Consider the following 115,343-nt stretch of genomic DNA (forward strand, 5'->3'; position numbering starts at 1 on the left):
GGCGGCGCAGTCTCCTGTGCCTCCTGACCCGTTTTCCGTTTCCGGTTTGCCGTGTCAGTGGAGGCGCATTATAGGGAACGGCTCAGATAGCGCAAGTGCAAATTGAGACTTTTTTTCTGTTCGTCTGAAATTTGCACAAAAGCGCTGTTTTACCCCTTTTTAATGCGCGCCGGAAGCTCTGCCAGGCTATTAATCACCCAATCTGCTGCTGCTTCACCTTCAGCAGTGACCGGTTTGCCGCTGCGCACCAGTACTTTCATGCCGACACCGGCAGCCTGCCCTGCCAGCATATCTTCCAGCTTGTCACCCACCATATAAGAAGCGGCCATATCAATATTCAGTTCTTCCTGTGCCGTCAACAGCATACCCGGCTGAGGCTTGCGGCAGTCACAGGCCTGACGGAACTCTGCTACTGTTGCTTCAGGATGGTGAGGACAGAAATAGATGCCATCAAGATCAACATCGCGATCGGCCAGCGACCAGTCCATCCATTCTGTCAGCCGCATAAAGGTATCTTCAGTAAACATACCGCGCGCGATGCCAGACTGATTGGTCACAACCACCAGCGCAAAACCCATTGCCTTCAGTTGTTGCAGCGCTTCAATCGTGCCGTCAATAAACTGGAAGTCATCGATCTCATGGACATAGCCATTATCGACATTAAGGGTGCCATCACGATCAAGAAAAATAGCGGGGACTTTATTCGCCACGTAGAAACTCCTGCTGTAAAAATTGCCGATCAGTATCGCATGATTGCTATAAAAGGGAGAATGTCAGATTGAATCACTTCCATTGATTTAGACGTCTGGATGCCTTAACATCCATCCAGCTTTTATACCGAATAAAAGCGACGAGGCTTCCCACACCACGGACAACGCAACACGATAATAAATAACATAATGATTAAACTAGAAAATATCACCAAGGTGTTTCAGCAAGGCACGCGGTCTGTTCCGGCGTTAAGGGATGTCAGCCTGCACGTGCCTGCCGGACAGATTTATGGCGTTATCGGTGCTTCCGGTGCCGGTAAAAGTACGTTGATTCGTTGCGTTAACCTGCTGGAGCGCCCTACTTCGGGCCGCGTACTGGTAGACGGTGCTGATTTAACCGCACTCAACGAACGTCAGTTAACCCAGGCGCGCCGCCAGATCGGCATGATCTTCCAGCACTTTAATCTGATGAACTCCCGTACCGTCGCGGGTAACGTCTCTCTTCCACTGGAACTCGGTAATCTCTCCCGCGCTCAGATCACGGCTCGCGTAACTGAACTGCTGGAACTGGTGGGATTATCAGACAAGCATGATGCCTGGCCCGCCAATCTGTCGGGCGGACAGAAGCAGCGTGTCGCGATTGCCCGCGCCCTGGCCAGCAATCCCAAGGTTCTGCTGTGTGATGAAGCCACCAGCGCACTGGATCCCGCGACGACCCGCTCTATTCTGGAATTGCTTAAAGACATTAACCGCCGGCTTGGGCTGACGATTCTGCTGATCACTCATGAAATGGATGTAGTGAAACGCATCTGCGATCAGGTTGCGGTCATCAGTCACGGTGAACTGATTGAGAAAGATAGCGTCAGTGAGGTCTTCTCTCATCCTAAGACACCGCTGGCGCAGCAGTTTATTCAGTCTACGCTGCATCTGGATATTCCGGATGATTACCAGCAGCGCCTTTCTGCCACCGCCGCTGAAGGCACCGTGCCCCTGCTGCGACTGGAATTCACCGGTAAATCGGTTGATGCGCCGCTGCTGTCTGAAGCTGCCCGCCGTTACAACGTGAATAACAACATTATCAGTGCCCAGATGGATTACGCCGGTGGCGTGAAGTTCGGCATTATGCTGGCCGAAATGCACGGCACAGAAAGCGATACCCGCGAGGCGATAGCCTGGCTGAAGGAGAATCATGTGAAAGTAGAGGTGTTAGGTTATGTCTGAAGCGATGATGTGGTTGCTGGGACGGGGCGTGTGGGAAACGCTGATGATGACCTTCGTCTCGGGCTTTTTCGGTTTTGTGCTGGGTCTGCCGGTCGGCGTTTTACTCTATGTCACCCGTCCGGGCCAGATTCTGCAGAATCAGGGACTTTATCGCGTGCTCTCCGCGCTGGTGAATATCTTCCGCTCCATTCCTTTCATTATCTTACTGGTCTGGATGATTCCTTTTACTCGCGTAATCGTCGGCACCTCAATCGGACTGCAGGCGGCCATCGTGCCGTTGACCGTTGGCGCGGCGCCGTTTATCGCACGTATGGTTGAAAATGCCTTGCTGGAACTGCCAACCGGACTGATTGAAGCATCACGTGCCATGGGCGCCACACCAATGCAGATCATCCGTAAGGTTCTGCTGCCGGAAGCGATGCCTGGCCTGGTGAATGCTGCGACCATCACCCTGATTACCCTGGTTGGTTACTCCGCCATGGGTGGCGCGGTGGGTGCCGGTGGTCTGGGCCAGATCGGTTATCAGTATGGTTATATCGGATATAACGCCACTGTGATGAATACGGTATTGGTGTTGTTAGTGGTTTTGGTGTATCTCATTCAATTCTGTGGCGACCGCATCGTGCATGCGGTGTCCCATAAATAAGCCAGCAATATCACATTATTAAGAAGGAAAGGATATGTCTTTCAGATTCAAGAAAATTGCCGCTGTGGGTGCACTGATTGGCGCGATTGCGCTGGCAGGATGCGATCAAAAAGAGAAAGACCCTAACCACATCAAAGTGGGTGTGATTGTCGGTGCTGAGCAGCAGGTTGCTGAAGCAGCGCAGAAAGTTGCCAAAGAGAAATATGGTCTGGACGTTGAGCTGGTCACCTTCAACGATTACGTACTGCCGAATGAAGCGCTGAGCAAAGGCGATATCGACGTCAACGCTTTCCAGCACAAACCGTATCTGGATCAGCAGATCAAAGATCGTGGCTACAAGCTGGTTTCAGTGGGTAACTCCTTCGTCTACCCAATCGCGGGCTATTCGAAAAAGATCAAGTCACTGGATGAACTGCAGGATGGCGCTCAGGTTGCCATTCCAAACGACCCGACCAACCTGGGCCGTACGCTGCTGCTGCTGCAGAAAGTGGGTCTGATCAAGCTGAAAGATGGCGTGGGCCTGCTGCCAACCTCACTGGATATCACTGAAAACCCTAAGCATCTGAAAATTGTTGAGCTGGAAGCGCCGCAGCTGCCTCGCTCACTGGACGATCAGCAGATCGCGCTGGCGGTTATCAACACCACCTACGCCAGCCAGATTGGCCTGACGCCAGCCAAAGATGGCATTTTCGTCGAAGATAAAGATTCACCGTACGTGAACCTGATTGTGGCGCGCGAAGATAATAAAGATGCGGAAAACGTGAAGAAATTCGTCAAGGCTTACCAGTCTGACGAAGTCTACGATGCCGCTAACAAAGTCTTTAACGGCGGCGCGGTTAAAGGCTGGTAATTCAGCTGTTCATCTCCTTAAGGGCGGCGCTATGCCGCCCTTTCTGTTATTGGGTGCCCTGCCCGACTTGTTATTTATTCTTGTCCTTGTTTCAATAACGCCACTTTTTGAAACCTGAGGATGTTGCCATGCGTTTTTTACCGCTCTGCTTGTTAGCATTGATGCTGACAGGGTGTGTTCATGAGTATCACCCGATAAGCAGCGCACCGTCCCGGCCGCAGCAATCCAGTGAACCCACCCGTAAGCCTGTGTCACGACCGGCACCGGTTAAGCTCTATACCGATGCCGCCGATCTGGTCAGCAAGCCGTTCCGCGATCTGGGTGAAGTCTCCGCTGAAGATTGCCAGATGAGTAATCAGAACTCCCCAGCCAACATCGCTACTGCACGTAAACGCCTGCAGATCAAAGCGTCACAGATGAAAGCCAATGCGGTGCTGCTGCATCAGTGTGAAATCGTCACCGGCACGCCAGGCTGCTATCGTCAGGCGGTGTGTCAGGGTTCGGCACTGAAAGTCAGCAATCAATGAGTGAATTCGCCTTTGCGCAAATTGGGGTAATCCGCTCACCGTGGAAGGAGAAGTTTGCCGTACCGCGCCAGCCAGGGCTGGTGCAGGATGGCGGCGGCGAACTGCACCTGCAGCCACCTTACAATCAGCCGGAAGCGGTGCGTGGACTGGAAGCGTTCAGCCACCTCTGGCTGCTGTTTGTCTTCCATCAGACGATGGAGGGCGGCTGGCGTCCCACGGTTCGGCCTCCCCGACTGGGCGGCAATGCGCGCATGGGTGTATTTGCGACACGTTCAACGTTCCGTCCCAATCCCATTGGCATGTCGCTGGTTGAGCTAAAAGGTATCAGGATTGAAAAACAGCAGGTGATCCTGCAGCTTGGCAGTCTGGATCTGGTCGATGGCACCCCGGTGGTGGATATCAAACCTTATCTGCCCTTTGCCGAAGCATTGCCGCATGCCCAGGCGGGTTTTGCTCAGGCGGCACCTGCGGCTGATATGCCGGTTCGCTTCTCCGCGCTGGCACAACAGCAGCTTCACCAGCAGTCGCGCTACCCCAATCTGGCTCGCTTTATCAGTGAAGTGCTGGCACAGGATCCCCGTCCCGCTTACCGTCAGGGCGAAACGCAGGCGCGGGAATATGCGGCCTGGCTGATGGATTTTAATGTACGCTGGCGCATTGACGATGCCGGTACTGAAGTGATCGCTATCGACCCGCGTTAAAACCCGCTTTTGAGCCGGTGATCTCACTGGTACACTAGCCGCCAGCAAAATTCTGTCTGTGACTTTCCGATCAACTGGAACCGTAATCAATGCGTACTACTCAATATCTGCTCTCTACTCAGAAAGAGACGCCTTCCGACGCTGAAGTGATCAGCCACCAGCTGATGCTGCGCGCCGGTATGATCCGCAAACTGGCTTCTGGCTTGTACACCTGGTTACCGACCGGGGTTCGCGTGCTGAAAAAAGTCGAAAACATCGTGCGCGAAGAGATGAACAACGCGGGCGCGGTTGAGATTTTAATGCCGGTTGTGCAGCCCGCCGACCTGTGGCAGGAGAGCGGTCGCTGGGAGGAGTATGGCCCGGAACTGTTACGTATTGCAGATCGCCACGAGCGTCCGTTCGTGCTGGGTCCGACGCATGAAGAGGTGGTCACTGACCTGATCCGCAATGAGCTGAGCTCTTATAAGCAACTGCCGCTCAACCTCTATCAGATCCAGACCAAATTCCGTGATGAAGTCCGTCCGCGCTTTGGCGTGATGCGTTCACGTGAATTCATCATGAAAGATGCTTACTCGTTCCACGTTTCGCAGGAGTCGCTGCAGGAAACGTATGACGCGATGTACCGCGCCTATAGCCAGATCTTCAGCCGTATGGGTCTGGATTTCCGCGCCGTGCAGGCCGACACCGGCTCGATTGGCGGCAGCGCCTCCCATGAGTTCCAGGTTCTGGCGCAGAGCGGTGAAGATGATGTGATCTTCTCTACCGATTCTGATTACGCGGCCAACATTGAGCTGGCCGAAGCCGTCGCACCCGCTGGTGAGCGCGCAGCGCCGTCGCAGGAGATGCAACTGGTCGAGACGCCAGACGCAAAAACCATCGCGGAGCTGGTTGAGCAATTCAATGTGCCTGTTGAAAAAACAGTGAAAACGCTGATTGTTAAAGGTGCTGAAGAGAGCGGCCACGCGCTGGTTGCCCTGCTGGTACGCGGCGATCATCAGCTTAATGAGATCAAAGCGGAGAAGTCAGAGATCGTTGCGTCACCGCTGGTGTTCGCGACCGAAGAAGAGATTCGCGCTGCAGTGGGTGCCGGACCGGGTTCAATCGGCCCGGTTGGTCTGCAGATGCCTGTTATTGCTGATCGTACCGTGGCGAAGATGAGCGACTTCAGCGCCGGTGCCAACGTCGATGGTAAGCACTACTTCGGCATTAACTGGGAGCGCGATCTGCCGCTGGCCAGCGTTGCGGATATCCGTAACGTGGTCGAAGGCGATTTAAGCCCGGATGGTAAAGGCACGCTGCAGATTAAGCGCGGCATCGAAGTCGGTCATATTTTCCAGCTCGGCACCAAGTATTCTGACGCGCTGAAAGCGTCTGTTCAGGGCGAAGATGGCCGCAATCAGGTGATGAGCATGGGCTGCTACGGCATCGGCATCACCCGCGTTGTTGCGGCAGCCATTGAGCAGAACCATGACGACCGCGGCATCATCTGGCCAGCCGCACTGGCACCTTTCGAGGTTGCGATTCTGCCAATGAATATGCAGAAATCGTTCCGGGTTAAAGAGCTGGCGGAAGAGCTGTATGCCACCCTGCGTGCTAAAGGCGTTGAGGTTATTCTGGATGACCGTAAAGAGCGTCCGGGCGTGATGTTCGCTGATATGGAACTGATCGGTGTGCCACACACCATCGTCATTGGTGATCGCAATCTCGATAATCAGGAGATTGAGTACAAATCACGTCGTGCCGGTGAGAAGCAGATGATTAAGCAGGATGAAATTGTTGAATTCCTGCTGAAGGCTCTGAATAAGTAAGTTCTTAGCGTTAATCAAAGCGGGCTGAATCTGGCCGCAACAGATGAGCTCAACGCGAAGGGAACCGGGTCAGGAGAGGAAAGCGTCCCGCGCCAGGGACGGTGCGGGCCGAGCGGCCATGGATGGCGTTAGCGACTTTCCGATCTGACCGCGTTCCCTGAGCAGGCTCGATCTCTTCGCCGCTCGCCCCTGACGTTGTAAGTACTCAAACGCCCCGCCTGCGGGGCGTTTTTTATTGTACCTTGCCGCGCATCGATTTAGTTGAACTGCGGCGGGCTTTTCCTTCAAGACGGCGCTCTTTTGAGGCGCGGGTCGGCCGCGTGGCGCGCCGGGCTTTTTCCACGGTACTCAGCTCCTTGATCAGATTAACCAGACGTTGCAGCGCCGCTTCACGATTCATCTCCTGACTGCGATACTCCTGCGCCTTGATCACCACAACGCCATCACCGGTAATCAAATGATGAGTGGCGGTGAGCAGCCGCTCTTTATAAAACGCGGGCAGTGAAGAGGCAGCGATATCGAAGCGCAGATGAATGGCGGTGCTGGCTTTATTGACATGTTGTCCGCCTGCGCCCTGAGCACGAATCGCCGTCAGCTCAATCTCACTCTCCGGAATCTCAACCGAACGGGATAGCATAATCATAAGCTCGCTCCCCACACCTTAACCACGTTGACCTCCGATAACCTGTTCATCAAATTAACCTTTTGTGCTCTGATTTATTCCGCCTCAGACAGCGGAATCTGTCACTTTAGCAGTGATTCGCGCACTGTTCCTGCTTTACGCAGGCTGATTTCCTCTAAATGGCTATGATATAGTCGCCAGTTAACCAGAGTATTTACGCTCTGCCGAGGAGGGCCACGTGCAAAATTATTGTGAGTTAGTTCGCCGGAAGTATGCCGAAATCGGCAGCGGGGATTTAGGTTACATACCGGATGCGATTGGCTGCGCATTGAAGGCACTTAATGATGTTGCCGCAAATACTGAGCTAAACTCTTCTGTCAGGGAACAGGCGGCCTACGCCGCTGCTAACTTATTGGTGAGCGACTATGTTGATAAATGAAGCGTACCAACCTATCAATTGCGATGATTACGATAATCTGGAACTCGCCTGCCAGAACAACTGGATGCTGTCGCTGGAAATGAAAGATGGCGAGCAGCTTAAGGCAAAAGCCAAAGAGATCTTTTCACGTAAGAACGTTGAATATCTGGCTATCGATCTTTCCGGTGAACATCGCGAATTACGTCTCGACCATATCGCCAGCTTCACCCATCCCGAGTTGGGTACGGTGGTTGTCAGCGCAGAGTAACCTACGCATTCAGGGCGGGACCTTTCCGCCCTGTTAAACTTCAGGGCTGCAACGAACTGTAGTACGCCGCTAAATCCGCCATATCGCTGTCACTCAATCCCGCCACAAACGCCTTCATGACTTCAGCCTGACCGCCACTGCGTTCGCCCTTTTTATAGGCCTGCAGCGCATGTTCCAGATAAGGTGCGTGCTGCCCGGCCAGGTCAGGATAGAGCGGCACCGCCGCTTTTCCTGCTGCGCCATGACAGGCCATGCAACTGCCCGCTTTCTGTGCGCCGCGCTGCGCATCACCCGCTGCCCATGCCGGTAACACGGTGACCGCTAAACAGGCAATAAGCCACTGTTTCATTATTGTTGTTCTCCTGCGCCGCATGCTCCGTCCCAGACTATCTGCCAGCCCTGCTGATCAGTGGCCGCGCCATCACGGGTGACAAAAAGAGTCGGAACGCAGACCAGCGTCTGGTTATAAAAAATTAACGGCAGCCGTTCACGCTGCCACGGCGGTATCTGTAACTCCTGCCACAGTTTTTTCATTTCCCTTCCGCCACGACGGCCCACCAGATGGACATAACCCTGTGCGTGAAACCGCACGCTGACCTGCTCATCCGGCTCAGGATAGCGCAACAGGCTCTGCGACTGGCTGGCACGCAGCGTGCCAAGATTCTGCGGTAACGCCAGCGGCTGGCAGAGATTGGGCCATGCCAGCTCGGTGTCGCGCAGTGAACTGAACAACGGCAGCCAGTAGAGCTGCTGACGGTAACGACGAAGTTCAGCCTGACCGAATCGCAGCCGGGGCTGCGCATCCTCCCGGCTCGCCATCACTTCGTCGTGGATGCGTTTCAGCGCTTCACGGGACGGCATCGCCCCACCCTGTCCGGCGATCCAGCGCCGCAATAAGGCATTAGCACGCAGCTCACTCATGGCCATTAAGGGTGGAAAGTGCAGGCTGCCATCAGGCTGGATCAGCTCTGCCAGTTGCCCGACGAGCAGTTCATCCAGCAACTGCTCCTGCTCACTGCATAACGCCGCACTGCGGGCCGCTGCCTCGGCAAAATGGGGCCAGCGCTGGTGAAGCTCAGGCAGCAGCCGCTGACGCAGAAAGTTGCGGTCGTAGCGAAGATCCTGATTGCTCTCATCTTCAATCCACGCCAGCTGATGCGCGTCGGCATAGGCTTCAAGCGACTGTCGCGTCTGATTCAGCAGCGGACGCACCAGCTGATGAGAACCCAGCGTGCGTGTAGCGGGCATCGCTGCCAGCCCGGCGGGACCACTGCCGCGCTTCAGCGCCAGCAGGAATGTTTCGCACTGATCGTCGAGGTGCTGCGCTGTGAGTAACACTTCGCCCGGCTGCAGTGCCGCACTCAGCGCCTGATAACGGGCAGTGCGGGCGGCTGCTTCAATGCCGTTTTCCCGGCCATCAACGTTAACGCGGAGCACTTCACAGGGCAGCTGCCACTGCGCGCAAATCGTCTGGCAATGGGTTGCCCAGCGATCGGCATTCGGGCTAAGCCCATGGTGAACATGCAGTGCCCGCAGGCGCAACTGAGGATGCTGCTGCTGCCAGCCGCGAAGCTGATGCAGCAGCACGGTTGAATCCAGTCCACCGCTGAATGCGACCACCAGGGCGGCATCAGGTTGCAACAGAGTGTCAAAAGCGGGCAAAGACATGGCAGAATCCAGAAAATCGGGCCACTGAATGTCGCCCGCTGAGCGCGCTATTTTACGCCTGATAAAGCTCCAGCGGCAAACCATCCGGATCGGCAAAGAAAGTGCATTGTTTACCGGTCAGGTCATCAATGCGAATCGGCTCGCAGATAACGCCTTTATCGGCCAGCGTCGCGACGGCAGCGGCAACATCCGGCACGGTAAAGGCCAGATGACGCAGGCCACACGCTTCAGGATGACTGACCCGCGCCGGCGGCTCAGGAAAAGAGAACAGCTCAATGGTGTAGCGATCCTGTAGGGCAAGGTCGCCTTTCCAGGAGTCCCGCGCTTCGCGGTAATATTCGCCCATCAGACGGAAACCCAGTACGTCACAATAGAATGCTTTGCTGCGCTGATAGTCAGAGGCGATGATGGCGATGTGGTGAATAGCGGTTAACTGCAACATGTTCAATTCCCTGATTCGGGCAGGCTGTCCACAGACACCCTGCCGCTGATAGTCGTTTAAAGGTTTATGCGAGGTCGTTTTTCAGCACGCGGACGCGATACTCGCCCTCTTCGGTCAGGCTGGCACCGTGAATATCCGTTTCGAAGCCCGGATAATGCCGTCCAATGCTGCACAGCATCAGCAGAAAATCGAGCACTGCGCGGCTCTTCTCAGTAATCATCTCGCCTGGCATCACCAGTGGAACGCCTGGCGGATAAGGCAGAATCATATTGGCCGACACCCGCCCGACCAGTTCGCTGAGATCCACCGTTTCGATGTTGCCCTTCACCTGCTGCTGAAACGCCTGATGCGGCGTCATCTTCATTTCGGGCAGGACATCAAATGCCTGCAGCATCAGACGTGGCAGATCGTGATGGCGGATCAGCTGATGGATCCCCTGCGCCAGTGTCTGGATGCGCATATTGCGATAGAAGTCAGGATCTTCGGCATAGAGATCCGGCAGCATGTTTTTCACCCGCAGATTAAGATCGTAGGCGCGTTTGAACTCGGTCAGTCCGCGCAGCACGCTCATCGCTTTGGTTTTGTCGATACCGATGCTGAACAGGAACAGCAGGTTATAGGGACCGGTTTTCTCCACCACGATGCCGCGCTCATCCAGAAACTTCGCCACCAGCGCCGCCGGGATCCCCTCTTCCGCCATCTTCCCCAGTTCGCTCATGCCCGGCGTCAGAATGGTGACTTTGATCGGATCCAGGTACATGTGATCGCGATCGGCCTGAGTAAATCCGTGCCACTCTTCGTCGCCGGGCTGGATCGGCCAGCATTGCGCTTCATCAACCTCTTCCGGCTGCCAGATATCAAAGAACCAGCTATCGGACTCCTCGCGCAGGCGCTGGATCTCCCGACGGAAGTGCAGCGCGCGCTCCACCGAGCGATTGATCAGTCGTTTACCGGGATTGCCACGCAGCATGGCAGCAGCAGTTTCAATAGAGGAGACGATGGCGTAATTGGGCGAGGTGGTGGTGTGCATCATGTAGGCTTCGTTAAACGTCTGTTCGTCGTAGTCGCCCTTAATGTGAATCATTGATGCCTGCGAAAACGCCGCCAGCAGTTTGTGGGTCGATTGCGTCTCATACACCACTTTTCCCGGGATGCGGTCGCCACTCATGCCACTTTTACCGGCGTAGATCGGATGGAAATTGGTGTAAGGCACCCACGCTGAATCGAAATGAATCGACGGTACATCCAGTGTCTCTTTGATGTACTGGGTATTGTAGAGCAGCCCATCATAGGTGGAGTTGGTGATCACCGCATGAACCGGCCACGTGGCACGGTCGGTGGCAGCCACCTTGAGCGAAATACTCTCGCGGGTGAACTCCTGCTTCGGGATACCGCCGAGAATACCCAACGCATTGCGGGTCGGCTTCAGCCAGATGGGGATAAGATCACTCATCATCAGCAGATGGGTCAGTGACTTGTGGCAGTTGCGATCGATCAGCACGGTACTGCCCGCCGGTGCGGCATACATGCCGACAATTTTGTTCGACGTTGAGGTCCCGTTGGTCACCATGTAACTCTGTTCGGCGCCAAAAGTGCGTGCAATGTACTCCTCCGCTTCAAGGTGCGGACCGGTGTGATCAAGCAGCGAACCCAGTTCGGTAACGGAAATTGAGATGTCCGATTTCAGGGTATTGGCCCCGAAGAAATCGTAGAACAGGCAGCCCACCGGGCTCTTCTGAAACGCGGTACCCGCCATATGGCCCGGCGTGCAGAAGGTGTACTTGCCCTCTTTCACATAGGTGAACAACGCTTTAGTCAGCGGCGGCGTAATGTGGTCGAGATAGTCATCGGTATATTGCCGGATATGCAGCGCGATATCGTCGGCGGCATTCAGCGCGTACTCAAAAAAGTGCAGCGGCATGCGCATCTCATTGACGCTGATATCCATCTGCGAGTGGGTGTTGATAAAGGCGTACAGCGGCAGGTATTCGTTGAGCTGATTAATCTCACCACAGAGTTCCGGACTGTTGTGCGCGTCCCAGTCGAAGATGACGCCGCTGATACGCGGATTGTGCTCGATCAGTTTCAGCAGATCGTCACTGTTTTTCGGGTAAAGCAGCCTGAAGCCTTGCAGATTTAACGCCGCGTCGAGTTCGCGTAACGGTTCATCTTTATAAAACACGCCGTGCGCGCCCATGATCGCCAGAATATTCAATGCCCATCTCCCTGATTATTGTGGAACCGGACAAGCATAACCGCTAACCCGCGGAAGGTGTAGCAAGGCGGCTATCGGATGGCGCTGAAAGAGAGGGGAATAGCGTGCGGAGATAAACCGGCGGCATAAAAAAAGCGGACCGGAGTCCGCTTTTATGGATGGGGCTAAATCAGGCGTAGCCGTAGCTCATCAGGCGCTGATAACGACGATCCAGCAGCTCTTCAGTGCTAAATCCATCGAGATCGGCCAGATCGGCCAGCAGCTGCTGCTTCAGTGACTGCGCCATATCAACCGGACGGCGATGCGCGCCACCCAGCGGCTCAGGGATCACCGAGTCAATCAGCTTCAGCTCTTTCAGACGGTGAGCGGTAATGCCCATCGCTTCAGCGGCCAGCGGCGCTTTGTCAGCGCTTTTCCACAGAATAGATGCACAGCCTTCCGGCGAGATCACTGAATAGGTGCTGTACTGCAGCATATTCACTTTGTCGCCCACGCCAATCGCCAGCGCACCACCTGAACCGCCCTCACCGATGACCGTACAGATCACCGGCACTTTCAGGCCAGACATTTCACGCAGGTTGCGGGCAATCGCTTCAGACTGCCCACGCTCTTCCGCGCCCACACCCGGATAGGCACCCGGTGTGTCGATGAAGGTGATGATTGGCATTTTGAAACGCTCAGCCATCTCCATCAGGCGCAGCGCTTTGCGATAGCCTTCCGGTGCTGGCATGCCGAAGTTACGGCGAATTTTCTCTTTGGTTTCACGGCCTTTCTGGTGCCCGATGATCATCACCGGACGTCCATCAAGACGTGCAATCCCGCCCACAATCGCTTTGTCATCGGCATAAGCACGGTCGCCCGCCAGCTCATCGAAATCGTCGAAGGCGTTGCGCACGTAGTCAAAGGTGTAAGGACGCAAAGGATGACGCGCCAGCTGAGCGATTTGCCATGCGCCCAAATCGGCGAAGATTTTACGGGTCAGCTCAACGCTTTTCTCACGCAGACGCTGAACTTCTTCATCCAGATTAACGTGTTTATCATCCTGACGACCAATTGAGGTCAGCGAATCGATCTTCGCTTCCAGTTCTGCAATTGGCTGTTCAAAATCCAGGTAATTAAGACTCATAATGTTCCTGTTCTAGTCAAACTCCAGTTCCACCTGCTCCGATCCAATCAACGAGCGCAGATCGTTAAGTAAACGATCGCTGGGCGAAATTCGCCACGCTGCACCAAAGCGCAGCTTCGCTCGCGCGTCGGCTCTCTGATAGTAGAGATGCACCGGAATAGTCCCTGATCGATGAGGTTCCAGAGACTGACGGAGTCGGTTTAATAGCTGGTCATCAATTTGCCTGTCCGTCAGCGAGATAGCAAGTCCGCGCGCGTATTTTTCGCGAGCTTCGTCGATGTCCATGACTTCACGAGCGGTCATTTTAAGGCCACCACTGAAGTCATCAAAGCTGACCTGTCCGCTGACGATCAGAATTCGGTCTTTCTCCAGCAACTGCTGGTATTTATCTAACGCATCGGTAAATAACATCACCTCAAGACGACCGGAGCGATCGTCCAGAGTACAGATACCAATTCGGTTGCCGCGTTTGGTGACCATTACCCGTGCCGCGATCACCAGACCGGCCGCCACGGTAATTTTACCCCGATCGGTAGGATGCATATCTTTCAGCCGCACCCCGCCAACGTAACGCTCAATTTCTTTCAGGTACTGATTAATCGGGTGGCCGGTAAGGTAAAGCCCCAGCGTTTCCCGTTCGCCATCCAGCTGCACCTGCTCAGGCCACGGCGTGACGCTGGCGTACGATTTCTCAACCTGTTCCGGCTCTTCCGCCAGTACGCCAAACATATCAGCCTGGCCAATCGCTTCCGCTTTCGCGTGCTGATCGGCCGCTTTTAACGCGTCACTGAGTGAACTCATCAGCGCAGCACGATGCGGTCCAAGGCGATCAAAGGCCCCGGACATGATCAATTTTTCCATTACCCGACGGTTGATCTTTTTGGTGTCGGTACGGGCGCAGAGATCAAACAACTCGCGGAAATAACCGCCTTCGTTACGGGCGTCGATGATCGCTTCGATCGGACCTTCACCGACGCCTTTAATCGCGCCAATGCCGTAAACGATCTCGCCCGCGTCATTAACATGGAACTGATAGAGACCGGAGTTGATATCAGGCGGCAGGACTTTCAGTCCCATCCGCCAGCACTCATCGACCAGGCCAACCACTTTCTCGGTGTTATCCATATCGGCGGTCATGACCGCAGCCATAAACTCAGCCGGATAGTGCGCCTTCAGCCACAACGTCTGGTAGGAGACGAGTGCGTAGGCCGCAGAGTGTGACTTGTTAAAGCCATAACCTGCAAATTTTTCTACCAGATCGAAGATCTTCATCGACAGTTCCCCGTCGATGCCCATACTTTCGGCACCGTCGCGGAATACAGAACGCTGTTTGGCCATCTCCTCGGGTTTCTTTTTACCCATGGCGCGACGCAGCATATCCGCACCGCCCAGCGTGTAACCGGAGAGAACCTGGGCGATCTGCATCACCTGTTCCTGATAGAGGATGATGCCGTAGGTCGGTTCCAGCACCGGTTTCAGGCTTTCATGCTGCCACTGAATGTCCGGATAGGAGATCGCTTCACGGCCATGCTTACGGTCAATGAAGTTATCCACCATGCCGGACTGCAGTGGGCCAGGACGGAACAGCGCCACCAGTGCGATCATATCTTCGAAGCAGTCGGGCTTCAGACGCTTAATCAGATCTTTCATGCCGCGCGATTCAAGCTGGAACACCGCGGTGGTTTCCGAGCGCTGCAGCATATCGAAGCTTTTCTTATCATCCAGCGGGATAGAGGCGATATCGATCGGCTCCAGTCCCTGCTTTTCCCGGCGCGGGTTGATCATCTTCAGCGCCCAGTCGATGATGGTCAGCGTACGCAGGCCCAGGAAGTCGAACTTCACCAGGCCGGCATATTCCACATCATTTTTATCGAACTGGGTCACCGGGAACTGCCCATGCTCATCGCAATAGAGCGGCGCAAAATCGGTGATCTTCGTTGGCGCAATGACCACGCCGCCCGCATGTTTACCGGCGTTACGCGTGACCCCTTCCAGCTTGCGCGCCATGTCGATCAGCGCTTTAACCTCTTCGTCCGCGTCATACATGGCGGGAAGCTGCGGTTCAGCAATAAAGGCTTTTTCCAGCGTCATGCCGGGATCGGGCGGGATCAGTTTTGAAATGCGGTCAACGAAGCCGTAAGGATGTCCCAGCACGCGGCCCACATCGCGAATGACCGCTTTCGCCGCCATGGTGCCGAAGGTAATAATCTGGGAAACCGCTTCACGTCCGTACATATCTGCAACGTGTTCGATCACCTGATCGCGCTTCTCCATGCAGAAGTCGACGTCGAAATCGGGCATCGAGACGCGTTCCGGGTTCAGGAAGCGTTCGAACAGCAGGTCAAATTCCAGCGGATCGATATCGGTGATTTTCAGCGCATAGGCCACCAGTGAACCGGCACCGGAACCACGCCCCGGCCCGACCGGCACGCCGTTGTCCTTCGACCACTGGATGAACTCCATTACGATCAGGAAGTAGCCGGGGAAACCCATCTGGTTAATAACGTTGAGTTCAATTTCCAGACGTTCATCATATTCCGGGCGTTTCTCAAGGCGTTCGGCTTCGTCCGGGAACAGGAACTCGAGACGCTCTTCCAGACCCTCACGGGATTTCACCACCAGATAATCTTCGGTGGTCATGTCACCGGTCGGGAACTGCGGCAGGAAGTACTCGCCCAGCCGGACCGTGACGTTACAACGCTTAGCAATCTCTACGCTGTTTTCCAGCGCTTCCGGGATGTCCGAGAAGAGCTCGCACATCTCCTCTTCGCTGCGCATATATTGCTGAGGACTGTAGTTACGCGGACGCTTGGGATCATCCAGCGTATAGCCATCATGAATGGCGACGCGAATTTCGTGCGCATCGAAATCTTCTGCATTGATAAAGCAGACTTCATTGGTGGCAACGACCGGTATTCCCTCTGCAATCGCCAGTTCAACTGCCGCATGCAGATAGCTCTCTTCGTCCTGACGGCCGGTACGAATCAGCTCCAGGTAGTAGCGATCGGGGAAATGTTGCTGGTAAAACGACAGGCATTGCGAAACCAGGGCATTGTTGCCGCGCAGCAGGCTGCGACCCACATCGCCACGCCGTCCGCCCGACAGCAGGATTAATCCTTCCTGCAATTCAATCAGCCAGTCGCGGTCGATGATCGGTCCGTCCACGCCATACCCACGCTGATAGGCACGGGAGATCAGCAGCGTCAGGTTCTGGTATCCGGTATTACTGGACGCCAGCACGGTAAGCTGTGTCAGCTCATCCCCCATCAGCTCACTGGCAACGTTGAAATCGGCACCAATGACCGGCTTTATCCCTGCGCTGTGCGCGCCACCGTAAAATTTCACCAGGCCACAGAGGTTAGTGAAGTCGGTAATCGCGATAGCCGGCATGCCAAGGGCAGCCGCCTTCTTGATTAACGGCCCGGTTTTCGCCAGGCCATCAACCATCGAATAGTCACTGTGGACACGCAGATGTATAAAACGGGGTTCAGCCATATCAGTTTCCGGTTAAAACAGCGTCAGGCTATTAAAGCGTAAGGGTCTGGCGTGCAGCCAGTACTTCAGCATCGAGCAGCGCATTGCGTACGGGCGCAAAACTGCGACGGTGGTGCGGCGTGACGCCATACTGCGTCAGTTTTTCTATATGCAGCGCCGTCGGATAACCTTTGTGCTGCGCAAAACCATACTGCGGGAACAGCAGATCGAGTTCGGTCATCTCCTGGTCACGCGACACTTTGGCGATGATCGATGCTGCACTGATTTCGGCAACCAGACTATCCCCTTTAACTACCGCCTGTGAAGGCATTGGCAGTGCAGGGCAACGATTGCCATCAATCAGCACATAATCGGGCTGAATGCCGAGGCCAGCTACGGCGCGCTGCATCGCCAGCATAGTGGCATGCAGAATGTTGAGCTGATCGATCTCTTCAGGCTCTGCGCGTCCCAGACTCCATGCCAGCGCTTTCTCTTTGATTTCGTCATACAACGCCAGGCGGCGCTTTTCAGACAGTTTCTTCGAGTCGGCCAGGCCGGTAATCGGGTTTGCCGGATCGAGGATCACCGCGGCAGTAACGACCGCGCCAACCAGCGGACCGCGCCCCACTTCGTCCACACCGGCAATCAGTCTGGCGACAGGATAGATAAAATCAGGCATTCACCAGCTCCAGTACCGCATCCGCTGCCTGCTCATCGGCGTTCCAGCGGATCTGTTGATGTAATTCATGAAACGTCTGCAGGAGTGTTTCTCGCTCAGGCCCGGCATGCAGCAGCGGATCTAACGCTGCGGCCAGGGCTTCAGGCTGACACTCATCCTGCAGTAACTCTTTGACCAGCTCACGCCCTGCCAGCAGGTTTGGCAGCGAGACGTAAGGGGTTTTGACAAGCCGTTTCGCCAGCCAGAAGGTGGCCGGCTTCATGCGATAACCGACGACCATCGGGCATTTTGCCAGCATACACTCCAGTGCGGCAGTGCCTGACGCCAGGAGTGCGGCATCGCTCGCAATCATCGCCTCACGTCCCTGACCATCAAGCAGATGCATCGGCAGTTCGGGGGCGGTTTCGGCTTTAATCTTCTCAAACTGTTCGCGGCGACGGGCGTTGACCAGCGGCACCACGATTTCCAGTGCCGGATAGTGACGACGCAGCAACTGAGCGGTTTTCAGAAAATCGGCGCTGAGCATTTCCACTTCCGCACCCCGGCTGCCGGGCAGCAAGGCCAGGCAGAGCGCATCATCGGCAATGCCCAGATGACGGCGTGCAGCCAGCTTATCGGGTTGCAGCGGCATGGCATCCGCCATGGTGTGACCGATAAAACGACAGGGAACGTTATAGCGATCGTAAAAAGCTTTTTCAAATGGCAGGAACGCCAGCACTAGGTCGGTGTTACGACCAATCTTAAAGACACGCTTTTGCCGCCATGCCCACACCGAGGGGCTGACATAGTGAATAGTGCGAATGCCAGTGCGTTTAAGATTGCCTTCCAGCGTGATATTGAAATCGGGCGCATCAATCCCGACAAAGACATCGGGTCGGAGTTCGGTAAAACGCCGGGTGAGAGCGCGACGGATTGTCAGCAGGCGTCGCAGGCGACCGAGCACCTCGACAATGCCCATCACCGCCAGCTCTTCCATCTCATACCAGGCTTCACACCCTTCAGCCTGCATCAGGGGACCCGCCACGCCGACAAAGCGTGCATCCGGATGACGGGCTTTCAGGGCACGGATCAGACCTGCACCAAGAATATCGCCGGAGGTTTCTCCGGCGACCAGGGCAATCGTTAAGCAACGCGCTGACATGGATTAACGAATTAATCCACGGGTTGAACGGGTGAAGAAATCGTAGAAAGGTTGCACTTCGCTGTGCTGCTGTGCGATGGCTTCGATCTCCGGTTTCACTTCCTCCAGCGTTCTGCCGCTGCGATAGAGCAACTTGTAGGCGTTGCGGATAGCGTGCAACGACTCTTTGCTGAAGCCACGACGCTTGAGACCTTCGATATTGATCCCGAACGGCGTAGCGTGGTTGCCCTGCGCAATAACGTAAGGCGGCACATCCTGCGCCACGCCCGAACAGCCGCCAACCATCACGTGAGCACCGATGATGCACCACTGATGTACCGCTGTCATGCCGCCAATAATGGCGAAATCATCGACCGTCACGTGACCACCCAGGGTGGCGTTGTTGGCGAAGATACAGCGGTTGCCAATCACGCAGTCATGCGCGATGTGAGCATTAACCATCAGCAGATTATCGCTGCCCACGGTGGTGACCTGGCCACCCTGCGTGGTGCCGCGATGAATCGTCACGCTTTCACGGATGCGGTTACGATCACCGATCTCAACCCGTGTTGGCTCACCGGCATATTTCAGATCCTGATTCACTTCGCCAATTGAGGCGAACTGATAAATCTGATTATCTTTACCGATGCGCGTGTGGCCGTTCACCACAACATGTGACTTCAGTACCGTTCCTTCACCGATCTCAACATTCGCACCAATAAAGCAAAACGGGCCAATGTGAACGCGGGCGCCAATAATAGCGCCCTCTTCGATGACAGAACTGGGATGGATAGTGGCTGTTGGATCAATCACGAATTATGCCTCCCGGCTGCGGGCACACATCATGGTCGCTTCACAAACGATTTTACCGTCGACAGTCGCCACGCCTTTAAAGCGGGTCAGACCACGGCGGGTTTTCTCGAAAGTGACTTCCATGATCATTTGGTCGCCAGGTACCACAGGGCGCTTGAAACGGGCACTGTCGATACCGGCAAAGTAGTAGAGTTCGCCTGGCTCCAGTTTACCTACGCTTTTAAACGCCAGAATACCGGTAGCCTGCGCCATCGCTTCCAGGATCAGAACGCCAGGAAAAATCGGTTTACCAGGGAAATGCCCCTGGAAAAACGGTTCATTAACAGAAACGTTCTTCACTGCACGCAGGTATTTGTGCTCTTCAAATTCCAGCACGCGGTCTACCAGCAGAAACGGATAGCGGTGCGGCAGCAGCTCTAAAATCTCTTCAATTTTCAGAGTATGAGTTTCAGTAGTCAAAATACTCTTCCTGTCCTAAAAATCTGATGACATCAATAACACGGCCTGCACAGATCAAAATGATCTTCCGCAGGCCGCAAATAGGTTCTGTGGCGCCGGGCTTCCCTGCTTAACATTTTTATTATGAAAGCCGGTCAGTTTTGGGATGGCGGTTAGTCGTCTTTGCCGACCTTGCGCTCGATGGCTTTTAAGCGTTTGCTCATGTCATCGATGTTCATCACCAGCGCTGCAGTTTTGCGCCAGGTTTTGTTGGGTTGCAGCGGAATGCCTGATGAATAGACACCAGGCTCTGTGATAGGACGCATGACCATACCCATACCGGTCACCGTTACTTTGTCACAGATTTCCATATGGCCGTTAATGACGCTGGCACCGCCAATCATACAGTAACGCCCAATTTTCAAACTACCCGCCATGATCACACCGCCTGCAACCGCAGTATTGTCGCCAATAACTACGTTGTGAGCGATCTGGCACTGGTTGTCTATGATAACACCATTGCCGATCAGAGTGTTATCCAGCGCACCGCGATCGATAGTGGTGCAGGCACCTATTTCTACGCGATCGCCGATTATCACCGCGCCTAACTGCGGGATTTTCACCCAGTTACCGCGATCGTTGGCATAGCCGAAACCATCAGAACCGATGACGGTACCTGACTGAATCAGGCAATCCTGACCGATTTCAATTTCGTGATAAACAGAGACGTTGGCCCAGAGACGGGTACCGCTGCCGATACGGGTTTTTTTGCCAACAAAACATCCTGCACCAATGACCACGTTATCGCCCAGCTCAACATCCGCTTCGATCACCGCATTGGCGCCAATGGCGACGTTGCTACCGAGTCGGGCTGAGGGATCGATCACTGCACTGGGGGCAATATTTTGCGCTGGCTGTGGCGTGGTATCGAGTATTTGTGCCATACGCGCATAGGTCAGGTAGGGATCTTTCACCACCAGCGCTGCGGTATTGCACCACTCCAGATCCGCTTCCGTCAGCACCACGGCTGAGGCCTTAATCAGGGCGAGTTGCTCGCGGTAACGGCTGTTTGCAAGAAAAGTGATTTGGCCAGTTGTGGCGGATTGCATAGAAGCAATGCCGGAGATGACGATATCGCCATCTCCGTGCAATTCTGCATCCAACTGCTGGGCTAAATCAGCCAGTCGAATAGATGACATGAATTATTTAACCTGTTTCAGCACGTCAGCAGTGATGTCTTTTGCGTTTGACGCATAAGCCACCGCGTTAGCGTCGATCACGACGTCGTAACCATCGCTGTCAGCGACTTTCTTCACGGCATCCTGAATACGGCTCAGCAGCTTGTTACGCTCTTCCATCTGACGACGGCGATTATCCTGCTCAAAAGACTGGGCTTTTGTAGAGAAAGCTTCACGCTGAGACATGACATCTTTTTCCATACGGCTGCGTTCGCTCGCCTTCATGGTAGAACCGTCACGCTGCAGACGCTGCATTTTGGTTTGCAGATCGCGCTCCTGGCTCTGCAACTCAGTTGCACGGCCTTTGAACTCGTTTTCCAGCTGTTTAGCAACAGTCGCACGTTGCGGTAACTGTTGGAAAATGCTGGACACGTTTACCACTGCAATTTTGTCGGCAGCCTGAACACCAGCGGAGACCGCTAAAGCAAGACCCAGACCTGCGGCACACAACAACTTTTTCACTATAAACTCCTTACCATCAACGTTTGTGTCAGCGACACAGTGTTTGCCCCGGAACAGCAACAGGTGCTGTCCGGCAGCAATACTTCAGCTATGCATCCATGCTCAGAACATTACCAGGTTTTACCAATGTTAAACTGGAACTGCTCTGACTTGTCTCCATCGACTTTCTTCATCGGCTGGGCGTAAGAGAACACCAGCGGGCCGAGCGGTGACATCCACTGTAGCGCAACACCGCTGGATACACGGATATTGTTTGGATCGCTGTAGTCAGGAATGCCCGCCGCACGCGTTTCCGCGGTATTTTCCCAATGGGTATCCCACGCTGTACCGGCATCGACAAACACCGAGGTACGAACCGAGTTAGCATACTTCTCGCTCAGGAACGGCGTTGGCGTAATCAGCTCAAGGCTGGCAATCGCCATGGCGTTACCGCCCACCGCATCGTCAGACTTACAGACGCCATTTGGATCGGCGATTCGGCAGTTCGACGAGTTGTTATTTAAGTAGGCTGCTTTCGGTCCAATGGTGTTGGACTGGAAGCCGCGCACGGTGCTTGAACCACCGGCGTAGAAGTTCTCGTAGAACGGCATCTCTTTGCCGTCGAGACCATCGCCATAACCTACGCGACCACGGCCTAACAGCACCCAGGTACGATCCTGGTTAATCGGCACATACTGCTGAGTATCCAGCGTGGCCTTATAGAAGCTGTTATCCGAGCCCGGAATCGTCACCTTACCGTTCAGGTTGGTACGGTTACCGGACGTCGGGAAGAAGCCGCGGTCAAGGGTGTTATAAGTCCAGCCGTAGTTAAAGGTGAAGTCATCTGCTGAGAAATCACCTTCATCATTGAGCTGCTGCGGCTTGCCGACCGAGTCAAGATAACGCCACATCGCCACCTGAGGCTGCATGTTTGACAGGTCATTGTGGACATAGCCCAGACCGACACGCAGGGTGTTGTTTTCGTTAACCGGGAAGCCAAGCGTGCCATCCAGACCATAACTTTTGTTGGTATAGTCAGAAAGGTCCGCGTTATCTGCTTTAAAGTCGTTGTAGAACAGACGACCACCCAGACTGACACCATCAACGGTGAAGTAAGGGTCAGTCAGCGAGAATTCAGCATAGGTCTGGTAATCGTTCTTGGTCCCGCTGATGCCCACGGTATTACCGGTGCCCAGCCAGTTATCCTGCGTGACGCCGACCTGGAAGCTCACACCACTTTCGGTGCCGTAGCCGACGCCGAAGTTAAAGGTACCGGTGTTACGCTCTTTAACCTTGTAGACCACGTCAACCTGGTCCGGCGAACCTGGCACACGCTGAGTATCCACATCAACGGTTTCAAAGTAACCGGTACGGTTCAGGCGCTCTTTACCCTGTTCAACCAGATCGCTGCCCAGCCACGCGCCTTCCATCTGACGCATTTCGCGACGTAACACGGAGTCTTTCGACGTGTCATTGCCTTCGAAACGGACGTTACGGACATAATAACGGTTACCCGCATCCACATTGATATGCAGTTTTACGGTTTTATCGGCGTCGTTGATTTCTGGCTGTGTTGCCACGCGCGGATAAGCATAGCCGTAGCGGCCCAGCAGTTTCTTGATGTCATCTTCCATTTTCGTGACTTTGGCGCCGTTATAAAGCTCGCCCGCCGGAATCTTGGTCAGATGTTCAATTTCTGCTGAATGGCCCGCCATGCTGCCATTGACGATCACGCCAGCGATTTTGTACTGGTCACCTTCGGTGATGTTCACCGTGATGTAGATGCCTTTTTTATCAGGCGTCAGGCTGACCTGCGTTGAATCGATGTTAAAGCGTGCATAGCCACGATCCAGATAGAAGCTGCGCAGGGTTTCAAGGTCACCCGCCAGTTTCTGCTTCTGATATTTACGATCGCCGACCACGTTCCACCATGGCACTTCATCGCGCAGCTGGAAGCGGGAAATCAGCTCATCGGAGCTAAAGGCTTTATTACCGACGATGTTGATCTGCTGAATTTTTGCAGAGACACCTTCAGTAAAGACCAGCTTCAGATCCACACGGTTACGCGGCAGTGGCGTGACCACGGCTTTCACGTTGGCGGTATATTTACCTACGCTGTAGTAGAAATCCTCAAGTCCCTTCTCGATAGAGGAGATGGTGGTACGGTCCAGCGCTTCGCCGACACGGACACCTGAGGCTTCCAGATTTTGTTTGAGCTGATCCTCTTTCACCGCTTTGTTACCGGTGAAGGTAATGCTGGCAATGGTAGGACGTTCTTTGACCTGGACAATCAGCGTTGTACCGTCTCGCAGGACCTGAACATCCTCAAAGTTGCCAGTAGCGAACAGCGAGCGAATGGTATTTCTGACATCATCGTCATTCACCGTATCGCCAACCCGTACTGGCATGCTCAGCAGAGCCGCGCCGACGGCGACTCGCTGCAGCCCTTCGAAATGAATATCCTTCACTACGAAATCGTCTGCACCGTAAACGGTGGCGCTGCTAAACAGCAGCGACGCTATGAGCAACTTTTTCATCGCCATCGTTGTTATGCGTTTTCCTAACACATCCCTCGAATGTTCGCGTTCCAGCGGTTACAAACGTGAGAAATCATTGAAAAGTGCAAGCCCCATTAACAGCACCAGTAAAATTGAACCGATGCGATAACTAAAGTCCTGAACTCGCTCGGACACCGGTCCACCCTTGATCTTTTCGATCGCCAGGAAGAGCAAGTGCCCACCATCTAAAACCGGCAGAGGGAACAGGTTGATAATGCCCAGGTTGACGCTAATCAACGCCAGGAACATCAGGTAGTAAATCAACCCATACTCTGCTGACAACCCTGCACCCTGCGCAATCGAAATTGGCCCGCTCAGGTTGTTCAGCTTCACATCACCGGTTATTAACTTGCCCAGCATGGAGACGGTGAGCTTCATCAGTTGCCAGGTTTTTACACTAGCCTCACCGATAGCCGCAAACGCGCCATACTGTCTTACCGTCTTGTACTCTTCTGGCAGAGGAACAATGCGCGGAATGACACCCGCAAATCCCGCTTTACTGCCAGATTTCGCTTCTGGCGTCATCGTCAGCGCAATAGACTCACCGCCGCGATCCACCTCAAGCGCCATGCTTTTGCCGGGGTTATCCCGGACCTGCGTGACAAAAGTCTGCCACTGCGATAATGGCTGACCATCGACTTTAACGATCCTGTCGCCTGCTTGCAAACCGGCTTCACTGGCTGGCGAGTTCGCCTGTACTTCTGCCAGCGTGGTCTCAATCTGCGGACCGCGTGGCTGAATCCCTAACGCGACGACCGGATCCTGCTTATCAGGCTCAAACTGCCAGTTACGCAAATCCAGCTGTTTCTGCTGGGTTGCGTCCTCGCCAAATCGAGCCACTGTTAAGGTGGTGCTGCTGTCGCCGATTTTACCCACCAGCGCCATACGCACAGCATCCCAGTCAGGCGTTTCGATACCGTCAACAGCCTTAAGTTCCATGCCGGGCGTAATTTGAGCTTCCGCAGCCACCGAACCGTTTAAAATTTCACCGATTACCGGGCGCACGCCGGGCACGCCGTGAATAAACACAACCCAGTAGGCAAAGATGGCAAAGATGAAATTAGCGACAGGACCTGCCGCAATGATGGAGGCGCGTTGCCAGACGGCTTTGTTGTTAAAAGCCTGATGACGAAATTCGGCTGGCACGCTTTCAACACGCTCGTCGAGCATTTTAACGTAGCCGCCAAGGGGAATCAGCGCGATGACAAATTCGGTGCCGTGGCGATCACGGCGCTGCCAGAGCGACTTACCAAAACCAATGGAAAAGCGCTCAACTTTGACGCCACAGCGACGAGCGACCCAGAAATGGCCAAACTCATGAACGGTAATTAATACGCCCAGCGCAACGATAAAGGCGACGAAACTCCAGAGTATGCTCAACATCTTTGCCTGTCCTTAAAGGGTGCGAAACACCAGCAGCAATAAACAGGCAAACACCGGCACCGCCGCAGTCAGACTATCAATACGATCAAGAATGCCGCCGTGACCAGGAATCAGATTACCACTGTCTTTGATGCCCGCTTCACGTTTAAACATGCTCTCAGTGAGGTCGCCCAGCACAGAGGCCAGCGTCGCGATAATCGCGCAAATCACCAGCGTACCGGTGGAAACCGTCAGTGGCGCCAGCGTCGCAAACAGCACTGCAATCAGCGCCGAGGTGACCAGACCGCCCAGGAAGCCTTCCCAGGTTTTGCCTGGTGAGACCTTTGGCGCCAGCTTGTGCTTGCCGAACATCTTGCCAAACATATAAGCACCTGAATCCGCTCCCCATACCAGCAGCAACACAAACAGCAACCACCAGGCACCGGCGAAGTGGTCGGTGTCATAGTGATACTGGCGCAGCGCCACCATGCCCCAGAAAAAAGGGACCAGCGTTAACACGCCAAACAGTAAGCGAAGGGGACGCGAATGGCGCCAGAAGGCCGCAGAAGCGGGATAGGAGAGCACCAGCAGCAGTGCAACGACCCACCACACCAGCGACGCCCAAAGCGATGTCGCGATCTGTGGCAGATGCACCGTGTGTTGATAAGGTGGCAGCGTAAACTGCATCAGCGCCAGCAGCAGACCACAAAGTACAGCCAGCCAGACGCGCTGTTGCCGTGATGCCATCCCTGCAAACTGACCCCATTCCCAGGCTGCCAGCATGCAGATAACGATGGTTGTCAGGGCGAAGCCAACAGGCGGTAACCAGAACAGTGCAGCTATTACCAGCGGAATTAATATCAACGCGGTAATCAGACGAGACTTCAGCAAAGGTTACCCCCAGATTGCTCAGGCGCCGCCTGGTGCAGCGCCGCCAAAACGACGCTCCCGCAGAGAGAATGCATTCAGTGCACCTTCAAAAACGTGTTCATCGAAATCCGGCCAGAGCACATCGGTAAAATAGAATTCAGCATAGGCAATCTGCCACAGCAGGAAGTTGCTAATCCGATGCTCTCCCCCGGTCCTTATCACTAAATCCACTGGCGCCAGCTCCTGCATACAGAGCTGCGACGTCAGGCTCTCTTCGGTAATCTGGTCAGGTCGCAGTAATCCTTCCTGAACCTGTTCAGCCAGTTTTTTCACGCCTTCGATAATATCCCAACGGCCGCCATAGTTGGCAGCAATGTTGAGCGTCAGGCCACTATTATTTGCGGTCAGCGTCTCAGAACGGCGAATACGTTCCTGAATACGCGGGCTGAAACGGCTGGTATCGCCAATGACGCGTAAGCGAACATTGTGTTTGTGCAGGCTCTTCACTTCACTATCAAGCGCCCAGACAAAGAGTTCCATTAACGCGGTGACTTCCTGCGGCGGACGACTCCAGTTTTCACTGCTGAAGGCGTAAAGCGTCAGGGCTTCAAGATTGTTACTGACCGCAAAGCTGACGGCACGGCGTACCGATTTAACGCCAGCTTTGTGGCCTGAAATGCGCAATTTTCCCTGATTTTTGGCCCAGCGGCCATTGCCATCCATGATGATAGCGACGTGGCGCGGACCGTTTCCCTGCTGGTCATCAGTGTTGTTGTGATTGTTAGACGACATAACGCTTAACCAATTCCTTTCATCAGAAATGCTGTGGTTTCTGAATACATTGCGCCCGATTCAAATCCCGACACACTCTCAGTGCCGGGCCACACCGAATTCGGTGACAGACCGTGAAACGCGAGCCAGCGACTATATCATTTTCACCTGAAGCGAACAAATGGCCTCATAACGATCGGCATCACGACGTGAAACGCGGCAACATTTCTGTCGCCAGCGCACGCGCAGTGCGATCGATTTCAAGGACAGCGTCCACCGAATCCGGCTCCGGACACACTTGTGCCGCCATCACCTCACTATTTAGCGCGGCAATGTCGGTGAAGCGGATCTGGTGATTCAGGAAAGCCGCGACGGCAACCTCGTTGGCTGCATTCAGCGTGGTGGTCGCCGCCTGCCCTGCATCACAGGCATCAATGGCCAGTTTCAGACAGGGGTAGCGACTAAAATCAGGTTCTGCAAAGGAGAGCGCCGACATGCGGGTAAAATCCAGCGGCGTCACGCCTGCATTGATGCGCGAAGGCCAGGCCATGCTGTGGGCAATCGGCGTACGCATATCAGGAGAACCTAATTGAGCCAGCACGCTGCCATCGCAGTATCGCACCATGGAGTGAATCACCGACTGTGGGTGGAGTATCACTTCCATCTGCGCTGCGCTGGCATTAAACAACCAACGGGCTTCAATGTACTCAAGACCTTTATTCATCATGGTGGCCGAATCGACAGAGATTTTTCTCCCCATCGACCAGTTCGGATGTGCACAGGCCTGATCTGGCGACATGGCGCTGAGATCCGCTAAATCTGTGTCACGAAAAGGACCACCCGATCCCGTAAGGATAATCGACTCAATGCCATTATCCCGCAGGTCAGCGTAACCTAACTGATGCTGGATGGTAGCCGGTAAACTCTGAAAAATGGCGTTATGCTCGCTGTCGACCGGTAGTAACTGTGCGTTATGATGACGCACGGCCTCCATAAACAAACGGCCGCAGGTGACAAGCGATTCTTTGTTGGCCAGCAGCACCGTTTTTCCGGCGCGAATGGCCGCCAGCGTCGGCAGCAAACCCGATGCGCCAACGATCGCCGCCATCACCTGATCCACCTCATCCAGCGCGGCCAGCTCACAGGCTGCCTGAACGCCGGAGAGCACTTCAGTATTGACCCTGATTGCTCTCAGTCGCTCACGCAACGCAGCGGCGGATGCCTCGTCTGCCATGCAGGCGTAGCGCGGTGTAAAGGCCGCACACTGCTCGGCCATCAGCGCCACGTTATGGCCGGCAACCAGCGCCGTAATCTGATAAAGCGCCGGGTTGGCGCGCACCACCGCCAGCGTACTGGTGCCGATTGAGCCGGTGGATCCCAGCAGAGTTAATCGCTTCATGAAGCTATCCGTGTGAAGTCAGCGTGCCCACAGGCACAATGTAAAACGCCGCCAGATGTCGCATTCATACGAATACCTCTCTGTACGGCGTTTTGTCCGGCAGTGATGGGATTAGAAATCCATCAGCTCCGTCTCTTTTTCTGACAGTGCAGCATCAACTTTCTTGATGTACGCATCGGTCATTTTTTGCACTTCATCCTGCGCACGACGTTCGTCGTCTTCGCTGATCTCTTTATCTTTCAGCAGCGCTTTGATTTTATCGTTGGCATCGCGACGGACGTTACGTACCGACACACGGCCCTGCTCGGCTTCGCCGCGCACGATTTTAATCAGATCTTTACGACGCTCTTCTGTCAGCGCAGGCAGCGGAACACGGATGTCGGTACCGGCTGAACTTGGGTTCAGACCGAGATCGGACTTCATGATCGCTTTTTCGACTGCCGGACTCAGTGAACGATCAAACACGTTGATTTTCAGCGTGCGTGAATCTTCCACAGTGACAGAAGCCAGCTGACGCAGTGGCGTCGGCGTGCCGTAATATTCGACGACGATGCCGTCGAGCAGCGAAGGTGAAGCACGACCGGTGCGCACTTTGCTGATGGTGGTTTTGAATGCTTCAACGCATTTTTCCATGCGCGTGTCAGCATCTTTTTTGATGTCGTTAATCACGTTGAAACCCTTGGATTCGGTTTGACCTGGCCAGTTCCGGCGTAACCGGAAGCGGGATCGATAATCATCGATAATCCTGACTGGTGCGCGATGCATTATCATCGCGCTGACAGAATATACCTTATTTTATCTCGCCTCGGGTATTAATGCGTAATCAGGGTGCCTTCTTTTTCACCCATCACTACGCGACGCAGTGCGCCAGGCTTATTCATGTTGAAAACACGGATAGGTAATTTATGGTCACGCGCCAGGGTAAAGGCCGCAAGATCCATCACTTTCAGCTCCTGATCCAGCACTTCAGCATAGGTCAGTTGCTCATACAGCGTTGCGTCCGGGCTTTTCACCGGATCCGCAGAGTAGACGCCGTCCACTTTGGTCGCTTTCAGCACGACGTCCGCTTCAATCTCAATGCCGCGCAGACACGCTGCAGAGTCAGTGGTGAAGAACGGGTTACCGGTACCGGCGGAGAAGATCACCACGCGGTTGTTACGCAGCAGGCTGATTGCTTCTGCCCAGCTGTAGTTGTCACAGACGCCATTCAGTGGAATCGCTGACATCAGGCGTGCATTCACATAGGCGCGGTGCAGTGCATCACGCATCGCCAGGCCGTTCATCACGGTTGCCAGCATACCCATGTGGTCACCCACAACGCGGTTCATGCCGGCCTGCTGCAGGCTCGCTCCACGGAACAGGTTCCCTCCGCCAATCACCACGCCAACCTGGATGCCCAGTTCAACCAGCTCTTTTACCTCTTGTGCCATGCGGTCAAGCACACTCGCGTCGATACCAAAACCTTCAGCGCCTTGCAGGGCTTCGCCGCTGAGTTTAAGCAGGATACGTTGATAAACAGGTTTTGCGTTGGTCGCCATGGTCAGTTCTTCCTGGAAGATTGGGTGTAAAGGAGAAGTAAATTCTGATCGATCATCCGCTTACCGCAATGAAATTGCTATTGGGATGAAACTGAAAACGTATCTGTTGCGATTCACAGACAAAAAAGAACCGCCATCTGGCGGTTCTTTCAAAGCATTAAGACTGTTTGGACATTGCTGCAACTTCTGCAGCGAAGTCAGACTCAACTTTCTCGATGCCTTCACCAACTTCGAAGCGGATGAAGTTGATAACGTCAGCGCCCTGCTCTTTCAGAGCCTGGCCAACGGTTTTGCTTGGGTCGATAACGAAAGCCTGACCAGTCAGAGAGACTTCGCCGGTGAATTTCTTCATACGGCCTTCAACCATCTTCTCTGCGATCTCTTTTGGCTTGCCAGACTGCATCGCGATGTCCAGCTGAACCTGGTACTCTTTATCAACCACGTCAGCAGAAACGTCTTCTGGCTTAACGAATTCAGGCTTGCTTGCCGCAACGTGCATCGCGATCTGTTTGATCAGATCTTCGTTAGCGCCTTTGGTTGAAACCAGAACGCCGATACGTGCGCCGTGCAGGTAGCTGCCCAGCTCTGCGCCTTCCAGGATAGCAACGCGACGGATGTTGATGTTCTCACCGATTTTAGCAACCAGTGCAACGCGCTCTTCTTCGAACTGCGCTTTCAGAACTTCAACGTCGGTAACGCGATCAGCTGCAGCCACATCCAGAACTTTGTCTGCGAACGCCTGGAAACCGCCATCTTTTGCAACGAAGTCAGTCTGGCAGTTTACTTCCAGAATCACGCCGTAGTCGCCAACGATCTTGGTTTTGATTACGCCATCAGCAGCAACGTTGCCTGCTTTTTTCGCTGCTTTGATTGCGCCAGACTTACGCATGTTCTCAATCGCCAGCTCAATGTCGCCATTCGCTTCAGTCAGCGCTTTTTTGCAATCCATCATGCCAGCGCCAGTACGCTCACGCAGTTCTTTTACCAATGCAGCGGTAATGTCAGCCATTCCAGAATCCTCGGTTCGTGCCTGTGTACGTTTGCACCAGCAGACACTTATTTGCGGAAAATTTACTCTGTCCCGCCGTCCGGTTGGGGGGCGTAACAGACTTAGATAAAATAAAGGGGCCAGTATAGGCCCCTTACAGATCACATCTGAATGCTAAGGGCTCTTATGCAGAGCAAACCTTATTAAGCGTTTTCTAAAGACGCTTCTTCAGCTTGCTCAGCCAGGTCCTGAGAGCGGCCTTCGCGAACGGTGGTCGCAACGGCAGTCAGGTACAGGTTTACAGCACGGATTGCATCGTCGTTACCTGGGATAACGAAATCAACGCCATCTGGATCTGAGTTGGTATCAACGATAGCAAATACCGGGATACCCAGGTTGTTTGCTTCTTTGATTGCGATGTGTTCGTGGTCAGCATCGACAACAAACAGCGCGTCTGGCAGACCGCCCATATCTTTGATACCGCCCAGGCTGTTTTCCAGCTTGGCCAGCTCACGCGCACGCATCAGCGCTTCTTTTTTGGTCAGTTTGTCGAAAGTACCATCCTGAGACTGAATCTCCAGATCTTTCAGACGCTTGATTGACTGACGCACGGTTTTCCAGTTAGTCAGCATGCCACCCAACCAGCGGTGGTTTACGAAGAACTGGTCGCAGCTCAGTGCAGACTCTTTTACCGCCTGAGCAGCAGCACGCTTAGTACCTACGATCAGGATCTTACCTTTACGGGAAGAGATCTTGTTCAGTTCAGCCAGAGCTTCGTTGAACATAGGTACAGTTTTTTCCAGGTTGATGATGTGAACCTTGTTACGAGCACCAAAGATGAATGGCTTCATTTTTGGGTTCCAGTAACGGGTCTGGTGACCGAAGTGAACACCAGCCTGGAGCATGTCGCGCATGGAAACAGTTGCCATGATAAAACCTCTAAAGTTTGATTGGGGTTGGGCCTCCATGTATCCCATACGACCGACCTCTTTCAAGGCACCCCGGCGTATGTGTCGATACATGTGTGTTTTATTACACATAATGAGAGTTATGCGTTTCCTGCTGACCGAAACGGCCATACAGAGAATCGTCGGCGCGCTTTATACCACAACCAGCCCAGGGACGCCAATAAATGATCGCTGACGGAGGTCAGCGCGTTCTCTATTTGGCAGCCCATTTGCTGGCTGCTAACATGACAGCACAGAACTTATTATTGTCGAAAATTTCGACAACTGCGGATTAATTTAATGGCAATTTCAATTAAAACCCCTGAAGAAATCGAAAAAATGCGCGTCGCGGGCCGACTGGCCGCCGAAGTGCTGGAGATGATCGAGCCTTACGTAAAACCGGGTGTGACCACCGGTGAACTGGACCGCATCTGCCACGATCACATTACTCAAAAGCAACAGGCCGTCTCCGCCTGCCTCGGCTATCACGGCTTTCCGAAGTCGGTCTGCATCTCGGTGAATGAAGTGGTGTGCCACGGGATCCCCAGCGATGATCGTCCGTTAAAAGATGGTGATGTAGTGAATATCGATGTCACCGTAATTAAAGATGAATACCACGGCGATACCTCAAAGATGTTTATCGTCGGTAAGCCGACCATTCAGGGCGAACGCCTGTGCCGTGTCACGCAGGAGAGCCTCTATCTCTCACTGCGTCTGATCAAGCCCGGCATCCGCCTGCGCGAACTGGGTCGCGCCATCCAGAAATATGTCGAAGCCAACGACTTCTCTGTGGTGCGCGAATATTGCGGTCACGGTATCGGCAAGGGTTTCCATGAAGAGCCTCAGGTGCTGCATTACGATGCCGATGATGGCGGCGTGGTACTCCAGGCGGGCATGACCTTTACGGTAGAACCGATGGTCAATGCCGGGGATTACCGCATCCGCACCATGAAAGATGGCTGGACGGTAAAAACCAAAGATCGCAGCTTGTCCGCGCAGTATGAGCATACTATTGTGGTGACGGAGAACGGCTGTGAGATTTTAACCCTGCGCAAAGACGACACGCTGCCCGCTGTGCTTGTCGCCGAAGGGTAATTCCCCCATTACAGATCAAGCCGGCGCTGAGCCGGCTTTTTTTTGGCTAAAAAAGAGAAGAGCTGCATGAGCGTGAGTCTGTCAGAAGATGTGAAAAACGGTCTGGTCGATTCGCCAGCCGAATGGGGTGACGACCAGCTGACACGTGACATTCTGAAGCCGCGGCTGGAGCAGTTTCAGCAACATCTGGCCGCCGCGTTTGATGCCGGTGAACCCGTTGAGCCGCTGATTGATGCCCGCACGCTGTTTATCGATCGGCTGCTGCGTCGCCTGTGGCGCTTTTTTGGCTTTGATGAGATGCCGGCTATCGCGCTGGTCGCCGTTGGCGGCTATGGCCGTGCCGAGCTGCATCCACTCTCTGATATTGACGTCCTGATCCTGAGCCGCCAGCCGCTGAATGAACAGGCTGCGCAGCGCACCAGCGATCTGTTAACGCTGATGTGGGACCTTAAGCTGGAAGTGGGTCACAGCGTCCGCACGCTGGAAGAGTGCCTGCTGGAGGGGTTATCTGACCTGACCGTTGCCACCAATCTGATTGAGTCACGCATGCTGACCGGCGATGTGGCGCTGTTTCTGGAATTACAGAAAAACATCTTCAGCGATGGTTTCTGGCCCTCATCCTGCTTTTTCGCCGCCAAAATTGAAGAGCAGCAGGAGCGCCACAAGCGTTATCACGGCACCAGCTATAACCTTGAACCGGACATTAAAAGCAGCCCCGGTGGCCTGCGGGACATTCATACGCTGCAGTGGGTCGCCCGACGCCATTTTGGCGCCACCACGCTGGATGAGATGGTCGGCTTTGGTTTCCTCACCGACGCGGAGCGCAGCGAACTCAACGAATGTCAGGCATTTCTCTGGCGCATCCGCTTTGCCCTGCACCTCTCCCTGCCCCGCTACGATAATCGCCTGCTGTTTGATCGCCAGCTCAGCGTGGCACAACGCCTGAATTATCAGGGCGAGGGCAATGAGCCGGTCGAGCGGATGATGAAAGATTTCTATCGGGTCACGCGGCGTATCGGCGAACTGAATCAGATGCTGCTGCAGCTGTTTGATGAGGCGATTCTGGCGCTCTCCACCAGCGAAAAGCCCAGGCCTATCGATGACGATTTTCAGCTGCGTGGCGATTTGATCGACCTGCGCGACGAAACGCTGTTCCGGCGAGAGCCGCAGGCGATTCTGCGCATGTTCTACGTCATGGTGCGTAACGACAGCATCAAAGGGATCTACTCCACCACCCTGCGTCACCTGCGCCATGCGCGTCGTCATCTTAAACAGCCGCTGTGTCAGATCCCGGAAGCGCGCCGCACCTTTATGTCGATTCTGCGCCATCCCGGCGCGGTCAGCCGGGCGCTGGTGCCGATGCATCGCTACAGCGTGCTGTGGGCTTATACGCCGCTGTGGGGCCATATCGTCGGACAGATGCAGTTCGATCTGTTTCACGCCTACACCGTGGATGAGCACACCATTCGGGTGCTGCAGAAGCTGGAAAGTTTTGCCAATGAAAGCACCCGTCCGCAGCATCCACTGTGCGTCGAGTTATGGCCGCGCCTGCCGCAGCAGGAGCTGTTGCTGATGGCCGCGCTGCTGCATGACATCGCCAAAGGGCGCGGCGGCGATCACTCTATTCTCGGCGCGCAGGATGCGCTCGACTTTGCTGAAATGCACGGCCTCAACTCACGTGAAACCCAGCTGGTGGCCTGGCTGGTGCGTCATCATCTGCTGATGTCGGTGACAGCACAGCGGCGCGATATTCAGGACCCGACGGTGATACAGCAGTTCGCCGAGGTGATGCAGAATGAGAACCGGCTGCGCTATCTGGTTTGCCTGACCGTAGCCGATATCTGTGCCACCAATGAAAGTCTGTGGAACAGCTGGAAGCAGAGCCTGTTGCGTGAGCTCTTTTTCGCCACCGAGAAGCAGTTGCGACGCGGCATGGAAAACAGTCCGGATCTGCGTGAGCGGGTGCGTCATCATCGCCTGCAGGCGCTGGCGCTGCTTCGGATGGACAACATTGATGAAGAGCGTCTGCACCAGATCTGGAATCGCTGCCGCGCTGACTACTTCCTGCGCCATACGCCGAATCAGATCGCCTGGCATGCCCGTCACCTGCTGGTTCACGACCTGAAAAAACCGCTGGTGCTGGTCAGTCCGCAGGCCACGCGCGGCGGGACCGAAATCTTTATCTGGAGTCCCGATCGCCCGCACCTGTTTGCCGCCGTTGCGGGTGAACTCGATCGCCGTAATCTCAGCGTGCACGATGCGCAAATCTTTACCAGCCGCGACGGCATGGCGATGGATACCTTTATTGTGCTGGAGCCGGATGGCAGCCCGCTCTCTCCGGATCGCCATCCGATGATCATTCAGGCGCTGGAGCAGGCAATAACCCAGTCAGAGTGGGCGCCCCCGCGTACCCGCCGTCCGTCGGCCAAACTCAGGCATTTCAGCGTCGATACCGAGGTCAATTTCCTGCCGACGCATACCGATCGTCGCAGCTATCTGGAACTGGTGGCGCTGGATCAGCCAGGCCTGCTGGCGCGGGTCGGTGAAGTCTTTGCCGATCTCGGAGTCTCACTGCATGGCGCACGCATCAGCACCATCGGCGAGAGGGTCGAAGATTTGTTTATTCTGGCCAACAGCGAACGTCAGGCACTGGACGAAGAAATGCGAAAAGCGTTGCGACAACGGTTGACAGAGGCCCTTAATCCAAACGATAAAGTGTGACCAGACTCGATTTGTAAACATTAATCTCTTTACTTGTGTCGGGGTATTGCCCGGCATCGCACATGACAGATCAGGAAAAAAATATGCAACAGTTACAGAGCGTTATTGAATCCGCCTTCGAACGTCGCGCTGACATCACACCCGCCAGCGTCGACAGCGAAACCCGTGATGCCATCAACCAGGTGATCGCCCTGCTGGACAGCGGTGCACTGCGCGTTTCTGAGAAGATCGACGGCGAGTGGGTAACGCATCAGTGGCTGAAGAAAGCCGTACTGCTCTCTTTCCGCATCAATGACAATCAGGTGATGGAAGGTGCAGAAACCCGCTTTTACGACAAAGTGCCGATGAAGTTTGCAGGCTGGGATGAAGCGCGTTTCAAAGAAGCCGGTTTCCGCGTCGTGCCGCCTGCGGCTGTGCGTCAGGGTGCCTATATCGCCCGCAACACGGTGCTGATGCCTTCTTACGTCAACATTGGCGCCTTTGTGGATGAAGGCACCATGGTGGACACCTGGGCGACCGTTGGCTCCTGTGCGCAGATTGGTAAAAACGTTCACCTTTCTGGCGGCGTGGGTATCGGTGGCGTGCTGGAGCCGCTGCAGGCGAACCCGACCATCATCGAAGATAACTGCTTCATTGGCGCGCGCTCTGAAATCGTTGAAGGCGTGATTGTTGAAGAAGGTTCCGTGATCTCAATGGGCGTTTACATCGGTCAGAGCACCAAAATCTATGACCGCGAGACCGGCGAAGTGCATTACGGCCGTGTTCCTGCGGGATCCGTGGTGGTCTCAGGTAACCTGCCCTCTAAAGATGGCAGCTACAGCCTCTACTGTGCCGTAATCGTGAAGAAAGTGGATGCGAAAACGCTTGGCAAAACAGGTATTAACGAGCTGCTGCGCACCATCGACTGATTTAAGCGACGGGCTGGTTTCCAGCCCGTCATCTTTTCTTTACAGTGATTCCTGAACAACATGCTTCGCGTCGCGAATTAACTGGTGCGTTTAGTTTTTATCCAGGTCATAATCCGCGCCAGTTAAATCCTGTCGCGCAATGTTCATCCCGCTTATTTATGTCTACAGTTGACGGACGTCATGAACAAGTCTGCGCGCTTCTCACTTTTGATGGAAACAACGCTATGTATGACAATCTGAAAAGCTTAGGTATCAGTAACCCGGACGACATTGACCGCTATAGCCTGCGTCAGGAAGCCAATAACGACATTCTGAAAATCTACTTCCGCAAAGATAAAGGTGAGTTTTTCGCGAAGAGCGTCAAATTCAAATATCCGCGCCAGCGCAAAACGGTTGTTGCCGATCACGCGACCCAGGGCTACAAAGAAGTTCAGGAAATAAGCCCGAATCTGCGTTATGTCATCGATGAACTGGACCAGATTTGCCAGCGCGATCAGGTTGAAGTCGATCTGAAACGCAAAATTCTGGATGACCTGCGTCACCTGGAAAGCGTGGTTTCTCACAAGATCACTGAAATTGAATCGGATCTGGAAAAATTAACCCGTAACGGTCGTTAATTTCCTGCCCGACCAGAGAGGCCAGCATTGCTGGCCTTTTTTATGCCGCAAATCTTCACTTCAGCCCTGCTCATCCAGTTGCAAAGCAACATAGAGCAACAGCCTGTCATCAAAATGGCCAAGATTCAGTCCGGTCAGTTCAGAAATCCGGTTCAGCCGGTATTCCAGCGTATTACGATGAATGAACAGCGCACGCGCGGTGGCGCTCGGCTGGACGTTGTGGGTAAACCAGGCGATCAGCGTACGGCGCAGCAAGCCGTTGTTATCCATGCTCTTGAGCTTCGCCAGTGGCCGGGCGAGCTCATTGGCCTGCCAGCCACCCCGCAGGCTGTCGAGCAGCACGGGCAGCACCAGATCCTGATAAAAATAGCTGCGCACCTCGGGCATACGTTGCTTGCCCACCATCATCGTGGTGCGCGCCGTCCGGTAAGAGCGTGCGATGCTGCCGGGTCCGGTAAAGAAGTTGCCCAGCGCGATACGCATCCGAAGATGACCGCTCTCTTTCATCCGCTGTAGTAACTGCTCTACGCGGCGGCGATGATCTTCCTGATCGTGACGCCCATGCCCATTAAGGGCCGGTTTCAGCACCACCATTTCGGTCAGTGACACAATCGCGATCAGATTGTCCCGCTCCGGCGTGGTCAGCAGCGTTTGCAACTGCTGTAGCTCTGACATCGCGCTGTCGACGCCGAGCTGACCACTATCCACTTCCACTACGGCGACCACACGCGGCTGATTGAGATCGATACCGAGCCGCTGCGCCCATTCGGTCAGCTGTGGCGACAGGGTATCGCTGCGGATCAGGTTCAGCACCAGCTCTTCACGCAGACGGCTGTCCTGCGCCAGCATATGCAGCAGCCGGGCTTGCTCCAGCATCATCTCCGCGGTCATGCAGACCAGCTCGCCATAATGCCGCAGCGCCAGCGGCTCGCCGGTCAGGCCGATCACCCCAACGATGTCACCATCGATGCGCAGCGGCAGGTTAATGCCAGGCCGCACGCCATGAAGATGTTTAGCCACGGCCTCATCGATGTCGACAACGCGCCCCTGAGAGAGCACCAGCAGTGCACCTTCGTGCAACTCCCCAATACGTTCCCGGTCACCGCTGCCGATAATCCGGCCCCGCGCATCCATCACGTTGACATTGCTGTCAATAATTTTCATGGTGCGCGCCACGATATCCTGTGCCAGCCGGGCATCAAGGTGATAGGTAGCCATCCATTACTCCTGAAAAGAGGGGGGAGAAACAGAATACGCATGCACAGCACGCAGAACATTGTGCAATTGCACAGAGCCAGGCCGTCATTTACCAAATTTGCGGCGAGCATCACACTCTGACGAGGCAGAAAGTGGACATAAAAAAGGCGGACCGCAGTCCGCCTCTTAATCCGTTGTTGTTCGCTTACTGCATCAGCAGATAGATACTGCTGTCGCCGCGTTTCACATTCAGCGCCAGAACGGACGGCTTGCTATCGAGAACTTTGCGCAGCTCACCCAGGTTGGTTACCACCTGCTGGTTAACGCCCTGAATCACATCGCCCTTTTTCAGGCCGATACGCGCCGCAGCACTGCCCGGTTTCACGTTATCAACCCGGACACCTTTGGTACCCGCTTCGATATTGCTGAGATCGGCGCCTTCAATGCCGGTGTAGATGGTCGCGGACTGCACTTTTGACTGGCTGCTCTGCTGCAACTTAACAGAGACATCGACCGGTTTGCCGTCACGCAGCAGCCCCAGTTTCAGGGTGGTGCCAACCGGCAGTGAGCCCACTTCCGCACGCAGCGAAGCAAAGCTGCTCAGCGGTTTACCGTTCATCGAGACAATGACGTCACCCGCTTTGATACCGGCTTTGGCAGCCGCAGAGTCTGGCAGCACCTGGCTGACAAAGGCACCACGTTGTGCGTCGACCTTCATCGCTTTTGCCAGCTCAGAGTTCAGCTCAGTCCCCTGCACGCCCAGCTCGCCGCGTTTCACCTGACCAAACTCGACCATCTGTGCCGTCAGGTTTTTCACCATGTTGCTGGGGATAGCAAAGCCGATACCGATGTTGCCGCCATCGGGCGCCAGAATGGCGGTGTTAATCCCGATCAGTTCACCGTTGAGGTTAACCAGCGCACCACCGGAGTTGCCCCGGTTAATGGCCGCATCTGTCTGGATAAAGTTTTCGTAGTTTTCCACGTTCAGGCCACTGCGTCCCAGCGCGGAGACGATACCTGAGGTGACCGTTTCACCCAGACCATAAGGGTTGCCGATCGCCACGGTATAATCGCCGACGCGCAGGTTGTCAGAGTCAGCGATTTTGACTGCGGTAAGATTTTTGGCTTCCTGCAGCTGAATCAGGGCAATGTCAGAGCTGGGATCTTTACCGATGACTTTGGCGTCATAGCGACGACCGTCGCTGAGCTGTACCTGAATTTTGGTGGCATTATTCACGACGTGGTTATTAGTTACCACATAGCCTTTTTCAGCGTTAATGATGACGCCCGATCCCAGAGCACGGAATTTTTCCTGCTGTGTATCAGGCACTGGCGCGCCGCCGTTACCGCCTGCACCGTCGCCGTTCTGGCACATCGGTGAACCCTGGAACGGGGAACCATCCTGGCAGAATGGCGAATTGTCGCCAAAGAATTGCTGAAATTGCTGCGGCATACGCGGGGTTTTCACCGTGGTGGTCCCCTCGACGCTGATACTGACCACAGACGGCATCACCTTCTCCAGCATCGGTGCCAGACTTGGCTGTTGCAGGCTATCGGAAGAGGCCGTTTGCGCAGCAGAAACAGTAACAGGGGCGAGCGCCATGCTCAGGCTTAACGCCAGCGCACTTAACATTAAGGTCTTTTTTTTCATTTTTCGTTTCTCAATAAGATTACTGTTCAGACCATTGCTGTGGTCGAAAGGTGAGATAAATGTTTTAGCGCGAAGTTCCTTTAAAAGTTTAAGGCAAAAGTAAAAATTTATTCGCGCTCTTTACAATTGGCGGCTTATTCTACCGCCATCAGTCGTCGGTACTCATCCCAGGCATAGAGATCGGTCATACCACTGATATAATCCTGAATGAGCCGGAAGCGATAATAACGTTCCCACAACAGACGCTGATATTTATGTTCTACAACCAGATTACGCATCTTATGCAAATAGGCTTTACGGTGTTTACCCGAGAGCTTATGAAAAAGCCGGGTTTCGATCGGATGCTGACGCAGGAAATCTTCATTTATCAGCGTGGTAAAGGCTTCGTAATTAAGGCGCATCAGCGGCTGATAGATCTCCAGCAGCCCTTTAATCACCCGGTAACCCTGCAACTCCAGCTGCTCTACTTCAGAATGATTAAAGACCTGCTGGCGCGCAACGGTTTTAAACAATTGCAGTAAGCGGCCCTCTTCACCCTCATCTTCCAGTAGCGCATGGTTAAAACTTCCATCGAATATAGCAGGAAGATTATCAACAAAACGTTTCACCGCATAGCTTACCAGCACGCTCTGAACATTTACGCGGAGTGACATAAAAAATTGATCGCTGCGGCTTCGGCGTTTTTTACTGCAGGCTTCACGCCAGGCTTCGCCAATAGTCCGGCTGAAAGCGTCATTATTTTTAACCGGCCCCCAGGCTTTATTGAGAAACTCATACAAACTTTCAACATTAAAGATATCTTTTTCTACAGCGTCGTCCAAATCGGCAATACAATAGGAGATATCATCCGCAGCTTCCATTATATAAGTCAGCGGAAAACGGTGGTGTTCTTCCATATTGGTGGCAGCGCGCAGTTCGGCAATATAATCCTGCTCAGAGAGATAAAACCCAGGCTTCTTCATGAGTACGCTAAATTCGGCGGGCTTTTCCCCCTGCCACCAGGCAGGCGCGGTATATTTCAGGATGCAGGCGACCTGAGAATAACTGAGATTCAGTTGCAGCAGCGTATGCACCATCCGGATCGCCTGCGCATTGCCTTCAAAGTGGCAGAGATCCTGGCGGATCATGGCGTTGAGTTGATCAAAGGCTTTACGCTGTGCTTCTCCTTCCACGCCGGCCACCAGCGGATCCACCAGCTCGGCAGAGAGGTTCTCTTCAAACCAGTCGTTAATCGCCGCCTCGCCAAAATGGCCAAAAGGCGGATTACCGACATCATGCATCAGACAGGCCATCTCTATCAGACTTTCAAACGCGCCTTCCAGCTCATCAAGACCATACTGCGCCAGCCCGCCCTGCATCTTCAGGGTTTGCAGGATCTCTTTGGTGATGTAACGCCCGGTCTGCTGCACCTCCAGCGAATGCGTCAGGCGGGAACGAACGGCAGCGTTACGCTCCAGCGGAAACACCTGCGTTTTTTGCTGCAAACGCCGGATTGCGGCGGAGTTTATAATCCGTCCGCGATCGCTCTCAAAATGGCGCGTAATGTAATATTCGCCTTCCGGTTCCTTGCGGCTGTTATAAGGGCGCGAGAAGCTGATCTTCTTCCTGAAATTGATCGCTGACATGGATTACCCCTTATTTTTTCGTGAATTAATCCCCTGAATGCCATGGTAGACTATGCCCTAAATTTTGATTCTTTACATTAGCGGAACTCACTATGAAAGCAGGCATTATTGGCGCGATGGAGCAGGAAGTCACACTGCTGCGCGACAAAATTGAAAACCGTCAAACGCTGTCGCTGGCGGGTTGTGAAATTTATACCGGCACCCTGCAGGGCGTTGAGGTGGCTCTGCTGAAATCGGGCATTGGTAAAACCTCTGCCGCGCTGGGTACCACGCTGCTGCTGCAGCTCTGCAAGCCGGATGTGGTGATCAACACCGGTTCGGCTGGCGGTTTAGCGCCGTCGCTCAGCGTCGGTGATATCGTGGTGTCAGAAGAAGTGCGTTATCACGATGCTGACGTCACCGCTTTTGGTTATGAGCCGGGTCAGATGGCGGGTTGTCCGGCCGCGTTTGTGGCAGACAGCAAGCTTATCGCCGCTGCAGAAGCCTGTATTAAGCAGCTGGATCTGAATGCCGTACGCGGTCTGGTGGTCAGCGGTGATGCCTTTATCAATGGTGCCGAACCGCTGGCGCGCATTCGTAATCTGTTCCCACAGGCGATTGCCGTTGAGATGGAAGCCACCGCTATCGGCCATGTCTGTCATCAATTCCAGGTGCCTTTTGTGGTCGTTCGCGCCATTTCCGACGTGGCCGATAAGCAATCTCACCTCAGCTTTGATGAGTTCTTAAGCGTTGCGGCGAAGCAATCTTCGCTGATGGTGGAGAACCTGCTGGCGCATCTGGCGCGTGGCTAAAACGCTACTCCTCTGCTGGCTGCTGCTGTTGAGCGGCAGCCTGCTGGCTTCCCCGCCACGCGTGATTACCCTCTCCCCTCACCTTACCGAACTCGCCTTTGCTGCCGGGATTACCCCGATTGCGGTCAGCGCCTGGTCCGACTATCCGCCGCAGGCGAAACAGATTGAGCAGGTCGCAAACTGGCAGGGCATCAAGGCTGAACGTATTCTGCAGCTTAAGCCGGATCTGGTGTTAGCCTGGCGAGGCGGTAATCCGCAGCGGCAGATTGACCAGCTACAGCAGCTCGGCGTGCCGGTTAAATGGATTGATCCGCTGACGCTGGATGAGATGTTCACGGCGCTGGCCGATCTGGGCCACTGGAGCCCCAGACCGGAGCAGGCAACTCGCGCTGCCCGCCAGTTACGTCAGCAGGAAGCCGCGCTGCGTCAGCGCTATGCTCATCTGACTGCGGTTCCGCTTTTTTTGCAATTTGGTCAGCAGCCCCTGTTTACCGCCGCCAGAGCCACGCTGCAGAATGAAATTATTACGTTATGTGGCGGCAGGAACATCTTTGCTGACAGCCGCGTCAGCTGGCCGCAGGTCAGCCGTGAGCAGGTGCTGATGCGCCATCCTCAGGCCGTTGTGACGGGTGGCAGTGCGCAGCAGGCGGAAAACATCCGGGTGTTCTGGCGACCGCAGCTGGATGTACCGGTGATTGCCATCAACGAGGACTGGCTTAGCCGGCCAGGCCCGCGACTGCTGCTGGCCGCGCAGCAACTCTGTGCGGCCCTGCATCCCGATGAATAAATCGGCGAATTGATTAAAGTCACTGCGATTTTTGCCGTTGATCAATACCAGAGACGAACGCGCCACGTATGCTCGCCGTCCTTTTAGCGCTCCGGCGCTTTTTTAAAACACCAGGAACCTTATATGACCAGAGCACTGCTGCTGGCCATAGGGCTGTCGATCGCCGGTTCTGCCTTTGCAGGATCGATAAATGGCTCTATTGGCGCCAGACTTGTCATCTATTCACGCTGTGAAATCAACACGGCTAACGGTCAGCTCGCGCCGCAGATCAACTGCGGCAGACAGGCAAGCGCGCAGCCGCGCGTAACAAACGGCCAGATTCAATCGCAGGGAAGTGTGAAGCAAAGTAACCGGCTGGTCACAATAGAATGGTAAACGAGGCCGTCTGTATGACGGCCTGCATTATCAGATACTGAAGGAAGAGCCACAGCCACAGGTGGTTTTGGCATTCGGGTTGGTCACGATAAAGCGTGAGCCTTCCAGACCTTCCGTGTAATCCACTGAACCGCCCACCAGATATTGCAGGCTCATCGGATCAACCACCAGTGAGACGCCCTGCTTTTCAATCGTCATGTCGCCATCATTCATCTGGTCATCAAAGGTGAAGCCGTACTGGAAACCACTGCAACCGCCACCGGTGATATAGACGCGAAGTTTCAGCGCCGGGTTCTCTTCGTCGGCAATCAGGTTCTTCACCTTGGTGGCTGCGGCGTCGGTAAACTGCAACGGCAGTGCTACTACTTCATCACTCATGTTTTACTCCGGTAAACGCCCAGGTCAGAAAACGACCTTAATTACGCTATTATCAGCCAGCACCTCAGCGCAATCAAGCTCTGCCCTTCGCACTCTGTGCCGCTTTCACTCCTGTTAAGGGCACAGGGGGTGAATCCACCTTTCGTCTGCTGCCCCTCTTCCGTAGAATGGCGCAATATTTTTATGAACCGCTGGAGCCGAAAATGAGTAAGTCCGAACAACTGTTTGCCGAGGCACAACGCCTGATCCCGGGTGGGGTAAACTCGCCAGTACGCGCATTTACCGGTGTGGGCGGCGTTCCGCTGTTTATTGAACACGCTGATGGCGCCTATCTCTATGACGCTGACGGCAAAGCCTATATCGACTATGTCGGCTCATGGGGTCCGATGGTGCTGGGTCATAACAACGCGGCGATTCGTAACGCCGTGATTGAAGCGGCACAGCGCGGCTTAAGTTTTGGCGCACCGACCGAAATGGAAGTGACCATGGCGCAGCTGGTGTGTGAGCTGGTGCCGAGCATGGAGATGGTGCGGATGGTCAACTCCGGCACCGAAGCGACCATGAGCGCTATCCGTCTGGCGCGTGGCTTTACCGGCCGCGATAAAATCATCAAGTTTGAAGGCTGCTACCACGGCCACGCCGATCATCTGCTGGTGAAAGCCGGCTCCGGTGCGTTAACACTGGGTCAGCCGAACTCGCCGGGCGTACCGGCCGATTTCGCTAAACATACCCTGACCTGCACCTTTAACGATCTCGACTCAGTGCGCAGCGCTTTTGAGCAATATCCCGAGTCGATTGCGGCCATCATCGTTGAGCCGGTGGCTGGCAACATGAACTGCATCCCACCGCAGCCAGAGTTCCTGACGGGTCTGCGTTCACTGTGTGATGAGTTCGGCGCACTGCTGATTATTGATGAAGTGATGACCGGTTTCCGTGTCGCGCTGGGTGGCGCGCAGGCTCATTACAATGTGCGCCCTGATTTGACCTGCCTTGGGAAAATCATTGGTGGCGGGATGCCGGTCGGTGCGTTCGGTGGCCGTCGCGAAGTGATGGCGGCGCTGGCTCCGACCGGTCCGGTTTATCAGGCGGGAACGCTCTCTGGTAACCCAATCGCCATGGCGGCGGGTTTCGCCTGCCTGACGCAGATCGCGCAGCCGGGCACCCATGAGAAGCTGGATGCCCTGACCCGCAAGCTGGCAGAGGGTCTGCGTGAAGCAGCACAACAGCAAAATATCCCGCTGGTGATTAACCATGTTGGCGGGATGTTCGGCCTGTTCTTCACCGATGCTGACAGTGTGACCTGTTACGCCGATGTGACCCGCTGCGATGTGGAGCGCTTTAAAACCTTCTTCCACCTGATGCTTGAAGAGGGCGTTTACTTTGCGCCTTCAGCCTATGAAGCGGGCTTTATGTCGCTGGCGCACAGCGAAGAGGATATTCAGCGCACTGTCGACGCCGCGCGTCGTTGTTTCGCGAAGCTGTAATTGCGGCAGCGTTAAAGATGAAGACCGGCAGCAGCCGGTCTTTTGTTATTGATGAGGCTTGCCCCGCTCTGTTGTGAGAGGGTGCACGCACAGGAAACAGGGTCAGATCGGAAAGGCGCGAAAGCCGTCATCCATGACTCGCTCGGCCCGCGCGATTACGCACCTCATCCATGAGGTGCGCCCGTTGCCGGGCCAACGCTTCGCGTTGTTCAAAAACGCTCCCGGCGTTTTTGTCCCTGCCGCGGGACGCTTTCCTCCTCTGACCCAATTTCCTGCGCATTGAGCTTCTTCGTTGTTGTCAGATTCACCCTACTTTGGATCTGGCCGGCGTCTGAAACCAGCCTGCTTTTTCCTCTTAACCTGAACGCCGCAGCAGCCAGATAAAGTAAGGCGCGCCTAAAAAGGTCGCCATCAGCCCGGCTGGGATCTGATCCGGGAATGCCAGCATTCGTCCGCACCAGTCAGCCAGCACCATCAATCCCGCCCCCAGTAATCCTGACAGCAGCAGTTGCGGCAACGCCCGCCGGAATCCCAGCATGCGCGCCATATGGGGTGCCATTAGTCCGACAAAACTCAGCGGACCGATAGTCAGTGTCGCGCTGGCGGTCAGCGCGGCCGCCAGCAGCAGCAGACTCAGCCGCGCAGGCGTCAACGCCATACCGGCCGAGCGTGCGGTAGCGCTTCCCAGCGGCAGCAATGTCAGCCAGCGACTGGCCAGCGGTGCCAGCGACACCAGCACCAGCGCGCAGATTGCGCTCTGAATCGCCTGAGTGCCGCTGATGTTATAGGTCGAGCCGGAGATCCAGCTCAGCAGCCCGCCCATACGCGGATCGCCACTCGCCAGCAGTAGCATCAGCAGGGTGACAAAGGCGCTGTTAAGCGCCATGCCCGCCAGCAGCATTCGTTCCGGCGAAAAGCCGCCCCGACTGGCTACCGCCATGATCACCAGCAGCGTCAGCGCCGCGCCCAGCGCACCGGCGGGCAGCAGCCAGGCCAGCGCATCGCCCGGTACAAAGAACATCATCATCACCACGCCAAAAGCGGCACCCGAACTGATGCCCAGCACTTCCGGGCTGGCCATGGGATTGCCGGTTAGCCGCTGAATCAGACTCCCCGCCACGCCCAGCATCAGGCCGGTCACCAGCGCGGCCAGCACGCGCGGTGCGCGCCACGGCAGCAGCGATTGCAGCATCTCACCCGCAGACCAGACCCAGCCCTGCGCATCTCGCCCAAACGCCAGACCGCCCCACCCCAGCAGTGCCAGGATGGCAAGCCCGGTCAGCGCCCAGCGCAGCAGGTTCTGTCGCTCGACGGGCACCTTATCACCCTGATTCAGCGCGGGCGGCACCGAACCGGTGCGCAGTCGCGGCAGCAGCCACAGCAGAATCGGTACGCCGAGCAGCGCCGTGGCGGTGCCGGTCGGGATATCGCGCCAGTGAGTGCTGAGCCACAACACGCAACTGTCCGCCAGCCACAGCAGCAGCGCGCCAGTCAGCGGAGCCAGCAGCATCCGGGTGATGAGCCGTCGTCCACCCAGCATCTTCGCCAGCAGCGGCGCAAACAGCCCGATAAAGCCGATGATACCGGCGACGTTGACCAGCTGTGCGCTGAGCAGGATCGCCAGCCCGAGGCCACCGACACGCGCCACGGAAAGCGCAAGGCCAAGGTTTTTCGCTACGCCATCATCCAGCCCCATCAGCGTCAGCGGACGCAGCAGCGCCAGCGCCAGCACAAACGCCAGCAGCAGGCGCGGCCAGAGTTGCTGCACATTTTCCCAGTTCATCTGATTCAGCGCGCCGGTGCTCCACAGAAACATGTTCTGCAGCTGATCGTGATTGAAGATAGCGAAGATTTGATTCACCGCGCCGCTGTAGAGGCTCAGCACCAGCCCGGCCAGAATCAGCGTTACCGGCGACAGACGTTTGCCCCAGGCCACACCAAACACCAGCGCGCCCACCAGCAGCGCGCCACTGAGCGCGGCAAACTGCTGTGTCAGCGCCCCGCCCGGCAGATGCCACAGCGTCGCCACGGTAATGCCCAGCTGTGCGCCGGAAGAGACGCCCAGCGTGGTTGGCTCCGCCAGCGGATTACGCAATATCTGCTGAAACAGCAGACCGGCTAACCCCAGTCCACTCCCCACCAGCAGCGCCAGCACGATACGCGGCAGCAGGCTGTGGTGAAACACCATCTGCGGCAGGCTATCGACCGCCGGAGACCAGAGTGCCTGCCACCATTCAGCCTGTGGCAACGCCTGATGCAGATTGACCAGCGTCAGGCTGAGCGCCAGCAGAAACAGCAGGCTGAGGAGGCCTGCGGGAAACAGAGCATGGCGCATCAGTGCGTCTCCAGCGCGCGTTCCAGCACGCGAACAAAGTGCAGCGCCGAGAGCGTCGCACCGTAATACCAGACGGCCGGGACGCGCTGAAAGCGTCCGGTGCGTACAAACGGCAGCGACTGCCACAGCGGGCTGCGCATCAGTTGCTGCATCTCCGCATCGTTATCATGATCAAAGCAGATGACATCCACATCCCCGACCTGCGCCAGCTTTTCAATGCCGATCACCGCGCTGCCCCAGAAATTTGTTTCACCCTGCCAGCCATTTTTCAGGCCCAGCAGAGTCATCACTTCCAGAAACAGACTGTTTTTGCCGAAGGTAATGGCGTGACGACTGTCGAGCAGCGACATCAGCAGGATAGTGCGTCCGGCATAGGGCGCCAGCCGCTGGCGCGCCGCCGCCAGCTGATCATCGACCTCGCGCAGATGCTGTTCCGCTCGCGCGCTTAATCCAAGGCGCGCCGCCAGCTGACGCAGCGATGCGCGCGCGGCAGTGAGAGGTTTCCCGTCGCCGCTGTGGAGGTCGAAGCCCATAATGGGCGCGATGCGCGTCAGTTTCTCTTTAGGCGGGCCGTAGCCGTTGGAGCAGAGGATCAGCGACGGCTGCATTTGCGCCATCAGCTCAAGATTGGGTTCAGTGCGCAGACCTACATCGATCACGCCTTCAGGCAGCGGCGGCTCCCCTACCCAGATGTTGTAGTTGTGCAGATCGGCCACGCCCCAGGGCGTGACGCCTAGTGCTATCAGCAGTTCGGTGGGTAACCACTCCAGTGCAATAATCCGACCCGGATTTGGCGTGGCGGCACGCAGGGGAAGCGCACAAAACAGCGGAGAGACTGCCAGCGCCAGCATCAGTCGGCGGCGATTAAGATCGGGCATCATCCTCTCCTTAACAGACAAAACTGACCGGCGCGCCGCCCTGCGGGTGCGGTAAAATGCCCATCGGAATGCCATAAATCGCACCGAGCACCTCAGCCTGCATAATCGCCTCTGCGTCTCCTTCGGCAATCATCGCGCCCTGACGCAGCGCCACCAGATGATCGCAGTAGCGTGCTGCCATATTGATATCGTGCAGCACCGCAATCACGGTTAAGCCGCGCTGCTGGCTCAGCGCTTTTATCAGCGCCAGCACCTCAACCTGATGGGCAATATCCAGCGCCGACGTCGGTTCATCCAGCAGCAGACAACGGCTGTTCTGCGCCACCATCATCGCCAGCCAGGCGCGCTGACGCTCGCCGCCCGACAGGCTATCTACCAGCCGTCCGGCAAAGGCGTTAAGTCCGACCTGGGCAATCGCATCCTCTACCCGGTCGCGATCTTCCTGACCAAAGCGCCCCAGCGCGCCGTGCCAGGGATAGCGGCCAATCGCCACCAGTTCACGCACCGTCATCCCTTCGGCTGCCGGTAACTGCTGCGGCAGATAGGCTACCTGACGGGCAAAGGCTTTGCTGTTCCAGCGCCCGACGGGCTGCTGATTCAATAGCACCTCTCCGCTGCTGGCCGCGTGGTGACGACCCAGCATTTTTAACAGTGTTGATTTGCCCGAGCCGTTGTGACCGATCAGCCCGGTCACTTTTCCCGGCGGAAAGGTCAGCGACAGTGGCTGAAGGAGAGTCCGGCCCGGCACTTCAAAACTGGCGTTTTTCAGCGTAAAGGTCGCCTCTTCTGCGTGCGGATGCGGCATGGTTATCCCTGTGAACGGGCGCCGAAGCGCCCGGTTAAATCAGAATCTGAAGGTCGCGGTGCCGACAATCTGGCGTTCCGCACCCCAGTAGCAGGCGTATTCACGGTAGCAGCTGGCAACGTAGTCGCGGTCAAACAGATTGTTGACGTTGACGCCCACTGTCGAACCCGGCAAACCGAAACGACCCAGATCATATTTCAGCGCCGCATCCACCGTGGTGTAACCGGCAACTTTAAAGTTCTGGTTCTGCTCAGTGCCAGTGCTGTAAAGGCCCTGACTCTCACCGACATAACGCACACCCGCGCCCAGCGTTACGCCTGAAAGGGCTGTCTCGTGGAAGGTGTAGTCGCTCCACAGTGAGGCCATATGTTTCGGCACCTGTACCGGCGTTTTGCCTTTGAGCTGGGTGTCTTCGGTATATTCCGCATCGGTGTAGGTGTAGGACGCCGTCAGGTTAACGTTGGCATTCAGCGCCGCTTTAGCTTCCAGCTCTACGCCCCGTGACCGGATTTCACCGCTCTGCACGCTGGCAAACGGATGATTAAACGTATCAGGGTCCGCGGTCAGGTTTTTGGTTTTGGTCAGCTGATAAAGCGCTGCGGTGAGCACCACCGGACGATCTTTCGGTACATATTTCACGCCCGCTTCATACTGCTTAGCGCGTGACGGATCAAATGCCTGACCGTCATAGGTCGAACCCGCATTCGGAATAAAAGCTTCGCTGTAGCTGAAGTAAGGCGCGATGCCGTTATCAAACACATAGTTCAGGCCCCCGCGCCAGGTAAAGGCCTGATCGTTCTGACGATCAACGCTATCCGCTACCCGATCGTAAACCGAGTTCATGGCATAGTCGTAGCGGCCACCCAGCGTCAGCACCCAGCGGTTCCACTCCATCTGGTCCTGAGCATAGAGGCCGGTCTGACGCTGTTTGTTGAGATGCTGATAAGGATCGGCAAATGGCGTTACGCTGTTATCACCATATTGCGGATTAACCGCATTCAGGCTGGAGGCAGTGCCAAACTGTGCGTCGATATCATTGCGGGTACGCTGGAAGTCCACGCCCAGCAGCAGCGTATGATCAACCTGGCCGGTGGCGAATTTCGCCTGCGCCTGGGTATCGACCGCCAGTTGGTTAAGCTTCTCTTCTGAAACCGCCGAACCGCGCGTGATTTGCTGAGTCTCCGGCAGGAAACCATTGCCGTAAATGCTGCGGTAATCGGTGCGCAGGTCGGCATAACGCAGGTTCTGGCGCAGCGTCCAGGTGTCGTTAAAGCTGTGCTCGGCGTTATAACCGACCATTTTGGTGTTGCGTGAAATCTTGTTGCTCTGCTCGCCTTCATCAAAGTTGGTTGGCAGTTTGTACTGGCTGCCATCAGCGCGGGTGATCGGTACCACCGTGCCCTGACGCGGCAGCCAGCCGTAATAACCGGTTTCTGGCTCGTTCTGGAAATAGGTCAGCAGGTCAATGCGGGTCCGATCGTCGGGACGCCAGCTGAAAGCCGGTGCGATGGTGTAGCGCTTCTCTTTGTTCATCGCCTGCTGCGCATCCTGACTGCGCGCCTGGCCGGTCAGGCGATAGCTGTAGACGCCGTCGTCGTCCAGCGCGCCGCCAAAGTCAAAACCGGTCGAGAAGAGGTTGTCGTTGCCCATCTGGAACTGCACTTCGCGCAGGGTTTCCTGGGTCGGACGCTTACTCACCAGCGAGACCACCCCGCCGGGATTGCTCTTACCGTAGAGCACCGAAACCGGGCCGCGCAGCAGTTCAGCGCGTTCCAGGAAGTAAGGATCGATGGCAAACTCAGAGTAGTTGTCACCCTGCAGTTTCAGACCATCCAGATACTGATTGGTGTTGGTTTCGCTGAAACCGCGAATCGACAGCGCATCAATCACGTCTGAGCTGCCCCGGTTACCGGTCAGCACGCCAGGCGTGTAGTTAAACGCCCCTTTCACACTGGTTACGTTACGCATCTCCATCTCTTCACGGGTGACCACGGAGATGGACTGCGGATTTTTTTCAATGGGGGTATCAGTTTTGGTCCCGGTGGCGCTGCGTTTCGCTGCCACGGTGGGTGCTGGTCCCCAGGCGCTTTCCGCCTCGACGCCGCTGCCGCCATCAGCCGAGACGACCATCGTCTCCGTCTGCGCGGCGTAAAGAGAGGAGCTCAGGCTCAGTGAGATCATGATGCCCAGAAGCGGTCGGGAAAATGTTTTTTTGGTGTTGTCAGAAAAAGTCGTTCGCGCATTCATAAAAGTGTCTCTTAACAATAGGCTCAGGCAGGCGAATCGAAACGATAATGATTATTATAACGCTTAGATAATATGCGAAATTCAGCAGGTACTGCAAGAAGAAATCCCAGTAGTGACGCCGTTTGCAGGCCGATTGACGCGTATTGATCAGGAACAAAAAAAGGGCGCCGAAGCGCCCTTTTTAACCTGTCTGACTGATTTATTTGCCAAACATATCTTTTATCCACCCTGCTACGCCGTCGCTATCTTTCTGCTCCTGCTGTTGCTGCTGGGCCGGTTGTTGCGGCTGCTGCTGTTGCTGTTGTTGCTGCTGCTGATCGAAGAGCTGTTGTTGCTGCTGAACCTGCTGCTGCTGTTGCTGACACAGCGCATTCGGATCCAGCGCCCACACCGGCAGAGAACGCCAGGTACTGCTGCCCGTGCCGCAGACAAAGTTACCGGCAGAATCCACATTCATCAGCGACACATCTTCCGGCGGCGTCAGCTGTAACGGCATCGGGGCCTGAATGTCCAGGTAGCGACGGTAGAGCTGCATCGCGCCGCTGGCACCATAGAGTTTGGTCGGCTGGTTGTTATCGCGTCCCACCCAGGTGATCGCCACTTCTTTGCCATCAATACCGGCAAACCAGCTGTCCACCAGATCGTTGGTGGTACCGGTTTTGCCCGCCAGATGCGCATTCGGGAAACGCGCGCCCAGCGCACGGGCGGTACCGTGGTCAGCCACCTGTTGCATGGTGTAGAGCGTCAGATAAGCGGCCTGCGCCGGCTCAACACGCTGCGCCTGCGGATAGCTCTGATAGAGCACGCTGCCATCTTCCGCAATCACCGAACGCACCGCTGACAGCGACGCGCGGTTGCCGCCGCTGGCAATCGACTGGAACGCCTGAGCCACTTCAACCGGCGTCAGGTTTAAGGCACCCAGCAGCATCGATGGCACCGGATGCAGCTGCTCTTTCGGCACGCCCAGCTTATTCCAGGTATCCACTACCGCATCCAGCCCCAGCGTCATGCCGAGGTTTACGGTCGGCACGTTCATTGAGTTGGTCAGCGCATCCACCAGCATCACTTTGCCGCTGAAGCGACGATCGTCGTTCATCGGTTTCCAGATGCTGCCGTTTGGCTGCTTCAGCGCAATCGGCTCATCGGCGATCCAGCTGTTCAGCCGGTAGCTGTTTGGCTGGCTCAGCGCGGTCAGGTAAGTCGCCGGTTTCGCCAGTGAGCCGATAGAGCGGCGTGCCTGCAGCGCGCGGTTGTAACCGGCATACTGTGGATCGGCACCGCCGACCATAGCGCGGACTTCGCCGCTGAAACGGTCAACCACCACCATCGCGGTTTCCAGATCTTTCAGGCCACGCTGTTTTTTCAGCGTCGGAATGCCATCGATCACCGCTTTTTCGGCCGCATCCTGCGACACCGGATCCAGCGTGGTGAAGATTTTCACCCCGGAGAGATCTTTCACCTTGTCGCCCAGTTTTGCCTGAAGCTCGTTACGCACCATCTGCATAAAGGCCGGCTGCGGCGTAATCACGCCGCCTTTTGGCTGCACACCCAGCGGACGGGCCGACAGCATGTCATACAGCTCCTGGTCGATTACTTTCTGCTGCTGCAACAGGCGCAGCACGAGGTTGCGTCGTTCCAGCGCCAGTTTCGGGTTACGCCACGGATTATAGAGCGACGCCCCTTTCACCATGCCGACCAGCATCGCCTGCTGATCCAGACTCAGCTCATCAACCGGACGGCCAAAGTAATAGAGGCTGGCCAGCGGGAAACCGCGGATCTGATCGCTGCCAGCCTGACCGAGATAGACCTCGTTCAGGTAGAGCTCCAGGATGCGATCTTTGCTGTAGCGCGCATCCATGATCACCGCCATGTAGGCTTCACGCGCTTTACGCCACAGCGAACGCTCGTTGGTGAGGAACAGGTTCTTCACCAGCTGCTGCGTCAGCGTACTGCCGCCCTGCACCGCTTTCCCGGCCGTGATGTTCGCCAGGAAGGCGCGGCCGATGGAGTAAGGGCTGATGCCATCATGCTCATAGAAATGGCGATCTTCGGTGGCGATCAGCGTATCGACCAGCAGATCCGGGAAACCGGCGCGCGGTACGAAGAGTCGCTGTTCACCGTTCGGCGACTGCAGCATGGTGATCAGACGCGGATCGAGGCGGAAAAAGCCAAAATCACGACCGGTTTCGAGGTTTTTAATCTCGCTCAGCTCATCTTTACTGAAGCTCATGCGCGCGTGGATCTGCCCCTCTTTACTGTCGGGGAAATCAAACGGGCGACGCAGCAGATCGATGGTGTTGCCCTTCACCGAAAACTCGCCAGGGCGGGTAATACGGGAGACTTCGCGATACTGAGTACCTTCCAGCAGCGCCACCATTTCACTTTTGTTGTAGGCCATGCCGGGTTCCAGGCTGACCATGCGGCCATAGACGGTGGCGGGTAGTTGCCACACTTTACCGTCAATCCGGCTGCGAATTTCCGAGTCGAGGTAGATGCCCCACGCGGCCATGACCACCACAAACACCAGGAACAGTTTGATTACCCATCCCAGCCAACGGCGTTTGCCGCGCGGCGGTTTTCCACCTTTACCTTTACGTGGCACCGGCGCTTCCTCCTCGTCATCATTAAAATCGTCCTGATCGATATCCTGTTCGATATCCCTGCGTCGTCCCCGGCCCGCACTGCTGCGCGGCGGCAACGGTTTACCTTTGCGCCCTATTGGTTCGCGATCGTTCCCAGACATTACTTTTCTTCTCCAGGCAGTGCTTACAGCAGCGCCGCTACTCTAACTGCTTTCTCGCGTGCCGCATGGCAGAACCCTCTGAATTCGATCCAGCGGACTCAACCCTGCGGGGACATTTTTTTGGTTCGCCTTGTTGGCAAGGCGGTGGCCGGATCCTCGGGCCAGGGATGTTTAGGATAACGTCCCTTCATCTCTTTCCTGACCTCCGGCCAGGCACCGCGCCAGAACGCCGCCAGATCGCGGGTGATCTGCAACGGGCGCTGGGCGGGCGATAACAGCTCCAGCACCAGCGGAATACGTCCTTCCGCTACGGTGGGATTCTGCGCTTCGCCAAACATCTCCTGAATCCTGACCGCCAGCGCGGGCGGCTTCTCCGCATCGTAGCGGATTGGCAGCCGGCTTCCGGTGGGCACAGTGTAATGAGTTGGCAGCACAGTATCCAGCCGCTGACGTTGTGACCATGTGAGTAAATGTAAGAGTGCCGTGGTCAGGTTCACCGCCTGCAGGCTGCGGAGATCGCGTACCGCTGACATCTGCGGCAACAGCCACTGCGACAGGCTCTCAAGCAGGGTGTCATCGTCGGTCGCGGGCCAGCTCTCTTCCGGCAGCCACCGGGCCGCACACTGGATGCGCAGGCGCAGCTGTTCGGCCTCCGGCGTCCAGCCCAGTACCGACAGACCTTTTTCGACGATCCAGCGCAGCATGGCCGCGTGCAGCACCTCTGGTTCCGGGCGCGCCATCGGCTGGGTTTTCAGTATCAGCGCGCCAATCTGCTCACGTCTGAAAGCACGCAACGTGCCTTTCTCTTCGTCCCATTCCACTTCGGTCCGGCGCTCAATCAGGGCGGGCTGCTGCTGGCACAGCGTTTCAATATCGACCGGCAGTGCCAGCAACATCCGGGCATCCGGTGTGGCACTGCCCTGCAACAGAGCAGGCGCAATCAGCCATTCATTACGCGTCAGGCCATCCTGCTCATCGAGTCTGGCGCCCAGCCCGTTGGCCAGCTGATAGCGACCGCTCTGATCGCGTCGCCGCGCCAGCCGATCGCCAAAGCCCACCGCCAGCAATCCGGCGAAACGATCTTCATCGATGCGCCCGCCACGGATTTTAAGCCGCTGCTGCCACTGCTGCGCCCGCCGCTGCCATTGCGCCTGCGGCCGATGCAGCGCATCACGCAGGTCGGCGCTGCCGCTGCGGGGAGGATCTTCCAGAATCGCCACCAGCAGCGCGGCGCTGGCGACCGCATCCGGCTCATCGCCTGCGGCACACAGTATGGCGGCGAGTCGGGGATCGCATCCCAGCTGCGCCATGCGCCGTCCCAGCGTGTTGAGCAGGCCGTTGTTGTCCAGTGCTCCCAGTCGGGTCAGCTGCTGCTGCGCCGCATCCAGATTTCTGGCGGGCGGCAGATCCAGCCACTGCAGCTGTTGCGGCTGGGTACAGCCCCACTGCAGCAGATCCAGCCACAGCGACGAGAGATCGCTGTTAACGATTTCCGGTTCACTCTGCGCCGCCGCTCGTGATGCCTGCTCCTGCGGCACCAGATGCAGGCAGAGCCCCGGCATCAGTCGCCCGGCGCGACCCGCTCGCTGGATCATCGATGCCTGGCTGATTCGCTGGGTCTGCAGACGCGTCACGCCGCTGCGGGCGTCAAACAGCGCGCAGCGTTCCAGCGCACTGTCGACCACCAGCCGAATCCCCTCAATGGTCAGGCTGGTTTCGGCGATATTGGTGGCAAGCACCACTTTGCGGCGGCCGTCGGCGGCAGGCAGAATTGCCCGGCGCTGCGCCGCCAGCGGCAGTGCGCCATAGAGCGGCGTCAGATCAACGTCGTCACTGATGCGTGATTCCAGCTCGCGCTTCACCCGTTCGATCTCCGCCACACCCGGCAGAAACAGCAGCAGCGAACCGCTCTCATCCCGCAGCAGCTGGGCGACTTCACGCGCGACCGCCTCTTCAAAACGCACATTCTGATTCAGTGACGCGTAACGCCGCTCAACCGGATAGCTGCGCCCTTCTGAGACGATCAGTGGCGCATCCGGCAGCAGCGCCGCCAGCCGGGCGTTGTCCAGCGTGGCGGACATCAGCATGATTTTAAGGTCGTCGCGCAGCCCCTGCTGCACATCAAGCAGCAGCGCCAGCGCCAGATCGGCCTGCAGGCTGCGCTCGTGAAATTCATCGAGGATCACCAGCGACACGCCCTCCAGCATCGGGTCGTGCTGAAGCATACGGGTGAGCATCCCTTCGGTCACTACCTCCAGCCGGGTCTGTGGCCCGACGCAGCTTTCGCCACGCATCCGGAATCCCACCGTGCCACCCGGCTGCTCGCCGAGTTGCTCCGCCAGCCGCTGCGCCACATTACGCGCCGCCAGCCGACGTGGCTCCAGCATGATGATCCGTCCCGGCAGCGCCGCCTGCTGTAACAACTGCAGCGGCAGCCAGGTTGATTTGCCTGCCCCCGTGGGCGCGGCCAGCAGGATTTGTGGGGCGTCACTCAGCGCCGCCAGGATGTCAGGCAGCACCGCGCTGACCGGTAAATCGCTCACAGCAAACTCCGCTTCTGCCTGTGCTAAGATGGCGCGCATTGTAGCATCCATCCGTGATATTTGCCGGAGAGCGCCATGGCGACACAACGCTTATTTTTTGCCATCAGCCTGCCTGACGAGATGCAGCAAGAGCTGGTGCGCTGGCGGGCCGATACCTTTCCTGCGGAGGCGGGCCAGCCGGTGGTCGCGGCGAATCTGCACCTGACGCTGGCGTTTCTGGGTGAAGTTGCGCCGGAAACCTCACAGCGCCTGCAGACGCTGGCCTCCCGTATTGTGCAGCCCGGTTTTGATCTCGACCTGGATGATGCCGGACACTGGCCGCGCCCCGGCGTGGTCTGGCTCGGCTGCCAGCGCGCGCCACGCGGTCTGTTGCAGCTCGCCAGCCTGCTGCGGGCCCAGGCCGCCCGGCATGGCTGTTACCAGAGCCCCCAGCCGTTTCATCCGCACATCACGCTGTTACGCCACGCCACGCAGCCGGTGACGTTACCGCCGCGCGGCTTTCACTGGCGTTTTCGCGTCTCTACCTTTTCTCTGTTCGCCTCTGAATATGCCCGGGGCCGCACCCGCTATCGCGCCCTGGCTAGCTGGCCATTACATTCTCAGGATCCACATGCACTTCTCTCCGCCCCTTAAACCCGCCCGTCTGATCGTCCGTTACAAACGTTTTTTGGCCGATGTGGTGACGCCAGAGGGCGACGTTCTGACAATTCACTGCGCCAATACCGGCGCCATGACCGGCTGCGCCACGCCGGGCGATCGGGTCTGGTACTCGACGTCCGACAGCCTGACGCGCAAATACCCCCACAGCTGGGAACTGACCGAAACACAACAGGGCCACTGGATCTGCGTGAATACGCTGCGCGCCAACCAGCTGGTGGCTGAGGCGCTGGAGCAGGATCGGCTGCCGGCGCTGGCCGGTTATACGCATCGTCAGGCGGAAGTGAGATATGGCACTGAAAAAAGCAGAATTGATTTCCTGCTCAAAGCAGAGGCCCGGCGCAACTGCTATATTGAGGTGAAATCCGTAACCCTTCTACATGAAGGAAAAGGGTATTTTCCGGATGCGGTGACGATTCGAGGACAGAAACACCTGCGTGAACTGGCAACAGTTGCGGCAGAGGGTCATCGGGCCGTTTTGTTGTTTGCCGTTTTGCACTCGGGGATTGAGGACGTTTCTCCGGCACGGCACATTGATGTGGCGTATGCAGAACAACTGGCTCAGGCGCAGCAGGAGGGCGTAGAGGTTTTAGCGTATCAGGCAGACTTATCGGCGGAGGGAATGTTTCTTAAATCGCCGATCAACGTAACCTTGTAATATCTTTTGCAATTTTATGTGTTAAGAATGTTCTGAGCTAAGGGCCAATTACGCTGTTCCTCACAGGCTTGTCAAGGTGTGTTCATGAAGAATTGCCAACCCTGACTGCTTCTGTTATTTATAGCGGCCTGTTTTTTTCCCCAATGGGGGATCGATGTACCCCGCAGACGTCAAATGCAGGCTGGCAGCAAGGCCCCTGCGAGACGAAATTCGAAGGGTATAGTGCGTGTTATCCAGGAGAAGCAACATGCAAGAAGGTCAAAACCGTAAAACATCGTCCCTGAGTATTCTCTCTATTGCTGGCGTCGAACCTTATCAGGTGAAGCCTGGCGAAGAGTATATGAATGATGCGCAGCTGACCCATTTTCGCAAGATTCTGGAAGCCTGGCGTAATCAATTACGGGACGAAGTCGATCGTACCGTTTCTCATATGCAGGATGAAGCCGCTAACTTCCCGGACCCGGTTGACCGTGCCGCGCAGGAAGAGGAGTTCAGCCTGGAGCTGCGTAACCGCGATCGCGAACGTAAACTGATCAAAAAGATCGAGAAGACGCTGAAGAAAGTTGAAGATGACGACTTCGGCTATTGCGATTCCTGTGGCGTTGAGATTGGTATCCGCCGTCTCGAAGCCCGTCCTACTGCCGATCTCTGCATCGACTGTAAGACGTTAGCAGAAATTCGTGAGAAACAAATGGCCGGCTGATGCCGCGTCCAGCCTGTTACCACGCAGTGGAACAACTGCTGTTTTGTCCGCTGCGTGGTCACTTCTGAAACCTATGTCATCCTCCTGTATCGGTCGCTTCGCCCCTTCTCCCTCTGGTGAACTCCACTTCGGATCGCTGATTGCTGCCCTGGGCAGTTACCTGAGCGCGCGTGCGCAAAACGGCGTCTGGCGGGTGAGAATTGAAGATATCGATCCGCCACGGGAAGTACCGGGTGCCGCCAGCCGTATCCTGCATCAGCTGGAGCACTACGGTTTAGAGTGGGATGGCGAGGTTCTGTGGCAGTCACAACGTCATGAGGCCTACCGTGACGCGCTGGCCTGGCTGCAGCAGCATCGTCAAAGCTATTACTGCACCTGCCCCCGGCGTCGCATTCAGCAGATTGGCGGTTTCTATGATGGTTACTGCCGTGAACGGCAACGCGGACCGGAGAATGCCGCGCTGCGTTTACGCCAGCATGCGCCGGTCTTTGCGTTTGACGATCGTCTGCGTGGCCGTGTGGAGGCGGACAGGCGTCTGGCACAGGAAGATTTTATTATTCACCGCCGTGATGGCCTGTTTGCCTATAACCTGGCGGTCGTTGTCGATGATCATTTTCAGGGCATTACCGAAGTGGTTCGCGGCGCAGATTTGATTGAGCCGACGGTGCGACAGATTGCGCTCTGCCAGCAATTTGGCTGGCCGGTGCCTGACTGGCTGCATCTGCCGCTGGCGCTTAACCACGATGGTCATAAGTTGTCGAAGCAGAATCATGCACCTGCGCTGCCGGATGGCGATGCCAGACCCCTGTTGGTGGCGGCGTTACGCTTCCTCGGACAGCCGGTTTCAGGCGGCTGGCAGGACTTAACGCAGGACAAACTGCTGTCTGATGCGGTGTCGCAGTGGAATATCGCTTTGATGCCGCAAGAGAACGCCCTGAAACCGGATGCATAGACAACAGCATTCTCAAACGGTTCTCAACAGGCTATGATTAGCCGCTGATTTTACCTACACCCTAATTGCCACTGTCGAGGTGTCCCATTTTTACCCGAGTAGCTAATTTTTGCCGGAAAGTCCTGAAGCGTGATGAAGAGGAAGCCCCAGCAGAGGTTGAACCAGAGCGTCTGATGACCATCATTCCTCGTGAAAGCCATACCATCTCACGTAAAGACATCAGCGAAAATGCCCTCAAAGTGCTCTATCGCCTGAACAAAGCCGGTTATGAAGCCTATCTGGTAGGCGGTGGCGTGCGCGATTTGCTACTGGGGCAAAAACCTAAAGATTTCGACGTGACCACCAATGCCACGCCTGAGCAGATGCGTAAGCTGTTCCGCAACTGTCGCCTGGTTGGCCGTCGTTTCCGTCTGGCGCACGTGATGTTTGGCCCGGAAGTGATCGAAGTCGCCACCTTCCGTGGACATCATCAGGCGGAAGAGCCGGAAGAGGATCGCAACAGCTCGCAGCGTGCCCAGAGCGGTATGCTGCTGCGCGACAACATCTTCGGCTCAATCGAAGATGATGCCCAGCGACGCGATCTCACCATCAACAGCCTCTACTACAGCGTGGCTGATTTCAGCGTGCGTGACTATGTCGGCGGCATCAGCGATCTCGAACAGGGCATCATTCGCCTGATTGGCGATCCGGAAACCCGCTACCGCGAAGATCCGGTCCGCATGCTGCGCGTCGCACGCTTTGCTGCCAAACTCAATATGAGCATTGCGCCGGAAACCGCCGAGCCGATTCCACGTCTGGCCTCGCTGTTGCGTGATATTCCGCCTGCTCGCCTGTTTGAAGAGTCGCTGAAGATGTTGCAGGCTGGCTACGGCTACAGCACATATCTCAAGCTGTGTGAATATCAGCTGTTCCAGCCACTGTTCCCGACGCTGGCGCGCAACTTCACCGAAAACAGCGACAGCCACATGGAGCGGATGCTGGCGCAGGTGCTGAAAAACACCGATAACCGCATTCACAACGACATGCGCGTTAATCCGGCGTTCCTGTTTGCCGCGATGTTCTGGTATCCGCAGCTTGAAACGGCAGAACGCATTGCGCAGGAGAGTGGCCTGACCTACTTCGAAGCTTTTGCGATGGCGATGAACGATACGCTGGACGAAGCCTGCCGTGCGCTGGCGATTCCGAAACGTATTACGTCGCTAATCCGCGATATCTGGCTGCTGCAGTTACGCATGTCCCGCCGACACGGTAAACGCGCCTGGAAACTGATGGAGCATCCGAAATTCCGTGCTGCTTATGATCTGCTGGCGCTGCGGGCGGAAGTGGAAAATAACCCGGAACTGCTGCGCCTGAGCCAGTGGTGGGGTGAATTCCAGGTGGCTGCGCCGCCGCATCAGAAAAACATGCTCAATAACCTGGGTGACGATCCGGTGCCGCGTAATAAATCGCGTCGTCCGCGCCGCCGTCCTTCCGCACCGCGTCGTGACAACCAGAACGTCTCATGACACGGGTTTACCTCGCGTTAGGCAGTAACCTGGCCGATCCGCTGCATCAGGTTGATGCAGCGCTGACCGCACTGGATGCGTTGCCGCAGACGCAACGCATCGCTACCTCGCCGTTTTACCGCACGCCGCCTTATGGCCCACCCGATCAGCCCGATTTTCTCAATGCCGCCGTGGCGCTGGAGACCGATCTCAGTGCCGAAGCGCTGCTTGACCATACCCAGCGGATTGAGCAGGAGCATGGCCGGGTGCGCAAGGCAGAACGCTGGGGTCCGCGCACGCTGGATATCGATCTGATGCTGTTTGGCGAGGCGCACATCAACACGGAGCGGCTGATTGTGCCGCACTATGATCTGCTGAATCGCGCCTTTATGCTGGTGCCCCTGCTGGCGATTGCGCCAGACGCCCGCCTGCCCGACGGTCGCGCACTCAGCACAATCCTGGCTACCCTCGACAGCAGCAGCATCGTGCTGTGGCACGGCTGAGCAGACAAACGCACATCTCTGATTCCGCTCTTTCACGCTATCCAGTAAACTGCGCCCATCAGAATTCCTGAGTTGAGAGCGCCATGAAACCCACCACGATTTCACATCTGCGTCAGGCGAAAGCCAGCGGTAAAAAATTCGCGACCCTGACCGCCTACGATTTCAGTTTCGCCCGCTTGTTTGCCGATGAAGGCATTCAGGTGCTGCTGGTTGGTGATTCTTTAGGGATGACGGTGCAGGGGCATGATTCCACCCTGCCGGTCACGGTCAGCGACATCGCCTATCACACCGCCGCCGTGCGCCGTGGCGCACCACAGGCACTGCTGCTCGCCGACCTGCCGTTTATGAGTTATGCCACGCCACAGCAGACCTTTGACAACGCCGCGCAGCTGATGCGTGCCGGTGCTAACATGGTGAAGCTTGAAGGCGGCAGCTGGCTGGCTGAGACCGTGCAGATGCTGACCGAGCGGGCCGTTCCGGTGTGTGGTCATCTGGGCCTGACACCGCAGTCGGTCAATATCTTTGGCGGCTATAAAGTGCAGGGCCGGGATGAAGCCGGTGCAGAGCAGTTGCTGGCCGATGCGCTGGCGCTGGAAGCCGCAGGTGCACAGCTGATGGTGCTGGAGTGTGTGCCGGTGTCGGTAGCGCAGCGGATTACCGACGCGCTCACCATCCCGGTGATCGGTATCGGTGCCGGCAATGTCACCGATGGTCAGATTCTGGTGATGCATGACGCGCTGGGCGTAACCGGCGGCCACATTCCCAAATTTGCCAAAAATTTCCTGGCGGAGACCGGCGATGTTCGCGCGGCGATTCGCCACTATATCGCCGAAGTCGAGGCCGGAACCTATCCGGCGGCAGAGCACAGTTTCCAGTAATCCAGGAGAGTCACCGTGTTGATCATTGAAACGCTGCTGATGCTGCGCCAGGAAGTCCGTCGCTGGCGTCTGCAGGGTAAACGCATTGCGCTGGTGCCGACCATGGGCAACCTGCATGAAGGCCATCTGACGCTGGTGGATGAAGCACGGGCGCGCGGCGACATCGTGATTGTCTCGATCTTTGTCAATCCGATGCAGTTCGATCGCGCCGATGATTTAGCGCGCTACCCGCGCACGCTGCAGGAAGATTGTGAAAAGCTGAATCGCCACCAGGTTGACGTGGTCTTCGCCCCCTCACCTGCTGAAGTCTATCCGCAGGGCGCGCAGAATCAGACCTTTGTTGAGGTGCCTGTGCTCTCTTCCCTGCTGGAAGGGGCCACACGTCCAGGTCATTTTCGCGGTGTGGCCACTATCGTCAGCAAACTGTTTAATCTGGTACAGCCCGATATTGCCTGTTTCGGTGAAAAGGATTTTCAGCAGCTGGCTATCATTCGTAAGATGGTGGCCGATATGGGCTTCGACATTGAGATTGTTGGTGTGCCTACGGTGCGCGCTAAAGATGGCCTGGCGCTGAGTTCGCGCAACGGCTACCTGACGGCAGATGAGCGTAAGCTGGCACCGGTCCTGAGCCAGGTGATGCATCAGATGGCGACGCAGCTGGAGAATGGCGAGCGTCATATTGACGAGATCATTGAGGCAGCCAGTGAGGCACTGCTGGCGCAGGGGTTACGCCCTGATGGCCTGGCGATCTGTGATGCGGAAACGCTGCAACCGCTGACGGTGGACAGCCAGCGCGCGGTGGTGCTGATGGCCGCCTGGCTGGGCAAGGCCCGCCTGATTGATAATCAAACCGTTGACCTGACGCAGTAATTAATCCCGCTGCAGGTTATTTTATTTCTCTGACAAGGTTTCTGGCTATGATTCGCACAGTTCTGCAAGGCAAATTGCACCGCGTGAAGGTGACGCAGGCGGACCTCAATTATGAAGGTTCCTGCGCTATCGATCAGGATTTCCTGGATGCTTCCGGCATTCTGCAATATGAAGCGATCGATATTTATAACGTCACCAACGGTCAGCGCTTTTCCACCTACGCTATCGCGGCTGAGCGTGGCTCGAAAATCATCTCGGTCAACGGTGCGGCCGCCCGCTGCGCCTGCGAAGGCGATATTTTAATTATCTGCTCCTATGTGCAGGTAGACGATGCCGAGGCGCGTCAGTGGCAGCCTAAGGTCGCCTATTTTGAAGGTGACAACCAGATGAAGCGTCTGGCGAAAGCGCTACCGGTGCAGCTCGCCTGATTAAAACCTGATTAAAAAAGGGCCGCCGGTAAAACGGGCGGCCCTTTTTATTTCTACTGCAGTAATTAAACCGGTTTGGTTGTCATCGGCTTCGATGACTTTTTCATCGTAAAGAGGAAATTAAACCAGCCGCGTTTTCTCATCAGACATAATGTCCACGGTAACGCCAGCGCCACCAGGAATGCCGAAATAAACTTCAGGTCATTTACCCAGGCAGACGGGCTTTCAAACTTCACAATCTTACTGAAGAACTGAATCGCCAGATAATGCGACAGGTAGAAGACGATAGAATTGACGCCTATGTAGTAGACCAGTTCAGACTTCAGTTTCAGCGCAATCCAGACAAAGAACGGAACCGATAATAGTGCCAGCGGTGACAATAACGCCTGGGAATGACGTTCCAGCACAAAGATATTCAGGCAGGAGAGCAGCACAAAACTAATTACTGAGATAAACAGCGTCGGGCCATGCTGCACTTTCTCCGCGATATCCACCTGCTTCCTCACGACGTAATCGCCGAGATAGAAGAATACAAACAGATAAAGCGATTTATTGATGTGGGTATTGTCGAAGCTGGCAAACACGCCATCCGCCTCAATCGCTGGCAGCGCCCAGCTCAGCGTCATACAGATGGCAAACACCAGCAGGAACGGCAAGTGACGGGCAAAGATAATCACAATAAAGAAGATAAACAGCGAATGCAGGAACCAGGTCATATCACCGCCACCGGTCAGGTGGGAGAGAATAATATTCATCGGTGATTGCGGCGTATTAGCCATCGAGCTAAACAGGATTTTCAACCCGCCGTAGACGGCAACCCAGACCACAAATGGATAGAGAATACTGCGCACCTTGTTATTAAAAAAAGGACCCAGGCCTTTTCTTAACCCGGCATCGACAAATAAACCTGAAACAAAGAACATCAGCCCCAGCCTTACCGGTGCCAGCATCTCATTTAACAGGCCGCTGAAAGCGGTAAAATGTCCGGCGTTATTATGTACGGCAATAGTGCTGTGCAAAAAAATGATTGCGAGAATACTCAATCCCCGCAGATTATCGATCCACGTTATACGATTCATCTTTTCCTGCCTTTGATTAAAAACTGGCCCTGATTCGGTTGCCATTTTTCTTATTAAGAAGACTCTTAGCCTACTCATTCGTCCCTGAGCAGAGGAATAACCTTATTCCGCCGCTATTCTGATAATTCATAATCAAATAAACAACAGCCAGACTTTAAGGCTATTCTTAAAAAATATTTAATAGTTAAGAATCATTCAGATAGCGAAAGATGTCAGAGTATTATCAGATAATACTTAGGGTTATTTTTTGTGAGTAAGGATGTAAGCGAGGCGTCAGGCGACTTCAGAGGCAAAATATAACGAATGAGGCGGGTTTTAAGGTGATTTTTAAGGCCAGGCAGAACCGTAGTCAGCGTGATTTACACTCCACCCAAAAAAAAGCCACGCCCTTATCGCAGCGTGGCCCTTACCATTCAGCTTAACGTCAGGTGCGTAATCCGCGCCCGCGCTGAATCAGCGCATAGACCAGCCAGTAGAACACCAGAATAAAGGCCACCAGCACCGAGAGGGTAAACACCAGCGGCACATCATTAATGCCGAGGAAGCCATAACGGAATCCGCTAATCATATAAACGATTGGATTGAGTTTAGAGACAGCCTGCCAGATCGGCGGCAGCAAACTCAGTGAATAGAATACGCCGCCCAGATAAGTCAGTGGCGTCAGCACAAAGGTCGGGATCAGGCTGATATCGTCAAAGGTGCGCGCAAAAACAGCGTTCAGCAGACCTGCCAGTGAAAACAGAATCGCGGTCAGCAGCAGCGTGACCGCCACCATCGTCCAGGAATGCACGTGGAACGGCACAAAGAACAGCGAGATGGCCGTCACCAGAATACCCACGCAGACACCACGCGCCACGCCGCCGCCAACATAGCCGGCAATAATGATGTGGGTCGGCACTGGCGCGACCAGCAGCTCTTCAATGTTGCGCTGGAACTTGGCGCTGAAGAACGACGACGCCACGTTGGCATAGGCGTTAGTGATGACCGCCATCATGATCAATCCCGGCACGATGAACTGCATATAGCTGAAGCCGTGCATTTCACCGATGCGCGACCCGATCAGGTTGCCAAAAATGATGAAATAGAGCGTCATGGTGATGACCGGCGGTACCAGCGTCTGGATCCAGATGCGGGCGAAACGGTTAACCTCTTTGGCCCAGATGCTCTTCAGCGCCACCCAGTAGAGATGTGTCATGCTTTTGCTCCTGTTTTTCCCTGCGTCGTCAGACCCACAAACAGCTCTTCAAGACGGTTGGCTTTATTGCGCATACTCAGCACCTGCACACCCTGCGCGCTAAGCTGGCTGAAGACGCTGTTGAGCCCCTGCTCACGCAGCACTTCCACTTCGAGCGTTGAGGTATCGGTCAGCCGGTACTGGAACCCTTCCAGCGTGGGCAGCGGACTGCGGGGTGCCAGATCCAGGATAAAGGTTTCTGATTTGAGCTTGGAGAGCAGCCCTTTCATTGAGGTGTTCTCCACCAGCTCACCGCTCTGGATGATGCCGATGTTGCGGCACAGCATCTCCGCCTCTTCCAGATAGTGGGTAGTGAGAATAATGGTCGTGCCTTTGGCATTGAGATCTTTCAGGAATACCCACATCGAGCGTCGCAGTTCGATATCGACCCCGGCTGTCGGTTCATCCAGAATCAGCAGCTTAGGCTCATGCATCAGCGCACGGGCGATCATCAGGCGACGCTTCATTCCGCCGGAAAGCATGCGTGCACGTTCAGCGCGTTTTCCCCACAGATCGAGCTGCTTCAGATACTTTTCTGCCCGCTCATTGGCTTCACGACGCTCAACGCCATAGTAACCCGCCTGATTAACGACGATTTGCATCACCGTCTCAAACGGGTTGAAGTTAAACTCCTGCGGCACCAGGCCGAGCTGGCGCTTGGCATTCACCACATCTTTTTCGAGATCGTAGCCAAACACCCGCACGCTGCCCTCGGATTTGTTAACCAGCGAACTGATAATTCCGATGGTGGTCGATTTACCGGCACCGTTTGGCCCCAGCAGCGCATAAAAGTCACCCGCTTCAACGTTAAGATCGATGCCCTTCAGCGCCTGCACGCCGCCGGGATAGGTCTTGGTCAGCCGGGAAAGTTCCAGTGCATAAGTCATTCTGCATCCATACCCTGTTTTGATGGCATTGCAATGCCGTTTAAATTTATCAGGCCCTGTCATATAGTACGCGCGCGCACTCTGCGCAGTAACCGGTCGCTCAACACCATGACAGACATCAACACCCTGATCAGAAACAACCGCGAATGGTCAAAATTACTGGTTGAAGAAGATCCCAGCTTTTTTGAGCGGCTCGCCCAGGCACAAAAACCGCGCTTCCTGTGGATTGGCTGTTCTGACAGCCGTGTTCCTGCCGAACGTCTGACCGGGCTCGAACCCGGCGAACTCTTCGTTCACCGCAACGTGGCCAATCTGGTAATCCACACCGACCTGAACTGTCTGTCCGTGGTGCAGTACGCTATCGAAGTGCTGGAAGTGGAACACGTTATCGTCTGCGGCCATTACGGCTGCGGCGGCGTGCAGGCGGCGATGGATAACCCGGAACTGGGATTAATCGACAACTGGCTGCTGCACATCCGCGACCTCTGGTACAAGCATAGCGTGTTGCTGGGGGAACTCCCGCCGGATAAGCGCCTGGACAAACTGTGCGAAATCAACGTTATTGAACAAGTCTATAACCTGGGGCACTCCACCGTACTGCAATCTGCCTGGAAACGCGGAAAGGATGTCTCCCTGCACGGCTGGGTATACGGCATTCAGGACGGCTGTCTGCGTAACCTTGATGTGACGGCAAACAGCCGGGAGATCCTCGAACAGCGCTACCGCCACGGCATTGCTAATCTGCGGAAGAACGGCGAGGCCTGAGCCGATCGCAGCGTAAAGCGCGGCATAGCCTACACCAGGCAACAGGTGCAGGCCTTGGAAGAATGTGCGGTAGAGCGGTATCAGGATTCCAGCGGCACCACTTTGCCAATATAAGGCAGATGGCGATAGTGCTGAGCATAGTCGATACCAAAGCCCACCACGAACTCGTCCGGAATCGCAAAGCCGACATATTCGACGTTCACTTCGACTTCACGGCGCTCAGGCTTATCCAGCAGCGTACAGATCGCCAGGGATTTTGGCTGACGCAGTTGCAGAATCTCACGCACTTTGCTCAGGGTGTTGCCGGAGTCGATGATATCTTCGACGATCAGCACATCCTTGCCACGGATGTCTTCATCCAGATCTTTCAGGATTTTCACATCACGCGTGCTGGACATCCCGCTGCCGTAACTGGAAGCCGTCATAAAGTCGACTTCATGCGGCACATCGATGGCGCGACAGAGATCAGCCATGAACATAAAGGAGCCGCGCAGCAGCCCCACCAGCACCATATCGCTGCCGCTGTCGCGGTAGTGGTCGTTAATCTCTTTGCCCAGTTCAGCGATGCGCGTGGCGATTGCCTGTTCAGGGATCATCACTTCAACAGTGTGTTTCATTGCGTTCAGCCCGGTTACGTCAGAAAAGCCCCGGAGTCTATCACAGACGCAGCAGCGACGGCTGCGCGGCCCTATAAGCAAACGATTACGTCGCGAAAATTATTACCCGCCGCCTGCGGCTCGCTGAAATGCGCATTACCTTAGAACATTCTGGCATTTACCAGCATGATTCGCTGCATGGTAGCCTTTATCCAACAGATCGTTACCCTACTCGCGCCGCTGGCCGGAGATCACAATGACTTCATCTTCAAGCAAAAAAACGCATATCGGCGACAGGCCGCTGCACCCTGAAACCCAGATGCTGAACTATGGCTATGATCCCCGCCTCTCTGAAGGTGCGGTGAAGCCGCCGGTGTTTCTGACCTCGACCTTTGTCTTTGACAGCGCCGAAGAGGGACGGGATTTCTTTGATTACGTCTCTGGCCGACGTGAGCCGCCGGAAGGCAAATCGGGTGGGCTGGTCTATTCCCGCTTTAACCACCCTAACAGCGAAATTGTAGAAGATCGGCTGGCGGTCTATGAGCAGGCGGAGAGCTGTTCGCTCTTCTCTTCCGGTATGGCCGCCATCTCCACTGCCCTGCTGACGTTTGCCCGTCCGGGCGAGGTGATCCTGCATTCCCAGCCGCTGTATGGCGGCACCGAAACCCTGCTTAGCAAGACGCTGCACAATCTGGACATCAAAGCAGTGGGTTTCAGCGACGGCAATGACGAAGCCAAAGTGCGTGAAGCCGCTCAGCAGGCGATGGCCCAGGGCCGGGTAGCGGTGATCCTGATTGAAACGCCAGCGAATCCCACCAACAGCCTGGTTAATATCCGTCTGATGGCGCGTATCGCTGATGAGATTGATCAGCAGCAGGGTTCACGACCGATTATCGCCTGTGACAACACGCTGCTCGGCCCGCTGTTCCAGCAGCCGCTGACGCTGGGCGCTGACCTGTCGCTCTACTCGCTGACTAAGTATGTTGGCGGTCACTCTGACCTGATTGCAGGCGCGGCGATGGGCAGTAAAGCGCTGATGGCGAAAGTGCGCGCCCTGCGCAGCGCAATCGGCACGCAGCTGGATCCACACTCAAGCTGGATGCTTAGCCGCTCGCTGGAAACGCTGTCGTTACGCATGGAGAAAGCCTGGCAGAATGCGGAAGCGGTCGCGGCGTTTCTGCGCGATCACCCGAAAGTGGCGAAGCTGCACTGGCTGCCCTATCTGGATGCGGAGAGCGCCGAAGGGAAAACTTATCGCGAGCAGTGCAGCGGTGCCGGTTCGACCTTCTCATTTGATATCGTCGGCGATCAGCCCGCTGCGTTCCGTTTTCTTAATGCGCTGTCGCTGTTTAAGCAGGCGGTAAGCCTGGGCGGTACCGAGTCGCTGGCCAGCCATCCTGGCAGCACCACCCACTCCGGCGTGCCGCAGGCGGTGCGTCAGCGTATTGGGATCACTGACGCCACGGTGCGGCTGTCGATTGGCATCGAAAACGCCGGCGACCTGATTGAAGATGTGAAGCTGGCGCTGGAGCAGGCGTAATCAGCTGACGGTAAAGCCCAGCATCATGCCGGTGTCTTCATGCTCCAGCAGATGGCAGTGGGCCATGTAAGCGTGTTCTGCGGCGGCGACATAGTTGAAGCGTACCAGCACTTCACTGCGCCAGCCGTCGACATTCACCATATCTTTCCAGCCCTGCCGGTGCGGGGCTGGCGGTTTGCCGTTTTCTGAAAGAATACGAAACTGGGTGCCGTGAATGTGGAACGGGTGCAGCATCGCGTCGCCTTCACCTGAAATCGTCCACTTCTCGTAATCACCCAGCTTCACCGCAAACGACGGCTTCGTCATATCAAAGGCCTGGCCATTAATCTTATTGCCGTTGCGGAAATCGTAACCGGCGGGCGGCGTATTGCCGTGCATGCTGTGATCCATATTTTCCATTGGTGGCATCGGCTCGGCAGCCGTTTTCTCCTCCGGCGTCTGCGACATCGTGTGATGACCGCCCTTGCCCATCGCTTTCTCGCCGTAGCGCTGCATCAGCGCCTGCATGCCCTGCTGGTCCAGCTGCGGGTCCATCATCAGCTGCAGCCAGCGTGTCGTCAGGCCGTCGGTTGAGGGTAGCGCTGGCAGCGTCGCCAGCTGATCCGGCAGCGTGGCGCTGGCCATCACCCGCAGCGGCAGGATCTGCACCAGCGGCAGCGGCTGGTCAAAGGGCGGCAGCGTCATGCCCATCTGCTCTGTCGGCAGCGTCACCAGATCGAAGCTGTTACCGTCAGAAGTATCGATCATCACCTCAAAACGCTCGCCCGGCAGGAGCGGCAGCGAGTCGAGCTTTACCGGCTCGGCCAGCAGGCCACCATCGCTGGCGATCACGTAGAGAGGACGTTTATCACTGGCGGCAACATGCAGCGAACGGGCATTGCAGCCGTTGAGCAGACGCAGACGCAGCCAGCCGCGCGGCACCGCATGCTGCGGATAGTGCACGCCGTTGGTCAGCATCATGTCGCCAAACCAGCCCACCGCGGCGCGCATCACGTCGAGCTGATAATCAATGCGGCTGCCATCTTTGGTCAGCTGCTTATCCTGAAAAATCAGCGGCACATCATCCACACCCCACTGCGAGGGCAAACGCAGCGTTCCGCTCTCTTTATCTTCCAGCAGGATCAGTCCCGCCAGCCCCTGAGCCACCTGATGCCCGGTCTTGCCATGCAGATGCGGGTGATACCAGCAGGTTGCGGCGGGTTGATCGGGCGTAAAAGAGACCTGACGCGAGCCGCCAGGCGCAATCACTGCCTGCGGGCCGCCATCCACTGCGCCGGGGATTTCCAGCCCGTGCCAGTGCAGTGTGGTCGCTTCGCTGAGCCGGTTATGAATGTTCACCGTCACCGGTTTGCCACTCTGCATCTTCAGCACCGGCCCCAGCAGGCTGCCGTTATAGCCCCAGGTCGGCACCGCTTTGCCGTTCCACTGGGTGGTACCCTGCATCGCGGTGAGGCTGTAGCTGCCCCTGGCATCGGGTTCAAGCAGAGACGGAATCGGCAGCAGCGGACGGGTGGCTGCCATCAGCGAACGGCTCCAGAGCGGTAATGCTCCGGCTGCACTCAGTGCGGCAGTGAGTTTCAGGAAATGGCGACGTTGCATGGTGATCATCCTTGTGGCATCAGAGCGCACAGCCTAAACCCTGACCTTATGGGAAGGTCAAGTCCTGACCGTGCGAATCTGACGAAAAAAGGCGGTGCAGCAGCCCACAGCGGCAAATTAATCGAAAACCTGAGAGCAACTGTGCTAACGTCATTAGCAATATCCATTGAAGAGAACGACTATGAAGCAAAGTATCAGGATCCTGCTGCTGACGGGACTCCTTGGCTTCTCCTCCACCAGTTTTGCCCTGAGCGAATCCGAAGCGGAAGATCTGGCCGATCTCACGGCGGTTTTCGTCTATCTGAAAAATGATTGTGGCTATCAGGATTTACCGGACGCGCAGATTCGCAAAGCGCTGGTCTTTTTTGCTCAGCAGAACCGCTGGGATTTAAGCAACTACAGCAACTACAACATGAAAGCGCTGGGTGAAGATAGCTATCGCGATCTCAGCGGCATCGCCATCACCAACGACAAAAAGTGCAAGTCACTGGCCCGCGATTCGCTGAGCCTGCTGGCCTACGTCAGGTAACGATTCTTCCCTCTGCAGCCGGACATTGACCGTGCAACCACGGTCAGTGTTAGCTATCATATGCCGCCCATCTTCATGGCGATGTCATCAGAGGAGAGCACCATGGCCCACAATGAAACGTGGTATGAAACCCTTCATGCCGGTTTTGGCCAGTATTTCACGGTCGATAAAGAGCTGTACCGTGAGAAGACTGCGCATCAGGATTTAATCATTTTCGAAAATGCCGCGATGGGCCGCGTAATGGCGCTGGACGGCGTCGTTCAGACCACCGAACGCGACGAATTTATCTACCATGAAATGATGACCCACGTTCCGCTGCTGGCGCACGGCGCGGCGAAGAGCGTTCTGATTATCGGTGGCGGTGACGGCGCAATGCTGCGTGAAGTGTCACGTCATCCCGGGATCGAAAAGATTACCATGGTGGAGATCGATGCGGGCGTGGTGACCTTTTGCCGCCAGTATCTGCCGAACCACAGCGCGGGTGCCTATGACGATCCGCGCTTTACGCTGGTGATTGATGACGGGGTGAACTTCGTTAATCAGACGCAGGAAAAGTTTGATGTCATTATCTCCGACTGCACCGATCCGATTGGTCCGGGCGAGAGTCTGTTTACCTCGGAATTTTATGCCGGGTGCAAAGCGGCCCTTAATGAAAATGGCATCTTTGTGGCGCAGAATGGCGTCTGCTTCCTGCAGCAGGATGAGGCCGTTAACAGCCATCGCAAGCTGGGACATTACTTTGCGGACGTCAGTTTCTATCAGGCGGCGATTCCGACCTACTACGGCGGCATTATGACCTTTGCCTGGGCGAGTGATAATCCGGCGCTGCGCCAGCTCGACACCGCGACTTTAAAGGCGCGTTTCGAGGCCGCTGGCCTGACCTGCCGTTATTACACGCCAGCAATCCATACCGGCAGCTTTGCCCTGCCGCAATATCTGTTGAATGCGTTATCCGCCGCGTGCTGATAGTGCATTTCTAAGGGGGTGAACGAAATTGCAAAAGCTAAAACTACATGGCTTCAACAACCTGACGAAAAGCCTGAGTTTTTGTATTTACGATATTTGCTATGCGAATACTGAAGCTGAACGCGATGGTTACATCGCCTACATTGACGAACAATATAACGCTAACCGTCTGACGGAAATTCTGACTGAGACCTGCTCCATTATCGGGGCTAACGTGCTCAACATTGCGCGCCAGGATTATGAACCGCAGGGGGCCAGCGTCACGATTCTGGTCAGCGAAGAGCCGATCGATCCGAAAGATATCGATAACTCTGAGCACCCCGGTCCGCTGCCCAACTCGGTGGTGGCTCATCTCGATAAAAGTCATATCTGCGTGCACACCTATCCGGAGAGCCATCCGGCAGGCGGTCTGTGCACCTTCCGTGCAGACATTGAAGTCTCCACCTGTGGCGTCATTTCGCCACTGAAAGCGCTGAACTATCTGATCCACCAGCTGGAGTCAGATATTGTCACCGTCGATTACCGGGTGCGCGGTTTTACCCGTGACGTGAAAGGGATGAAGCACTTCATCGATCACGAGATCAATTCGATTCAGAACTTCATGTCTGAAGATATGAAAGCGATGTATGACATGGTGGATGTGAATGTCTATCAGGAAAACATCTTCCATACCAAGATGTTGCTGAAAGAGTTCGACCTTAAACACTACCTGTTTAACACCCGCCCGGAAGATCTCACTCCGCAGGAGCACAAGCGCATTACCGATCTGCTCTGGAAAGAGATGCGCGAGATCTACTACGGCAGAAATATCCCCTCAGTGGGCCTGAAGACCCTCTGATTATCAGGCGCGCAGCGTTATAGCTCATAACCTGCGCGTCTCTTTCCCTTTGTTCCCCTGCTTTTTCATCACGGCAACCGCCGGAATTCCCTGATCGCCAGCAATAATTTTCCTGTCCGGGCGTGCTACTTTCAGCGCTGAACGCTTATTTCTTAATCCAAGACAGGCAAAAAAAATGGCAAGAATTAACATCATTGATTTCGATGCCGTCCCGGACGCCACCTCACTTTCCACTCAGGCGATACAGCGCGCGATCGACAGCGCAGCAGAAGGCGACACGGTGCTAATCCCGGCAGGCCGCTTTCTGACTGGCGCGCTGTTTTTGAAAAGTGAGATGACGCTGGAGCTGGCAAAAGATGCCGTATTGCTCGGCAGCCAGCGGCTGGAGGATTATCCGGAAATCGCTACCCGCGTGGCGGGGATTGATATGGTCTGGCCCGCAGCAATGCTTAACATCAATCAGTGTCGCAATGTCTCCGTCTGCGGCAGCGGCACTCTTGACGGCCAGGGCGCGGTCTGGTGGCATAAGTTCTGGGGCGACGATGAAAACAGCGGAATGCTGGCGGACTATACCCGCCACGGGCTGCGCTGGGTGGTGGATTACGACTGCAGGCGCCCGCGTAATCTGGTGGTTTATCAGAGCGAATGCGTGACGCTGCAGGACTTTACCTCAAAGGATTCCGGCTTCTGGAACCTGCACGTCTGTTACGCGAAACAGGTTAATTTGCAGAGACTCAATGTGATGAACGCCACCGGCCCCAGCACTGACGGTATTGATATCGACTCCAGTCAGTTAGTTCGCGTTGAGGGCTGTACGGTCTCCTGTAATGACGACAATATCTGCGTAAAATCGGGGCGCGGCGCAGAAGCGCAACAGCTGGCCAGAACCGCGCGCGATATTATTATTCGCGACTGCACATTGCTGAAAGGCTCGGGCATCACCCTGGGCAGCGAAACCTCTGGCGGTATCGAAAATGTCATCATCGAACATAACCGCTTCTCCGGCACCGGCGTCGGCTTCCGCATCAAGTCAGCCCGCAATCGCGGCGGCTGGATTAAAAACATCATTGTTCGCCATCTGATAATGGAAGATGTCGGCTATCCGTTTATGCTGCAGCTGAACTGGTTCCCGCAATACAGCTACAGCGAGCAGCCTGCCGACACAGAACAGCCATCGTACTGGCGTAAGCTGGCCGCGGGCGTCACGGGCGATGCCGGGCTGACGAGAGTAGAGAATATCCGCATCAGCCATATCAGCAGCAGCCTGACTCAGCCCACGACCTTTTCCCGCGCCTTCTTTATTGAAGGCACGCCGGAAAATCCGATTGAGCAGCTGAGTTTCAGCGATATCACGCTGCAGGCGCAGGAGTTTGGCAAAATAGCGGGCGTAAATAATCTGAGGTTTGAACGGGTTACGGTGGACGCACCCGCGATTACGCGTGAAGAAAATGATACCTACGCGCGTTAACGGCGCGTTTTAACGGCGAGAGATAAAAATAAACGCGCGGTGCTGCTCTCGTCCTGCTGATCAGGTCAGAGCAACACGGCGCGTTCTGTTCAGGCGGAGGTCAGCGCCAGCGTAATCCCGCGCTGCTGGCGAAGCTGGTTCTGAACGCCCGCACACGCTTATGGCAACTGCATGTGGCCGCTGTAAATTATTTTACGCCCCGGTGGGGCTGGCGACAGTATTGGGCTTCTGGGCAGCCGAACGGCTATGGGACGCATTCAGTATGTAGCCACCACATCGGCGATGATCGGCATGATGCGCAGCCGGGCTGCTGAGTTCGCCCGGCCTTATAACCGTAAAGGATTGCCTTACTGTCTTACCGTACGGGTTTGCCGTACTGGTTCATAAACTGGCGATAAGCAGCGATCACCAGCTGAAAATCTTCAATGCCGCAGAACGAGAGGCTCTCTTCGTCATAGTAGTTCATCCCCTCTTCCATACCGTCATCTTCCAGAGCCAGCAGGTTGGCGCGGATCATCACCTCCTCTTCATCCAGCAGAATGGTGTACTCGCTGCCGATCCGCTGCCACTGACGTACGCTGCCTTTGACATCTTCAATGGCGGCTTCAACTTCATCCAGCAATCCCGGATCGTTTTTGACCTCTTCGTTGAACCAGTGGCCGACCGCTTCATGATCCATCGACATGCGAACCTTAATCTGTCCGGTCACATCGCGTAAAAATTCATATTCCATCGCCCGTTCCTCTCAACGTCGTCGTCTCACCTGGTAAGTGTCCGTGCTGCTCTCGCGGCAAAGTGTGACACGTCGCGCATTATTACAGGCTGTCTGCCGAAAGCCAGCTTTTGATCGTCTCTCTACCCCATGCTGAGACGAAAAAAAGGGGCGAATCATCGCCCCTTATTCATGCCTGCAAGGTGAAGAATCAGACCGCGGTCTGGAAAATCACACCATCAGCTTTGTCGGTGTACTGCGTCAGCTGGTCGAAGTTGAGATAGCGATACGTGTCGCTGGCCGTTTTATCGACCTGCGCCATGAATTGCTGATACTCATCCGGCGTTGGCAGTTTGCCAAGCAGAGACGCGACCGCAGCCAGCTCCGCTGACGCCAGGTAGACGTTAGCGCCGTTACCCAGACGGTTCGGGAAGTTACGGGTCGAAGTCGAGACCACCGTCGAACCATCTGCAACACGTGCCTGGTTACCCATGCAGAGTGAACAGCCCGGGATCTCGATACGCGCACCGCTTTTGCCGAATACGCTGTAGTAGCCTTCTTCGGTCAGCTGTGCCGCATCCATCTTGGTTGGCGGTGCCACCCACAGACGGGTTGGCAGCTGGCCTTTGTGGCTATCCAGCAGTTTACCCGCAGCACGGAAGTGACCAATGTTGGTCATGCATGAGCCGATAAACACTTCGTCGATCTTCTCACCCTGAACGTCAGAGAGCAGACGTGCATCGTCCGGATCGTTTGGCGCACAGAGGATTGGCTCTTTGATTTCAGCCAGATCGATTTCGATCACGGCGGCATATTCAGCATCGGCATCCGGCTCAAGCAACTGAGGATCGGCCAGCCATTTCTCCATACCTTCAATGCGACGCTCCAGCGTACGACGATCGCCGTAGCCTTCTGCGATCATCCACTTCAGCAGCACGATGTTAGAGCTGAGGTATTCGATAATCGGCGCTTTATCCAGCTTGATGGTACAGCCCGCAGCGGAACGTTCTGCTGACGCATCGGACAGCTCAAACGCCTGCTCGACTTTCAGATCCGGCAGACCTTCAATCTCCAGGATGCGACCAGAGAAGATGTTTTTCTTACCTTTCTTCTCAACGGTCAGCAGACCCTGTTTGATGGCATACAGCGGAATGGCGTGAACCAGATCGCGCAGGGTAATGCCCGGCTCCATCTTACCTTTGAAGCGCACCAGAACCGATTCCGGCATGTCGAGCGGCATTACGCCAGTCGCGGCGGCAAACGCCACCAGGCCTGAACCCGCCGGGAAAGAGATGCCGATAGGGAAACGGGTGTGCGAGTCACCACCGGTACCGACGGTATCCGGCAGCAGCATACGGTTCAGCCAGCTGTGGATAATGCCGTCACCCGGACGCAGTGACACACCACCGCGGTTCATGATGAAGTCTGGCAGCGTATGGTGCGTGCTCACATCCACCGGCTTCGGATACGCGGCGGTGTGGCAGAACGACTGCATCACCAGATCGGTAGAGAAGCCCAGGCAAGCCAGATCTTTCAGCTCGTCACGGGTCATCGGGCCGGTGGTATCCTGCGAGCCAACCGAGGTCATCTTAGGTTCGCAATAGGCGCCAGGACGAACACCGGTCACGCCACAGGCGCGGCCAACCATTTTCTGCGCCAGCGAGAAACCACGGGTGCTCTCCGCGACATCTTTCGCCTGACGGAATACGGTGCTGTGCGGCAGACCCAGCGACTCGCGCGCTTTGGTGGTCAGACCGCGACCGATGATCAGCGGAATACGGCCACCGGCGCGCACTTCGTCAATCACTACTTCGGTTTTGAGCTCGAAGCTGGCCAGCAGCTCATTGGTTTCGTGGTTGCGGACTTCGCCTTTGAATGGATAGATGTCGATCACATCGCCCATGTTCAGGTTGTTTACGTCCACTTCAATGGGCAGTGCGCCCGCATCTTCCATGGTGTTGAAGAAGATGGGTGCAATTTTGCTGCCCAGCACCACGCCGCCGCCTTTTTTATTTGGCACGTTCGGGATGTCGTCGCCCATAAACCACAGCACCGAGTTGGTGGCGGATTTACGTGAAGAACCGGTTCCGACAACATCACCGACATACGCCAGCGGGAAACCTTTGGTCTTCAGAGCTTCGATCTGTTTGATCGGGCCGATATTGCCCGCGTCATCAGGCTCAATGCCTTCACGGGCATTTTTCAGCATCGCCAGGGCGTGCAGAGGAATGTCTGGACGTGACCAGGCATCCTGGGCCGGAGAGAGATCGTCGGTGTTGGTTTCGCCAGTGACTTTAAACACGGTAACCGTGATCTTCTCTGCCAGTTCAGGCCGTGACAGATACCATTCCGCATCTGCCCAGGATTGCATCACCTGCTTCGCGTATTCATTACCCGCTTTCGCTTTCTCTTCGACATCATAGAAGTTGTCGAACATCAGCAGCGTGTGTGAAAGGGCTTTCGCGGCAATCGGAGCCAGTTTGCTATCGTCCAGCGCCTCAATCAGCGGATGAATATTGTAACCGCCCTGCATGGTGCCAAGCAGTTCAACCGCTTTTTCAGAAGATATCAGAGGAGAGGTTGCTTCGCCTTTGGCGACAGCCGCCAGGAAACCGGCTTTGACATACGCCGCTTCATCGACGCCAGGTGGGACGCGGTTGACCAATAAATCGATCAAAAATTCTTCTTCACCCGCAGGTGGATTTTTTAGCAGTTCAACCAGCGCGGCCATTTGGGAAGCCTCTAAAGGCTTAGGTACAATTCCCTGGGCAGCACGCTCGGCAACGTGCTTACGGTATTCTTCTAGCACGACGTTATCCTCGCTCTCATTATGTAGGGCTTTCCGACCACCTTGCTCACTTATGGAGAACAATCTTCCCTTTCTCGTCCAGGTTGAGGTGCCCGGTTTCGCGGAGGGCAGAATAGCAGTATTTCGTCTGTTTGTTAATCTGTTTACAAAAATACAACATAATCCACTACGGCCACTCTGCCCGCTTAACTCCCTGCATCAGCCAGCTGAGTCGGCTGAATGGGTCTCTCTGCAGCGTACCGCATTCCACACAAATGGCTGCAGGTTTATGTCAGTTTTGCCGTGGCTTTAGCGAAGTGATTCAGGGAAATAGATAACTGGCAGGAATAGAAGCCGGCGTGTTTATGGGGTACAGCGGAGGTGAGCTCAGGAGGATAACAACACCAGGCCGGAAATCAGCCTGATGCAACTGAAACCGAATCTGTCCTGCTGATTACTACTGTTAAAACCCTGGTCTGTAAATCTCTTTTTCATCCTCGCAAGTTACACGTCAGAAGCTACAAAACATAAGCTGTTATTCAGAAGAGGTCGTTATGACCTCTTCTGTGCATGTTTAATTTTTCAGATTTTCCGGAAAATTGGCGGGCAACTGGTCAGGCGGACAGTCGATCACGCTTTCGTTATTTTCGCCCACATCACGGATTACGGTCAGCGTCGCGAACTCATCAATCACTTCGGTTGGATAAGCCGGACCCGCTTCGCGGAATTTTGCCATCTCTTCCAGATGATCATTCTGGAAGCAGACGGTTTTTTCCGGATTATTCATTACCCAGCGCGGGAAGAAGATGGTGCCGTGGAAAATTTTATCAGCCAGATTAACGGCCAGGCTGACATCGGTACCGGTTGGTTCAGTCCAGGAAACTTTATAGACATCCTGCGCCAGACGGACGACATAGACATGCTGATTTTTAACCCAGCGATTACCGACCATACCGCTGTGAATGCGATAGTCGATGGTGCTGGCATTTTTAATGTAGAGCTCGTAATTCCAGCCGTTGTCATAAGTGTAAACCAGATGTTTGCCGACGATGCCAGACAGGTCATGTTTATCGAAAGTGCTCATGGTTAATTCCTCATTTGTTTTCCTTGAGGAGATTATTGCGCGTTACAAAACCGATTAATAACGCTATTTTTAGCACTAAATCATTTAATTTTTAGATGAGTGAGCATGTACAAAACAACACTCGAACAGTGGTATCTGCTCGACGCAGTAGTGAATGAGGGGAGTTTTGCGCTGGCAGCGGAGAAGAACAATCGCAGCCAGTCCTCACTGAGTTATCAGCTGAGCCTGTTACAGCAGCGGCTGGGTTTGACCCTGCTTCAGCAGGAGGGCCGCCGCGCTGTCCTGAGCGCAGAGGGACATCAGTTGCTGGCACAGGTGCGTCCGCTGCTGGAGGGATTCGGCGCGCTTGAGGCGCAGGCCAGTGCACTGCAACGCGGCGAGCGTTCGCGCATCGATCTGATGGTCGATGCGACTCTGCCCAAACCCTTGCTATTCGATGTGCTTCAGACCTTTCAGCAACGCTATCCGCATGTCCGCATCTGGTTTAGCGAAATCGTCCGAAGCGAAACGCCTGACAGACTGGCGGAGCATCAGGCTGATCTCTGGCTGGTAGCGCAATATGGTGACACGCCGTTAGCAGGCGAAAGCCTGATGAGTGTCGATTTCGTCGCCGTCGCCCATCGCGACCACCCGCTGCACCGCGAATCCGCCCCGCTTAATGCTGCTACGCTGGCACGCTGGCCCTGCATTACCATTCTGGATCGTCAGCAACAGCAGCAGTCGGAGGTCAATGGCGATCAGGCGGAGAACTGGTCATTCACGACGCTGTCGGCAGCCATTGAAGCGGTCCAGCATCAGTTAGGTTATGGCTGGCTGCCGGAACAGAATATCGCAGCGCTGTTAGAGAGCGGTGAGCTCCGTCCCCTGCCGCTGCTGCAGGGCCGCCGACGCAGTAGTTCGCTGGTGATGTATATCAATGAAGAAAGACTACCCGGCAACAGCGCCATTACTGCCCTGGCGCAGATGTTTATTGAACGGGTGGCTGCATGGGAGATGCGTGGTTAGATGAAGGTTAGCTTGCTGCCTAATCTTCTGAGAATTTGACTGTCAGAGAGCCACCGTCCAGCATCCCATATTGTGTTTACCGGGTGTACTGGAAACAGTGAAAGGGATAAGCCAGACCTTAGCCGGCCCCTGAATTTTAGCATCCAGGAAGGTTATGCCCTGCTGATCTGCAGCCCTCTTCGCTACCTCCCAGGAACTCCACCTATCCTGATGTTTAAGCCAGGAGCCCCGGTAATTTTGTCATAACAGTCGAATTGCTTTGTGATGAGTTTCGGGAATGGCAGAAAAGCACGCTCGTAATTATAGTCAGTTAACCCGGGAGACTGTGTCAGCGCACTGACTGATGAGCAGCGCCTGCGTTTCATTAAATTTGTTAAGCCCTGTAGTGCAGGGCTTTACGTTGCCGAGCCGTTTTCTGACATCAAAATCAGTGACGGATCTGTGAAAGTTCATCTTCTGAGAGACCGGTCATTTTCATGACGGTGTTACGGTCGATGCCGTTCTGCAGCATAGTGCGGGCAACCTCGAGTTTGCCTTCATTTCGGCCTTTCTCGATTCCACGCTGTTCACCAAGCTGAATACCTTTCTCGATACCCTTCTGCTCCAGCTGCTGTGCGATGGTCATAAGTGCGTCTCCGTGTTGCGGCACTCGCTGTGCCAGTTCGCGCACGAAGGCTTCGGAGTCAGCCGACTCGCCTGCCTGCAGTAAATAGTGTATCAGCGCTGTTACCTGGGGTGAAGAAAGATAATCGGCCATCAGTAACGTGGCCAGCCGATCGGTGAGAGTCGCGATGTCACGCTGATGTATGTGCTTCTGTAACAGCGTCAGCGCCGCCATGCTGCGGTGCCCCATGATTTCCTCATCCGGGATCACCGTGACATCCACCAGTGGAAAGGTACTGCCATAGAGGTTTTCCGCCAGCGAAGGGTCTTCAAATTCGTCGAGCCAGCGTGTTGAATACGGATAAGGGCTGCGTTTGCCGGTATAGAACAGTACCGGTATAACCAGCGGCAGCTGCTTATGGCCCGCTTCAAGGTGGCGGTGCATAGCCGCCACAGCGTATCGCATCAGCCTGAATGCCATATGCCTGTCCGGCGTAGACTGATGCTCAACCAGGACGTGTATGTACCCATCCCCGTTACTGGTTTTCAGGCTGTAGAGGATATCGCTGAAATACTGGCGAAGATCGTCTTCAACGAACGAACCGGATTCAAGTTTCAGGGTGCTGAGGTCGCATATAGCGCGCAGTTCGGCGGGCAGATGCAGTTCCATGAAGTCGCGGGCAATGTCCGGCTGTGAGAGAAACTGCCGGAAAGTGGCATCGTGAGGTGTGGGAGTGCTGTTCTTTTTTTTCATCGGGCCTGACTCTGATATTCACATTCGTAGGGGATTACAGGCCAGATGTCTGGCCACCTCCATCATCAATGCGGTTTATCCCCGCTAGCGCGGGGAACACTCTTAATGTATGTGGCTGTAAAATATTATGATTTTACCCTCATAAAAAAATCGCCACTAAATTCACGTATTTAAAGATCAGTAACTCACTGATTTGTAAGATTCAGGAAGAGAATCAGCCGCAGTCCATCCAGATTCACCGGAAGATGCATTCTTACGCCAGTTTTATCAATCTGGATAAAAGCATCATCAAAGACATCAACCTGACCATACGGGAGAAAGATCATAGCAACGGCTTAAGGGGTAAAAACTCATAAACGGTGCCTTTTGATTCCTCTGCCACCAATAAATTTAGCTATCGCTCAGACTTACTTTTGAGGCCTGTTAATCGGAGCAGTAATACGCTCAAGCGCTACCTGAGCCAGAAAGCCCGAGCGACTTTTGTATTCGGGGTGTGAAGCCACACAACGATCAATCCGATCAATTAACGACCTGGGTAAAGTGACATTGATTTTTTCAGAGCCGCCCAGCAAGCGAATGACATCTACATCAACCAATGCCCAGATATAACCCTGATAGTCAGGATTCGTGGCCAGAGTCTCAATGGTGGACACGGCAGGGATCTCATGACCGAGCTCTACACATAATTCGATATGCCCTGTGATAGCCTCTTTGGCGTTTTTAATGGCTTCATCAAGAGTATCCCCGGCAGAGAAACACCCTGGTAAATCGGGAACGATTACGCCGTATGCGTGTTCGTGATCACCCGCTTCAATCGCGATTGGATAAAACATATTCATACCTCTACGGACAAGCGGGATTAAATTCTCGCTTGTTTCCTGATGCTCTTTACCGTACCGATCGGTAAGTCTTTTTTAGGATGGGGTACTGTAACCAGCCCCGGTTTTGTCGGATGTGTGAAATGGTGATGGCTACCGTTTATCCCTGTCAGAACCCAGCCATCAGCCTTCATTTCGGAAATTAACGTGCTGCTATCCATCCCTGTGTCCTGTCGCGTCCCGATGAAAGCACGATAACTCTAATAACTCTCACAGGCAACGTTTTCAGGGTTATTGGGGTTACCTTTAGTCTTAACCTAAATCGATTCTTGCCATACAGCACCAAACTCCAGGCGAAAAAAAAGCCCCCATAACGGAAGCTTTCTTCTTTAGTAGCAGAAACTTATTTCTTCTTCGCTTTCGCGTTAGGCAGATCGGTGATGCTGCCTTCGAAGATTTCTGCCGCCAGACCGACTGACTCATGCAGGGTCGGGTGAGCGTGGATGGTCAGCGCAATATCTTCCGCATCACAACCCATCTCAATCGCCAGACCGATTTCGCCTAACAGCTCGCCGCCGTTAGTACCGACAATCGCGCCACCAATAATCCGGTGCGTCTCTTTGTCGAAAATCAGTTTGGTCATACCGTCTGCACAATCAGAAGCGATAGCACGGCCTGAGGCTGCCCACGGGAAGGTGGAGGTCTCGTAGCTGATGCCCTTCTCTTTCGCTTCTTTCTCGGTCAGACCGACCCAGGCAACTTCTGGCTCAGTATAGGCAATTGAAGGGATCACTTTCGGATCGAAGTAGTGCTTCAGACCGGAGATCACTTCTGCCGCCACGTGGCCTTCGTGCACGCCTTTGTGCGCCAGCATTGGCTGACCGACGATGTCGCCGATAGCATAGATGTGTGGCACGTTGGTGCGCATCTGCTTGTCGACGCGAATGAAGCCGCGATCGTCCACTTCCACGCCCGCTTTACCGGCATCCAGACCTTTACCGTTCGGCACACGACCGATCGCCACCAGCACCGCGTCATAACGCTGCGCTTCGCCTGGTGCTTTTTTACCTTCCATTGAAACGTAAATGCCATCGTCTTTTGCTTCAACGGCGGTCACTTTGGTTTCCAGCATCAGGTTAAATTTCTTGCTGATTTTCTTGGTAAAGACTTTCACCACGTCTTTATCCGCAGCCGGGATAACCTGGTCGAACATCTCAACCACATCAATCTCTGAACCCAGCGCATGATAAACCGTCGCCATTTCCAGACCGATGATGCCGCCGCCCATGACCAGCAAGCGCTTCGGCACTTCTTTCAGTTCCAGCGCATCGGTAGAGTCCCAGACACGTGGATCTTCATGTGGAATGAATGGCAGTTCGATTGGACGTGAACCCGCAGCGATAATGGCATTATCGAAGTTGATGGTGGTCGCGCCGCCTTCTCCTTCAACCACCAGGGTGTTAGCACCGGTGAATTTGCCAAGGCCGTTAACCACGGTGACTTTACGACCTTTTGCCATTCCTGACAGGCCACCAGTCAACTGGTTGATAACCTTCTCTTTCCAGCTGCGAATCTTGTTGATATCAGTAGATGGCTGGCCAAACACAATGCCGTGCTCTTCAAGGGCTTTCGCCTCTTCAATCACTTTAGCAACGTGCAGCAGCGCTTTAGATGGGATACAACCGACGTTCAGACAAACACCGCCCAGGGTGCTGTAACGCTCTACCAGTACGGTTTCCAGACCTAAATCCGCACAACGGAAGGCTGCAGAGTAACCTGCAGGACCTGCCCCAAGTACTACGACCTGGGTTTTAATCTCTGTACTCATCATGACCTCTTAATTGATATCCGGCGGGTCAGACTTTCTTATAATGCCCTTGTTCCACCGGGACTTTCACCGCAAGAGTTTACAGAATTGTTAACAAACTGCCAACCGCGGCGCGACGAATCGTTACAGGAAGGCCGGCTTCCGCCGGCCTTCTTTACATTTACATAACTAAACGACGAATGTCAGACAACATATTGCCGATGATGGTGATGAATCGTGCACCATCAGCACCGTCGATTACGCGGTGGTCGAAGGAGAGAGAAATCGGCATCATCAGACGCGGAGTAAACTCTTTACCGTTCCACACCGGCTCCATCGCCGATTTAGAGACACCCAGGATAGCCACTTCCGGCGCGTTCACGATCGGCGCGAAGTGCGTGGTGCCCAGGCCGCCCAGGCTGGAGATGGTGAAACATCCGCCCTGCATGTCGCCCGCTGTCAGCTTACCGTCACGCGCTTTCTTCGAAATCGCCATCAGTTCACGCGACAGCTCGGTGATGCCTTTCTTGTTCACGTCTTTGAAGACCGGAACCACCAGGCCATTTGGCGTATCAACCGCCACACCGATGTTGATATATTTTTTCAGCGTCAGTTTCTGCGCATCTTCAGACAGCGAGCTGTTGAAGCGTGGCATCTGCTCAAGCGCCGCCGCGACCGCTTTCATGATGAACACCACCGGGGTGTACTTCACATCCAGCTTACGCTTCTCTGCTTCAGCATTCTGCTGCTTACGGAAGGCTTCCAGATCGGTGATATCGGTTTTGTCGAAATGCGTAACGTGCGGGATCATTACCCAGTTACGGCTCAGGTTCGCGCCAGAAATTTTCTGGATACGACCCAGTTCGACTTCTTCGATTTCGCCAAATTTACTGAAATCAACTTTCGGCCATGGCAGCATGCCTGGCAGACCGCCGCCGCTGGCTGCAGCTGGTGCCGCTTCAGCGCGTTTCACGGCCTCTTTCACGTAAGTCTGCACGTCTTCTTTCAGAATGCGACCTTTACGGCCGGTGCCTTTGACTTTCGCCAGGTTAACACCGAACTCGCGCGCCAGGCGACGGATCACCGGGGTAGCGTGAACGTAAGCGTCGTTCTCTGCGAACTCACCTTTGCTTTCCGCTTTAGCTGGAGCGGGTGCTGCGGCTTTAGCTTCAGATTTGGCAGCAGGAGCCGGTGCGGCTTCCTGTTTCGCGGCCGCAGGGGCAGCCGGAGCAGCACCTTCGACTTCGAACACCATGATCAGTGAGCCGGTGCTGACTTTATCGCCGGTCGCCACTTTCAGCTCTTTGACGGTACCTGCAAACGGCGCAGGCACTTCCATAGAGGCTTTGTCGCCTTCAACCACAATCAGTGACTGCTCAGCTTCAACTTTGTCGCCAACTTTGACCAGGATCTCGGTAACTTCAACTTCATCACCGCCGATATCCGGTACGTTAACGTCTTTTGCGCCTGCAGCCGCGGCAGGTGCCGATGCCGCTTCTTCTTTCACTTCTGGCTTCGCGTCAGAGGCCGGTGCTGCGCCTTCTGCTTCAAAGACCATGATGGCTGAACCGGTGCTGACCTTGTCGCCGGTGGAAATAGTGATCTCTTTGACCACACCCGCGAACGGAGCCGGGACTTCCATCGACGCTTTATCGCCTTCCACCACAATCAGTGACTGCTCGGCTTCGACTTTGTCGCCAACCTTAACCAGAATCTCAGTGACTTCAACTTCGTCACCGCCGATATCCGGCACAGCCACTTCTTTGCTGGCAGTGGCCGCAGCAGCGGCTGGCGCTGGCGCCGCGTCCGCTTTTTTCTCTTCGGCGGCGGCAGGTGCTGCTTCCGCAGCGCCTTCAGCATCAAACACCATGATCAGTGAGCCGGTTTCAACTTTGTCACCGGTAGAGATTTTGATCTCTTTCACTACGCCAGCCTGCGGCGACGGCACTTCCATTGAGGCTTTGTCGCCTTCCACGGTGATCAGCGACTGCTCGGCTTCCACCTTGTCGCCAACTTTCACCAGAATCTCGGTGACTTCAACTTCGTCAGACCCGATATCCGGTACCTTAATTTCGATAGCCATTACTCTATTACCTCTTAAGCCAGACGCGGGTTAACTTTATCGGCATCGATATTGAATCGGGTGATCGCGTCGGCCACCACTTTCTTCTCGATCTCGCCGCGTTTAGCCAGCTCACCCAGCGCGGCAACCACCACATAAGATGCATCAACTTCAAAGTGATGACGCAGGTTCTCACGGCTGTCAGAGCGACCAAAGCCATCGGTACCCAGCACGCGATAATCGCTGGCCGGGACATAGCTACGAACCTGCTCAGCGAACAGTTTCATGTAGTCGGTTGAGGCGACAGCAGGTGCGTCGTTCATCACCTGAGCGATGTAAGGTACGCGCGCTTCTTCTGTCGGATGCAGCATGTTCCAGCGCTCACAATCCTGGCCATCACGTGCCAGTTCAGTGAACGAGGTGACGCTGTAGACATCAGAGCCGATACCGTAATCTTTCGCCAGGATCTGCGCAGCTTCACGCACATGACGCAGGATAGAACCTGAGCCCAGCAGCTGCACTTTGCCTTTGCTGCCGTCTACCGTTTCCAGTTTGTAGATACCCTTACGGATACCCTCTTCTGCACCAGCGGGCATTGCTGGCATATGGTAGTTTTCGTTCAGCGTGGTGATGTAGTAGTAAACGTTCTCCTGCGCTTCGCCATACATACGCACCAGACCGTCATGCATGATGACAGCGACTTCATAGGCGTAAGAAGGATCGTAGGAGATACAGTTCGGGATAGTCAGCGACTGAATGTGGCTGTGACCATCTTCATGCTGCAAACCTTCGCCGTTCAGAGTAGTACGACCTGAGGTGCCGCCGACCAGGAAGCCGCGCGCCTGTTGGTCGCCCGCCAGCCACATCAGATCGCCGATACGCTGGAAGCCGAACATCGAGTAATAGATGTAGAACGGGATCATCGGCAGGTTGTTGGTGCTGTAAGAGGTCGCCGCAGCCAGCCAGGATGAACCTGCGCCCAGCTCGTTGATCCCTTCCTGCAGAATCTGGCCTTTCTCATCTTCTTTGTAGTAAGCAACCTGCTCGCGGTCCTGCGGGGTGTACTGCTGACCGTTCGGGCTGTAGATACCAATCTGACGGAACAGACCTTCCATACCAAAGGTACGCGCTTCATCAGCGAGGATCGGAACCAGGCGATCTTTGATCGACTTGTTCTTCAGCATCACGTTCAGGGCACGCACAAAGGCGATGGTGGTTGAGATCTCTTTGTTCTGCTCATCCAGCAGCGCACTGAACTCTTCGAGTGCTGGCATTTCCAGCTTTTCAGTAAACTTCGGCTGACGCGTTGGCAGGTAGCCGCCTAACTTCTCACGCTGACCGTGCAGATACGTGTGCTCTTCAGAGCCCTTTTCAAAGGTCACGTACGGCAGTGATTCAATTTTGTCATCTGCAACTGGCACGTTGAAGCGATCACGGATATAGCGCACGCCATCCATGTTCATCTTCTTCACCTGGTGGGCAATGTTTTTGCCTTCCGCGGTGTCGCCCATACCATAACCTTTGATGGTATGCGCCAGGATCAGTACTGGCTTGCCTTTGGTGTCCTGCGCTTTTTTCAGTGCCGCGTAGATTTTCTTCGGATCGTGGCCGCCACGGTTCAATGCCCAGATTTCATCATCGGACAGATCTTTAACCAGCGCGGCGGTTTCCGGATATTTACCAAAGAAGTGCTCACGCACATAGGCACCATCACGGGATTTGAAGGTCTGGTAATCGCCGTCGACGGTTTCGTTCATCAGCTGAATCAGCTTGCCGCTGGTATCTTTGCGCAGCAGCTCATCCCAGCGACCGCCCCAGATGACCTTGATCACTTCCCAGCCAGCGCCGGCAAAGATGCCTTCCAGCTCGTTGATGATCTTGCCATTACCGGTAACCGGACCATCCAGACGCTGCAGGTTACAGTTGATGATGAAGACCAGGTTATCCAGTTTTTCACGGGTCGCGATGGTGATCGCGCCTTTAGATTCTGGCTCATCCATCTCACCGTCACCCAGGAAGGCGTAAACGGTCTGAGCAGAAGTATCTTTCAGACCACGGTGTTCCAGATACTTCAGGAACTTCGCCTGGTAGATAGCCGACAGCGGACCCAGACCCATTGATACGGTCGGGAACTGCCAGAATTCCGGCATTAATTTCGGGTGCGGATAAGAAGAGAGGCCTTTACCATCAACTTCCTGACGGAAGTTATTCATCTGGTCTTCGGTCAGACGACCTTCAAGGAACGCACGGGCATAGATGCCGGGAGAGATGTGGCCCTGGAAATAGACCAGATCGCCGCCATCCTTCTCACTGCGCGCGCGGAAGAAGTGGTTGAAGCACACTTCATAAATCGTCGCAGAAGACTGGAAGGAGGACATGTGGCCGCCGAGTTCCAGATCTTTCTTCGATGCGCGCAGCACCGACATGATGGCGTTCCAGCGAATTGCGGAACGGATACGACGTTCAAGAGAGGTATTGCCCGGATATTCGGGTTCATCTTCAACGGCAATAGAGTTGATGTAGTTGCTGATTGCAGAAGATCCTGCAGCCACGTTTACGCCGCCTTTGCGGGCTGCACCCAGTACCTGATCAATCAGATACTGTGCACGTTCAACACCTTCTTCACGGATGACCGATTCGATCGCCTGTAGCCAGTCACGAGTTTCAATCGGATCCACGTCATTGTGTAAACGTTCTGACATGGGTGTGTTCCTTATCTGTGTCTAATACGTTGAATAATCGGGAGCCTGTTAAAGCAGATGCAGGCAGGCTCGTCTGATGTCAGTACGATCTTTGTCGCACGTTATTCCTTACGTTGCTGTAAACGACGCAGGGAGCGTTCTCGACGGCTCTGCTCCCGACTTCTGTCCAGCAAGATTTCCTCTATGAACGCCAGGTGACGGTGTGAAGCCTCGCGCGCTTTTTCTGGCTCACGAGCCACAATCGCCTCAAAGATTCTGGCGCGGTGACCGCTCACTTTTGCCAGCATTTCCCGGCGCGAGTAGAGCAATTCGAAATTCTGGCGAACGTTTTGTTCCAGCATAGGGCCCATTGAGCGTAGCAAATGTAAAAGCACAACATTATGGGCCGCTTCTGTGACAGCGATCTGATACTGCATCACTGCGTCCGCTTCGGCGTCTAAATCGCCGCTGTCCTGCGCCTGCTGGATATTCACATGGCAGTCGCGAATGCGCAGCAGGTCTTCCTCTGTGCCGCGCAGCGCCGCGTAATAGGCGGCGATGCCTTCTAAGGCATGGCGCGTTTCCAGCAGATCAAACTGTGATTCCGGATGGTCGGCGAGAAGCTCAACGAGTGGATCGCTTAAGCTTTGCCAGAGATTCTCCTGCACGAACGTTCCGCCACCCTGTCGGCGCAGCAATAATCCTTTGGCTTCTAAGCGCTGGATCGCTTCGCGGAGAGACGGACGTGAGACATCGAATTGTTTGGCGAGTTCGCGCTCAGGCAGCAGCTTCTCTCCCGGACGCAGGGTCCCTTCCATAATCAGCGATTCGAGCTGTTGCTCGATAGCGTCGGAGAGTTTAGGTTGGCGAATCTTACTGTAAGCCATCGTCCCTTCTTATTAAGCCAATCTTCCGGAGTAAATTGGTAATACCAATTGCAAAGAGGTGCCGGTAAAGTAACAAAGTATTCACCTTGTGTCTATATGGTGTCTGCGACATTCACCTGCCCCCAAAGCCTGTGCTGGCGCTAACTTGCGGTTAAAAAAATGAAAAATTCGCGTTACCGCAAATGTTAAATAATTTCACTTTTACCAAACCTTACACCCGCTTAGCGCGTTAGCGCAGCGGCAGACATAAGTGAAAGCTATTCGTCATTAACGGAATTTCATGGCAGAAGTTGCTGTGGGCAGACGTGACCAGGACGGCGTTTTTTCAGTCAACTCTCAGCACGAAAGGCGAAAGCAGGTGCAAAGCGATTCGCTTATCACTATTCTTGTCGCCAGGGTAGCAGATGGCACTATTCAGCACGCCAGATACCGTAAAATAATCAATACGTTATTGTAACTACTTCATTACAGCGTCCTGCGCTGCGAACGAAGAATAAAAACATCACGAGGTTTGTATGGAACAACAGCAAGGCGAAGCGCTGAAACGTGGTCTCAAGAACCGCCATATTCAGCTCATCGCGCTGGGTGGTGCAGTGGGAACCGGCCTGTTTCTGGGCAGTGCATCGGTCATTGAATCCGCCGGACCGGCCGTAATTCTGGGCTATGCGATTGCCGGTTTTATTGCCTTTTTAATCATGCGTCAGTTAGGCGAAATGGTCGTGGAAGAGCCGGTCGCCGGCAGCTTCAGCCACTTCGCGTATAAATACTGGGGCAACTTTGCAGGCTTCGCCTCAGGCTGGAACTACTGGGTGCTCTATGTGCTGGTCGCCATGGCGGAACTCACCGCCGTTGGCAAATATGTCCAGTTCTGGTGGCCAGACTTTCCGACCTGGGCTTCGGCTGCCATCTTCTTCGTGATGATTAACGCTATCAACCTGACCAACGTGAAAGTGTTTGGTGAGATGGAGTTCTGGTTCGCCATCGTTAAAGTGGTTGCGGTGATTGGCATGATCCTGTTCGGAGGCTGGTTGCTGTTCAGCGGTCACGCGGGTCCGCAGGCTACCGTGCGCAACCTGTGGGAACAGGGCGGATTTTTCCCGCATGGCATCGGCGGTCTGGTGATGGTCATGGCGATTATCATGTTCTCGTTTGGTGGTCTGGAGCTGGTAGGTATCACCGCCGCTGAAGCGGATAACCCGGAAGTGAGCATTCCAAAAGCGACCAACCAGGTGCTGTGGCGTATTCTGATCTTCTATATTGGTTCGCTGGCGGTGCTGCTGTCACTGATGCCGTGGACGCGTGTCACGTCAGAAGTCAGCCCGTTTGTCTTTATCTTCCACGAGCTGGGCGATGCCATGGTAGCGAATGCGCTCAACGTGGTCATCCTGACAGCGGCGCTGTCGGTCTATAACAGCTGCGTTTACTGTAACAGCCGTATGCTGTTTGGTCTGGCACAGCAGGGTAATGCGCCGAAAGCGCTGCTGAAAGTCGATCGTCGCGGTGTGCCGGTATTAACGATTCTGGTCTCTGCTGTCGCCACTGCGCTGTGTGTGCTGATCAACTATCTGATGCCGGGTGAAGCGTTTGGCCTGCTGATGTCGCTGGTCGTCTCTGCGCTGGTGATCAACTGGGCGATGATCAGCCTGGCGCACCTTAAGTTCCGTCGTAAGAAAGATAAGCAGGGCGTAACCACGCGCTTTAAAGCGCTGCTCTATCCGGCCGGTAACTGGATTTGCCTGATTTTCCTGGCGGCGATTCTGGTACTGATGGCGACCACGCCGGGCATGGCGATCTCTGTCTGGCTGATTCCGGTCTGGCTGGTGATTCTGGGCGTGGGTTACTTTATCAAGAACCAGACACAGAAAGCCTGATGCTTTACCATGTGCTGCGACCTCCTGCGGGGTTGCAGCACGTCACCCGCGCCTCTCTGACCGTCTCAACTGTCCCGATCCAGTTCACACTTCTCTCCCCGCAACTGTTTTGTCCATCTTCATAACGAATTACTCCCGTTCATCTCGCTGATTTCCTGCCAATAATTCCTGTTCACACTGGATGCGCAGGAGAAAACCATGAAAGGTACAGCCCTCCCGTTTCGGGAAAAACTGGGATATGGCATGGGCGATGCCGGATGCAACATGATTGGCGGTGCCATCATGCTGTTCCTGAACTACTTCTATACCGACGTTTTCGGCCTGGCCCCGGCGCTGGTGGGGACCCTGCTGCTCTCGGTCAGAGTGCTCGATGCGGTAACCGATCCGATTATGGGCGCGATCGCCGATCGCACCCAGAGTCGCTGGGGACGTTTTCGTCCCTGGCTGCTGTGGGTTTCCGTACCTTATGTGGTGTTCAGCGTTTTGATGTTCACCACGCCAGACTGGACCTATCACAACAAGGTGATCTGGGCCTTCGTCACCTACTTCCTGATGTCGCTGACCTACACGGCGATTAACATTCCTTACTGCTCTCTGGGCGGCGTGATTACCAACGATCCCGGTGAGCGCGTCTCCTGCCAGTCTTATCGCTTTGTCATGGTCGGCATCGCTACGTTGATACTCTCTCTGTCCCTGCTGCCGATGGCAGAGTGGTTCGGTGGCGAAGACAAAGCGCGCGGCTACCAGATGGCGATGGCGGTACTGGCAACCATTGGCCTGGCGATGTTTCTGTTCTGCTTTGCCACGGTACGTGAACGTATCCGCCCTGCCGTGCCGAGCAATGATGACCTGAAAAAAGATCTGCGTGACGTCTGGAAGAATGACCAGTGGGTACGCATTCTGCTGCTGACCTTCTGTAACGTCTGTCCCGGCTTCATCCGTATGGCGGCCACCATGTATTACGTGACCTGGGTCATGGGCCAGTCAACGCACTTCGCCACGCTGTTTATCAGCCTGGGTGTGATTGGCATGATGGTCGGCAGCACGCTGGCGAAACTGCTCACCGATCGCTGGTGCAAACTCAAAGTCTTCTTCTGGACCAATATCGCGCTGGCACTCTTCTCCAGCGGTTTTTACTGGATCGATCCCCACGCCACCGTGATGGTCGTGGTCGCCTACTTTGTGCTGAATATCCTGCATCAGATCCCCTCTCCGCTGCACTGGTCACTGATGGCCGATGTGGATGACTACGGCGAATGGAAAACCGGCAAACGCATCACCGGCATCAGCTTCTCCGGCAACCTGTTCTTCCTCAAGGTGGGACTGGCGGTTGCCGGTGCGATGGTCGGCTTTCTGCTGTCGATCTATGGCTACAATGCAGGTGCTAAGCAGCAGTCACCTGAGGCGATTAACGGCATCATGCTGCTGTTCACCATTATTCCTGGCGTCGGCTATCTGATTACCGCCGGTGTGGTACGACTGATGAAGGTCGACCGCAAAATGATGATTACCATCCAGCAGGATCTCGCGCTGCGCCGCGAAAACTTCCATGAGTTACACACCGTTCGCCTGCGCGACGGTGTTGTCACGCCAACCGGAGATGTTAAATGACCGCAATCTTGCCGAATCCTTTTATCGAGCAGCGTGCCGACCCCTTTATCCTGCGCCATGAACAGTACTATTACTTTGTGGCATCGGTGCCGGAGTATGACCGGCTGGAGATCCGTCGCGCCACGACGCTGGCTGGCCTGCGCAGCGCCGAGCCGGTGGTCGTCTGGCGCAAGCCCGAGAGTGGCCCCTTTAGCGAGTTAATCTGGGCACCTGAGCTGCACTACATTGACGGACAGTGGGTCATCTATTTCGCGGCAGCACCGACGCGTGAAATCAAAGAGGGACTGTTTCAGCACCGGATGTATGCGCTGGTGTGTGAGGCGGAAGATCCGCTGCAGGGGGAATGGCAGCCCTGCCGCCGGGTGTTCAGCCAGTTTGACAGCTTCTCACTGGATGCCACCCACTTCGTGCATCAGGGTAAAAACTGGTATCTCTGGGCGCAGAAAGATCCATTGATTCCCGGCAACTCTAACCTCTATCTGGCTGAGCTGCTTAATCCCTGGACGCTGAAAGGCACGCCGGTGATGCTGAGCCGGCCAGAATATGAGTGGGAGTGCGCAGGCTTTAGCGTTAATGAAGGACCGGCGGTTATTCGTCACGGGGATCGGCTGTTTGTGACCTACTCTGCCAGCGCCACCGATGAGAATTACTGTCTGGGAATACTGTCGATTGCTGCTGATGCCGATCCGCTTGATGTCGCCGCATGGCAAAAGTCTGCACGGCCGGTATTTGTCTCCAGCTGGGACAACCATCAGTATGGACCGGGTCACAACAGTTTTACCCAGGATGAGGCGGGACGCGACGTGCTGGTGTACCACGCGCGTAACTACACTGAAATTGAAGGCGATCCGTTATGGGATCCGAACCGCCATACCCGACTGAAATATTTCAGCTGGCGGGAAGATGGCACGCCTGATTTCGGCGTGCCGCCTGCCGATTACACCAGCGTGCCGTAAATCGTCAGCAACGCGACAGCGACCACCAGTACCAGTGAGGTACGTTTCGCTAACGCCACGGCAACCCGTGGCGTTTCGACTTTATCGGTGTGCGGATCGCGTGACAGTGAGAACTGCGCCAGGGTCGTCAGCACCTGATACTGAGAACGATGCCGATCGGTCAGCGAAGCAAACCAGGCGGGCAGCGCTTTCTCGCCATGACCCAGCAGGGCGTAAGCCACACCCGCCAGCCGCGCCGGGATCCAGTCGAGAAGATGCAGAATGGCATCCACGCCAGATTGTGAACGCGCCATCGGTGTTCCGTGCTTTGCCAGCCAGCCTTGCCAGGCCCGCAGAAAAGCGTAACCCACCAGCAGCACCGGTCCCCACGGACCGCCCACCACCAGCCAGAACATTGGCGCAAGGTAGAAACGGAAGTTTATCCAGATCAGGGCATTCTGCAGCTCACGCAGGAACTCGCGCTCGCTGCATTCCACCGGCACGCCATGAATCAGCGTCAGTTCAGCCGCCATCGCCTGATGCGCAGCGTCGTCATCATGACTGGCCGCTTTCAGGTAGCTGTGGTAGTGCTGTCGCACCGACCCCGCACCGATACAGAGCAGTCCGGCAACAATCCAGAAGAGCAGTTGCAGCACGCCAAACAGCAGCCCTTTCAGACTCCAGATCACCAGCGCGGTCAGCGCCATCGCCAGCACGGTCATCAGCAGGGTACGCATCATTGAGAAATGGTGGCGCTGGCGAAAGATCGGCTCCAGCCGGTGTTCGAGCTGCCAGTGCTCGCCCAGTTTAAACAGGCGCTCCCAGCCTAAAACCAACAACAAGGTAAACAACGTCATACTGACTCCGCAAAAATCAGGATTTTTGCTGCGTTAACAGCTGTTTGTAGTAGTCCCAGTCAAAAGCAGGTCCGGGATCGGTTTTGCGTACCGGTGCGATGTCACTGTGCCCCGTGATACGTGCCGGCGTTAACGGATAGTGTTGCAGCAGTAATTGCGTCACCTGCTGCAAGGCCCGATATTGCGCCTCGCTATAAGGCTCACTGTCTGTCCCTTCCAGTTCGATGCCTATGGAGAAGTCGTTGCAGTTCTCACGTCCTTCGAACTGCGAAATGCCTGCATGCCAGGCGCGTTTATCAAAGGGGACATACTGCACGATCTCCCCGTCACGGCGAATCAGGCAGTGTGCCGCCACTTTCAGCGCGGCGATATCCGCAAAATAGGGATGGGCATCGGGCGGTAAGGTGCCGGTGAACAGTTTATCGATCCATGGCCCGCCAAATTCACCGGGTGGCAGGCTGATATTGTGGATCACCAGCAGTGAAGGTGCCTCATTATCAGGGCGTTCGTTGCAATGCGGCGACGGCACATGACGCACGCGGGTCAGCCAGCCCTGTTTGATTTTCATAGCGGTTTTCCTTATTTCACCTGGCTGAGAATAGCATGAATAATAAAGGATTCTTGCTTCTTAGTGTGCCGGCCTGATGACATTCACGCACTGCGTGTTAAGGATACTAAACAAAATACTATCAGTTGCTGGAACCGAATGGCGGTTCAGGCTATTGTGACCGCCTCTGTCATTTCCCCTTTCAGGAGTAAAACGCCTATGTCATCCCGTGGTTATGATCCCGACAGCCGTCGTCAGGCGCTGATTAAACGCATTGAAAGTGACATTCCGGATAGCGTTGCGCTGGCGTTAAAAGAGGATCTCGGGGGCGAGATCGACGCTGACCGCGATATCACCGCGCAGCTGTTACCCGCCGATACCCAGGCCGATGCGCAGGTCATCACCCGCGAAGCCGGTGTTTTCTGTGGTAAACGCTGGGTTGAAGAGGTGTTCATTCAGCTCGGCTCACACGCGACCCTGATCTGGCATGTCGAAGATGGTGATCAGATCGAGGCTGACCAGCTGCTGTTTGAAATCGAGGGACCTGCCCGGCTACTGCTGACCGCCGAGCGAACGGCGCTTAATTTTGTGCAGACGCTCTCAGGCGTTGCTACCGAAGTCAGCCGCTATGTCGCGCTGCTGGCGGGAAGCCAGACGCAACTGCTGGACACGCGTAAAACCCTGCCCGGACTGCGGACTGCGCTGAAATATGCCGTGTTGTGCGGCGGTGGCAGTAATCATCGGCTGGGCCTCTCTGACGCTTATCTCATCAAAGAGAACCATATTATTGCCAGCGGTTCGATTCGGCAGGCAGTGGAAAGAGCGCAATGGTTGCAGCCCGATGTGCCGGTTGAAGTTGAGGTGGAATCGCTGGAGGAGTTACGTCAGGCGCTGGAAGCGGAAGCCGATATCGTGATGCTGGATAACTTCAGCCTGGAAGCGATGCGTGCCGCCGTCGAACTTAATCAGGGTCGGGCGTTGCTGGAGGTCTCCGGTAACGTCACCGAAACCACCCTGCCACAGATCGCCCTGACCGGCGTGGACTATGTTTCGGTTGGCGCGCTGACCAAACATGTGCGGGCGCTGGATCTCTCGATGCGCTTTAAACAAAAATAGCCTGCCTCGCCGTCACTCAACACGGCGATTTTGCGACCCTGCTTCCGGCGCAGTTTCGACTGCGCTGTAAGTCTGAAATCTGTTCACATCACGCTTTCCAGTTTGCCCATCTCTGCCTGTCTTTTACTGCCCCCGATTTTTAACCTGTCGCCTTCTTAATACGGAGACGATGTGATGAATTATCAACGTGGATTTACGCTGGTTGAACTGATGATTGTGGTGGGTATTGTGGCAATCTTAAGTGCCATCGGCCTGCCCGCTTATCAAAATTATCTGCAGCGTGCTGCCCTTACCGACATGCTGCAAACCATGGTGCCCTATAAAACCGCTGTTGAGCTTTGCGCCATGGAGCGCGGCGGCCCGACGCAGTGCCAGGCCGGAGAAGCGGGTATTCCTGCTGCCAGGGGATCGCGCTATGTCTCGGCACTGAGCGTGACCAACGGGGTCATTACGCTGACCGGCCAGGAGAGCCTGAATGGCCTGAGTGTTGAAATGCTGCCTCTCTGGGACAGCACCGAGGGCGGCATCAGCTGGCAACGCAGTTGCACCAGCAGCAACAATAGCCTGCGTGACAATTGCCTGCAGCAGTTCCGCTTTGCGGATAAAGGAGCCAGCGATGAGCAAGCCTGATGAGGCGATCGCGGCATTATGTCAGCGCTATCGCGCCCTGGTTTTGCACCATGATGCCAGCCAGCTGCGTGTTGCCGTCGCGGAGAGCGTGCCGCCAGGGCTGGCTGAAGCCCTCCATTTTGCCAGCCAGTGTCAGATTGAAATCGAGTGCTGGCCGCAGGCCCGGCTCGACCAGCTTCAGCACGCTGACACACCGCTGGTGGCGCGCGAAGAGGCACCAGCAGAATCAGCGATCGAAGCGACACAGCTGATCCTGCGTCAGGCGCTGGAGCGTCGCGCCTCCGATGTCCATATCGAACCCGGCCGTGATGGCCTGCGGGTGCGTTTGCGTATCGATGGCGTATTGCACCCTCTATCTTCCCTGCCCGTCACCCAGCCTGCTGCTCTGCTGGCGCGACTGAAGATCCTCGGCGGACTGGATATCGCCGAACGCCGGTTACCGCAGGATGGTCAGTTCAGTCTGGAGATCGCCGGTAAACCCGCCTCTTTTCGCCTGGCGACCTTACCCATCTACGGTGGTGAGAAAGCGGTGGTCCGGCTGTTGCAGAGTGAAAGCGCGGCGCTGTCGCTGGATAAGCTCGGCTTACCCGCCGCGCAGTTGCGCCTGTTCTGCGCCGCGCTGGCGCAGCCGCAGGGGCTGATTCTGGTCACCGGGCCTACCGGCAGCGGCAAGACGTTTACGCTCTATAGCGGACTCAGTGCCCTGAATACGCCGGAAAAAAATCTGTGCAGCGTTGAAGATCCGATTGAGATCCCGCTGCCCGGCATTAACCAGACGCAGATCCATGCTAAAAACGGCCTCGATTTTAACCGCGTGCTGCGGGCGCTGCTGAGACAGGATCCGGATGTAATCATGGTTGGGGAGATCCGCGATGCTGAAACAGCGGAGATTGCGGTTAAAGCGGCACAGACCGGGCATCTGGTGCTGTCGACGCTGCACACCAACTCCACCGCCGAGACCCTGACCCGGCTACGACAGATGGGTATTCCCGGTTATCTTCTGGGGTCGGCGCTGAAACTGATTGTTGCTCAGCGCCTGGTTCGACGCCTCTGTCCCCACTGCCGTCAGCCCGCTCAGGCGGTGGCGCACTATCCTGCGGAACTCTGGCCCGGTACCTTGCAAACCTGGCGAGCTCCCGGCTGCGACCACTGTTTTTCCGGCTATTTTGGCCGGCTGGCGCTGTTTGAACTGCTGCCGATCAATGCCAGGCTGCAAAATGCGATCGCCGCCGAAATGCCGCTGGAGAATTTGCTCAGCCTGGCGAAACAGCAGGGATTACGCACCCTGCTGGTTTCTGGCCTGGAGGCAGTAAGCCGGGGCGATACCTCGCTGGAAGAGATGCAACGGGTGATTGGGCTGGACGATGGCTGATGCGTCTTTATTTCGCTGGCAGGCGGTCGATAGCCAGGGCCAGTTAGTCAGTGGCCAGCTACTGGCTATCGACAGTGATAACCTGCTGCTGATGCTGGCGCAGCGCGATCTTCTGCCGGTGAGCTGGAAGCGAGAAAAAGTGTGGCGTCAGAGGGAGTGGAAGTGGCAGCACAAAACCGATCTGATTCGTCAGCTGGCAACCCTGCTCAAAGCGGGACTGCCGCTGGCAGAGAGTCTGGCTTTACTGGCTGAGGGCCATCCGCATGCAGGCTGGCGTGCTCTGATGCTTGTCCTGCATCATCGGGTACTCAGCGGCGCCCCTTTTTCTCAGGCTTTACGTGAATGGCCGCAGATTTTTCCGGCACTCTATCCGGCCCTGATGGAGGTGGGCGAACTGACCGGTCAGCTGGATACCTGTTGCAGTGAGCTGGCCCGGCAGCAGATCCGGCAACAGCAGTTATGGCATCAGGTGACGAAGGCGCTGCGTTATCCTCTGTTCATTCTGCTGGTGGCGATTGCGGTCACCTGCGGCATGCTCCTGTTCGTTCTGCCAGAGTTCGTTGCCGTCTATGACTCCTTTGATGCCCCTCTGCCCGCCTTTACGGCAGCGGTAATGCAGTTATCTGCCGCGCTTCAGGAGTGGGGAGCGATGTTAGCCATCGGCGTATCGCTGATGCTGATGGCATGGCATCAGTTACGACGACGCTCTGCGGGCTGGCAGCGCCGTGAGCAGGCGATTTTCCTGCGCATCCCGCTGCTTTCCGGGTTATGGCGTGGCACGCAGCTGACGCAGATCTACACCATTCTGAATCTGACACAGCGTGCCGGGTTAACTTTGCTACAGGGACTGGCTGCCGTTGAAGTGACGCTCTCATCATTGCTATGGCGGGAAGCAATGGCCGGACTGCAGCAGCACATTGCTCAGGGGAATCCTCTGCATCAGGCGCTGATGCATCATCCGCTGTTCACACCATTATGCGGTCAGCTGGTTCGCGTCGGCGAAGAGGCGGGCGCGCTGGATTTAATGCTGGCTCGTCTGGCGGAATGGCATGAGGCAGAAACCCGTGAGCGCGCTGACACGCTGGCTGCTATGCTGGAACCGATGATGATGATGGTGATTGGCGGCATTGTCGGCACGCTGGTGATTGCGATGTATCTGCCGGTGTTCGGGCTGGGTGATGCGATGCATTAAGGGGCGCAGGCTGCGCCCCGGATGACTATCGGTTGAAAACGCGGTTTTCCTGCTCATTAACCCGAATAAAGGTGGTGCGCTTGGTCAGCTCTTTCAGCCGCTCCGCCCCCACATAAGTGCAGGCAGAACGCAATCCACCCAGGATATCGCGCGCGGTGTCAGCAACCGGGCCACGTAATGGCAGCTTCACCGTTTTACCTTCTGCTGCGCGATATTGCGCGACACCGCCAACGTGACGCTTCATCGCCGATTCGGAACTCATGCCGTAAAACAGCATAAAGCTTTCGCCATTCTCTTCGACCACCTGCCCTTCACACTCATCATGTGCCGCCAGCATGCCACCCAGCATCACGAAGTCGGCACCGCCGCCAAACGCTTTCGCAATATCGCCAGGCACTGAACAGCCGCCATCACTGACAATCTGTCCGCTTAAGCCATGCGCCGCATCGGCACATTCAATGACAGCGGAAAGCTGCGGATAACCCACGCCGGTTTTCACCCGGGTTGTACAGACCGAACCCGGGCCAATGCCGACCTTAACGATATCCGCGCCAGAGAGAATCAGCTCTTCCACCATTTCGCCCGTTACCACGTTACCGGCACAGATGGTTTTAGCCGGGAAGGTTTCACGGGCGCGCTGCAGAAAATCAACAAAATGCTGAGAGTAACCGTTGGCCACGTCGATGCAGATAAACTGCAGATCGTCTGACAGCGCCATAATCGCGACCAGTTTATTGAGATCGGCCTCCGAGGTGCCGGTTGAAACCATCACATGTTTCAATACCGTCGCGGGGATGCGCTGAATAAACGCGCGCCACTCATCTACGCTGTAATGCTTATGGACTGCTGTAAGGATATTGAAGCTGGCCAGCGCCTCAGCCATTGAAAATGTGCCGACGGTATCCATGTTGGCGGCGATAATCGGTACGCCGCTCCAGCTCAGGCCCGAATGTCTGAAGGTAAAGCTGCGTTCCAGCTCAACCTGTGAGCGACTTTGCAGCGTGGAGCGTTTGGGGCGGATTAAGACATCTTTAAAGCCCAGTTTTAAATCTTCTTCAATACGCATAAACAGTGTCCTGGTAAGTGGCAATGAATCGTCGTTCACGAAGTAAGCACAGCTCCAGTGACGTTATGATACGCGCCTCTCGCTGCGCGACAAGACTGCGAATTTCACTTTATTTACGCTACAATCCGTTAAATTTAATTGTGGTTTATCGGTGTGATCTGACGCGCATTTTTGCGTTTTTTATACAGATCATTACCCTGAAGCCCTGTCGAAAAGAGAAGTCAGGTGAGAAACATGCCCTATATCGTCGCGCTTACAGGGGGGATCGGCAGTGGTAAAAGTACGATTGCCCAGGCATTCGCAGCGTCTGGCGTGGAAATTATTGATGCTGACCTGATAGCACGTGAAGTTGTCGAACCCGGCACACCCGCTTTGCAGGCCATTCAGGCGCGCTATGGCTCGTCGATAGTGACTGATGAGGGGAAGCTTGATCGTAGCCGGCTTCGCGACATTATTTTTCAGCAGCCGGAAGAAAAAAGCTGGTTAAACGCGCTGCTGCATCCACTGATTAATGCCCGGACGCGTCAATTGATCGCCGAAGCCACCACACCTTATGTGCTCTGGGTGGTGCCGCTACTGGTGGAAAATCAGTTACAGCACCAGGCTGATCGGGTACTGGTGGTGGATGTTGATGAGGCAACGCAGTTAGCGCGCACCCGGCAGCGTGATCATCTTTCCGTCGCGCAGGCGAAACGCATTCTTGCCGCACAGGCGACGCGCCAGCAGCGCCTCGCCTGTGCCGATGACATTATTGATAACAGTGGCGAGCCCGACGACGCCTTGCCGCAGGTTGCCGAACTCCATCAGCGCTATCTCAGGCTAGCGGCAACGAAACAGGATTAATACCATGAGCACACCCGTTCTGTTTGAACACCCACTGAATGAAAAAATGCGAACCTGGTTACGGGTTGAGTTTTTAATCAATCAGTTAGATGAAATTGTCCCACTGGATAAAACCGTTAATGCGCTGACCTTTTTTCGCCTGATTAGCGAGCTGCTCGACATTTTTGAGCGTGGCGATATGCGTACTGAATTGTTAAAAGAGCTGGAGCGTCAGCAGCAAAAGTTACGTGCATGGGCTGATGTGCCAGGTGTTGATATGACGCTGGTTAATGCCCTGCGCGATAAACTCAAAATTCAGTCGACGCAGTTAATGAATGCCCCACGTATGGGCCAGCAACTCCGCGAGGACCGTCTGATTGCCCTGGTGCGGCAGCGCCTGAGCATCCCTGGTGGATGCTGCAGCTTTGATTTGCCGGGCCTTCACATCTGGCTCCATCTGCCACAGGAAGCACGCGATGCGCAGGTCGAAGCCTGGATGCAGACGCTGGAGCCACTGCATCATGCGCTGGCGATGATACTGGATTTGATCCGCCAGTCCGGCGCGTTTCATGTGCAGACCAGCCTTAATGGTTTTTATCAGGATAATGCCGAAGGCGCCGATCTGTTGCGACTGCAGTTGTCGCTGGAGGATGCGCTCTATCCACAGGTGTCCGGACATAAAAGCCGCTACGCCATTCGTTTTATGCCGCTTGATAATGAGCGTGGTGAAGTTCCGGCCCGCCTTAATTTTCAACTGGCCTGTTGTTAGAGGTAAAAATGCAGCAAGAAGTGATGACCGTTGCCTGTCCGCAGTGCGGCAAAGATGTGATCTGGGATGAACTCAGCCCGTGGCGCCCCTTTTGCAGTAAGCGCTGCCAGCTCATTGATTTAGGTGAGTGGGCCGCAGAAGAGAAACGCATTCCCAGCCGCGACGATATGAACGACAGTGACAACTGGAGTGAAGAAGATCGCTGATAGCCGAACCGGATGGGGCGCGCTGCCCCATCCGCTCAGAGTTCGCCGGCGATCAGACGCGCAATCAGCTGATGATTCGCGGGCGGAAACTCCTCCGCGACCAACGCATGCTGATCAACCCAACGCTGCGGCTGACCCTCTTTGCCCCACGGCTCTCCTTTCCACCCTTCAACCAGAAAGAAATGCAACGTCACGCGCAGATCGTCATAGCTGTGGTCTGCATGACCAATCGGGCGTGCCTCGGTGACCTCAATCCCGGTCTCTTCCTGAAGTTCCCTTATCAATCCCTGTTCGGCGCTTTCGCCCGCTTCAATCTTACCGCCAGGAAACTCCCACTTGTTCGCCATGTAAGAGGTCGCCGCGCGCTGGGCAAGGAAAATTTGTTTACTGGCATTGCGAATGATGCCAACTGCAACCTGCAGGTGCTTCATGGAGACTATCCGGTAGTAATGGGTGAATGAAGCCTGATTTTAGAGCATGCCGTAGCGGATGTTAACCGCTTTAGCTCAGCGGAGTCGCTGTTGCCTGGGTGGCAGAGACCATGAAAAAAGGAGCCAGCGGCTCCTTTTTTATTAGCATTCAGTCTCAGGCGATGCGGCCATGACACTGCTTGTACTTTTTACCGGAACCACATGGGCAGGGATCGTTGCGGCCGACTTTGCGTTCACCACTCTGCTCCGCCACAGGCTCTGCGGCTGCCAGCAGATCCTCTTCAACATGGCTCAGTTGCTGTTGCTGTGCCAGACGTTCAGCTTCTTCGCGACGTTGTTGCTCCATCGCTTCAACTTCTTCTGGCATGCGCACCTGGACTTTGCTCAGTGTACTGATCACTTCATATTTCAGTGATTCAAGCATCGCGGCAAACATGGCGAAGGATTCACGCTTGTACTCCTGCTTCGGATCTTTCTGCGCATAGCCGCGCAGATGGATGCCCTGACGCAGATAGTCCATCGCGGCCAGATGCTCTTTCCACAGCGAATCCAGCGTCTGAAGCATCACGCCTTTTTCGAAGTTGCGCATCATCTCTGCGCCAACGACCTCTTCTTTCTCAGCGTAGCTTTCCATAGCATGGGTCATGATGCGCTCACGCAGCACTTCTTCATGCAGATCGGGCTCTTTATCCAGCCACTCTGCAATCGGCAGGTTCAGATCGAAGTCAGTGCGCAGACGCTCTTCCAGGCCTGGCACATCCCACATCTCCTCCAGCGACTGCGGCGGAATGTAAGTATCGATGGTGACTTTGTAGACGTCGTGGCGAATGCTGTTGATGGTTTCGCTAACGTCAGACACATCCAGCAGCTCGTTACGCTGACTGTAGATGGCGCGACGCTGGTCATTAGCCACATCGTCATATTCCAGCAGCTGCTTACGAATATCGAAGTTACGGCTTTCAACTTTGCGCTGGGCATTGGCAATCGCTTTGGTGACCCACGGATGCTCAATCGCTTCGCCTGGCTTCATGCCCAGTTTACGCATCATATTCGAGACGCGGTCTGAGGCAAAAATACGCATCAGCGCATCTTCCATCGACAGGTAGAAGCGAGAAGAACCGGCGTCACCCTGACGACCTGCACGACCACGCAGCTGGTTGTCGATACGACGCGATTCGTGACGCTCAGTACCAACGATGTGTAAACCACCTGACGCCAGAACCGCATCATGACGAATCTGCCATGCCGCTTTAATCTCTTCGATTTGCGCTTCAGTTGGCTCTTCCAGTTCGGCCACTTCAGCGTGCCAGCTGCCGCCCAGCATAATATCTGTACCACGTCCGGCCATGTTGGTGGCGATAGTGACCGCACCCGGCTGACCGGCCTGCGCAACTATATCCGCTTCGCGGGCGTGGAATTTGGCGTTCAGAACGTTATGTTTGATACCGGCACGGGTCAGTTCGTTAGAGACCACTTCTGATTTCTCAATCGAGATGGTTCCCACCAGCACCGGCTGACCATTGGCGGTGCGCTCACGGATATCTTCGATAATGGCATCGATCTTCTCTTTCTCGGTCATGTAGACCAGGTCAGCCAGATCTTTACGCACCATCGGACGGTTAGTCGGCACGACAATGGTGTCGAGCTTATAAATGGAGCTGAATTCAAATGCTTCGGTATCAGCGGTACCGGTCATACCGGCCAGCTTCTCGTAAATACGGAAGTAGTTCTGGAAGGTGATAGAGGCCAGCGTCTGGTTCTCGTTCTGGATCTCAACGCCTTCTTTCGCTTCAATCGCCTGATGCAGACCATCAGACCAGCGACGACCCTGCATGGTACGGCCGGTGTGTTCATCAACAATCACCACTTCACCATCTTTCACGATGTAATCCACATCGCGGGTAAAGAGTGCGTGCGCACGCAGCGCCGCAGTGACGTGGTGCATCAGCATGATGTTGGTCGGAGAGTAGAGTGACTCGCCCGCTTCCATGATGCCCTCGCTGACCAGCAGCTCTTCCACTTTGACCAGACCGCGCTCAGACATGTGAGCCTGACGCGCTTTTTCATCGACCCAGAAGTCGCCTTCACCCTGATGGGTTTCGGTATCTTCTTTATCCTGGCGCACCAGATGAGGGATGATCTTGTTCACTTTGGTGTAAAGCTCAGAACTGTCTTCTGCCGGACCAGAGATGATCAGCGGCGTACGCGCTTCATCGATCAGGATGGAGTCGACCTCATCCACCAGCGCATAGTGCAGTTTACGCTGTACACGCTCTTCCGGGCTGAAAGCCATGTTGTCGCGCAGGTAGTCGAAGCCATATTCGTTGTTGGTGCCGTAGGTGATGTCTGCTGCGTAAGCTTCACGCTTTGCCACCGCCGGCAGGCCCGACATGTTGATACCAATGGTTAAACCCAGGAACTCAAACAGCGGACGGTTATTTTCCGCATCACGCTGTGCCAGATAGTCGTTGACGGTAACCACGTGAACGCCTTTGCCGGACAGCGCATTCAGGTAGGCTGGCAGCGTTGCGGTCAGCGTTTTACCTTCACCGGTTCGCATCTCAGCAATGCAGCGATCGTTCAGCACCATGCCGCCGATCAGCTGCACGTCGAAGTGACGCATCCCGAACACGCGTTTACTCGCTTCACGCACGGTTGCGAACGCTTCCGGGATCAGGCTTTCCAGCGATTCACCTTTTTTCAGGCGTTCGCGGAACAGGTCAGTTTTCGCTTTCAGTTCATCATCAGAGAGCTTCTCAAAATCGGGCTCCATCTTATTGATGACATCCACCACTTTACGCATACGACGCAGGGTACGATCGTTACTGCTACCAAAAACCTTGGTTAATATTTTGCTTAACATAGTAAATATATTCTCAATTCAGCCGGAGCATTCCGGACTGCGAAATCTTAACAGAGTGAATAAAACCAAAAATATTAGCAGAACAATCGGGCAGGTCCGGCGCGAATGCCATGCACGCTGGCATGCCACTCTACCCATGAACGGGTAACGGCCGTGAAAAGAGGCGGCGTAGAGATCTGCTGCGGTGCAGTGTGCAGCGCAGAATGTGATGTCAGTAAACTATGCAGTGAGTCGATCAGCGCCAGCTTTTGTGCCGCCAGCGGTAATGTCTGTTGCTCCGCCTGCGCCTGGGGCGCCAGCGTGAAAGAGAGATGACGAATAACGGTACGGATGGCGTGCTGATGCCAGTAATCCACGCTGAAGCTCGGGCGTCGGGATGCTTCCTGCAGCCGGATCAGGTGATCAAAGCGTGTGGCATTGCCAAGAAAGAGACTGCTGGCCGGAGATTCAGACGACGCGTTGAGTTCGGAGCTTTGCGCACAGGCTGGCAGGCCAAAGCTGGCCGCTACCATCCCTAACAGGAGATGAGGCCAGAAGTAGCGTCTACCTAATTGTCGCCAGCGCAGAAGAATCCCGATCACAACCTTTCCATCGCGCATGCTCTGTTGCGCTCTTGTTTTCTGGTACCCGCCGCGAGCCGCAACGGATTTCGGCCTGTAAAAGCGCCACAGATAGTATCATTAATGTGGGGCATCCACACCTGGGATTAAAGTGATGGCGAGAGAAAACACGTGTGATTGTTCAGCAAATCAGCAGAACAGACAACGCTTTGCGAGCGAGGTCGCAGTCATCAGGCGTGTGATAAGAGGCAATAAAAAACGGCTGGCGCCGCTGACCGGAGAGGGTGTCAGCATAACCAGCCGTTTCACGTTCCGGGGTAATTAAGCCAGAACCAGATTCGGTGCTTTGAATGCCAGCGGCAGTTCAGCTTCGTCTTCGAAGGTTGCCCATTCCCAGGCTTCCTGCTTAGCCAGAACCGCTTGCAGCAGCTTGTTGTTCAGCGCGTGGCCCGATTTGAACGCAGTGAATGCGCCAATGATGTTGTGACCACACATAAACAAGTCGCCAATCGCGTCCAGCATTTTGTGACGCACAAACTCGTCCTCAAAACGCAGGCCTTCTTCATTCAGTACGCGGAAATCATCCAGACCTATCGCACAATCTAAGCTACCGCCCAGGCACAGGCCTTTAGACTGCAGATATTCGATTTCACGCATAAAGCCAAATGTACGCGCCCGGCTGATTTGACGAACAAAGGCGTCAGCAGAGAAGTTCATCGCATAACGCTGTGAGCTGGAATCGATAGCCGGGTGTTTGAAGTCGATAGTGAAATCAAGCGAGAAGCCGTTAAACGGTTTGATCTCGGCCCATTTGTCACCCTCTTCCACACGCACGGTCTGCTTAACACGCACAAATTTCTTCGCGCTGTTGAGCTGCTCGATGCCCGCATCCATCAGCAGATAGATAAACGGTGCTGCGCTGCCATCCATGATCGGGATTTCTGGCGCATCGACTTCAACAATAATGTTGTCGATACCCAGACCCGCCAGGGCGGCATTGAGGTGTTCAACCGTTGAAATACGCACGCCTTCATCATTCACCAGGCAGGTACTCAGCATGGTGTCGCGCACGTATTTTGCATCAGCCGGAAAATCTACCGGTGGATTCAAGTCGGTGCGACGATAGATGACCCCGGTATTAGCCGACGCAGGGCGTAATGTCAGGGTGACTTTTTTGCCGGTATGTAAACCGACACCAGTCGCCTGAACAATACGTTTTAATGTCCTTTGTTTGATCATCGTATTATCTCGCAATATCACCTGTCCGACCGCCAGTATACTTTACCAGCGGACAGAGACTTTAGCACAAAGAGCGGAGAATCCCAATTATAGGGTTAATCCTAATCGGCCTGCTTACGTAAAAAGGCCGGAATATCAAGATAATCGGGCTCTTTGTTCGACTGCGCAGCCTGGTCGTTAACGACTTTGGCAGCAGGTTTCTGCTCCTGCGGCAGCGGTGACATACCGTGCTGCTGATAGCGATGATCCATCACTGGCTGACTGGCTGGCTTGTTGGTTACCAGGGTGATTTCAGGACGCTTGTCCATGCCGATACCGGTTGCCACCACGGTGACGCGCAGTTCGTCATTCATTTCCGGATCCAGTGAAGTACCGATCACGACGGTCGCGTTGTCAGAGGCGAAGGCGCGGATAGTGTTACCCACGGTCTCGAACTCATCCAGACGCAGGTCGAAGCCCGCCGTAATGTTGACCAGCACGCCACGCGCACCAGAAAGGTCGATATCTTCCAGCAGTGGGCTGGAGATCGCCATTTCAGCCGCTTCTTCCGCACGATCTTCACCGCACGCGACGCCTGAACCCATCATCGCATAGCCCATTTCGGACATGACGGTACGCACGTCAGCAAAGTCGACGTTCATCAGGCCAGGACGGGTAATCAGCTCAGCGATACCCTGAACGGCGCCTTTCAGCACGTCATTAGCTGCACCAAACGCATCCAGCAGAGAGATACCACGGCCCAGCACTTTCAGCAGCTTGTCGTTTGGAATGGTGATCAGTGAATCGACATGCTTAGAGAGTTCGGCGATGCCCTGCTCGGCAAACGCCATGCGCTTTTTGCCTTCGAAGTTGAACGGCTTGGTGACAACCGCCACCGTCAGGATACCCAGCTCCTTAGCCACTTCAGCCACGACAGGCGCTGCACCGGTACCGGTACCGCCGCCCATACCTGCTGCGATGAAGACCATGTCTGCCCCTTCCAGCGCAGAACGCAGTGCTTCGCGATCTTCTTCTGCAGAGTTACGGCCCACTTCCGGGTTCGCACCCGCACCCAGACCTTTGGTAATGTTATTACCGATCTGAATGGTCTGGCCGACAGCTGTTTTACGCAGCGCTTGCGCGTCGGTATTCACAGCAAAGAATTCCACACCTTCGATACGCTCGCGTACCATGTGCTCTACGGCGTTACCGCCGCCGCCACCGACGCCGATGACTTTAATCACCGCGTCGTTGGTTAATTCCATAGGTTCAAACATGATTTCTCTCCGTTATGTGCCTGTCGCCTGGAGATCACTAAAGAAAACAGCATGATCCCCTTTCACAAAAATTAAAACTCTTTTTTTAACCAACTGTTAATACGCTTGAACCAGTTACCTACTGAGACCCGTTTTTCGGTCTCTGCATCACCGTTCATGTGCGACTCTTTGCCGTAATGCAACAGTCCCACGGCAGTGGAGTAGTACGATTCCTGCGCATAGTCAGTCAGGCCGGTAATATTCAGCGGCTGTCCGATACGCACCTGCGTATGGAATACGCGTTGCGCACAGGCCGCCAGTCCTTCGATTTGCGCTGCACCACCGGTCAGGACAATGCCTGCGGCTAAGTGATGCTTCACGCCCTGCTGACGCAGTTGTTCCTGTAACTGCAGAATCTCGTCATTGACCAGATTCAAAAGTTCGGTGTAACGCGGCTCAATCACTTCAGCCAGCGTCTGACGTTGCAGGCTACGTGGTGGACGTCCGCCCACACTCGGCACCTCAACGTTCTCATCTTTGCCGACAATCGAGCCCAGCGCGCAACCATGGCGCACTTTGATCGCCTCAGCATCCGTTGGTGGTGTGCCAAACGCATAGGCGATGTCGCTGGTAACGACGTTGCCTGCATACGGAATAACCTTAGTGTGCCGTAAAGCGCCGCCGGTATATACGGCTATGTCCATTGTACCGCCACCAATATCGACAACACACACGCCCAGCTCACGTTCGTCTTCAGTCAGAACGGCAAAACTGGAGGCGAGACCGGCAAAAATCAGCTGATCCACTTTCAGCCCGCAACGCTCAACGGCTTTAACGATGTTCTTCGCCATATCGTTGTGGCAGGTGATCAGATGCACTTTCGCCTGCATACGCACGCCGGAAAGCCCGACCGGATTTTTAATCCCTTCCTGATAGTCAATGGCGTACTCCTGAGGAATGACGTGCAGGATGCGATGCTCGTCACGTACTCTCACCGATTTGGCGGTATGTACGACGTTCTCTACATCATCCTGAGTCACTTCCTCTTCGGAAATCGGAACCATCCCGATTTCGTTCTGACAACTAATATGTTTGCCCGATAAAGCAAGGTAGACGGAGGAGATCTGGCAATCTGCCATCAGCTCAGCCTGATCGATGGCGCGCTGAACGCATTTCACCACCGACTCAAGGTCGTTTACGCCACCTTTATCCATACCGCGGGAAGGGCAGCTGCCCACCCCAATAATGTTGACCATACCATCGGGCAGAACTTCCCCAACCAGGGCGGCAACCTTCGCAGTGCCGATTTCGAGTCCAACTACCAGTTTTCTGTCCGTTGCCTTGATCATTGTTGTTTAGCCTGTGCCTGGTTCTGTTGCTGATTACTGTCCTGTGGCTCCATCACGATCGGTGTCCAGCCAACAGAAGCGCCAGAGTCGTATCGTAAATCCACGTAGCTGATACGTTTGCTCTCGTTCTGACCTTGCTGTTGCAGCACCGGGTAGAGCTCAATAAAGCGATTCAGTCGTTTCATGGTGTCGCTGCGGCCCAGTTCGATACGAACATCGTCGCTGGTGACCAGCTGCCATGAACGCCGCGCCGTCATCGACGCCACCTTCAGAGTAAACTTCCGGGCTTTCAGCACATCATCCATGCTGTGATAGCCCGCCAGGACCTCTTTCTCACTCCCTTCCGGCCCGTATAACATCGGCATTGTCTCTTTGCCGACATGACTGGCGGGTACGCTGAAGGAGACACCCTCAGCATCCACCATGTGCAAATCGTTCCAGCGCGCCACCGGTGTGTACTCCACAAGGTGGATCTTCAGTTCGTCCGGCCACTGCTTACGTACGCTGACCTGCTTAATCCAGGGCAGCCGCTCAATCTGCTGCTGCAGGATGTCCACGTCCTGAGACATAAACGTACCAGGCGGACCCAGCGACAAAATCGCCTGACGAATATCATCGTGTGTGGTGTAGTGCGTCTGTCCTGTCACCACCAGTTTTGACAATGGCAGCCGGGACGCATCGTTCATCCACTTCAGTACCACCAGCCCGCCAGCAACCATAATCCCGATGACGATCAGCAGAAAAATAATGCCGAACAGTCGGGCACCGTTACTGCGCCCGGTGCGAATACGCTCCTGCGGTTCACGGTTTCGAACTCTCATCGCCGCCTGTGACATATCAGTCGGCCAGCTCCAGAATATGGGCAACCAGCTGCGGGAAGCTCATGCCCGCCTGTTTCGCTGCCATTGGCACCAGACTGTGGCTGGTCATGCCCGGTGAGGTATTGGCTTCCAGTAACTGAAAGCGCCCTTCCCCGTCGGTCATCACATCAACCCGTCCCCAGCCGCGACATCCCAGCGCACGCCAGGCCGCCAGTACCAGCTGTTGTAATTCCGCTTCACGTTCAGCGCTTAAATCGGCCGGACAGACGTACTGAGTATCGTCAGAAATGTATTTAGCTTCATAGTCATAGAACTCGCTGGCGCTCTTTATTTCAATCGAGGGCAGAATACGATCGCCCACAATCGCGACGGTATACTCCGCGCCGCTAAGAAACGCCTCGACCAGCACGTCATTGTCATGCTTAAACGCCATGTCCAGTGCCGCCGGCAGCGCGCTCAGATCGTTAACCCGACTGATGCCCACGCTGGAGCCTTCACAGGCTGGCTTGACGAACAACGGCAGGCCAAGTGCCGCAATTGCCGCGTTGTTTTCTGCGTCCAGACCGGCATCAAACTGCTGACGCGTCAGCCAGACAAACTTTCCTGACGGTAAACCACGTCCCTGCCACAGCAGCTTGGTGCGCAGCTTATCCATAGTCACGGCCGATGCCATCACGCCGCTGCCGGTGTACGGCAGTTGCAGGAACTCCAGCACCGCCTGCAGCGTGCCATCTTCTCCGCCCCGGCCATGCAGTGCGATAAAGGCTTTGGTAAAGCCCTGCTCTTTCAGCGTCAGCACAGAGACATCACGGGTATCGATGCCATGCGCATTAATGCCCATTTCCCGTAATCCGGCGAGCACGGCCTGACCTGAGTTCAGCGAAACCTCGCGCTCTGCCGAGGTGCCACCCATTAATACTGCAACTTTATCCGCCATGACGATCCTCCGCTTTGCGTTCCGGCTGTAGCTTAGTGTCAGCCAGCTTGCGGGCAACCTTGCCGACGTTACCGGCTCCCTGCACCAGAATCAGGTCATTGCCTGACAGTAGCGGTGCCAGCATCTCTGGCAGCGCGTCATGTTCCGGCACCAGAATCGGATCCACCTTGCCGCGATTACGAATCGCACGGCACAGCGAACGGCTGTCAGCACCCGGAATAGCGGTTTCACCGGCAGAGTAAACATCCAGCATCAGCAACACATCCACATGCGACAGTACGTTGGCGAAATCATCAAACAGATCGCGGGTACGGCTGTAACGGTGCGGCTGAAACACCATCACCAGTTTTTTATCCGGCCAGCCTGCACGCGCGGCTTTAATTGTCGCGTCCACTTCGGTGGGATGATGACCGTAATCATCAACCAGCATCGCGGTGCCCGGCTGTCCGTTGACCGGCTCTGTCGGGAATTCACCCAGCAGATCAAAGCGACGGCCCGTGCCCTGGAAACTCTCCAGCGCAGCCAGGATAGCATTGTCTTCAATGCCCTCTTCACTGGCGACGGCGACGGCGGCTGCCGCATTCAGGGCGTTGTGGCGACCCGGCGCGTTCAGCGTAATCTGCAGCGGTGCTTTATCCTGACGGATCAAGGTGAAATGCCCCTGCGCGCCACTCTGTTCATAATTTTCAATGCGCAGGTCAGCATCATCACTGAAACCGTACGTGGTGATATGGCGTCCCACGCGTGGGATCAGGTCACGAATAACCGCATCATCCACACACATCACCGCACGACCGTAAAACGGCAGGTTGTGCAGGAAGTTAATAAACGTCTGCTTCAGGTTCTCAAAATCGCCCTGATAAGTGTCCATATGATCAGCTTCGATGTTGGTCACAATCGCCACCATCGGCTGCAGATGCAGGAACGACGCATCACTCTCATCCGCTTCAGCAATCAGATACCGGCTGTGACCCAGACGGGCATGGGTGCCTGCTGCTTTGACCAGTCCACCGTTAACAAAAGTCGGATCGAGACCCGCTTCCGCATAAATACTCGACACCATCGCCGTGGTGGTCGTTTTGCCATGGGTACCCGCAACGGCGATGCCGTGACGAAAACGCATCAGCTCAGCCAGCATCTCCGCGCGACGGATCACCGGGATACGCTGTTCACGTGCCGCCACCAGTTCGGGGTTATCCTGCGAAACGGCGCTAGAAACCACCACGACGCTGGCATCGGTCACGTTTTCGGGGCGATGGTTAAAATAAATGGTGGCACCCAGCGCAATCAGGTTCTGCGTCACCGGGTTAGGGGCCAGATCTGAACCGCTGATATGGTAGCCTTCATTTGCTAACACTTCGGCAATACCGCCCATGCCAGCACCGCCGATGCCGACAAAGTGGATGTGCCGGACGCGACGCATCTCGGGCACGATAGAACGCAGTTTTGCCAATTGTTGTGTATTCATCGCTCTCAGTTACCTGCTATTTCAGTTTGTACCCAGTCCGGGTACAGGTCAGACACGCTGACCGGAATGATTACTTTGCGGCGCGAGCCACTTCCTGAGCGACCCGTTCAGTCGCATCGGGGATCGCCACCTGACGGGCCTGCTCAGCCATCGTCAGCAGTGTTGCGCGATCCCAGTGGCGTAGCTGATCCGCTACAGCCTCCGCAGTAAATTGCGGCTGCTCAAAAATTCTGGCGGCGCCCGCTTTCTCCAGCGGCAGCGCGTTCCAGTACTGCTGGCGATCTTTGTGCTGAAATGGCACGAAAATCGCCGGTAAGCCAGCGGCAGCGACTTCGCTCACGGTTAACGCGCCGGAGCGGCACACCACCACATCAGCCCAGGCGTAGGCGGCAGCCATGTCATCAATAAACTCGCTCACCTTGTGCTGCGTCTGCCCGACCTGCTGATAAGCTTTCTCTGTTTCGGGCAACGACCCTTTACCGGTCTGATGCCACAGGGTGATCTCATCACCCACCAGCGCGGCAACCTGCGGCAGCGTCTGGTTCAGTATCCGCGCACCCTGACTGCCACCGA

At 55.4% G+C, this 115,343-nt stretch carries 103 protein-coding genes and 1 pseudogene (1 of these 104 running past the window's edge); 42 read left to right on the forward strand and 62 right to left on the reverse strand.

What is annotated here, in order from left to right:
• Positions 1–149: 149 nt before the first annotated feature.
• Entirely contained in the window at positions 150–710 is a 561-nt protein-coding gene (gene gmhB / locus NR195_RS16125; protein ID WP_031591190.1) for a D-glycero-beta-D-manno-heptose 1,7-bisphosphate 7-phosphatase, read from the reverse strand.
• A 189-nt stretch (positions 711–899) separates the two neighbouring features.
• Between gmhB and metN the strand changes: the two genes are divergently transcribed.
• The 6 genes from metN to proS all read left to right on the forward strand — a co-directional run bounded on the left by metN (position 900) and on the right by proS (position 6,463).
• Positions 900–1,931, forward strand: a complete 1,032-nt coding sequence (metN, locus tag NR195_RS16130; RefSeq protein WP_124889714.1) for a methionine ABC transporter ATP-binding protein MetN — start codon at positions 900–902, stop codon at positions 1,929–1,931.
• Complete coding sequence (locus NR195_RS16135; RefSeq protein ID WP_003852613.1) at positions 1,924–2,577, forward strand: methionine ABC transporter permease MetI; 654 nt, start codon at positions 1,924–1,926, stop codon at positions 2,575–2,577. The genes metN and NR195_RS16135 overlap by 8 nt, the downstream gene beginning before the upstream one ends.
• Positions 2,578–2,611: 34 nt before the next feature.
• Positions 2,612–3,427, forward strand: a complete 816-nt coding sequence (locus NR195_RS16140; RefSeq protein WP_010254184.1) for a MetQ/NlpA family lipoprotein — start codon at positions 2,612–2,614, stop codon at positions 3,425–3,427.
• A gap of 128 nt (positions 3,428–3,555) precedes the next feature.
• Positions 3,556–3,954, forward strand: a complete 399-nt coding sequence (gene rcsF, locus NR195_RS16145; protein WP_010254182.1) for an Rcs stress response system protein RcsF — start codon at positions 3,556–3,558, stop codon at positions 3,952–3,954.
• A complete protein-coding gene (gene tsaA / locus NR195_RS16150; RefSeq protein WP_010254180.1) occupies positions 3,951–4,655 on the forward strand; it encodes a tRNA (N6-threonylcarbamoyladenosine(37)-N6)-methyltransferase TrmO in 705 nt (234 codons plus the stop codon). The genes rcsF and tsaA overlap by 4 nt, the downstream gene beginning before the upstream one ends.
• 89 nt (positions 4,656–4,744) lie before the next feature.
• Complete coding sequence (gene proS, locus NR195_RS16155) at positions 4,745–6,463, forward strand: proline--tRNA ligase (protein ID WP_022625458.1); 1,719 nt, start codon at positions 4,745–4,747, stop codon at positions 6,461–6,463.
• 232 nt (positions 6,464–6,695) lie between these two features.
• Here the strand turns inward: proS and arfB are convergent, their stop codons facing one another.
• A complete protein-coding gene (gene arfB, locus NR195_RS16160; RefSeq protein ID WP_064691117.1) occupies positions 6,696–7,106 on the reverse strand; it encodes an alternative ribosome rescue aminoacyl-tRNA hydrolase ArfB in 411 nt (136 codons plus the stop codon).
• 217 nt (positions 7,107–7,323) lie between these two features.
• On the opposite strand from arfB, the gene NR195_RS16165 reads away from it, so the two are divergent.
• Together NR195_RS16165 and rof are read left to right on the forward strand one after the other, a co-directional pair.
• A complete protein-coding gene (locus tag NR195_RS16165; protein WP_010254172.1) occupies positions 7,324–7,524 on the forward strand; it encodes a YaeP family protein in 201 nt (66 codons plus the stop codon).
• Positions 7,511–7,771: a Rho-binding antiterminator gene (gene rof / locus NR195_RS16170; protein WP_010254167.1), complete on the forward strand. Its 261-nt coding sequence runs from the start codon at positions 7,511–7,513 to the stop codon at positions 7,769–7,771. The genes NR195_RS16165 and rof overlap by 14 nt, the downstream gene beginning before the upstream one ends.
• 40 nt (positions 7,772–7,811) lie before the next feature.
• Here rof and NR195_RS16175 read toward each other — a convergent pair whose 3' ends face one another.
• From NR195_RS16175 to rpsB, 21 genes are all read right to left on the reverse strand, one after another.
• On the reverse strand, positions 7,812–8,120 hold the full coding sequence (locus NR195_RS16175; RefSeq protein WP_010254164.1) for a cytochrome c: 309 nt from the start codon (positions 8,118–8,120) through the stop codon (positions 7,812–7,814).
• Positions 8,120–9,439 (reverse strand): tRNA lysidine(34) synthetase TilS, encoded by a 1,320-nt coding sequence (gene tilS / locus NR195_RS16180; RefSeq protein ID WP_256844719.1) that lies wholly within the window; start codon positions 9,437–9,439, stop codon positions 8,120–8,122. The genes NR195_RS16175 and tilS overlap by 1 nt, the downstream gene beginning before the upstream one ends.
• 52 nt (positions 9,440–9,491) lie before the next feature.
• A complete protein-coding gene (locus NR195_RS16185; protein ID WP_010671867.1) occupies positions 9,492–9,881 on the reverse strand; it encodes a VOC family protein in 390 nt (129 codons plus the stop codon).
• Positions 9,882–9,945: 64 nt separating this feature from the next.
• A complete protein-coding gene (locus tag NR195_RS16190; RefSeq protein WP_033756642.1) occupies positions 9,946–12,096 on the reverse strand; it encodes a lysine decarboxylase LdcC in 2,151 nt (716 codons plus the stop codon).
• Positions 12,097–12,265: 169 nt separating this feature from the next.
• Complete coding sequence (accA, locus tag NR195_RS16195) at positions 12,266–13,222, reverse strand: acetyl-CoA carboxylase carboxyl transferase subunit alpha (RefSeq protein ID WP_010254150.1); 957 nt, start codon at positions 13,220–13,222, stop codon at positions 12,266–12,268.
• 12 nt (positions 13,223–13,234) lie between these two features.
• Positions 13,235–16,717 (reverse strand): DNA polymerase III subunit alpha, encoded by a 3,483-nt coding sequence (gene dnaE / locus NR195_RS16200; protein ID WP_010671865.1) that lies wholly within the window; start codon positions 16,715–16,717, stop codon positions 13,235–13,237.
• A 31-nt stretch (positions 16,718–16,748) separates the two neighbouring features.
• Positions 16,749–17,375: a ribonuclease HII gene (rnhB, locus tag NR195_RS16205; RefSeq protein ID WP_010254141.1), complete on the reverse strand. Its 627-nt coding sequence runs from the start codon at positions 17,373–17,375 to the stop codon at positions 16,749–16,751.
• Positions 17,368–18,516: a lipid-A-disaccharide synthase gene (lpxB, locus tag NR195_RS16210; RefSeq protein ID WP_256844720.1), complete on the reverse strand. Its 1,149-nt coding sequence runs from the start codon at positions 18,514–18,516 to the stop codon at positions 17,368–17,370. Before lpxB ends, rnhB begins: the two co-directional genes overlap by 8 nt.
• Positions 18,517–18,519: 3 nt before the next feature.
• Complete coding sequence (gene lpxA / locus NR195_RS16215) at positions 18,520–19,308, reverse strand: acyl-ACP--UDP-N-acetylglucosamine O-acyltransferase (RefSeq protein ID WP_010254134.1); 789 nt, start codon at positions 19,306–19,308, stop codon at positions 18,520–18,522.
• Between the two features lie 3 nt (positions 19,309–19,311).
• Positions 19,312–19,767, reverse strand: coding sequence for a 3-hydroxyacyl-ACP dehydratase FabZ (gene fabZ / locus NR195_RS16220; RefSeq protein WP_003852639.1), 456 nt, complete (start codon positions 19,765–19,767; stop codon positions 19,312–19,314).
• Positions 19,768–19,919: 152 nt separating this feature from the next.
• Entirely contained in the window at positions 19,920–20,945 is a 1,026-nt protein-coding gene (lpxD, locus tag NR195_RS16225) for a UDP-3-O-(3-hydroxymyristoyl)glucosamine N-acyltransferase (RefSeq protein ID WP_010254128.1), read from the reverse strand.
• A 3-nt stretch (positions 20,946–20,948) separates the two neighbouring features.
• Positions 20,949–21,446 carry a molecular chaperone Skp gene (gene skp / locus NR195_RS16230; RefSeq protein WP_010254125.1) on the reverse strand — a complete coding sequence of 166 codons (498 nt, stop codon included), beginning with the start codon at positions 21,444–21,446 and terminating at the stop codon, positions 20,949–20,951.
• 110 nt (positions 21,447–21,556) lie between these two features.
• Complete coding sequence (gene bamA, locus NR195_RS16235) at positions 21,557–23,968, reverse strand: outer membrane protein assembly factor BamA (RefSeq protein ID WP_010254119.1); 2,412 nt, start codon at positions 23,966–23,968, stop codon at positions 21,557–21,559.
• A gap of 51 nt (positions 23,969–24,019) precedes the next feature.
• A complete protein-coding gene (rseP, locus tag NR195_RS16240; protein WP_010671861.1) occupies positions 24,020–25,366 on the reverse strand; it encodes a sigma E protease regulator RseP in 1,347 nt (448 codons plus the stop codon).
• A gap of 12 nt (positions 25,367–25,378) precedes the next feature.
• Positions 25,379–26,236 carry a phosphatidate cytidylyltransferase gene (gene cdsA / locus NR195_RS16245; protein WP_010254111.1) on the reverse strand — a complete coding sequence of 286 codons (858 nt, stop codon included), beginning with the start codon at positions 26,234–26,236 and terminating at the stop codon, positions 25,379–25,381.
• A gap of 18 nt (positions 26,237–26,254) precedes the next feature.
• Positions 26,255–27,007 carry a (2E,6E)-farnesyl-diphosphate-specific ditrans,polycis-undecaprenyl-diphosphate synthase gene (gene ispU, locus NR195_RS16250; protein ID WP_010254107.1) on the reverse strand — a complete coding sequence of 251 codons (753 nt, stop codon included), beginning with the start codon at positions 27,005–27,007 and terminating at the stop codon, positions 26,255–26,257.
• Positions 27,008–27,188: 181 nt separating this feature from the next.
• Complete coding sequence (gene ispC, locus NR195_RS16255; protein WP_022625453.1) at positions 27,189–28,385, reverse strand: 1-deoxy-D-xylulose-5-phosphate reductoisomerase; 1,197 nt, start codon at positions 28,383–28,385, stop codon at positions 27,189–27,191.
• Between the two features lie 111 nt (positions 28,386–28,496).
• Entirely contained in the window at positions 28,497–29,054 is a 558-nt protein-coding gene (frr, locus tag NR195_RS16260; protein WP_010254103.1) for a ribosome recycling factor, read from the reverse strand.
• Between the two features lie 143 nt (positions 29,055–29,197).
• Entirely contained in the window at positions 29,198–29,923 is a 726-nt protein-coding gene (gene pyrH / locus NR195_RS16265) for a UMP kinase (RefSeq protein WP_010254099.1), read from the reverse strand.
• 157 nt (positions 29,924–30,080) lie between these two features.
• Complete coding sequence (tsf, locus tag NR195_RS16270) at positions 30,081–30,932, reverse strand: translation elongation factor Ts (RefSeq protein ID WP_010254097.1); 852 nt, start codon at positions 30,930–30,932, stop codon at positions 30,081–30,083.
• Positions 30,933–31,114: 182 nt separating this feature from the next.
• Positions 31,115–31,840: a 30S ribosomal protein S2 gene (gene rpsB / locus NR195_RS16275; RefSeq protein WP_008925636.1), complete on the reverse strand. Its 726-nt coding sequence runs from the start codon at positions 31,838–31,840 to the stop codon at positions 31,115–31,117.
• A 318-nt stretch (positions 31,841–32,158) separates the two neighbouring features.
• Here rpsB and map point away from each other — a divergent pair, with 318 nt between their 5' ends.
• The 4 genes from map to NR195_RS16295 all read left to right on the forward strand — a co-directional run bounded on the left by map (position 32,159) and on the right by NR195_RS16295 (position 37,199).
• Entirely contained in the window at positions 32,159–32,953 is a 795-nt protein-coding gene (gene map / locus NR195_RS16280) for a type I methionyl aminopeptidase (RefSeq protein WP_010254092.1), read from the forward strand.
• Positions 32,954–33,019: 66 nt separating this feature from the next.
• Positions 33,020–35,674, forward strand: a complete 2,655-nt coding sequence (glnD, locus tag NR195_RS16285) for a bifunctional uridylyltransferase/uridylyl-removing protein GlnD (RefSeq protein ID WP_010671860.1) — start codon at positions 33,020–33,022, stop codon at positions 35,672–35,674.
• A gap of 83 nt (positions 35,675–35,757) precedes the next feature.
• Complete coding sequence (gene dapD / locus NR195_RS16290) at positions 35,758–36,582, forward strand: 2,3,4,5-tetrahydropyridine-2,6-dicarboxylate N-succinyltransferase (protein ID WP_010671859.1); 825 nt, start codon at positions 35,758–35,760, stop codon at positions 36,580–36,582.
• A gap of 224 nt (positions 36,583–36,806) precedes the next feature.
• On the forward strand, positions 36,807–37,199 hold the full coding sequence (locus NR195_RS16295) for a DUF3461 family protein (protein WP_010254085.1): 393 nt from the start codon (positions 36,807–36,809) through the stop codon (positions 37,197–37,199).
• A 60-nt stretch (positions 37,200–37,259) separates the two neighbouring features.
• Here the strand turns inward: NR195_RS16295 and NR195_RS16300 are convergent, their stop codons facing one another.
• From NR195_RS16300 to dgt, 3 genes are all read right to left on the reverse strand, one after another.
• On the reverse strand, positions 37,260–38,417 hold the full coding sequence (locus tag NR195_RS16300) for a CdaR family transcriptional regulator (protein ID WP_010254083.1): 1,158 nt from the start codon (positions 38,415–38,417) through the stop codon (positions 37,260–37,262).
• A gap of 184 nt (positions 38,418–38,601) precedes the next feature.
• Entirely contained in the window at positions 38,602–40,047 is a 1,446-nt protein-coding gene (degP, locus tag NR195_RS16305; protein ID WP_033756626.1) for a serine endoprotease DegP, read from the reverse strand.
• A 134-nt stretch (positions 40,048–40,181) separates the two neighbouring features.
• Positions 40,182–41,672, reverse strand: coding sequence for a dGTPase (gene dgt / locus NR195_RS16310; protein ID WP_033787341.1), 1,491 nt, complete (start codon positions 41,670–41,672; stop codon positions 40,182–40,184).
• 92 nt (positions 41,673–41,764) lie between these two features.
• Here dgt and mtnN point away from each other — a divergent pair, with 92 nt between their 5' ends.
• The 3 genes from mtnN (at position 41,765) to NR195_RS16325 (ending at position 43,625) form a co-directional block, all read left to right on the forward strand.
• The gene (gene mtnN / locus NR195_RS16315; protein WP_086905233.1) at positions 41,765–42,463 is read left to right on the forward strand and encodes a 5'-methylthioadenosine/S-adenosylhomocysteine nucleosidase; all 699 of its coding nucleotides are present in this window, start codon (positions 41,765–41,767) and stop codon (positions 42,461–42,463) included.
• Positions 42,456–43,250, forward strand: a complete 795-nt coding sequence (btuF, locus tag NR195_RS16320; RefSeq protein ID WP_010671857.1) for a vitamin B12 ABC transporter substrate-binding protein BtuF — start codon at positions 42,456–42,458, stop codon at positions 43,248–43,250. The genes mtnN and btuF overlap by 8 nt, the downstream gene beginning before the upstream one ends.
• 123 nt (positions 43,251–43,373) lie before the next feature.
• Entirely contained in the window at positions 43,374–43,625 is a 252-nt protein-coding gene (locus tag NR195_RS16325; RefSeq protein WP_256844721.1) for a hypothetical protein, read from the forward strand.
• A gap of 30 nt (positions 43,626–43,655) precedes the next feature.
• Here NR195_RS16325 and erpA read toward each other — a convergent pair whose 3' ends face one another.
• Entirely contained in the window at positions 43,656–44,003 is a 348-nt protein-coding gene (erpA, locus tag NR195_RS16330) for an iron-sulfur cluster insertion protein ErpA (RefSeq protein WP_010254064.1), read from the reverse strand.
• Positions 44,004–44,206: 203 nt separating this feature from the next.
• Here erpA and hemL point away from each other — a divergent pair, with 203 nt between their 5' ends.
• Positions 44,207–45,487 (forward strand): glutamate-1-semialdehyde 2,1-aminomutase, encoded by a 1,281-nt coding sequence (gene hemL, locus NR195_RS16335; protein ID WP_062759653.1) that lies wholly within the window; start codon positions 44,207–44,209, stop codon positions 45,485–45,487.
• A 355-nt stretch (positions 45,488–45,842) separates the two neighbouring features.
• On the opposite strand, the gene fhuB is transcribed toward hemL, so the two are convergent.
• From fhuB to hrpB, 6 genes are all read right to left on the reverse strand, one after another.
• Positions 45,843–47,822, reverse strand: coding sequence for a Fe(3+)-hydroxamate ABC transporter permease FhuB (gene fhuB / locus NR195_RS16340; protein WP_256844722.1), 1,980 nt, complete (start codon positions 47,820–47,822; stop codon positions 45,843–45,845).
• Positions 47,822–48,700, reverse strand: a complete 879-nt coding sequence (gene fhuD / locus NR195_RS16345) for a Fe(3+)-hydroxamate ABC transporter substrate-binding protein FhuD (RefSeq protein ID WP_022625447.1) — start codon at positions 48,698–48,700, stop codon at positions 47,822–47,824. The genes fhuB and fhuD overlap by 1 nt, the downstream gene beginning before the upstream one ends.
• 10 nt (positions 48,701–48,710) lie before the next feature.
• The gene (gene fhuC / locus NR195_RS16350; protein ID WP_033756619.1) at positions 48,711–49,505 is read right to left on the reverse strand and encodes a Fe3+-hydroxamate ABC transporter ATP-binding protein FhuC; all 795 of its coding nucleotides are present in this window, start codon (positions 49,503–49,505) and stop codon (positions 48,711–48,713) included.
• A 39-nt stretch (positions 49,506–49,544) separates the two neighbouring features.
• On the reverse strand, positions 49,545–51,752 hold the full coding sequence (fhuA, locus tag NR195_RS16355) for a ferrichrome porin FhuA (RefSeq protein ID WP_256844723.1): 2,208 nt from the start codon (positions 51,750–51,752) through the stop codon (positions 49,545–49,547).
• 199 nt (positions 51,753–51,951) lie between these two features.
• The gene (gene mrcB, locus NR195_RS16360) at positions 51,952–54,495 is read right to left on the reverse strand and encodes a bifunctional glycosyl transferase/transpeptidase (RefSeq protein ID WP_256844724.1); all 2,544 of its coding nucleotides are present in this window, start codon (positions 54,493–54,495) and stop codon (positions 51,952–51,954) included.
• 98 nt (positions 54,496–54,593) lie between these two features.
• Positions 54,594–57,077, reverse strand: a complete 2,484-nt coding sequence (hrpB, locus tag NR195_RS16365; RefSeq protein ID WP_256844725.1) for an ATP-dependent helicase HrpB — start codon at positions 57,075–57,077, stop codon at positions 54,594–54,596.
• A 36-nt stretch (positions 57,078–57,113) separates the two neighbouring features.
• Here hrpB and thpR point away from each other — a divergent pair, with 36 nt between their 5' ends.
• The 9 genes from thpR (at position 57,114) to panD (ending at position 64,171) form a co-directional block, all read left to right on the forward strand.
• Positions 57,114–57,671, forward strand: coding sequence for an RNA 2',3'-cyclic phosphodiesterase (gene thpR, locus NR195_RS16370; RefSeq protein ID WP_010671851.1), 558 nt, complete (start codon positions 57,114–57,116; stop codon positions 57,669–57,671).
• Positions 57,649–58,353 carry a DNA/RNA nuclease SfsA gene (sfsA, locus tag NR195_RS16375; RefSeq protein ID WP_022625441.1) on the forward strand — a complete coding sequence of 235 codons (705 nt, stop codon included), beginning with the start codon at positions 57,649–57,651 and terminating at the stop codon, positions 58,351–58,353. The genes thpR and sfsA overlap by 23 nt, the downstream gene beginning before the upstream one ends.
• Before the next feature lie 247 nt (positions 58,354–58,600).
• Positions 58,601–59,056 (forward strand): RNA polymerase-binding protein DksA, encoded by a 456-nt coding sequence (gene dksA / locus NR195_RS16380; protein ID WP_010254035.1) that lies wholly within the window; start codon positions 58,601–58,603, stop codon positions 59,054–59,056.
• Positions 59,057–59,129: 73 nt separating this feature from the next.
• Positions 59,130–60,008, forward strand: coding sequence for a tRNA glutamyl-Q(34) synthetase GluQRS (gene gluQRS, locus NR195_RS16385; protein WP_010254032.1), 879 nt, complete (start codon positions 59,130–59,132; stop codon positions 60,006–60,008).
• Positions 60,009–60,094: 86 nt separating this feature from the next.
• Positions 60,095–61,513, forward strand: a complete 1,419-nt coding sequence (pcnB, locus tag NR195_RS16390; protein WP_203583884.1) for a polynucleotide adenylyltransferase PcnB — start codon at positions 60,095–60,097, stop codon at positions 61,511–61,513.
• Positions 61,510–61,995 carry a 2-amino-4-hydroxy-6-hydroxymethyldihydropteridine diphosphokinase gene (gene folK, locus NR195_RS16395; RefSeq protein WP_060679479.1) on the forward strand — a complete coding sequence of 162 codons (486 nt, stop codon included), beginning with the start codon at positions 61,510–61,512 and terminating at the stop codon, positions 61,993–61,995. Before pcnB ends, folK begins: the two co-directional genes overlap by 4 nt.
• An 83-nt stretch (positions 61,996–62,078) precedes the next feature.
• Positions 62,079–62,873 (forward strand): 3-methyl-2-oxobutanoate hydroxymethyltransferase, encoded by a 795-nt coding sequence (panB, locus tag NR195_RS16400; RefSeq protein WP_010254026.1) that lies wholly within the window; start codon positions 62,079–62,081, stop codon positions 62,871–62,873.
• A gap of 15 nt (positions 62,874–62,888) precedes the next feature.
• Entirely contained in the window at positions 62,889–63,743 is an 855-nt protein-coding gene (gene panC / locus NR195_RS16405) for a pantoate--beta-alanine ligase (protein ID WP_256844726.1), read from the forward strand.
• 47 nt (positions 63,744–63,790) lie between these two features.
• Positions 63,791–64,171, forward strand: coding sequence for an aspartate 1-decarboxylase (gene panD, locus NR195_RS16410; protein WP_033740289.1), 381 nt, complete (start codon positions 63,791–63,793; stop codon positions 64,169–64,171).
• 65 nt (positions 64,172–64,236) lie between these two features.
• Here the strand turns inward: panD and NR195_RS16415 are convergent, their stop codons facing one another.
• From NR195_RS16415 to NR195_RS16425, 3 genes are all read right to left on the reverse strand, one after another.
• Positions 64,237–65,250, reverse strand: a complete 1,014-nt coding sequence (locus NR195_RS16415; RefSeq protein WP_010671846.1) for an acyltransferase family protein — start codon at positions 65,248–65,250, stop codon at positions 64,237–64,239.
• A gap of 424 nt (positions 65,251–65,674) precedes the next feature.
• Entirely contained in the window at positions 65,675–66,445 is a 771-nt protein-coding gene (locus NR195_RS16420; RefSeq protein ID WP_010254018.1) for an ABC transporter permease, read from the reverse strand.
• Entirely contained in the window at positions 66,442–67,371 is a 930-nt protein-coding gene (locus NR195_RS16425) for an ABC transporter ATP-binding protein (RefSeq protein WP_010254017.1), read from the reverse strand. Before NR195_RS16425 ends, NR195_RS16420 begins: the two co-directional genes overlap by 4 nt.
• 108 nt (positions 67,372–67,479) lie before the next feature.
• Between NR195_RS16425 and can the strand changes: the two genes are divergently transcribed.
• Entirely contained in the window at positions 67,480–68,136 is a 657-nt protein-coding gene (can, locus tag NR195_RS16430; RefSeq protein ID WP_029519477.1) for a carbonate dehydratase, read from the forward strand.
• An 80-nt stretch (positions 68,137–68,216) separates the two neighbouring features.
• Here can and hpt read toward each other — a convergent pair whose 3' ends face one another.
• Positions 68,217–68,753 (reverse strand): hypoxanthine phosphoribosyltransferase, encoded by a 537-nt coding sequence (hpt, locus tag NR195_RS16435; protein ID WP_010254010.1) that lies wholly within the window; start codon positions 68,751–68,753, stop codon positions 68,217–68,219.
• A 235-nt stretch (positions 68,754–68,988) separates the two neighbouring features.
• On the opposite strand from hpt, the gene NR195_RS16440 reads away from it, so the two are divergent.
• The gene (locus NR195_RS16440; RefSeq protein WP_061703644.1) at positions 68,989–70,272 is read left to right on the forward strand and encodes a cystathionine gamma-synthase family protein; all 1,284 of its coding nucleotides are present in this window, start codon (positions 68,989–68,991) and stop codon (positions 70,270–70,272) included.
• Here the strand turns inward: NR195_RS16440 and cueO are convergent, their stop codons facing one another.
• Positions 70,273–71,871, reverse strand: coding sequence for a multicopper oxidase CueO (gene cueO / locus NR195_RS16445; RefSeq protein ID WP_052271100.1), 1,599 nt, complete (start codon positions 71,869–71,871; stop codon positions 70,273–70,275). It abuts the gene before it with no gap.
• A gap of 181 nt (positions 71,872–72,052) precedes the next feature.
• Here cueO and NR195_RS16450 point away from each other — a divergent pair, with 181 nt between their 5' ends.
• From NR195_RS16450 to NR195_RS16465, 4 genes are all read left to right on the forward strand, one after another.
• A complete protein-coding gene (locus NR195_RS16450; protein WP_003854673.1) occupies positions 72,053–72,400 on the forward strand; it encodes a YacC family pilotin-like protein in 348 nt (115 codons plus the stop codon).
• A 102-nt stretch (positions 72,401–72,502) separates the two neighbouring features.
• Entirely contained in the window at positions 72,503–73,366 is an 864-nt protein-coding gene (gene speE, locus NR195_RS16455) for a polyamine aminopropyltransferase (RefSeq protein WP_010253980.1), read from the forward strand.
• 28 nt (positions 73,367–73,394) lie between these two features.
• Positions 73,395–74,204, forward strand: a complete 810-nt coding sequence (gene speD, locus NR195_RS16460; RefSeq protein ID WP_010253978.1) for an adenosylmethionine decarboxylase — start codon at positions 73,395–73,397, stop codon at positions 74,202–74,204.
• Positions 74,205–74,379: 175 nt separating this feature from the next.
• A complete protein-coding gene (locus NR195_RS16465; RefSeq protein ID WP_256844727.1) occupies positions 74,380–75,672 on the forward strand; it encodes a glycoside hydrolase family 28 protein in 1,293 nt (430 codons plus the stop codon).
• 355 nt (positions 75,673–76,027) lie between these two features.
• Here the strand turns inward: NR195_RS16465 and yacL are convergent, their stop codons facing one another.
• The 3 genes from yacL to NR195_RS16485 form a co-directional block, all read right to left on the reverse strand.
• Entirely contained in the window at positions 76,028–76,405 is a 378-nt protein-coding gene (gene yacL / locus NR195_RS16475) for a protein YacL (RefSeq protein ID WP_010253973.1), read from the reverse strand.
• A 190-nt stretch (positions 76,406–76,595) separates the two neighbouring features.
• Positions 76,596–79,193, reverse strand: a complete 2,598-nt coding sequence (acnB, locus tag NR195_RS16480) for a bifunctional aconitate hydratase 2/2-methylisocitrate dehydratase (RefSeq protein WP_031593569.1) — start codon at positions 79,191–79,193, stop codon at positions 76,596–76,598.
• A gap of 553 nt (positions 79,194–79,746) precedes the next feature.
• A complete protein-coding gene (locus tag NR195_RS16485) occupies positions 79,747–80,256 on the reverse strand; it encodes a phenolic acid decarboxylase (RefSeq protein WP_010253965.1) in 510 nt (169 codons plus the stop codon).
• A gap of 105 nt (positions 80,257–80,361) precedes the next feature.
• Here NR195_RS16485 and NR195_RS16490 point away from each other — a divergent pair, with 105 nt between their 5' ends.
• A complete protein-coding gene (locus NR195_RS16490; RefSeq protein ID WP_060679463.1) occupies positions 80,362–81,261 on the forward strand; it encodes a LysR family transcriptional regulator in 900 nt (299 codons plus the stop codon).
• A gap of 427 nt (positions 81,262–81,688) precedes the next feature.
• Here the strand turns inward: NR195_RS16490 and NR195_RS16495 are convergent, their stop codons facing one another.
• The 8 genes and pseudogenes from NR195_RS16495 to pdhR all read right to left on the reverse strand — a co-directional run bounded on the left by NR195_RS16495 (position 81,689) and on the right by pdhR (position 90,873).
• The gene (locus NR195_RS16495) at positions 81,689–82,618 is read right to left on the reverse strand and encodes an Rpn family recombination-promoting nuclease/putative transposase (protein WP_061703638.1); all 930 of its coding nucleotides are present in this window, start codon (positions 82,616–82,618) and stop codon (positions 81,689–81,691) included.
• 236 nt (positions 82,619–82,854) lie between these two features.
• Positions 82,855–82,944 (reverse strand): annotated as a pseudogene (locus NR195_RS16500) (CRISPR-associated protein Cas1); the annotation flags it as partial.
• A gap of 81 nt (positions 82,945–83,025) precedes the next feature.
• Positions 83,026–83,451, reverse strand: a complete 426-nt coding sequence (locus tag NR195_RS16505; RefSeq protein ID WP_010253955.1) for a type II toxin-antitoxin system HicB family antitoxin — start codon at positions 83,449–83,451, stop codon at positions 83,026–83,028.
• A 26-nt stretch (positions 83,452–83,477) separates the two neighbouring features.
• Positions 83,478–83,657, reverse strand: a complete 180-nt coding sequence (locus NR195_RS16510; protein WP_010253953.1) for a type II toxin-antitoxin system HicA family toxin — start codon at positions 83,655–83,657, stop codon at positions 83,478–83,480.
• A gap of 182 nt (positions 83,658–83,839) precedes the next feature.
• Entirely contained in the window at positions 83,840–85,264 is a 1,425-nt protein-coding gene (lpdA, locus tag NR195_RS16515) for a dihydrolipoyl dehydrogenase (RefSeq protein ID WP_010253950.1), read from the reverse strand.
• 160 nt (positions 85,265–85,424) lie between these two features.
• Positions 85,425–87,326 (reverse strand): pyruvate dehydrogenase complex dihydrolipoyllysine-residue acetyltransferase, encoded by a 1,902-nt coding sequence (gene aceF / locus NR195_RS16520; protein WP_010671838.1) that lies wholly within the window; start codon positions 87,324–87,326, stop codon positions 85,425–85,427.
• A gap of 14 nt (positions 87,327–87,340) precedes the next feature.
• Positions 87,341–90,007 (reverse strand): pyruvate dehydrogenase (acetyl-transferring), homodimeric type, encoded by a 2,667-nt coding sequence (gene aceE, locus NR195_RS16525; protein ID WP_163638349.1) that lies wholly within the window; start codon positions 90,005–90,007, stop codon positions 87,341–87,343.
• 101 nt (positions 90,008–90,108) lie between these two features.
• A complete protein-coding gene (gene pdhR, locus NR195_RS16530; protein WP_010253942.1) occupies positions 90,109–90,873 on the reverse strand; it encodes a pyruvate dehydrogenase complex transcriptional repressor PdhR in 765 nt (254 codons plus the stop codon).
• A 515-nt stretch (positions 90,874–91,388) separates the two neighbouring features.
• On the opposite strand from pdhR, the gene aroP reads away from it, so the two are divergent.
• The 3 genes from aroP (at position 91,389) to NR195_RS16545 (ending at position 95,311) form a co-directional block, all read left to right on the forward strand.
• Complete coding sequence (gene aroP, locus NR195_RS16535) at positions 91,389–92,744, forward strand: aromatic amino acid transporter AroP (protein ID WP_033756570.1); 1,356 nt, start codon at positions 91,389–91,391, stop codon at positions 92,742–92,744.
• A gap of 198 nt (positions 92,745–92,942) precedes the next feature.
• Positions 92,943–94,355, forward strand: coding sequence for a glycoside-pentoside-hexuronide (GPH):cation symporter (locus tag NR195_RS16540; RefSeq protein ID WP_010671837.1), 1,413 nt, complete (start codon positions 92,943–92,945; stop codon positions 94,353–94,355).
• Positions 94,352–95,311 (forward strand): family 43 glycosylhydrolase, encoded by a 960-nt coding sequence (locus tag NR195_RS16545; RefSeq protein WP_039386521.1) that lies wholly within the window; start codon positions 94,352–94,354, stop codon positions 95,309–95,311. The genes NR195_RS16540 and NR195_RS16545 overlap by 4 nt, the downstream gene beginning before the upstream one ends.
• Here the strand turns inward: NR195_RS16545 and ampE are convergent.
• Positions 95,293–96,147 (reverse strand): beta-lactamase regulator AmpE, encoded by an 855-nt coding sequence (ampE, locus tag NR195_RS16550; RefSeq protein ID WP_022625416.1) that lies wholly within the window; start codon positions 96,145–96,147, stop codon positions 95,293–95,295. The genes NR195_RS16545 and ampE overlap by 19 nt on opposite strands.
• 16 nt (positions 96,148–96,163) lie before the next feature.
• Entirely contained in the window at positions 96,164–96,715 is a 552-nt protein-coding gene (ampD, locus tag NR195_RS16555) for a 1,6-anhydro-N-acetylmuramyl-L-alanine amidase AmpD (protein ID WP_010671836.1), read from the reverse strand.
• A 198-nt stretch (positions 96,716–96,913) separates the two neighbouring features.
• Here ampD and nadC point away from each other — a divergent pair, with 198 nt between their 5' ends.
• The 4 genes from nadC to hofC all read left to right on the forward strand — a co-directional run bounded on the left by nadC (position 96,914) and on the right by hofC (position 101,004).
• Positions 96,914–97,810: a carboxylating nicotinate-nucleotide diphosphorylase gene (gene nadC / locus NR195_RS16560; RefSeq protein ID WP_010671835.1), complete on the forward strand. Its 897-nt coding sequence runs from the start codon at positions 96,914–96,916 to the stop codon at positions 97,808–97,810.
• 174 nt (positions 97,811–97,984) lie between these two features.
• Positions 97,985–98,440: a prepilin peptidase-dependent pilin gene (gene ppdD, locus NR195_RS16565; protein WP_010253922.1), complete on the forward strand. Its 456-nt coding sequence runs from the start codon at positions 97,985–97,987 to the stop codon at positions 98,438–98,440.
• Entirely contained in the window at positions 98,427–99,812 is a 1,386-nt protein-coding gene (gene gspE / locus NR195_RS16570; protein WP_010671834.1) for a type II secretion system protein GspE, read from the forward strand. The genes ppdD and gspE overlap by 14 nt, the downstream gene beginning before the upstream one ends.
• Positions 99,805–101,004, forward strand: a complete 1,200-nt coding sequence (hofC, locus tag NR195_RS16575) for a protein transport protein HofC (RefSeq protein WP_256844728.1) — start codon at positions 99,805–99,807, stop codon at positions 101,002–101,004. The genes gspE and hofC overlap by 8 nt, the downstream gene beginning before the upstream one ends.
• Before the next feature lie 25 nt (positions 101,005–101,029).
• On the opposite strand, the gene NR195_RS16580 is transcribed toward hofC, so the two are convergent.
• Entirely contained in the window at positions 101,030–102,070 is a 1,041-nt protein-coding gene (locus NR195_RS16580; protein ID WP_033780586.1) for a GMP reductase, read from the reverse strand.
• Between the two features lie 234 nt (positions 102,071–102,304).
• On the opposite strand from NR195_RS16580, the gene coaE reads away from it, so the two are divergent.
• From coaE to yacG, 3 genes are read left to right on the forward strand one after another with little or no spacing between them, the layout of a single operon-like run.
• Positions 102,305–102,913: a dephospho-CoA kinase gene (gene coaE / locus NR195_RS16585; RefSeq protein WP_172608967.1), complete on the forward strand. Its 609-nt coding sequence runs from the start codon at positions 102,305–102,307 to the stop codon at positions 102,911–102,913.
• A 4-nt stretch (positions 102,914–102,917) separates the two neighbouring features.
• Entirely contained in the window at positions 102,918–103,661 is a 744-nt protein-coding gene (gene zapD / locus NR195_RS16590) for a cell division protein ZapD (protein WP_187500502.1), read from the forward strand.
• Positions 103,662–103,669: 8 nt separating this feature from the next.
• A complete protein-coding gene (gene yacG / locus NR195_RS16595; RefSeq protein WP_010253903.1) occupies positions 103,670–103,867 on the forward strand; it encodes a DNA gyrase inhibitor YacG in 198 nt (65 codons plus the stop codon).
• A 35-nt stretch (positions 103,868–103,902) separates the two neighbouring features.
• Here yacG and mutT read toward each other — a convergent pair whose 3' ends face one another.
• The 10 genes from mutT to murG all read right to left on the reverse strand — a co-directional run.
• On the reverse strand, positions 103,903–104,298 hold the full coding sequence (gene mutT, locus NR195_RS16600) for an 8-oxo-dGTP diphosphatase MutT (RefSeq protein ID WP_010253900.1): 396 nt from the start codon (positions 104,296–104,298) through the stop codon (positions 103,903–103,905).
• A 154-nt stretch (positions 104,299–104,452) separates the two neighbouring features.
• Positions 104,453–107,161, reverse strand: coding sequence for a preprotein translocase subunit SecA (secA, locus tag NR195_RS16605; RefSeq protein ID WP_033787378.1), 2,709 nt, complete (start codon positions 107,159–107,161; stop codon positions 104,453–104,455).
• 74 nt (positions 107,162–107,235) lie between these two features.
• Positions 107,236–107,742 (reverse strand): secA translation cis-regulator SecM, encoded by a 507-nt coding sequence (secM, locus tag NR195_RS16610; RefSeq protein ID WP_323054595.1) that lies wholly within the window; start codon positions 107,740–107,742, stop codon positions 107,236–107,238.
• Between the two features lie 300 nt (positions 107,743–108,042).
• The gene (lpxC, locus tag NR195_RS16615) at positions 108,043–108,960 is read right to left on the reverse strand and encodes a UDP-3-O-acyl-N-acetylglucosamine deacetylase (protein ID WP_010253894.1); all 918 of its coding nucleotides are present in this window, start codon (positions 108,958–108,960) and stop codon (positions 108,043–108,045) included.
• A 101-nt stretch (positions 108,961–109,061) separates the two neighbouring features.
• Complete coding sequence (gene ftsZ, locus NR195_RS16620; RefSeq protein ID WP_010253892.1) at positions 109,062–110,216, reverse strand: cell division protein FtsZ; 1,155 nt, start codon at positions 110,214–110,216, stop codon at positions 109,062–109,064.
• Positions 110,217–110,287: 71 nt separating this feature from the next.
• Positions 110,288–111,544: a cell division protein FtsA gene (ftsA, locus tag NR195_RS16625; RefSeq protein WP_010253890.1), complete on the reverse strand. Its 1,257-nt coding sequence runs from the start codon at positions 111,542–111,544 to the stop codon at positions 110,288–110,290.
• Positions 111,541–112,380, reverse strand: a complete 840-nt coding sequence (ftsQ, locus tag NR195_RS16630; protein ID WP_010253887.1) for a cell division protein FtsQ — start codon at positions 112,378–112,380, stop codon at positions 111,541–111,543. Before ftsQ ends, ftsA begins: the two co-directional genes overlap by 4 nt.
• Position 112,381: 1 nt before the next feature.
• Positions 112,382–113,302, reverse strand: a complete 921-nt coding sequence (locus tag NR195_RS16635; protein WP_256844729.1) for a D-alanine--D-alanine ligase — start codon at positions 113,300–113,302, stop codon at positions 112,382–112,384.
• Positions 113,292–114,770 (reverse strand): UDP-N-acetylmuramate--L-alanine ligase, encoded by a 1,479-nt coding sequence (gene murC / locus NR195_RS16640; protein WP_010253883.1) that lies wholly within the window; start codon positions 114,768–114,770, stop codon positions 113,292–113,294. The genes NR195_RS16635 and murC overlap by 11 nt, the downstream gene beginning before the upstream one ends.
• Before the next feature lie 70 nt (positions 114,771–114,840).
• Positions 114,841–115,343, reverse strand: the 3' end of a protein-coding gene (gene murG / locus NR195_RS16645) for an undecaprenyldiphospho-muramoylpentapeptide beta-N-acetylglucosaminyltransferase (RefSeq protein ID WP_022625408.1). Its footprint extends 556 nt past the window's final position; 503 of the gene's 1,059 nt are visible here — the last part of the coding sequence; its start codon lies beyond the right edge, outside the window; it ends in the stop codon at positions 114,841–114,843.

Source organism: Pantoea sp. Ft-CA_14 (assembly GCF_024520875.1).
Classification (GTDB): Bacteria; Pseudomonadota; Gammaproteobacteria; order Enterobacterales; family Enterobacteriaceae; genus Pantoea; species Pantoea agglomerans.

Bases quoted from the DNA above. Each gene is read 5' to 3' on its own strand.
- metN (WP_124889714.1), top strand. From the start codon at position 900: ATGATTAAACTAGAAAATATCACCAAGGTGTTTCAGCAAGGCACGCGG.
- NR195_RS16135 (WP_003852613.1), top strand. From the start codon at position 1,924: ATGTCTGAAGCGATGATGTGGTTGCTGGGACGGGGCGTGTGGGAAACG.
- NR195_RS16140 (WP_010254184.1), top strand. From the start codon at position 2,612: ATGTCTTTCAGATTCAAGAAAATTGCCGCTGTGGGTGCACTGATTGGC.
- rcsF (WP_010254182.1), top strand. From the start codon at position 3,556: ATGCGTTTTTTACCGCTCTGCTTGTTAGCATTGATGCTGACAGGGTGT.
- tsaA (WP_010254180.1), top strand. From the start codon at position 3,951: ATGAGTGAATTCGCCTTTGCGCAAATTGGGGTAATCCGCTCACCGTGG.
- proS (WP_022625458.1), top strand. From the start codon at position 4,745: ATGCGTACTACTCAATATCTGCTCTCTACTCAGAAAGAGACGCCTTCC.
- arfB (WP_064691117.1), bottom strand. From the start codon at position 7,106: ATGATTATGCTATCCCGTTCGGTTGAGATTCCGGAGAGTGAGATTGAG.
- rof (WP_010254167.1), top strand. From the start codon at position 7,511: ATGTTGATAAATGAAGCGTACCAACCTATCAATTGCGATGATTACGAT.
- NR195_RS16175 (WP_010254164.1), bottom strand. From the start codon at position 8,120: ATGAAACAGTGGCTTATTGCCTGTTTAGCGGTCACCGTGTTACCGGCA.
- tilS (WP_256844719.1), bottom strand. From the start codon at position 9,439: ATGTCTTTGCCCGCTTTTGACACTCTGTTGCAACCTGATGCCGCCCTG.
- NR195_RS16185 (WP_010671867.1), bottom strand. From the start codon at position 9,881: ATGTTGCAGTTAACCGCTATTCACCACATCGCCATCATCGCCTCTGAC.
- accA (WP_010254150.1), bottom strand. From the start codon at position 13,222: ATGAGTCTTAATTACCTGGATTTTGAACAGCCAATTGCAGAACTGGAA.
- dnaE (WP_010671865.1), bottom strand. From the start codon at position 16,717: ATGGCTGAACCCCGTTTTATACATCTGCGTGTCCACAGTGACTATTCG.
- rnhB (WP_010254141.1), bottom strand. From the start codon at position 17,375: ATGCCTGATTTTATCTATCCTGTCGCCAGACTGATTGCCGGTGTGGAC.
- lpxB (WP_256844720.1), bottom strand. From the start codon at position 18,516: ATGTCAGCGCGTTGCTTAACGATTGCCCTGGTCGCCGGAGAAACCTCC.
- lpxD (WP_010254128.1), bottom strand. From the start codon at position 20,945: ATGTCATCTATTCGACTGGCTGATTTAGCCCAGCAGTTGGATGCAGAA.
- bamA (WP_010254119.1), bottom strand. From the start codon at position 23,968: ATGGCGATGAAAAAGTTGCTCATAGCGTCGCTGCTGTTTAGCAGCGCC.
- rseP (WP_010671861.1), bottom strand. From the start codon at position 25,366: ATGTTGAGCATACTCTGGAGTTTCGTCGCCTTTATCGTTGCGCTGGGC.
- ispU (WP_010254107.1), bottom strand. From the start codon at position 27,007: ATGTCGTCTAACAATCACAACAACACTGATGACCAGCAGGGAAACGGT.
- ispC (WP_022625453.1), bottom strand. From the start codon at position 28,385: ATGAAGCGATTAACTCTGCTGGGATCCACCGGCTCAATCGGCACCAGT.
- pyrH (WP_010254099.1), bottom strand. From the start codon at position 29,923: ATGGCGACCAACGCAAAACCTGTTTATCAACGTATCCTGCTTAAACTC.
- tsf (WP_010254097.1), bottom strand. From the start codon at position 30,932: ATGGCTGACATTACCGCTGCATTGGTAAAAGAACTGCGTGAGCGTACT.
- rpsB (WP_008925636.1), bottom strand. From the start codon at position 31,840: ATGGCAACTGTTTCCATGCGCGACATGCTCCAGGCTGGTGTTCACTTC.
- map (WP_010254092.1), top strand. From the start codon at position 32,159: ATGGCAATTTCAATTAAAACCCCTGAAGAAATCGAAAAAATGCGCGTC.
- glnD (WP_010671860.1), top strand. From the start codon at position 33,020: ATGAGCGTGAGTCTGTCAGAAGATGTGAAAAACGGTCTGGTCGATTCG.
- dapD (WP_010671859.1), top strand. From the start codon at position 35,758: ATGCAACAGTTACAGAGCGTTATTGAATCCGCCTTCGAACGTCGCGCT.
- NR195_RS16295 (WP_010254085.1), top strand. From the start codon at position 36,807: ATGTATGACAATCTGAAAAGCTTAGGTATCAGTAACCCGGACGACATT.
- NR195_RS16300 (WP_010254083.1), bottom strand. From the start codon at position 38,417: ATGGCTACCTATCACCTTGATGCCCGGCTGGCACAGGATATCGTGGCG.
- degP (WP_033756626.1), bottom strand. From the start codon at position 40,047: ATGAAAAAAAAGACCTTAATGTTAAGTGCGCTGGCGTTAAGCCTGAGC.
- dgt (WP_033787341.1), bottom strand. From the start codon at position 41,672: ATGTCAGCGATCAATTTCAGGAAGAAGATCAGCTTCTCGCGCCCTTAT.
- mtnN (WP_086905233.1), top strand. From the start codon at position 41,765: ATGAAAGCAGGCATTATTGGCGCGATGGAGCAGGAAGTCACACTGCTG.
- NR195_RS16325 (WP_256844721.1), top strand. From the start codon at position 43,374: ATGACCAGAGCACTGCTGCTGGCCATAGGGCTGTCGATCGCCGGTTCT.
- erpA (WP_010254064.1), bottom strand. From the start codon at position 44,003: ATGAGTGATGAAGTAGTAGCACTGCCGTTGCAGTTTACCGACGCCGCA.
- hemL (WP_062759653.1), top strand. From the start codon at position 44,207: ATGAGTAAGTCCGAACAACTGTTTGCCGAGGCACAACGCCTGATCCCG.
- fhuB (WP_256844722.1), bottom strand. From the start codon at position 47,822: ATGCGCCATGCTCTGTTTCCCGCAGGCCTCCTCAGCCTGCTGTTTCTG.
- fhuD (WP_022625447.1), bottom strand. From the start codon at position 48,700: ATGCCCGATCTTAATCGCCGCCGACTGATGCTGGCGCTGGCAGTCTCT.
- fhuC (WP_033756619.1), bottom strand. From the start codon at position 49,505: ATGCCGCATCCGCACGCAGAAGAGGCGACCTTTACGCTGAAAAACGCC.
- fhuA (WP_256844723.1), bottom strand. From the start codon at position 51,752: ATGAATGCGCGAACGACTTTTTCTGACAACACCAAAAAAACATTTTCC.
- mrcB (WP_256844724.1), bottom strand. From the start codon at position 54,495: ATGTCTGGGAACGATCGCGAACCAATAGGGCGCAAAGGTAAACCGTTG.
- hrpB (WP_256844725.1), bottom strand. From the start codon at position 57,077: ATGCGCGCCATCTTAGCACAGGCAGAAGCGGAGTTTGCTGTGAGCGAT.
- thpR (WP_010671851.1), top strand. From the start codon at position 57,114: ATGGCGACACAACGCTTATTTTTTGCCATCAGCCTGCCTGACGAGATG.
- sfsA (WP_022625441.1), top strand. From the start codon at position 57,649: ATGCACTTCTCTCCGCCCCTTAAACCCGCCCGTCTGATCGTCCGTTAC.
- dksA (WP_010254035.1), top strand. From the start codon at position 58,601: ATGCAAGAAGGTCAAAACCGTAAAACATCGTCCCTGAGTATTCTCTCT.
- gluQRS (WP_010254032.1), top strand. From the start codon at position 59,130: ATGTCATCCTCCTGTATCGGTCGCTTCGCCCCTTCTCCCTCTGGTGAA.
- folK (WP_060679479.1), top strand. From the start codon at position 61,510: ATGACACGGGTTTACCTCGCGTTAGGCAGTAACCTGGCCGATCCGCTG.
- panB (WP_010254026.1), top strand. From the start codon at position 62,079: ATGAAACCCACCACGATTTCACATCTGCGTCAGGCGAAAGCCAGCGGT.
- panD (WP_033740289.1), top strand. From the start codon at position 63,791: ATGATTCGCACAGTTCTGCAAGGCAAATTGCACCGCGTGAAGGTGACG.
- NR195_RS16415 (WP_010671846.1), bottom strand. From the start codon at position 65,250: ATGAATCGTATAACGTGGATCGATAATCTGCGGGGATTGAGTATTCTC.
- NR195_RS16420 (WP_010254018.1), bottom strand. From the start codon at position 66,445: ATGACACATCTCTACTGGGTGGCGCTGAAGAGCATCTGGGCCAAAGAG.
- NR195_RS16425 (WP_010254017.1), bottom strand. From the start codon at position 67,371: ATGACTTATGCACTGGAACTTTCCCGGCTGACCAAGACCTATCCCGGC.
- can (WP_029519477.1), top strand. From the start codon at position 67,480: ATGACAGACATCAACACCCTGATCAGAAACAACCGCGAATGGTCAAAA.
- hpt (WP_010254010.1), bottom strand. From the start codon at position 68,753: ATGAAACACACTGTTGAAGTGATGATCCCTGAACAGGCAATCGCCACG.
- NR195_RS16440 (WP_061703644.1), top strand. From the start codon at position 68,989: ATGACTTCATCTTCAAGCAAAAAAACGCATATCGGCGACAGGCCGCTG.
- cueO (WP_052271100.1), bottom strand. From the start codon at position 71,871: ATGCAACGTCGCCATTTCCTGAAACTCACTGCCGCACTGAGTGCAGCC.
- NR195_RS16450 (WP_003854673.1), top strand. From the start codon at position 72,053: ATGAAGCAAAGTATCAGGATCCTGCTGCTGACGGGACTCCTTGGCTTC.
- speE (WP_010253980.1), top strand. From the start codon at position 72,503: ATGGCCCACAATGAAACGTGGTATGAAACCCTTCATGCCGGTTTTGGC.
- NR195_RS16465 (WP_256844727.1), top strand. From the start codon at position 74,380: ATGGCAAGAATTAACATCATTGATTTCGATGCCGTCCCGGACGCCACC.
- yacL (WP_010253973.1), bottom strand. From the start codon at position 76,405: ATGGAATATGAATTTTTACGCGATGTGACCGGACAGATTAAGGTTCGC.
- NR195_RS16485 (WP_010253965.1), bottom strand. From the start codon at position 80,256: ATGAGCACTTTCGATAAACATGACCTGTCTGGCATCGTCGGCAAACAT.
- NR195_RS16490 (WP_060679463.1), top strand. From the start codon at position 80,362: ATGTACAAAACAACACTCGAACAGTGGTATCTGCTCGACGCAGTAGTG.
- NR195_RS16495 (WP_061703638.1), bottom strand. From the start codon at position 82,618: ATGAAAAAAAAGAACAGCACTCCCACACCTCACGATGCCACTTTCCGG.
- NR195_RS16505 (WP_010253955.1), bottom strand. From the start codon at position 83,451: ATGTTTTATCCAATCGCGATTGAAGCGGGTGATCACGAACACGCATAC.
- NR195_RS16510 (WP_010253953.1), bottom strand. From the start codon at position 83,657: ATGGATAGCAGCACGTTAATTTCCGAAATGAAGGCTGATGGCTGGGTT.
- lpdA (WP_010253950.1), bottom strand. From the start codon at position 85,264: ATGAGTACAGAGATTAAAACCCAGGTCGTAGTACTTGGGGCAGGTCCT.
- aceF (WP_010671838.1), bottom strand. From the start codon at position 87,326: ATGGCTATCGAAATTAAGGTACCGGATATCGGGTCTGACGAAGTTGAA.
- aceE (WP_163638349.1), bottom strand. From the start codon at position 90,007: ATGTCAGAACGTTTACACAATGACGTGGATCCGATTGAAACTCGTGAC.
- pdhR (WP_010253942.1), bottom strand. From the start codon at position 90,873: ATGGCTTACAGTAAGATTCGCCAACCTAAACTCTCCGACGCTATCGAG.
- aroP (WP_033756570.1), top strand. From the start codon at position 91,389: ATGGAACAACAGCAAGGCGAAGCGCTGAAACGTGGTCTCAAGAACCGC.
- NR195_RS16540 (WP_010671837.1), top strand. From the start codon at position 92,943: ATGAAAGGTACAGCCCTCCCGTTTCGGGAAAAACTGGGATATGGCATG.
- NR195_RS16545 (WP_039386521.1), top strand. From the start codon at position 94,352: ATGACCGCAATCTTGCCGAATCCTTTTATCGAGCAGCGTGCCGACCCC.
- ampE (WP_022625416.1), bottom strand. From the start codon at position 96,147: ATGACGTTGTTTACCTTGTTGTTGGTTTTAGGCTGGGAGCGCCTGTTT.
- ampD (WP_010671836.1), bottom strand. From the start codon at position 96,715: ATGAAAATCAAACAGGGCTGGCTGACCCGCGTGCGTCATGTGCCGTCG.
- nadC (WP_010671835.1), top strand. From the start codon at position 96,914: ATGTCATCCCGTGGTTATGATCCCGACAGCCGTCGTCAGGCGCTGATT.
- ppdD (WP_010253922.1), top strand. From the start codon at position 97,985: ATGAATTATCAACGTGGATTTACGCTGGTTGAACTGATGATTGTGGTG.
- gspE (WP_010671834.1), top strand. From the start codon at position 98,427: ATGAGCAAGCCTGATGAGGCGATCGCGGCATTATGTCAGCGCTATCGC.
- hofC (WP_256844728.1), top strand. From the start codon at position 99,805: ATGGCTGATGCGTCTTTATTTCGCTGGCAGGCGGTCGATAGCCAGGGC.
- NR195_RS16580 (WP_033780586.1), bottom strand. From the start codon at position 102,070: ATGCGTATTGAAGAAGATTTAAAACTGGGCTTTAAAGATGTCTTAATC.
- coaE (WP_172608967.1), top strand. From the start codon at position 102,305: ATGCCCTATATCGTCGCGCTTACAGGGGGGATCGGCAGTGGTAAAAGT.
- zapD (WP_187500502.1), top strand. From the start codon at position 102,918: ATGAGCACACCCGTTCTGTTTGAACACCCACTGAATGAAAAAATGCGA.
- yacG (WP_010253903.1), top strand. From the start codon at position 103,670: ATGCAGCAAGAAGTGATGACCGTTGCCTGTCCGCAGTGCGGCAAAGAT.
- mutT (WP_010253900.1), bottom strand. From the start codon at position 104,298: ATGAAGCACCTGCAGGTTGCAGTTGGCATCATTCGCAATGCCAGTAAA.
- secA (WP_033787378.1), bottom strand. From the start codon at position 107,161: ATGTTAAGCAAAATATTAACCAAGGTTTTTGGTAGCAGTAACGATCGT.
- lpxC (WP_010253894.1), bottom strand. From the start codon at position 108,960: ATGATCAAACAAAGGACATTAAAACGTATTGTTCAGGCGACTGGTGTC.
- ftsZ (WP_010253892.1), bottom strand. From the start codon at position 110,216: ATGTTTGAACCTATGGAATTAACCAACGACGCGGTGATTAAAGTCATC.
- ftsA (WP_010253890.1), bottom strand. From the start codon at position 111,544: ATGATCAAGGCAACGGACAGAAAACTGGTAGTTGGACTCGAAATCGGC.
- ftsQ (WP_010253887.1), bottom strand. From the start codon at position 112,380: ATGTCACAGGCGGCGATGAGAGTTCGAAACCGTGAACCGCAGGAGCGT.
- NR195_RS16635 (WP_256844729.1), bottom strand. From the start codon at position 113,302: ATGGCGGATAAAGTTGCAGTATTAATGGGTGGCACCTCGGCAGAGCGC.
- murC (WP_010253883.1), bottom strand. From the start codon at position 114,770: ATGAATACACAACAATTGGCAAAACTGCGTTCTATCGTGCCCGAGATG.